At 57.6% G+C, this 115,343-nt stretch carries 100 protein-coding genes, 1 tRNA gene and 1 pseudogene (1 of these 102 cut by a window edge); 41 read left to right on the forward strand and 61 right to left on the reverse strand.

What is annotated here, in order from left to right:
• Positions 1–324: 324 nt before the first annotated feature.
• The 3 genes from rpsI to zapE form a co-directional block, all read right to left on the reverse strand.
• Positions 325–717 carry a 30S ribosomal protein S9 gene (rpsI, locus tag C1N60_RS17625; RefSeq protein WP_021507754.1) on the reverse strand — a complete coding sequence of 131 codons (393 nt, stop codon included), beginning with the start codon at positions 715–717 and terminating at the stop codon, positions 325–327.
• A gap of 15 nt (positions 718–732) precedes the next feature.
• Positions 733–1,161 (reverse strand): 50S ribosomal protein L13, encoded by a 429-nt coding sequence (rplM, locus tag C1N60_RS17630; RefSeq protein WP_021507755.1) that lies wholly within the window; start codon positions 1,159–1,161, stop codon positions 733–735.
• A 238-nt stretch (positions 1,162–1,399) separates the two neighbouring features.
• Entirely contained in the window at positions 1,400–2,527 is a 1,128-nt protein-coding gene (gene zapE, locus C1N60_RS17635; RefSeq protein ID WP_058759600.1) for a cell division protein ZapE, read from the reverse strand.
• 184 nt (positions 2,528–2,711) lie between these two features.
• Between zapE and zapG the strand changes: the two genes are divergently transcribed.
• From zapG to degS, 3 genes are all read left to right on the forward strand, one after another.
• On the forward strand, positions 2,712–3,116 hold the full coding sequence (gene zapG / locus C1N60_RS17640; protein WP_021507757.1) for a Z-ring associated protein ZapG: 405 nt from the start codon (positions 2,712–2,714) through the stop codon (positions 3,114–3,116).
• 108 nt (positions 3,117–3,224) lie between these two features.
• Positions 3,225–4,595: a serine endoprotease DegQ gene (degQ, locus tag C1N60_RS17645; RefSeq protein WP_394521150.1), complete on the forward strand. Its 1,371-nt coding sequence runs from the start codon at positions 3,225–3,227 to the stop codon at positions 4,593–4,595.
• 86 nt (positions 4,596–4,681) lie between these two features.
• Complete coding sequence (gene degS, locus C1N60_RS17650) at positions 4,682–5,755, forward strand: outer membrane-stress sensor serine endopeptidase DegS (RefSeq protein WP_021507759.1); 1,074 nt, start codon at positions 4,682–4,684, stop codon at positions 5,753–5,755.
• 64 nt (positions 5,756–5,819) lie between these two features.
• On the opposite strand, the gene epmA is transcribed toward degS, so the two are convergent.
• The 3 genes from epmA to efp all read right to left on the reverse strand — a co-directional run bounded on the left by epmA (position 5,820) and on the right by efp (position 7,814).
• The gene (epmA, locus tag C1N60_RS17655) at positions 5,820–6,797 is read right to left on the reverse strand and encodes an elongation factor P--(R)-beta-lysine ligase (protein WP_394521151.1); all 978 of its coding nucleotides are present in this window, start codon (positions 6,795–6,797) and stop codon (positions 5,820–5,822) included.
• A 164-nt stretch (positions 6,798–6,961) separates the two neighbouring features.
• Positions 6,962–7,096 carry an entericidin A/B family lipoprotein gene (locus tag C1N60_RS17660; protein WP_031279745.1) on the reverse strand — a complete coding sequence of 45 codons (135 nt, stop codon included), beginning with the start codon at positions 7,094–7,096 and terminating at the stop codon, positions 6,962–6,964.
• A gap of 151 nt (positions 7,097–7,247) precedes the next feature.
• Positions 7,248–7,814 (reverse strand): elongation factor P, encoded by a 567-nt coding sequence (efp, locus tag C1N60_RS17665; protein WP_021507762.1) that lies wholly within the window; start codon positions 7,812–7,814, stop codon positions 7,248–7,250.
• Between the two features lie 40 nt (positions 7,815–7,854).
• Here efp and epmB point away from each other — a divergent pair, with 40 nt between their 5' ends.
• The gene (epmB, locus tag C1N60_RS17670; protein WP_394521152.1) at positions 7,855–8,883 is read left to right on the forward strand and encodes an EF-P beta-lysylation protein EpmB; all 1,029 of its coding nucleotides are present in this window, start codon (positions 7,855–7,857) and stop codon (positions 8,881–8,883) included.
• Positions 8,884–9,038: 155 nt separating this feature from the next.
• On the opposite strand, the gene C1N60_RS17675 is transcribed toward epmB, so the two are convergent.
• The 4 genes from C1N60_RS17675 to C1N60_RS17690 all read right to left on the reverse strand — a co-directional run bounded on the left by C1N60_RS17675 (position 9,039) and on the right by C1N60_RS17690 (position 12,224).
• Complete coding sequence (locus tag C1N60_RS17675) at positions 9,039–9,386, reverse strand: DUF4156 domain-containing protein (protein WP_021507764.1); 348 nt, start codon at positions 9,384–9,386, stop codon at positions 9,039–9,041.
• Between the two features lie 195 nt (positions 9,387–9,581).
• On the reverse strand, positions 9,582–11,237 hold the full coding sequence (gene groL, locus C1N60_RS17680) for a chaperonin GroEL (RefSeq protein WP_021507765.1): 1,656 nt from the start codon (positions 11,235–11,237) through the stop codon (positions 9,582–9,584).
• 46 nt (positions 11,238–11,283) lie between these two features.
• On the reverse strand, positions 11,284–11,577 hold the full coding sequence (locus C1N60_RS17685) for a co-chaperone GroES (protein ID WP_021507766.1): 294 nt from the start codon (positions 11,575–11,577) through the stop codon (positions 11,284–11,286).
• Positions 11,578–11,771: 194 nt separating this feature from the next.
• The gene (locus C1N60_RS17690) at positions 11,772–12,224 is read right to left on the reverse strand and encodes an FxsA family protein (protein WP_021507767.1); all 453 of its coding nucleotides are present in this window, start codon (positions 12,222–12,224) and stop codon (positions 11,772–11,774) included.
• Positions 12,225–12,599: 375 nt separating this feature from the next.
• Here C1N60_RS17690 and aspA point away from each other — a divergent pair, with 375 nt between their 5' ends.
• The 5 genes from aspA (at position 12,600) to C1N60_RS17715 (ending at position 18,065) form a co-directional block, all read left to right on the forward strand.
• Positions 12,600–14,036 (forward strand): aspartate ammonia-lyase, encoded by a 1,437-nt coding sequence (gene aspA / locus C1N60_RS17695; RefSeq protein ID WP_021507768.1) that lies wholly within the window; start codon positions 12,600–12,602, stop codon positions 14,034–14,036.
• A 114-nt stretch (positions 14,037–14,150) separates the two neighbouring features.
• Entirely contained in the window at positions 14,151–15,452 is a 1,302-nt protein-coding gene (locus C1N60_RS17700) for an anaerobic C4-dicarboxylate transporter (protein ID WP_394521153.1), read from the forward strand.
• Positions 15,453–15,538: 86 nt separating this feature from the next.
• On the forward strand, positions 15,539–17,236 hold the full coding sequence (locus C1N60_RS17705) for a protein-disulfide reductase DsbD (protein ID WP_262256482.1): 1,698 nt from the start codon (positions 15,539–15,541) through the stop codon (positions 17,234–17,236).
• 66 nt (positions 17,237–17,302) lie between these two features.
• Positions 17,303–17,881 carry a division control transcriptional repressor DicD gene (locus tag C1N60_RS17710; RefSeq protein WP_021507771.1) on the forward strand — a complete coding sequence of 193 codons (579 nt, stop codon included), beginning with the start codon at positions 17,303–17,305 and terminating at the stop codon, positions 17,879–17,881.
• A gap of 108 nt (positions 17,882–17,989) precedes the next feature.
• A tRNA-Phe gene (locus C1N60_RS17715) sits at positions 17,990–18,065 on the forward strand.
• Between the two features lie 84 nt (positions 18,066–18,149).
• On the opposite strand, the gene C1N60_RS17720 is transcribed toward C1N60_RS17715, so the two are convergent.
• Both C1N60_RS17720 and C1N60_RS17725 read right to left on the reverse strand, forming a co-directional pair.
• Positions 18,150–18,449: a helix-turn-helix domain-containing protein gene (locus tag C1N60_RS17720; RefSeq protein WP_010615565.1), complete on the reverse strand. Its 300-nt coding sequence runs from the start codon at positions 18,447–18,449 to the stop codon at positions 18,150–18,152.
• Entirely contained in the window at positions 18,436–18,735 is a 300-nt protein-coding gene (locus C1N60_RS17725) for a type II toxin-antitoxin system RelE/ParE family toxin (protein WP_010615566.1), read from the reverse strand. The genes C1N60_RS17720 and C1N60_RS17725 overlap by 14 nt, the downstream gene beginning before the upstream one ends.
• A 471-nt stretch (positions 18,736–19,206) precedes the next feature.
• Between C1N60_RS17725 and C1N60_RS17730 the strand changes: the two are divergent.
• A pseudogene (locus C1N60_RS17730) lies at positions 19,207–19,461 on the forward strand (LysR family transcriptional regulator); the annotation flags it as partial.
• Between the two features lie 94 nt (positions 19,462–19,555).
• Here the strand turns inward: C1N60_RS17730 and C1N60_RS17735 are convergent.
• Together C1N60_RS17735 and C1N60_RS17740 are read right to left on the reverse strand one after the other, a co-directional pair.
• On the reverse strand, positions 19,556–20,725 hold the full coding sequence (locus C1N60_RS17735) for a Gfo/Idh/MocA family protein (protein ID WP_394521154.1): 1,170 nt from the start codon (positions 20,723–20,725) through the stop codon (positions 19,556–19,558).
• 10 nt (positions 20,726–20,735) lie between these two features.
• On the reverse strand, positions 20,736–21,659 hold the full coding sequence (locus C1N60_RS17740; protein WP_394521155.1) for a TIM barrel protein: 924 nt from the start codon (positions 21,657–21,659) through the stop codon (positions 20,736–20,738).
• Between C1N60_RS17740 and C1N60_RS17745 the strand changes: the two genes are divergently transcribed.
• Positions 21,658–21,828, forward strand: coding sequence for a hypothetical protein (locus C1N60_RS17745; protein WP_193751842.1), 171 nt, complete (start codon positions 21,658–21,660; stop codon positions 21,826–21,828). The two genes, C1N60_RS17740 and C1N60_RS17745, sit on opposite strands and share 2 nt — an antisense overlap.
• A 29-nt stretch (positions 21,829–21,857) precedes the next feature.
• Here C1N60_RS17745 and C1N60_RS17750 read toward each other — a convergent pair whose 3' ends face one another.
• Positions 21,858–22,877 carry a LacI family DNA-binding transcriptional regulator gene (locus C1N60_RS17750; protein ID WP_394521156.1) on the reverse strand — a complete coding sequence of 340 codons (1,020 nt, stop codon included), beginning with the start codon at positions 22,875–22,877 and terminating at the stop codon, positions 21,858–21,860.
• A 320-nt stretch (positions 22,878–23,197) separates the two neighbouring features.
• On the opposite strand from C1N60_RS17750, the gene C1N60_RS17755 reads away from it, so the two are divergent.
• Positions 23,198–24,082 carry a sugar phosphate isomerase/epimerase family protein gene (locus tag C1N60_RS17755; protein ID WP_021507777.1) on the forward strand — a complete coding sequence of 295 codons (885 nt, stop codon included), beginning with the start codon at positions 23,198–23,200 and terminating at the stop codon, positions 24,080–24,082.
• 113 nt (positions 24,083–24,195) lie between these two features.
• Here C1N60_RS17755 and C1N60_RS17760 read toward each other — a convergent pair whose 3' ends face one another.
• Positions 24,196–25,206 (reverse strand): Gfo/Idh/MocA family oxidoreductase, encoded by a 1,011-nt coding sequence (locus C1N60_RS17760; RefSeq protein WP_394521157.1) that lies wholly within the window; start codon positions 25,204–25,206, stop codon positions 24,196–24,198.
• 100 nt (positions 25,207–25,306) lie between these two features.
• Here C1N60_RS17760 and C1N60_RS17765 point away from each other — a divergent pair, with 100 nt between their 5' ends.
• The 3 genes from C1N60_RS17765 (at position 25,307) to C1N60_RS17775 (ending at position 27,599) form a co-directional block, all read left to right on the forward strand.
• Positions 25,307–26,326 carry a LacI family DNA-binding transcriptional regulator gene (locus tag C1N60_RS17765; protein ID WP_021507779.1) on the forward strand — a complete coding sequence of 340 codons (1,020 nt, stop codon included), beginning with the start codon at positions 25,307–25,309 and terminating at the stop codon, positions 26,324–26,326.
• 101 nt (positions 26,327–26,427) lie between these two features.
• Positions 26,428–27,309: a glutathione-dependent disulfide-bond oxidoreductase gene (yghU, locus tag C1N60_RS17770; RefSeq protein ID WP_021507780.1), complete on the forward strand. Its 882-nt coding sequence runs from the start codon at positions 26,428–26,430 to the stop codon at positions 27,307–27,309.
• Positions 27,309–27,599 (forward strand): DUF1330 domain-containing protein, encoded by a 291-nt coding sequence (locus tag C1N60_RS17775; protein ID WP_021507781.1) that lies wholly within the window; start codon positions 27,309–27,311, stop codon positions 27,597–27,599. Before yghU ends, C1N60_RS17775 begins: the two co-directional genes overlap by 1 nt.
• 75 nt (positions 27,600–27,674) lie before the next feature.
• Here the strand turns inward: C1N60_RS17775 and C1N60_RS17780 are convergent, their stop codons facing one another.
• Positions 27,675–28,769, reverse strand: a complete 1,095-nt coding sequence (locus tag C1N60_RS17780) for a YncE family protein (RefSeq protein ID WP_125311530.1) — start codon at positions 28,767–28,769, stop codon at positions 27,675–27,677.
• Positions 28,770–28,974: 205 nt separating this feature from the next.
• Between C1N60_RS17780 and C1N60_RS17785 the strand changes: the two genes are divergently transcribed.
• The gene (locus C1N60_RS17785) at positions 28,975–29,904 is read left to right on the forward strand and encodes a glycosyltransferase family 2 protein (RefSeq protein ID WP_262256491.1); all 930 of its coding nucleotides are present in this window, start codon (positions 28,975–28,977) and stop codon (positions 29,902–29,904) included.
• 29 nt (positions 29,905–29,933) lie between these two features.
• Here C1N60_RS17785 and C1N60_RS17790 read toward each other — a convergent pair whose 3' ends face one another.
• From C1N60_RS17790 to C1N60_RS17815, 6 genes are all read right to left on the reverse strand, one after another.
• Positions 29,934–31,181, reverse strand: coding sequence for an O-antigen ligase family protein (locus C1N60_RS17790; protein WP_262256493.1), 1,248 nt, complete (start codon positions 31,179–31,181; stop codon positions 29,934–29,936).
• Positions 31,182–32,150 carry a glycosyltransferase family 8 protein gene (locus C1N60_RS17795; RefSeq protein ID WP_104093937.1) on the reverse strand — a complete coding sequence of 323 codons (969 nt, stop codon included), beginning with the start codon at positions 32,148–32,150 and terminating at the stop codon, positions 31,182–31,184. It lies immediately after the preceding gene.
• A gap of 210 nt (positions 32,151–32,360) precedes the next feature.
• Positions 32,361–33,038, reverse strand: a complete 678-nt coding sequence (locus tag C1N60_RS17800; protein ID WP_141496178.1) for an SDR family NAD(P)-dependent oxidoreductase — start codon at positions 33,036–33,038, stop codon at positions 32,361–32,363.
• The gene (locus C1N60_RS17805) at positions 33,035–34,231 is read right to left on the reverse strand and encodes a sialidase family protein (RefSeq protein WP_262256494.1); all 1,197 of its coding nucleotides are present in this window, start codon (positions 34,229–34,231) and stop codon (positions 33,035–33,037) included. Before C1N60_RS17805 ends, C1N60_RS17800 begins: the two co-directional genes overlap by 4 nt.
• Position 34,232: 1 nt before the next feature.
• Complete coding sequence (locus tag C1N60_RS17810) at positions 34,233–35,654, reverse strand: sodium:solute symporter family protein (RefSeq protein ID WP_058770048.1); 1,422 nt, start codon at positions 35,652–35,654, stop codon at positions 34,233–34,235.
• Between the two features lie 310 nt (positions 35,655–35,964).
• Positions 35,965–37,203 carry an MFS transporter gene (locus C1N60_RS17815; RefSeq protein ID WP_031279748.1) on the reverse strand — a complete coding sequence of 413 codons (1,239 nt, stop codon included), beginning with the start codon at positions 37,201–37,203 and terminating at the stop codon, positions 35,965–35,967.
• Between the two features lie 418 nt (positions 37,204–37,621).
• Between C1N60_RS17815 and C1N60_RS17820 the strand changes: the two genes are divergently transcribed.
• On the forward strand, positions 37,622–38,221 hold the full coding sequence (locus C1N60_RS17820; RefSeq protein ID WP_031279749.1) for a hypothetical protein: 600 nt from the start codon (positions 37,622–37,624) through the stop codon (positions 38,219–38,221).
• A gap of 282 nt (positions 38,222–38,503) precedes the next feature.
• On the forward strand, positions 38,504–40,891 hold the full coding sequence (locus C1N60_RS17825) for a glucose/quinate/shikimate family membrane-bound PQQ-dependent dehydrogenase (protein ID WP_058770114.1): 2,388 nt from the start codon (positions 38,504–38,506) through the stop codon (positions 40,889–40,891).
• Positions 40,892–40,962: 71 nt separating this feature from the next.
• On the opposite strand, the gene C1N60_RS17830 is transcribed toward C1N60_RS17825, so the two are convergent.
• The 3 genes from C1N60_RS17830 to C1N60_RS17840 form a co-directional block, all read right to left on the reverse strand.
• Positions 40,963–42,174 (reverse strand): MFS transporter, encoded by a 1,212-nt coding sequence (locus C1N60_RS17830; protein ID WP_104187877.1) that lies wholly within the window; start codon positions 42,172–42,174, stop codon positions 40,963–40,965.
• Positions 42,175–42,286: 112 nt separating this feature from the next.
• Entirely contained in the window at positions 42,287–43,177 is an 891-nt protein-coding gene (locus C1N60_RS17835; RefSeq protein ID WP_132465794.1) for a LysR family transcriptional regulator, read from the reverse strand.
• A 108-nt stretch (positions 43,178–43,285) separates the two neighbouring features.
• Positions 43,286–43,654 carry a helix-turn-helix domain-containing protein gene (locus tag C1N60_RS17840; protein WP_021507794.1) on the reverse strand — a complete coding sequence of 123 codons (369 nt, stop codon included), beginning with the start codon at positions 43,652–43,654 and terminating at the stop codon, positions 43,286–43,288.
• Positions 43,655–43,843: 189 nt separating this feature from the next.
• On the opposite strand from C1N60_RS17840, the gene C1N60_RS17845 reads away from it, so the two are divergent.
• From C1N60_RS17845 to C1N60_RS17855, 3 genes are all read left to right on the forward strand, one after another.
• A complete protein-coding gene (locus tag C1N60_RS17845) occupies positions 43,844–44,503 on the forward strand; it encodes a response regulator (RefSeq protein ID WP_021507795.1) in 660 nt (219 codons plus the stop codon).
• Positions 44,500–45,858, forward strand: coding sequence for a sensor histidine kinase (locus C1N60_RS17850; protein WP_058759279.1), 1,359 nt, complete (start codon positions 44,500–44,502; stop codon positions 45,856–45,858). The genes C1N60_RS17845 and C1N60_RS17850 overlap by 4 nt, the downstream gene beginning before the upstream one ends.
• 331 nt (positions 45,859–46,189) lie before the next feature.
• Positions 46,190–47,056, forward strand: coding sequence for a nucleoside-specific channel-forming protein Tsx (locus tag C1N60_RS17855; RefSeq protein ID WP_021507798.1), 867 nt, complete (start codon positions 46,190–46,192; stop codon positions 47,054–47,056).
• 45 nt (positions 47,057–47,101) lie between these two features.
• On the opposite strand, the gene yjdN is transcribed toward C1N60_RS17855, so the two are convergent.
• Together yjdN and C1N60_RS17865 are read right to left on the reverse strand one after the other, a co-directional pair.
• Positions 47,102–47,539: a VOC family metalloprotein YjdN gene (gene yjdN, locus C1N60_RS17860; protein ID WP_058774910.1), complete on the reverse strand. Its 438-nt coding sequence runs from the start codon at positions 47,537–47,539 to the stop codon at positions 47,102–47,104.
• Positions 47,540–47,610: 71 nt separating this feature from the next.
• Positions 47,611–48,510, reverse strand: a complete 900-nt coding sequence (locus C1N60_RS17865; protein WP_132465791.1) for a LysR family transcriptional regulator — start codon at positions 48,508–48,510, stop codon at positions 47,611–47,613.
• A gap of 113 nt (positions 48,511–48,623) precedes the next feature.
• Here C1N60_RS17865 and C1N60_RS17870 point away from each other — a divergent pair, with 113 nt between their 5' ends.
• The 4 genes from C1N60_RS17870 (at position 48,624) to C1N60_RS17885 (ending at position 54,713) form a co-directional block, all read left to right on the forward strand.
• Positions 48,624–49,937, forward strand: coding sequence for an amidohydrolase (locus C1N60_RS17870; protein ID WP_058780868.1), 1,314 nt, complete (start codon positions 48,624–48,626; stop codon positions 49,935–49,937).
• On the forward strand, positions 49,934–51,379 hold the full coding sequence (locus C1N60_RS17875; protein ID WP_136545831.1) for a M20 family metallopeptidase: 1,446 nt from the start codon (positions 49,934–49,936) through the stop codon (positions 51,377–51,379). Before C1N60_RS17870 ends, C1N60_RS17875 begins: the two co-directional genes overlap by 4 nt.
• A gap of 217 nt (positions 51,380–51,596) precedes the next feature.
• Positions 51,597–53,117 (forward strand): p-aminobenzoyl-glutamate transporter, encoded by a 1,521-nt coding sequence (abgT, locus tag C1N60_RS17880; protein ID WP_262256501.1) that lies wholly within the window; start codon positions 51,597–51,599, stop codon positions 53,115–53,117.
• 186 nt (positions 53,118–53,303) lie between these two features.
• A complete protein-coding gene (locus C1N60_RS17885; RefSeq protein WP_058759274.1) occupies positions 53,304–54,713 on the forward strand; it encodes an MFS transporter in 1,410 nt (469 codons plus the stop codon).
• A 138-nt stretch (positions 54,714–54,851) separates the two neighbouring features.
• Here C1N60_RS17885 and C1N60_RS17890 read toward each other — a convergent pair whose 3' ends face one another.
• From C1N60_RS17890 to C1N60_RS17905, 4 genes are all read right to left on the reverse strand, one after another.
• Positions 54,852–58,355, reverse strand: coding sequence for an Ig-like domain-containing protein (locus C1N60_RS17890; RefSeq protein WP_394521158.1), 3,504 nt, complete (start codon positions 58,353–58,355; stop codon positions 54,852–54,854).
• A 196-nt stretch (positions 58,356–58,551) separates the two neighbouring features.
• Positions 58,552–59,871, reverse strand: a complete 1,320-nt coding sequence (locus C1N60_RS17895; RefSeq protein ID WP_394521159.1) for a c-type cytochrome — start codon at positions 59,869–59,871, stop codon at positions 58,552–58,554.
• Between the two features lie 11 nt (positions 59,872–59,882).
• Positions 59,883–61,667, reverse strand: a complete 1,785-nt coding sequence (locus C1N60_RS17900; RefSeq protein WP_021507807.1) for a GMC family oxidoreductase — start codon at positions 61,665–61,667, stop codon at positions 59,883–59,885.
• Positions 61,668–61,669: 2 nt separating this feature from the next.
• Positions 61,670–62,407, reverse strand: coding sequence for a gluconate 2-dehydrogenase subunit 3 family protein (locus C1N60_RS17905; RefSeq protein WP_058780874.1), 738 nt, complete (start codon positions 62,405–62,407; stop codon positions 61,670–61,672).
• Positions 62,408–62,701: 294 nt separating this feature from the next.
• Here C1N60_RS17905 and sbmA point away from each other — a divergent pair, with 294 nt between their 5' ends.
• Positions 62,702–63,937 carry a peptide antibiotic transporter SbmA gene (gene sbmA / locus C1N60_RS17910; protein WP_021507809.1) on the forward strand — a complete coding sequence of 412 codons (1,236 nt, stop codon included), beginning with the start codon at positions 62,702–62,704 and terminating at the stop codon, positions 63,935–63,937.
• Positions 63,938–64,220: 283 nt separating this feature from the next.
• Here the strand turns inward: sbmA and C1N60_RS17915 are convergent, their stop codons facing one another.
• The 4 genes from C1N60_RS17915 to C1N60_RS17930 all read right to left on the reverse strand — a co-directional run bounded on the left by C1N60_RS17915 (position 64,221) and on the right by C1N60_RS17930 (position 68,937).
• A complete protein-coding gene (locus C1N60_RS17915; RefSeq protein WP_264441726.1) occupies positions 64,221–65,861 on the reverse strand; it encodes a dihydroxyacetone kinase subunit DhaK in 1,641 nt (546 codons plus the stop codon).
• Positions 65,862–65,982: 121 nt separating this feature from the next.
• Positions 65,983–67,038, reverse strand: a complete 1,056-nt coding sequence (locus tag C1N60_RS17920) for a 7-bladed beta-propeller protein YncE (RefSeq protein ID WP_241798049.1) — start codon at positions 67,036–67,038, stop codon at positions 65,983–65,985.
• Between the two features lie 211 nt (positions 67,039–67,249).
• A complete protein-coding gene (locus C1N60_RS17925; protein WP_058757538.1) occupies positions 67,250–67,459 on the reverse strand; it encodes a YdgH/BhsA/McbA family protein in 210 nt (69 codons plus the stop codon).
• Between the two features lie 290 nt (positions 67,460–67,749).
• Positions 67,750–68,937 carry an MFS transporter gene (locus tag C1N60_RS17930; protein ID WP_058757539.1) on the reverse strand — a complete coding sequence of 396 codons (1,188 nt, stop codon included), beginning with the start codon at positions 68,935–68,937 and terminating at the stop codon, positions 67,750–67,752.
• Between the two features lie 102 nt (positions 68,938–69,039).
• Here C1N60_RS17930 and C1N60_RS17935 point away from each other — a divergent pair, with 102 nt between their 5' ends.
• Positions 69,040–69,996, forward strand: coding sequence for an AraC family transcriptional regulator (locus tag C1N60_RS17935; protein WP_394521160.1), 957 nt, complete (start codon positions 69,040–69,042; stop codon positions 69,994–69,996).
• Positions 69,997–69,999: 3 nt separating this feature from the next.
• Here C1N60_RS17935 and C1N60_RS17940 read toward each other — a convergent pair whose 3' ends face one another.
• Positions 70,000–71,544: a methyl-accepting chemotaxis protein gene (locus tag C1N60_RS17940; RefSeq protein WP_058774921.1), complete on the reverse strand. Its 1,545-nt coding sequence runs from the start codon at positions 71,542–71,544 to the stop codon at positions 70,000–70,002.
• Between the two features lie 373 nt (positions 71,545–71,917).
• The gene (locus C1N60_RS17945; RefSeq protein WP_394521161.1) at positions 71,918–77,977 is read right to left on the reverse strand and encodes an autotransporter outer membrane beta-barrel domain-containing protein; all 6,060 of its coding nucleotides are present in this window, start codon (positions 77,975–77,977) and stop codon (positions 71,918–71,920) included.
• A gap of 131 nt (positions 77,978–78,108) precedes the next feature.
• On the opposite strand from C1N60_RS17945, the gene C1N60_RS17950 reads away from it, so the two are divergent.
• On the forward strand, positions 78,109–78,348 hold the full coding sequence (locus C1N60_RS17950) for a hypothetical protein (protein WP_260642008.1): 240 nt from the start codon (positions 78,109–78,111) through the stop codon (positions 78,346–78,348).
• Positions 78,349–78,442: 94 nt separating this feature from the next.
• Here the strand turns inward: C1N60_RS17950 and murP are convergent, their stop codons facing one another.
• From murP to gltP, 5 genes are all read right to left on the reverse strand, one after another.
• A complete protein-coding gene (murP, locus tag C1N60_RS17955) occupies positions 78,443–79,882 on the reverse strand; it encodes a PTS N-acetylmuramic acid transporter subunit IIBC (RefSeq protein ID WP_058780881.1) in 1,440 nt (479 codons plus the stop codon).
• Positions 79,882–80,793, reverse strand: a complete 912-nt coding sequence (murQ, locus tag C1N60_RS17960) for an N-acetylmuramic acid 6-phosphate etherase (protein ID WP_394521162.1) — start codon at positions 80,791–80,793, stop codon at positions 79,882–79,884. The genes murP and murQ overlap by 1 nt, the downstream gene beginning before the upstream one ends.
• Before the next feature lie 146 nt (positions 80,794–80,939).
• The gene (locus C1N60_RS17965) at positions 80,940–81,344 is read right to left on the reverse strand and encodes a type II toxin-antitoxin system HicB family antitoxin (protein WP_058757543.1); all 405 of its coding nucleotides are present in this window, start codon (positions 81,342–81,344) and stop codon (positions 80,940–80,942) included.
• 118 nt (positions 81,345–81,462) lie between these two features.
• A complete protein-coding gene (locus C1N60_RS17970) occupies positions 81,463–81,615 on the reverse strand; it encodes a type II toxin-antitoxin system HicA family toxin (RefSeq protein ID WP_338019788.1) in 153 nt (50 codons plus the stop codon).
• A gap of 198 nt (positions 81,616–81,813) precedes the next feature.
• A complete protein-coding gene (gene gltP, locus C1N60_RS17975) occupies positions 81,814–83,115 on the reverse strand; it encodes a glutamate/aspartate:proton symporter GltP (RefSeq protein ID WP_021507820.1) in 1,302 nt (433 codons plus the stop codon).
• 580 nt (positions 83,116–83,695) lie between these two features.
• On the opposite strand from gltP, the gene acs reads away from it, so the two are divergent.
• From acs to C1N60_RS17990, 3 genes are all read left to right on the forward strand, one after another.
• Positions 83,696–85,651: an acetate--CoA ligase gene (gene acs / locus C1N60_RS17980; RefSeq protein WP_058774926.1), complete on the forward strand. Its 1,956-nt coding sequence runs from the start codon at positions 83,696–83,698 to the stop codon at positions 85,649–85,651.
• 173 nt (positions 85,652–85,824) lie between these two features.
• Positions 85,825–86,154 carry a DUF485 domain-containing protein gene (locus tag C1N60_RS17985; protein ID WP_021313201.1) on the forward strand — a complete coding sequence of 110 codons (330 nt, stop codon included), beginning with the start codon at positions 85,825–85,827 and terminating at the stop codon, positions 86,152–86,154.
• A complete protein-coding gene (locus tag C1N60_RS17990; RefSeq protein WP_021507822.1) occupies positions 86,151–87,803 on the forward strand; it encodes a cation acetate symporter in 1,653 nt (550 codons plus the stop codon). The genes C1N60_RS17985 and C1N60_RS17990 overlap by 4 nt, the downstream gene beginning before the upstream one ends.
• A 93-nt stretch (positions 87,804–87,896) precedes the next feature.
• On the opposite strand, the gene C1N60_RS17995 is transcribed toward C1N60_RS17990, so the two are convergent.
• From C1N60_RS17995 to C1N60_RS18010, 4 genes are all read right to left on the reverse strand, one after another.
• The gene (locus tag C1N60_RS17995; RefSeq protein ID WP_394521163.1) at positions 87,897–88,442 is read right to left on the reverse strand and encodes a YfaZ family outer membrane protein; all 546 of its coding nucleotides are present in this window, start codon (positions 88,440–88,442) and stop codon (positions 87,897–87,899) included.
• Between the two features lie 139 nt (positions 88,443–88,581).
• Positions 88,582–89,127 carry a YfaZ family outer membrane protein gene (locus C1N60_RS18000; protein WP_211726532.1) on the reverse strand — a complete coding sequence of 182 codons (546 nt, stop codon included), beginning with the start codon at positions 89,125–89,127 and terminating at the stop codon, positions 88,582–88,584.
• An 82-nt stretch (positions 89,128–89,209) separates the two neighbouring features.
• Positions 89,210–89,905 (reverse strand): LrgB family protein, encoded by a 696-nt coding sequence (locus C1N60_RS18005; protein WP_021507825.1) that lies wholly within the window; start codon positions 89,903–89,905, stop codon positions 89,210–89,212.
• Positions 89,898–90,323 (reverse strand): CidA/LrgA family protein, encoded by a 426-nt coding sequence (locus C1N60_RS18010; protein WP_104187852.1) that lies wholly within the window; start codon positions 90,321–90,323, stop codon positions 89,898–89,900. The genes C1N60_RS18005 and C1N60_RS18010 overlap by 8 nt, the downstream gene beginning before the upstream one ends.
• A gap of 102 nt (positions 90,324–90,425) precedes the next feature.
• Between C1N60_RS18010 and C1N60_RS18015 the strand changes: the two genes are divergently transcribed.
• A complete protein-coding gene (locus C1N60_RS18015; RefSeq protein ID WP_021507827.1) occupies positions 90,426–91,328 on the forward strand; it encodes a LysR family transcriptional regulator in 903 nt (300 codons plus the stop codon).
• Positions 91,329–91,388: 60 nt separating this feature from the next.
• Here the strand turns inward: C1N60_RS18015 and C1N60_RS18020 are convergent, their stop codons facing one another.
• The 4 genes from C1N60_RS18020 to soxR all read right to left on the reverse strand — a co-directional run bounded on the left by C1N60_RS18020 (position 91,389) and on the right by soxR (position 96,069).
• On the reverse strand, positions 91,389–93,038 hold the full coding sequence (locus C1N60_RS18020) for a Na+/H+ antiporter (RefSeq protein WP_021507828.1): 1,650 nt from the start codon (positions 93,036–93,038) through the stop codon (positions 91,389–91,391).
• 136 nt (positions 93,039–93,174) lie between these two features.
• A complete protein-coding gene (locus C1N60_RS18025) occupies positions 93,175–94,524 on the reverse strand; it encodes an NCS2 family permease (RefSeq protein WP_394521164.1) in 1,350 nt (449 codons plus the stop codon).
• 356 nt (positions 94,525–94,880) lie between these two features.
• Complete coding sequence (locus C1N60_RS18030) at positions 94,881–95,549, reverse strand: glutathione S-transferase family protein (protein WP_021507831.1); 669 nt, start codon at positions 95,547–95,549, stop codon at positions 94,881–94,883.
• A gap of 43 nt (positions 95,550–95,592) precedes the next feature.
• Positions 95,593–96,069, reverse strand: a complete 477-nt coding sequence (soxR, locus tag C1N60_RS18035) for a redox-sensitive transcriptional activator SoxR (protein ID WP_021507832.1) — start codon at positions 96,067–96,069, stop codon at positions 95,593–95,595.
• 99 nt (positions 96,070–96,168) lie between these two features.
• Between soxR and soxS the strand changes: the two genes are divergently transcribed.
• Together soxS and C1N60_RS18045 are read left to right on the forward strand one after the other, a co-directional pair.
• The gene (gene soxS, locus C1N60_RS18040) at positions 96,169–96,597 is read left to right on the forward strand and encodes a superoxide response transcriptional regulator SoxS (RefSeq protein WP_058757551.1); all 429 of its coding nucleotides are present in this window, start codon (positions 96,169–96,171) and stop codon (positions 96,595–96,597) included.
• Positions 96,598–96,842: 245 nt separating this feature from the next.
• Entirely contained in the window at positions 96,843–97,124 is a 282-nt protein-coding gene (locus C1N60_RS18045) for a YjcB family protein (RefSeq protein WP_010618515.1), read from the forward strand.
• 54 nt (positions 97,125–97,178) lie between these two features.
• Here the strand turns inward: C1N60_RS18045 and C1N60_RS18050 are convergent, their stop codons facing one another.
• The gene (locus C1N60_RS18050) at positions 97,179–98,129 is read right to left on the reverse strand and encodes an ATP-grasp fold amidoligase family protein (protein WP_031279756.1); all 951 of its coding nucleotides are present in this window, start codon (positions 98,127–98,129) and stop codon (positions 97,179–97,181) included.
• A gap of 8 nt (positions 98,130–98,137) precedes the next feature.
• A complete protein-coding gene (locus C1N60_RS18055; RefSeq protein ID WP_021507835.1) occupies positions 98,138–99,394 on the reverse strand; it encodes an oligosaccharide flippase family protein in 1,257 nt (418 codons plus the stop codon).
• 527 nt (positions 99,395–99,921) lie between these two features.
• Here C1N60_RS18055 and C1N60_RS18060 point away from each other — a divergent pair.
• On the forward strand, positions 99,922–100,317 hold the full coding sequence (locus C1N60_RS18060; protein WP_031279757.1) for a transposase: 396 nt from the start codon (positions 99,922–99,924) through the stop codon (positions 100,315–100,317).
• A 908-nt stretch (positions 100,318–101,225) separates the two neighbouring features.
• On the opposite strand, the gene C1N60_RS18065 is transcribed toward C1N60_RS18060, so the two are convergent.
• Complete coding sequence (locus C1N60_RS18065; protein WP_058770026.1) at positions 101,226–102,179, reverse strand: DMT family transporter; 954 nt, start codon at positions 102,177–102,179, stop codon at positions 101,226–101,228.
• 72 nt (positions 102,180–102,251) lie between these two features.
• Positions 102,252–103,082 carry an AraC family transcriptional regulator gene (locus C1N60_RS18070; RefSeq protein ID WP_021507838.1) on the reverse strand — a complete coding sequence of 277 codons (831 nt, stop codon included), beginning with the start codon at positions 103,080–103,082 and terminating at the stop codon, positions 102,252–102,254.
• A 126-nt stretch (positions 103,083–103,208) separates the two neighbouring features.
• On the opposite strand from C1N60_RS18070, the gene C1N60_RS18075 reads away from it, so the two are divergent.
• The 4 genes from C1N60_RS18075 (at position 103,209) to C1N60_RS18090 (ending at position 105,799) form a co-directional block, all read left to right on the forward strand.
• Positions 103,209–103,736, forward strand: a complete 528-nt coding sequence (locus C1N60_RS18075; RefSeq protein ID WP_021507839.1) for an isochorismatase family protein — start codon at positions 103,209–103,211, stop codon at positions 103,734–103,736.
• A gap of 73 nt (positions 103,737–103,809) precedes the next feature.
• Positions 103,810–104,253: a type II RES/Xre toxin-antitoxin system antitoxin gene (locus C1N60_RS18080; RefSeq protein WP_058757556.1), complete on the forward strand. Its 444-nt coding sequence runs from the start codon at positions 103,810–103,812 to the stop codon at positions 104,251–104,253.
• On the forward strand, positions 104,250–104,714 hold the full coding sequence (locus C1N60_RS18085; RefSeq protein WP_021507840.1) for an RES family NAD+ phosphorylase: 465 nt from the start codon (positions 104,250–104,252) through the stop codon (positions 104,712–104,714). The genes C1N60_RS18080 and C1N60_RS18085 overlap by 4 nt, the downstream gene beginning before the upstream one ends.
• Before the next feature lie 26 nt (positions 104,715–104,740).
• On the forward strand, positions 104,741–105,799 hold the full coding sequence (locus C1N60_RS18090; RefSeq protein WP_394521165.1) for a hypothetical protein: 1,059 nt from the start codon (positions 104,741–104,743) through the stop codon (positions 105,797–105,799).
• 61 nt (positions 105,800–105,860) lie between these two features.
• Here the strand turns inward: C1N60_RS18090 and ssb1 are convergent, their stop codons facing one another.
• Complete coding sequence (gene ssb1, locus C1N60_RS18095) at positions 105,861–106,403, reverse strand: single-stranded DNA-binding protein SSB1 (RefSeq protein WP_021507842.1); 543 nt, start codon at positions 106,401–106,403, stop codon at positions 105,861–105,863.
• 221 nt (positions 106,404–106,624) lie between these two features.
• Here ssb1 and uvrA point away from each other — a divergent pair, with 221 nt between their 5' ends.
• On the forward strand, positions 106,625–109,453 hold the full coding sequence (uvrA, locus tag C1N60_RS18100; protein WP_021507843.1) for an excinuclease ABC subunit UvrA: 2,829 nt from the start codon (positions 106,625–106,627) through the stop codon (positions 109,451–109,453).
• Between the two features lie 276 nt (positions 109,454–109,729).
• Positions 109,730–110,794, forward strand: coding sequence for an NAD(P)-dependent alcohol dehydrogenase (locus C1N60_RS18105; protein ID WP_058780888.1), 1,065 nt, complete (start codon positions 109,730–109,732; stop codon positions 110,792–110,794).
• Here C1N60_RS18105 and C1N60_RS18110 read toward each other — a convergent pair whose 3' ends face one another.
• The 5 genes from C1N60_RS18110 to C1N60_RS18130 all read right to left on the reverse strand — a co-directional run.
• A complete protein-coding gene (locus C1N60_RS18110; protein WP_104093912.1) occupies positions 110,795–111,151 on the reverse strand; it encodes an MmcQ/YjbR family DNA-binding protein in 357 nt (118 codons plus the stop codon).
• Between the two features lie 4 nt (positions 111,152–111,155).
• Positions 111,156–111,572, reverse strand: coding sequence for a secondary thiamine-phosphate synthase enzyme YjbQ (locus C1N60_RS18115; protein ID WP_394521166.1), 417 nt, complete (start codon positions 111,570–111,572; stop codon positions 111,156–111,158).
• A 106-nt stretch (positions 111,573–111,678) separates the two neighbouring features.
• Entirely contained in the window at positions 111,679–113,166 is a 1,488-nt protein-coding gene (locus C1N60_RS18120; RefSeq protein WP_394521765.1) for a catalase, read from the reverse strand.
• A gap of 325 nt (positions 113,167–113,491) precedes the next feature.
• Positions 113,492–114,685 carry an amino acid aminotransferase gene (locus C1N60_RS18125; protein WP_394521167.1) on the reverse strand — a complete coding sequence of 398 codons (1,194 nt, stop codon included), beginning with the start codon at positions 114,683–114,685 and terminating at the stop codon, positions 113,492–113,494.
• A gap of 45 nt (positions 114,686–114,730) precedes the next feature.
• On the reverse strand, positions 114,731–115,343 hold the 3' portion of the coding sequence (locus tag C1N60_RS18130; protein WP_021507849.1) for a YitT family protein. Its footprint extends 2 nt past the window's final position; the window shows 613 of its 615 coding nt (coding positions 3–615); the start codon is cut by the window's right edge — 1 of its three bases falls inside, at position 115,343; the stop codon is at positions 114,731–114,733.

Genomic DNA, 115,343 nt, shown 5'->3' on the forward strand with positions numbered 1-115,343 from the left:
CCTCCAAGTTTGTTCACAAAAAAATACTGCGAATAGCCAACCACGCGGCGACTCACCTGCTCATCAGATTCGCACACAGCCGGGCGTTACGGGCATTGTCCGGTCGTCCCGACAGGAGCAGTATGCACAACGCCGCGACTCGCGGGCGCAAAGTGTCAGTCAGTTTACCAGATTTTAAGCAGCTTGTGGGGCGGGGATAATCATTTGCGGGCAAAATGCGGGGAAAGCTCGCGTTTTTGCGCTGAAAAAGCCGCGATTCAGGCAATAAAAAACCCGCCGAAGCGGGTTTTTTGAGCCAATTGTAACTGCCGAAGCAGCCAGCAATTAACGCTTGGAGAACTGTGGACGACGGCGTGCTTTACGCAGACCGACTTTCTTACGTTCAACCTGACGCGCGTCACGGGTAACGAAGCCCGCTTTACGCAGTTCAGAACGCAGAGACTCGTCGTATTCCATCAGAGCGCGGGTGATACCATGACGGATCGCACCAGCCTGACCAGAAATACCACCACCTTTAACGGTGATGTACAGGTCCAGTTTACCAACCATATCAACCAGCTCCAGCGGCTGACGCACGACCATGCGTGCAGTCTCACGACCGAAGTACTGCTCCAGAGAGCGCTGGTTAATTACGATGTTACCGCTACCCGGCTTGATAAAGACGCGAGCGGCAGAGCTTTTGCGGCGACCAGTGCCGTAGTTTTGAGTTTCAGCCATTGCCTATAATCCCGATTAAATGTCAAGAACTTGCGGTTGCTGCGCCGCGTGGTTGTGCTCGTTACCTGCGTAAACTTTCAGTTTACGGTACATAGCACGACCCAGTGGGCCTTTTGGCAGCATGCCTTTAACCGCGATTTCAATCACACGCTCAGGACGGCGTTCGATCATCTCTGCAAAGGTCGCTTGCTTGATACCACCGATGTGGCCAGTGTGGTGATAGTAAATCTTGTCGTTACGCTTGTTGCCGGTTACAGCAACTTTGTCAGCGTTCAGAACGATAATGTAATCACCGGTATCAACGTGCGGAGTGTATTCCGCTTTGTGCTTACCACGCAGACGGCGCGCCAGTTCAGTCGCCAGGCGACCCAGGGTTTTGCCAGTTGCGTCAACAACATACCAGTCACGCTGTACGGTTTCTGGTTTAGCTGTAAAAGTTTTCATTGAAAAGCTTACCCAAATAAAAGTTACACGTTGGTGAAATCCCAAACGCTAAGTTAACGATTGAGGCTCACACGACCAATTCGCCCAGCAAGCCCACCCCCTCAGGTAGAGTTACCGGATCACACAGTTTTCCGGGAAAAGAAAGCCTGTGCTGTAACGTGGGGTCGCAAGATTATAGAGAAGTCGAATCTAAAGATCGACTCTTTTTGCGCCCGAAGCGGTGATTTCTGTTTGCCCCTCAGGGCAGGTGCGGCAGGCGAAGATACTCCTCGCTCTGCATCTCCTGCAGGCGCGACAGACAGCGCTGATATTCGAATTTCAGCCGCGTGCCCTGATAGATTTCAAACAGCGAGGTTTCTGCCGCCACCACCAGCTTGACGTGGCGCTCATAGAACTCATCCACCAGCGCGAGGAACCGCCGCGCCTGGTCTTCCGTTTTGTAAATCATCACCGGCACATCGTACAGCAGCACGCTGTGGAAGCGGCGCGACAGCTCAATGTAATCGTGCTGGCTGCGCCCTTCACCGCACAACGCGAGGAAATTGATGGCCAGTACGCCTTCGTGAACGCCGAGCGTCGGCAGCTGGCGATGGTTAATCTCCAGCACCGGCGCGTCGCCGCGCGGTTTACCGGACAGCGCGCTGAACATGCGCTCCATCTCCGCGTGCGTCGCGTCGTTAAGCGGGAAATTCCACAGATGGGCCGATGTCAGGGTGCGCAGGCGATAATCAATGCCGGCATCGACATTCATCACATCGCAGTGGCGCTTGATCTGCTCGATAGCCGGCAGAAAACGCGCCCGCTGCAGGCCGTTGCGGTACAGCTCATCCGGCGGAATGTTGGAAGTCGCCACCAGCGTGATGCCGCGGGCAAACAGCGCTTCCATCAGCGTACCAAGCAGCATTGCGTCGGTGATGTCGGAGACGAAAAACTCGTCGAAACAGAGAATATCGGTTTCCGCTTTGAAACGGTCAGCGACAATCAGCAGCGGGTCGCTGTGGCCCTGCAGCTGCGTTAACTCTTCGTGCACGCGCAGCATGAAGCGATGGAAATGCAGACGCAGTTTGCGATCGCCAGGAATAGACTGAAAAAACAGATCCATTACCCAGGTTTTACCGCGTCCGACGCCGCCCCACATATACAGGCCACGCACCGGCGCTTCATGGCTCTCCGGCGCTTTATTCATCAGCTTTGATAAGCGGCCAAACAGCCCTTTAGCTGCCGGCTGCGGCTGCTGCTGGCGGGCAATCAGGCCTTGCTGAATGCGATCTAAACGGGTGATGGCGTCACGTTGTACATCGTCCGGACGAAACTCGCCCTGCGACAGCGCCTGCTCATAGCGCGCAAGCGGAGATGAGGTTTGCATGGTTCTCTCAGAATCCCTGAAAAAGTCCGATTCACGTGTCGGTTGTCGAAAATTAGGCCGCTCTACACTAAGCGATACAGCCCGAGGATTCCACTTCCGATGGATTAACGGGTATAGTGGCTACTATTGAAGTTGAAACAGAAGCAATGCCCTACGAAGCAACGGAAATTACACGGGAGTCATTATGACCTGGGAATACGGGCTGATTGGTTTAGTGATTGGCATTATTGTCGGCGCGGTAGCGATGCGTTTTGGCAACAAAAAGCTGCGTGAGCAGCGCAGCATGCAGTACGAACTGGAAAAATCCAAAGCGGAGCTGGCGGATTACCGCGAAGAGCTCACCAACCACTTTGCGCGCAGCGCAGAGTTGCTGGACAACATGGCGCGCGACTATCGCCAGCTGTATCAGCACATGGCGAAAGGGTCGAATGACCTGCTGCCAAATCTGCCCGGCGAGAAAAACCCGTTTGCTTACCAGCTGACGGAAGCCGAGGCCGATAACGACCAGGCGCCGGTGCAGATCCCGCGCGACTACTCTGAAGGCGCATCGGGCCTGCTGCGCAGCGGCGAACGCACCACCCGCAGTTAATCCTTTTGGGGCACAGCATGGCTGTGCCCTTTTTGTTTTCCGAACGCTTATTACCAATAACTGTCACACTTCTTTTATCCCCCTTTTCGCAGCGAGAGCGTCATAGCAATGAAAAAACCAGCACGACTGTTAAGCGCATTAGCCTTGAGCATTGGGATGAGTCTGGCGGCGACGCCGGGTGCCATGGCCACGTTGCCGGCACAGATTCAGGGACAAGCACTGCCAAGCCTGGCACCGATGCTGGAAAAAGTGCTGCCGGCGGTGGTCAGCGTGCATGTCGAGGGCACCGACAGCGGTCAGCAGGGCCAGGATATTCCCGAGCCGCTGAAGCGCTTCTTTGGCCAGGCGCCCGGGCAGTCTCAGCCACAGCCGTTTGAAGGAATGGGTTCCGGCGTCATCATCGACGCAGCTAAAGGCTACATTCTGACCAACAATCACGTGGTAAACGGTGCGGATAAAATCAGCGTGCAGCTGAGTGATGGCAACGAATATGACGCAAAGCTGATTGGTCATGACGAGCAAACCGACATCGCGCTGATTCAGGTAGAAGGCGCAAAAAACCTCACGCAGGTGAAAATTGCTGATTCTGACGCGCTGAAAGTGGGTGATTTCGCCGTGGCGATCGGCAACCCATTCGGCCTCGGCCAGACGGCGACGTCCGGCATTATCTCGGCGCTGGGCCGCAGCGGGCTGAATCTGGAAGGGCTGGAGAACTTTATTCAGACCGATGCCGCCATCAACCGTGGTAACTCTGGCGGCGCGCTGGTGAACCTCAACGGCGAGCTGATCGGCATTAACACTGCCATTCTGGCGTCGAGCGGCGGCAACATTGGTATTGGCTTTGCTATCCCCAGCAACATGGCGATGAACCTGGCGCAGCAGCTGATTCAGTTCGGCGAAGTGAAGCGCGGTCAGCTCGGGATCAAAGGGACAGAAATGACCGCCGATATCGCGAAAGCATTTAACGTCGATGCGCAGCGCGGAGCATTTGTCTCTGAAGTGCTGCCGAAGTCGGCGGCGGAACAGGCGGGCATCAAAGCGGGCGACATCATTACCGCCATTAACGATAAGCCAATTACCAGCTTTGCCGAGCTGCGGGTGAAAGTCGGCACCACGCCGCCAGGCCAGCAGGTGAAAATCGGTCTGCTGCGCGATGGCAAACCGCTGACGGTGACCGTAACGCTGGAACAGAGCGCGCAGAGCACCGCCAGCGCCCAGCTGATGTCGCCAGCGCTGCAGGGCGCCACGCTCAGTGACGGCAATACCAAAGCCGGCGATAAAGGGGTCAAAGTCGATACCATCGAAAAAGGCACGCCGGCAGAACAGGTTGGCCTGCAGAAAGACGATGTGATTGTCGGCGTCAACCGTACGCGGGTGCAGAGCCTCGCCGAGATGCGCAAAGTGCTGGAGGGCAAACCGCCGGTACTGGCGCTGAACGTGGTGCGCGGCGACGAGAGTATTTACCTGCTTCTGCGATAATCCTCGCAACGGGCGGACAAGCAGGTGTTTGTCCGCCCTTCTCGTGCTATTCTGCCCTGCGATCAACTCTTGCCTGAAATAACACCATGTTTCTTAAACTTTTACGTTCTGTGGTGATGGGCCTGATCGTGGCAGGTTTACTGCTTGTCGCGATCCCGGCGCTGCGAATGGGCAGCAACGTCACCTTTGATCACGACAGCAGCGCCGATGAAGCGCCCTTCAGTTTCAATCAGGGCGTGCGCCGTGCTGTGCCGGCGGTGGTCAATGTCTATAACCGCAGTGCGCACGGTAACAATAATCGCGGCATTACCACGCTCGGTTCCGGCGTCATCATGAACGCGAAAGGCTACATCCTCACCAACAAACATGTCATCAATAACGCTGACCAGATTATCGTCGCGCTGCAGGACGGACGCTTTTTTGAAGCGACGCTGGTGGGCTCCGACGCCATGACCGATCTGGCGGTGTTAAAAATCAGCGCCTCTAATCTGCCGGTAATCCCGATTAACGCCAAACGTGTCGCGCATATTGGTGATGTGGTGATGGCGATTGGCAACCCGTACAACCTCGGCCAGACGGTCACCCAGGGCATCATCAGCGCCACCGGCCGCATCGGTCTGAGCTCCTCCGGTCGGCAGAACTTCCTGCAAACCGATGCCTCGATCAACCAGGGGAACTCCGGCGGCGCGCTGATTAACTCGCTGGGCGAGCTGATGGGCATCAACACGCTGACCTTCGACAAAAGCAACGACGGCGAAACTCCGGAAGGCATTGGTTTTGCCATTCCGACCGCGCTGGCGACCAAAATTATGGATAAGCTGATTCGCGATGGCCGGGTGATCCGCGGTTATATCGGTATTACCGGGCGCGAGCTGCCGCCGCTGCACGGTCAGGGCAGCAACCTCGATCGGGTGCAGGGCATTATTGTTAGTGAAGTGACGCCGGGCGGTCCGGCGGATCGCGCCGGCATTCAGGCCAATGATGTCCTGCTGCAGGTGAACGGTAAGCCGGCGCTGTCCGCGCAGGAGACCATGGACCAGGTGGCGGAAATCCGCCCGGGATCGGTGATTGATGTGCAGGTGCTGCGCAATGAGCAGAAGATGACGCTGCCGGTTACCATCCAGGAGTTTCCGGAAGCGGCCAATAATACCTCGCCGTAAACGCACCCGGCCGCGGACAGCGCCATCGCTGAGCCGCGGCCGGGTGTGCAGAACCGCGGCGTAACTAGCTGCGATCCACCGGGAAAGCGATCACCTCACTGAGCGCATCGGCCTTCAGCGCCAGCATAATCAGGCGATCCACGCCCAGCGCCACGCCGGAACAGGCCGGCATGCCATGCGCCAGCGCATCCAGCAGGTAAGTATCAATCGGATGTTGTGGCAAACCGCGCGCGGCGCGACGACGATTATCCTGCTCAAAACGCTGACGCTGTTCGCGGCTGTCGGTCAGTTCGCGGAAACCGTTGGCCAACTCCACGCCTTTGTAATAGACCTCAAAACGCTCTGCCACGCGGTGATCTTCGGTACTGATCTCCGCCAGCGCCGCCTGACTGGCCGGGAAGTGATAGACGAAGCACGGCTTATCGAGACCAATTTTCGGTTCCACACCCAGCATAAACAGCAGCTGCAGCAGCGTGTCGCGATCGTCTTCGCGATTCGCCAGCTCGCCCTCACCCAGCTTTTCCGCCGCTTCGCGCAGCTGCGCCTTGTCCGCCGACAGCGGATCGATCTCCAGATGACGGATAAACGCCTGCTGATACGATAGCGATTCGGCGCTGTCGCACTCCAGCACCTGCTGCAGCAGGTCGTCGACTTCGTTCATCAGCCGATACATATCGTAGTGCGGCCGATACCACTCCAGCATGGTGAATTCCGGATTATGGTGGCGCCCGGCCTCTTCATTACGGAAGCAGCGCCCCATCTGATAAATCGGGCCGCTGCCCGCTGCCAGCAGGCGCTTCATGTGATATTCCGGACTGGTCATCAGCCACAGATCGCGCCCGCCTGCCGCGCCAGGTCCGACAAAGCGCGTCTGGAATGGCACCAGGTGGATGTCGGTGATCGTCGCCTGGCTCATGGCAGGCGTATCCACTTCCAGTACGCCGCGATCGGCAAAGAAACGCCGGATTTCCGCCAGGATGGCGGCGCGTTTCAACAAATTGGCAATGGGTGCGCTCGGCTGCCAGCTTGCCGTTTCGCTCATGGTGATGACTCCTTATACAGACAAGGGGAGGAAGTCTACCCGTATTGCTGACGGCAAACAACGGCACCGCCGTCGCGGCAGGCAGTTTCAGAAATCACAGGCGCTGGCAGGACAACAGGAGGAAGAGAAAGCCGGTACGAAAGCAGGTTTCGCACCGGTTTTAGTTACTGCGCGCTGCGCTGAATTGCCTGACCGCCCGCTTCAACATCTTCGCCTACACCACGCGTGGTGTTACAGGCTGAAAGCAGCGAGGAAAGCACCAGTACCGAGAAAATCGCGACAATACTTTTCTTTAACATAGCCATATCCTTGTTGGTTGCAGTAAAAGTACAGCTTTTAAAGCATAGACCGGATACGCCATGATGGCGGTTAAGCCGCTGAAAAAAGACGCGGTGCGGGGAAGAGCGCGGAAATAAAAAAGGCGCATCGATGATGCGCCTGATTTGACGATTATTTTACGCGGGAAACGTATTCGCCAGAGCGGGTGTCCACTTTTACCACTTCGCCAATCTGTACGAACAGTGGCACTTTGATCACAGCGCCGGTAGACAGCGTCGCTGGCTTGCCGCCGGTACCGGCAGTATCACCTTTCAGACCTGGGTCAGTTTCGGTGATTTCAGCTTCGATGAAGTTCGGTGGCTGAACGGCGATCGGTTTATCGTTCCACAGGGTTACGATACACTCGGCGTTGTCCTGCAGCCATTTGGTCACGTCGTCCAGCACCTTGGCTTCAACCTGATACTGTTCGAAGGTTTCCGGGTGCATGAAGTAGAAGAAGTCACCGTCGTTGTAGGAGTACTGCAGCGTCATGTCACGCACGTCTGCGCCTTCGGCGGAGTCGGTAGACTTGAAGGTTTTCTCAACGCGTGAACCGGTCAGCAGACGACGCATTTTAACACGTGCAAACGCCTGGCCTTTACCCGGCTTAACGAATTCACTGGATTCGATGGCATACGGTTCGCCTTCGAACATGATTTTAAGACCGGCACGAAAATCGTTGCTAAGATAAGTCGCCATAAAGGCCCTCTGTAGATATTAACTGGTAATAGCCAAAAAAATGGCACACATTGTAACCCTAAATCCCCCCGTCAGAGAAGATTGGTTGCAGCAACTTGCTGATGTTGTCACCGATCCTGCTGAATTACTGCAACTTTTAGCCCTTGAAAACCACGCGGATCTGGCAGCCGGGAGAGAGGCGCGCCGTCTGTTCGCCCTGCGCGTACCGCGCGCCTTTATTCAGCGCATGCAGCGCGGCAATGCGCAGGACCCGCTGCTGCTGCAGGTGCTGACCAGCCGCCAGGAGTTTACCGATGCGCCGGGCTACAGCACCGATCCGCTCGATGAGCAGAGCAGCGTAGTGCCGGGCTTACTGCATAAGTATAGAAACCGCGCGCTGCTGCTGGTCAAGGGCGGCTGCGCGGTGAACTGTCGCTACTGCTTCCGCCGGCATTTCCCCTATCAGGATAATCAGGGCAACAAGCGCAACTGGCAGGCGGCGATTGATTACATTGCCGCCCATCCCGAGCTGGACGAGATCATCTTCTCCGGCGGCGATCCGCTGATGGCGAAAGATCAGGAGCTGGCGTGGCTGATTGGCGCGCTGGAAAACATTCCGCACCTGAAACGCCTGCGCATTCACAGCCGGCTGCCGGTAGTGATCCCGGCGCGCATTACCGAAGGGCTATGCCAGCTGCTGGCGGATACGCGTCTGCAGGTGCTGCTGGTCAGCCACATCAACCACGCGCAGGAGATTGACGAGGCGCTGCGCGAACGCATGCAGAGGCTGAAGCGCGCCGGCGTCACCCTGCTGAACCAGAGCGTGCTGCTGCGCGGCGTTAATGACGATGCGCAGACTCTGGCACAGCTCAGCAATGCGCTGTTTGATGCCGGCATCCTGCCCTACTATTTACATGTGCTGGATAAGGTGCAGGGTGCGGCGCACTTCTTTGTGCCGGATGAGCAGGCGCGCGCGCTGGTGCGGCAACTGCTGACCATGGTGTCGGGCTATATGGTGCCGAAGCTGGCGCGGGAAATTGGTGGTGAGCCGAGCAAAACGCCGCTGGATCTGCAGCTGCGTCAGGAGTGACGTTCCCTGCCAGCTGCCCGGTGCGCATGAATGCGCACCCTACAGTATTCCTGTGGCGGCACCATCACCGCAGGAGCCATTGATGGCGACCGCGCAGGGACTGAACTCAAAAACAAAAAAGCCGCTCTCGCGGCTTTTTTATTGCTGCTCTGCCATTACGGGCACTTATACACCTGACCCGACATTTTGCTGTCGAGCGGGGCAAAGGCAGACAGCAGGTTCTGCGTCGGGCTGGTGGCACCATAAATCACGTTGCCGCCCATCTCCGCTGCGCGGTTACGCAGGTCGTTGGCCGCACCGCGCAGTGAACTGCCTTCACCGCCTGAGCCGGTCAGCCAGTTGCTCTGCGAGCCGGTAACATTGCCCAGCAGCTGACATTGGCTGCCTGGCTGTTGATCAACAAAGGTGACACGTTCGCCGGCGGCACTCAGTTGGTTGGAGGTGCTACAGCCCGCCAGCAGTAAGGTACCGACTGCCAGTCCGAGCGAGAGGTTAATCCGCATTATAATCCCCATTTATTATCATCAGTGTCGGGCGGCAGCGTAGCAGAAAAGCGCACATTTTTTCTGAACATTCATTGCCCTAAACCCGCAAAGCCGAAGTATTGCGCCCTTACTTATACCTTGTTCGCCGGCAAAAGAAAAACCCCCGACCGTTTCCGATCGGGGGTTTCTCAACAGCTCAGACGTTCAGGGCAATTACATCATGCCGCCCATACCGCCCATGCCACCCATGCCGCCAGCGCCAGCACCTAAGTCAGGTGCGTCGCCTTTCGGCAGGTCGGTGACCATCGCTTCGGTGGTAATCATCAGACCGGCCACAGAAGACGCGTACTGCAGCGCAGAACGGGTCACTTTGGTTGGATCCAGGATACCGAAGTCGATCATGTTGCCGTACTCTTCGGTCTGCGCGTTGTAACCGTAGTTACCGTCGCCCGCTTTCACGTTGTTAGCAACCACAGATGGCTCTTCACCGGCGTTAGAAACGATCTGACGCAGTGGCGCTTCCATCGCACGCAGAGCAACCTTGATACCGACGTTCTGGTCTTCGTTCTGACCTTTCAGGCCAGATGCTGCGATTTTCGCCGCAACACGCACCAGCGCGACACCACCACCGGCAACCACGCCTTCTTCAACCGCAGCACGGGTAGCGTGCAGGGCATCTTCAACGCGTGCTTTCTTCTCTTTCATCTCAACTTCAGTCGCTGCGCCTACTTTCAGTACGGCTACACCGCCTGCCAGTTTAGCAACGCGCTCCTGCAGTTTCTCTTTGTCGTAGTCAGACGTCGCTTCTTCGATCTGCTGACGGATCTGCGTCACGCGGCCAGAGATGGCGCCCTGATCGCCCACACCATCGATGATGGTGGTGGTGTCTTTGTTGATCACCACGCGTTTTGCCTGACCCAGGTCTTCCAGCGTCGCTTTTTCCAGCTCCATACCGATCTCTTCAGAGATCACGGTACCGCCGGTCAGGATAGCAATGTCCTGCAGCATCGCTTTACGACGGTCGCCGAAGCCCGGTGCTTTCACCGCAGCCACTTTCACGATACCGCGCATGGTGTTGACCACCAGCGTAGCCAGCGCTTCGCCTTCCACGTCTTCTGCGATGATCAGCAGTGGTTTGCCGGCTTTCGCCACAGCTTCCAGCACTGGCAGCATTTCGCGGATGTTAGAGATTTTCTTGTCAGCCAGCAAGATGAATGGGCTTTCCAGCTCCACCGCACCGGTTTCTGGCTTGTTGATGAAGTACGGAGACAGGTAGCCACGGTCGAACTGCATACCTTCAACCACGTCCAGCTCGTCCTGCAGACCGGTGCCTTCTTCAACGGTGATCACGCCTTCTTTACCCACTTTGTCCATCGCCTGAGCGATCAGGGTACCGACGCTTTCATCGGAGTTGGCAGAAATGGTACCTACCTGCGCGATAGCGCGGGAATCCTGGCATGGTACAGACAGGGTTTTCAGCTCTTCAACGGCTGCGGCAACGGCTTTATCGATACCGCGCTTCAGATCCATTGGGTTCATGCCCGCCGCGACGGCTTTCAGGCCTTCGTTGACGATAGCCTGGGCCAGAACGGTAGCGGTGGTGGTGCCGTCGCCTGCTGCGTCGTTGGCTTTAGAAGCGACTTCTTTCACCATCTGCGCACCCATGTTCTCGAACTTGTCTTCCAGCTCGATTTCACGTGCCACAGAAACACCATCTTTAGTGATGGTCGGTGCACCAAAAGATTTATCCAGAACCACGTTACGGCCTTTCGGGCCCAGGGTAACTTTTACTGCATCTGCCAGTACGTTCACGCCACGCAGCATTTTTACGCGTGCGTCATTACCGAATTTTACGTCTTTAGCTGCCATTTCAAATATCCCTTAAATTCGTTTCGTTCAGTGAATTACGCGTAAATTACGCTTCAACAATCGCCAGAATGTCGCTTTCAGAGATGATCAGAACTTCTTCGTTGTCGATTTTCTCAGTCTTGGCACCGTAGCCTTCGCTGAAAATCACCAGATCACCCACTTTTACGTCCAGCGGCTTCACGTCGCCGTTTTCCAGGATGCGGCCATTGCCAACAGCCAGTACTTCACCGCGGGTTGATTTGCCTGCTGCAGAGCCGGTCAGAACGATACCGCCAGCAGATTTGGCTTCAACTTCTTTACGCTTGACGATAACGCGATCGTGCAACGGACGAATTTTCATTTGATAGCTCTCCTTTGAGAAGTCCAATCATTCATTTTTGGGTTGAACGCCGGGCTTGAGGGTTCCGGCCTCGTGGAGAGAGAGATAGGGGCAGAAAAGGGGCTTTCAAGGGCAAAAAAATAAAAAATTTTCGTTTGCGTAACAGATGACGAAAAAGACAGCAAAAAGGGCGGCTTACGCCGCCCCGCTTACATTCAGCGATCTTTATCGTGACCGATACGATCCTGATCTTTGCGCTCAAATTCGCCGTCCATGGTGACGCCGCTATCCGGGCCCTGCCCCGGGCCGCGCCATACGCGCAGGTGCGGCATCAGCTTCAGCGTCAGGTGTTTCTGCACCGGCGGCAGCAACAGCAGCAGGCCGAGGAAATCGGTGAAGAAGCCCGGCAACAGCAGCAGAAAACCGGCGATGATCAGCGACACGCTTTTGATCATCTCCGCCGCCGGGCTCTCGTTACGCGCCAGCTTCTCCTGCATCAGCATAAAGTTCTTCATGCCCTGGTTTTTCACCAGCGACACACCAATGCACGAGGTAAAAATCACCAGCAGCATGGTCAGCAGCACGCCGAGCGCGTGCGCCACCTGGATGAAAATCGAGATCTCAATCCAGGCCAGAACAAAAAAAATCACTAACGGTAACCAGCGCACCGATATCTCCTGTGAGTCGCGCCGCCACGCAGCGTGCGGGGCAGCAAAATTGAAGGGTCAGCATGACCATAACGTATGAGATGGGCACGCGGCCGGGGAAATTCAACCGCCGCTGTTAAATTTATGCCACTGACTTAAAATTGCGAAGTACATCACATATCGTTATTACCGCTGGGCCAGCAAATGTCCGTAAAGTGATCTGTGCACAAGCATTTCTGCAGTGACAGAATATGATCGTGCTCGCCAGCCCGAAGATGGATAAAATGTCGGCACTGGTATTCCACGACAATATAATTGCTTCACCTGCACGTTATTCGCCGCCCATCCATTCCGGATGCCCGGCAATAACACAGCAGCAATAATAAGAAGGTAATCATGGCGAACAACATTCGTATCGAAGAAGACCTGTTAGGCATGCGTGAAGTTCCGGCAGATGCCTATTACGGTGTTCATACTCTGCGTGCGATTGAGAACTTCTATATCAGTAACAGTAAAATCAGTGACATCCCTGAGTTTGTTCGCGGCATGGTGATGGTGAAAAAAGCCGCCGCGCTCGCCAACAAAGAGCTGCAAACCATCCCCCGCCACATCGCCAACACCATCATTCAGGCTTGTGATGAAGTGCTGAACAACGGTAAGTGCATGGACCAGTTCCCGGTTGATGTCTATCAGGGCGGCGCGGGCACCTCGGTCAACATGAACACCAACGAGGTGCTGGCTAACATCGGTCTGGAGCTGATGGGTCACCAGAAAGGTGAATATCAGTACCTCAACCCGAACGATCACGTGAATAAGTGTCAGTCCACTAACGACGCTTATCCTACCGGTTTCCGCATTGCGGTTTACGCCTCGATCCTCAAACTGCTCGACGCGATTGGCCAGCTGAGCGAAGGTTTTCAGCGCAAAGCGGTGGAGTTTGAAAACATCCTGAAGATGGGCCGCACCCAGCTGCAGGACGCGGTGCCGATGTCGCTCGGTCAGGAGTTCCACGCGTTCAACGTACTGCTGAACGAAGAGACGCGCAGCATTCTGCGCACCGCCGAACTGCTGCTGGAGGTTAACCTCGGCGCCACGGCGATCGGCACCCGCCTCAATACGCCGGACGGCTACCAGCAGCTGGCAGTACAGCGCCTGGCGGAAGTCAGCAACCTGCCGGTGGTGCCCGCCGAAGATCTGATTGAAGCCACCTCAGACTGCGGCGCTTACGTCATGGTGCACTCAGCGCTGAAGCGCCTGGCGGTCAAACTGTCGAAAATCTGTAACGACCTGCGCCTGCTGTCATCCGGTCCGCGCGCCGGCCTGAACGAAATCAACCTGCCGGAACTGCAGGCCGGTTCTTCAATCATGCCTGCCAAAGTTAACCCGGTGGTACCGGAAGTGGTCAATCAGGTGTGCTTTAAAGTGATTGGTAACGACACCACGGTGACCATGGCTTCCGAAGCCGGTCAGCTGCAGCTCAACGTGATGGAGCCGGTGATTGGCCAGGCGCTGTTTGAGTCGATCAGCATCCTGACCAACGCCTGCTACAACCTGCTGGAAAAATGCGTTAACGGCATCACCGCCAACAAAGCGGTCTGTGAAGCCTACGTGTTCAACTCCATCGGTATCGTCACTTACCTCAACCCGTACATCGGCCATCACAACGGCGATATCGTCGGGAAAATTTGTGCTGAAACCGGTAAGAGCGTGCGCGAAGTGGTACTGGAGCGCGGCCTGCTGACCGAAGCCGAGCTGGACGATATTTTCTCCATCCAGAACCTGATGCACCCGGAATACAAAGCCAAACGCTACACCGACGAAAACGAACAGTAATCCGTTCCGGATCAAGTCGTCTGAAGCACGCCTGTATACAATACGGCGTGCTTTTTTATTTTGACGTCTATAACTAAAGTGGCTGCGTGTGGCGGCACTTCAGGGAGTGAAACTATGGTAGTGGTGGAATTGCTCATCGTCCTGCTGGCGATCTGGCTGGGTGCGCGCCTCGGCGGCATCGGCATTGGCTTTGCCGGCGGTTTAGGCGTGCTGGTGCTGACGCTGGTTTGCGGCATGAAACCCGGCGCGATCCCGTTTGATGTCATCGAGATCATTATGGCGGTGATTGCGGCCATCGCCGCGATGCAGGTGGCTGGCGGCATGGATTATCTGGTCGGGCTGGCGGAACGCCTGCTGCGCCGCCATCCGCGCTATGTCACGTTCCTTGCGCCGCTGGTGACCTATACGATGACGCTGCTGGCGGGTACCGGGCACACTGCTTTTTCAACTCTGCCGGTGATTGCGGAAGTGGCCAAAGAGCAAGGCGTACGCCCTTCGCGCCCGCTGTCGATAGCCGTAGTGGCGTCGCAAATCGCCATCACCGCCTCGCCGCTTTCGGCCGCGGTGGTATTTTTTGCCTCGATTCTTGAACCGCGCGGCGTCAGTTATCTGGCGCTGCTCGGCGTCGCGCTGCCTGCCACCATGCTGGCCATTTTCTGTGCCGCCGTGATCACCAACTTCCTCGGCAAAGAGCTCAAAGAAGATGACGTCTATCAGGCGCGCCTGGCGAAAGGTGAAGTGACGCTGCGCGGTGAGCAGGTTTATCACATCAAGCCGGGTGCCAGACGCGCGGTGCTGCTGTTCCTGATCGGTATTGCGGCGGTCGTGCTGTACGCGACGGCGATCAGCGACAGCGTGGGCCTGATCAGCAATCCGGTGCTGCCGCGTAACGAAGCCATTGTGGTGTTTATGCTGACGGTTGCTACGCTGATTTGCCTGACCTGCAAAGTGGAAACCGGTGAAATCCTCAGTGCCAGCACGTTTAAATCCGGCATGAGCGCCTGTATCTGCGTGATGGGCGTCGCCTGGCTGGGCGATACCTTTGTCAAAGCGCACCTCAGCGACATCCAGACGCTGGCCGGCGACATGCTGCAGAGTTATCCGTGGATGCTGGCGCTGGTGCTGTTCTTTGCTGCCACGCTGCTCTACTCTCAGGCGGCCACCACCAAAGCGCTGATGCCGGCCGCACTGATGCTCGGCGTATCGCCGCTTGCGGCGGTCGCCTCCTTCGCCGCGGTGTCCGCGCTGTTCGTGCTGCCCACCTACCCGACGCTGCTGGCCGCGGTGGAGATGGATGACACCGGCTCGACCCGCATTGGGAAGTACGTGTTCAACCACTCGTTTATCATTCCCGGCGTGCTGGCGATTACCTTCTCGGTGGCGTTTGGCTTCCTGTTCGGCAGCCTGATCCTGTAGCGTCGTGGTTACATCCTGAAAACCTCGTGGCGAATGAGCCGTGTTATTATCGCGGCTCATTCGCCACCGGAGCTGATTAATTCGTCATGGCTGCTCGATTTTCCCGCCTGTTAAGCTTGTGCCTGGCACTGCTGTTTTGCCTGTCGGCGCAGGCCAGCCTGTTCTCGCCCACTACCAATAACCGCTTTGTGCCGGTCGATCAGGCCTTTGGCTTTGATTTCAGCCAGCAGGGTCATCAGCTGACGCTGAGCTGGAAAGTGAAGGACGGCTATTACCTCTATCGCCAGCAATTCCACATCAGCGCGCAACACGCGCAGCTGGCGCCGGTCACGCTGCCGCCGGGCCAGCCGCACGAAGATGAGTTTTACGGCAAGAGTGAAATCTATCCGCAGGACGTACAGCTGCCGATCACCCTGCGCCAGGCCGATGCCGGTGCAACGCTCAGCGTGACCTATCAGGGCTGCGCCGCGGCCGGTTTCTGCTATCCGCCGGAGACCCGCTCGGTGCCGCTGACGGCGATGGCTGCCGATAGCGCCGCGCCGGTAATCGCGGCATCACCGGCCGCTGACCGCACGCCGCTGCCATTTTCGCCGCTGTGGGCGCTGCTGATTGGCATCGGCGTGGCCTTTACGCCGTGCGTGCTGCCGATGTATCCGCTGATCTCCGGCATCATTCTTGGTGGCCAGCGCCGCTACTCGCTGGGCCGGCTGTTCGCCCTGGCTCTGGTTTACGTGCAGGGTATGGCGCTGACTTACACCCTGCTCGGTATGGTGGTGGCAGCAGCGGGACTGCGTTTCCAGGCTGCGCTGCAGCATCCTTACGTGTTGATCGGCCTCTCGGTGCTGTTTGTGCTGCTGGCGCTGTCGATGTTTGGCCTGTTCACGCTGCAGCTGCCTGCCAGCCTCCAGACGCGTCTGACGCTGTGGAGCAACCGTCAGCAAGGCGGGTCGCTGGCGGGCGTGTTTATGATGGGCGCACTGGCTGGGCTAATCTGCTCACCCTGCACCACCGCGCCGCTCAGCGCCATCCTGCTGTATATCGCGCAGAGCGGTAATCTGTGGGCCGGAGCCGGCACGCTGTGGCTGTACGCCTTCGGCATGGGACTGCCGCTGATTGCTGTAACGATGTTCGGCAACCGGCTGCTGCCGAAAAGCGGTCCGTGGATGCAGAGCGTAAAAGAGGGTTTTGGCTTTGTGATTCTGGCGCTGCCGGTGTTTCTGCTGGAGCGCGTGCTGGGCGATATCTGGGGACTGCGGCTGTGGAGTCTGCTCGGCGTGGCGTTTTTTGCCTGGGCGTTCAGTCTGAGTCTCAGCGCACGCGGCACAGCGCGCGTGCTGCCGATCATCATGCTGGCGGCCGCGCTGGTGGTGGCGCGCCCGCTGCAGGACTGGGCATTTGGCAGCAGCAGTACGCAAAGCGTCGCGCACCTGCCGTTTCAGCGCATCAGCAACAGCCAGCAGCTGGATAGCGCATTACAACAGGCGCAGGGGCGTATCACCATGGTCGATCTCTATGCCGACTGGTGCGTGGCCTGCAAAGAGTTTGAAAAATACACCTTCAGCGATGACGGCGTGCGCAGCGCCCTGAGCAACGTGCAGCTGCTGCAGGCTAACGTGACAGCCAACAACGTGCAGGATAACGCGCTGCTGCAGCATCTGCAGGTGCTTGGCCTGCCGACCATCCTGTTCTTCGATGCGCAGGGCAAAGAGATTGCCGATTCACGCGTCACCGGGTTCCTTAACGCCGCGGATTTCCGCGCCCATTTGCACAATCTGCCGCGTTAAACGAAACTGGTTGCACGACACTGCCCGGGCGTACGCGCCCGGGCCCGCATTCCGGAGGAGAGTCTTTTGCAACGCGAACAGATCCTTGAGCATGCGCTGAATGTGCTCGAACAGAGCGGCCTGGCCGCGACCACCTCGCTGCAGCAGCTGGCTGGCGAAAGCGGCCTCGCCAGCGATCAGCTGGAGCGCTACTGGCCCGATCGCGATGCCCTGCTGTATGACGCGCTGCGCTTTCACGGCCAGCAGATCGACAGCTGGCGCCGCCAGGTGCAACTGGATGAGCGCCTCAGTGCGGCACAAAAGCTGCTGGCGCGTTACGACGTGCTGGCAGAGCACGTCAGTAAAGGCCGCTTTCCCGGCTGCCTGTTTATTGCCGCCTGCAGTTTCTATCCCCAGCCGGATCAGCCGGTGCACCAGCTCGCCGAACAGCAGAAGCGCAGTTCCTGGCAGTTCACCCATGAAATCCTCGTCGACCTGGCGCTGGACAACCCCAGCATGGTGGCCGATCAGATGGAGCTGATCCTCGAAGGTTGTCTGAGTAAGCTGCTGGTGAAGCGCAACGTGCAGGATGTCGCTACCGCGCGGCGTCTGGCTGAAGATGTGCTGAGCATCGCGCTGTGCCGGCAAAACGGTGCGCTGGCGTAGGCTTTTTGTTCACCCTGCCTGAAAAGCAGGCAATCAGTCACGATTGCTACGCTTTTTTTACGAAACCCGTTGACGGCTGTGAGCCATTAGGGTTTAATGCGCCCCGTTGCCCGGATAGCTCAGTCGGTAGAGCAGGGGATTGAAAATCCCCGTGTCCGTGGTTCGATTCCGCGTCCGGGCACCACTATTCAGAAAACCCAGCCTTATGGCTGGGTTTTTGCTTTTCTGCGCCGGCAGAATCGCTCACCCTGCAGCCTGGCAGAAACTCTTAAAGCTGGAAAATCCGCCCGTCACCGGCTGGCAGTTCAACGGTTACGCTCAATTTTCCGCCTAACGCCTCAACGTACTTTTTCAGGCTGGAGAGTTTCAGTTCATCACCACGCGCCTCGATGGCTGCAATAGCAGGTTGCGAAACACCCATCTTTTCAGCCAACTGTACCTGTGAAAGCGCCAGTTCTTCCCGCAGCTGGCGCAAACGAATCTCGAGGATTTTTTCCGCCGCCTTATTTCTGATGCGCGCCTGTGATTCAGGCGAACGCTGAGCAATCAGGTCTTCAAGTTTTGGCATGATTCATCTCCTCCAGATGCTGTTGATACTCGCGGTCAGCCAGTTTAATCATCGCCTGATAAAAGCGCCGCTGATGCGTTCCGGTTTTGTTTCCCGCGCAGAGCACAATGGCCCGTCTGACCGGATCGAAGGCAAAAAACGCACGAATCGCCCGGCCATTACTCTGAACACGGAGTTCTTTCATATTGGAAAAACGCGACCCGACGAGGGTATCAACATCAGGTCGCCCTAACGTGGGCCCGAACTCCCTGAGAACCGCCAGGCTGGCCAACACATCCTCAATCATCGCGTCATCCTGCGCCTGCAGCCATGTGGCAAAGCGCGCGGTGGTTTCTACCTTCCAGCTTTTCAAAATCACCTCATATAACCTGTAGTTTATAGCGCTCTGATATAAACCGGAAGTTATATTGAAAAGATGACCTGTATCATGCCGGATGCCAACATCGCTGGAGACGTGTTCAGCTTGTGCGGAGTACCTGAAAAAACTGCAATCCCATGCAATATCGATTAGCTCCATTACGACCCTGACTGCTTCGGCCCCATTTGCGCGACGCGTCGCACACTTTTGCGATTGCGCCCAAACCTTTCCAGCGAATTGCGCCACCGGTCACGCCGCGTTGCGCGTGTCGATGTTAAAAAACTGTTAATCGTAGTACCTGCCTGCCGTCGTGGCTTTTATTCTTAACTCTGCGTCTGCTGCATCTCACCGTGCCGGACGCATTTGATACACCGAATCGTGTCGCCAGAGGGAGTAATCGTGAACCTTCGTCGCCTTAAATATTTCATCAAAATCGTCGACGCGGGCAGCCTGACGCAGGCCGCTGAAAGTTTGCATATTGCGCAACCGGCGCTAAGCCAGCAGCTTGCCACGCTGGAGGGAGAAGTGAATCAGCAGTTACTGATCCGCACTAAACGCGGTGTAACGCCTACCGAAGCGGGGAAAATGCTTTACCTTCATGCCTTCACTATTTTGCACCAGTGCGAACAGGCACAGCGCGCCATCGATCAGATCGCCGCAGCAACTGCAGAAGGCATGCGCAGCGGCTCCCAATAAAGCACGGATGCCGCCCCGCTACCTCGCACTCCGGTTAAATTTCGTCAGCTAATTAGCACTCAACCCACACCGCACCGGCATCCGCCGATTTGACACACTGTTCCACCCAGCGTACCCCCATCAGCCCGGCGTGCACGTCCGGATACCAGAAGTCCTGCAGGAAGGCGTGATCGCCGCGGTCGGTGGCGTCCATCGCCAGCGCAAAACGGCGATAGAGATTCGACCAGGCTTCAAATAATCCTTCGGGATGGCCGCCACCAATACGGTCATCGGCCAGCGCGCTGGCGTGCAGATAGCCCATGCCGCGCTCAAGAATCTGCACCGGCTCGCCCTGCACTTCATAGCGCAGCTGGTTTGGCTGTTCGTCCCACCACTCCAGACTGGCTCGGGCCCCCACCACGCGAATTTTCTGGCCGTGCATCGATCCGCAGTTCACCGCTGACGCCCACAGCGTACCGACCGCGCCGTTGTCGTATTCCATCATCACAAAGGCGTTATCTTCCAGCGGCGCACGCGAGGCCACAAAGCTCTGGCGGCTGCACAGCAGACGTTTTATTTGCAACTGCGGCAACAGAGTTTCAGCGATAAACAGCGGATGGGTGGCCAGATCGCCCAGCACATAGCTCGGGCCAACAAAACGCGGATCGACGCGCCATTTGGTGCTGGCATTCTGTAATTCGACCGCTTCGTGATGAAAGCCGTGAGCAAACTGCATGTTCACAATGCGGATCTCACCCAGCAGCCCGTCAGCAATCATGGTGCGCGCCTGCTGAATCAGCTGATGCCCGGCATAACCGTAGGTCATGCCGATGATCTTCTGCTGCGCTTTACACAGTTGCTGCAGTTCCTCAGCTTCAGCGGAGGTGAAACACAGCGGTTTTTCACACACCACGTGCAGCCCGGCGCTGAGCGCGGCGCGGCAGATAGCAAAGTGCGTATTGTTCGGCGTGGCGATGGAGACAGCTTCAATGCCATCAGCACGCGCGGCTTCCGCTTTAAACAGGGTTTCGTAATCGCTATAGCAGCGCTCCGCCGCCACGCCCAGCGCGCGACCAAACGCCCGCCCGCGCTCCGCATCAATATCAAACGCACCCGCCACTAAGGTGAAGTTGCCGTCGCGTAAAGCAGCGGAACGGTGAATATAACCGATCTGGCTGGTGCCGCCGCCGCCCACCATGCCCCAGCGCAGCGCGCGATCCAGTACTTTGCTCCCGTTAATCATGCTGTTCTCCTCAGAATCCGATGGAATGCAGGTAGTGCAGGCTGGCCGTGACGTCCTGCAGACTGGTGGCGGCGTTGCGCGGATCGCGCTCCTGCTCAATGGTGATCCAGCCCTGGTAGTGACGTTCAGCGAGAAACGCCCGCAGCGCCGGGTAATCAATCGCGCCCTGGCCAAGCGGGCACATCACGCCCTCGGCACAGGCAGTGAAAAAGTCGACGCCGCGCGCAATCACATCGCGCCAGACGGCCGCATTGATGTCTTTGAAATGCAGATAGTCGATGCGCGGCCAGTAGCGTTGCAGCCAGGTCTGCGGATCCATGCCGGAATAATAAAGATGGCCGGTATCGAGACACAGTCCGGCAACCTCATGCGGGATGTCCTGTACCAGCTGCTCCAGTTCATCAGCAAACTCAATACAGCCACCGGCATGAGGATGAATCACCGGTCGCACGCCGTAGTCATGCCAGGCGATGTGACTGAGCTGAGTGATGTGCTGCATCATGCGCTGCCAGTCTGCGGGTGCCAGGCGCGGCGCTTTCTCTGTCTGGCCAGCAAATTGCGCCCGCTGCGGGTTACCGAAATCGATAATCACCAGATAGGGCGCGGGCCGGTTATCACCGTGCGTGCGTGCCGCGCACGGCACCTGCGACAGGTTGCGGCAGATGTTGTGCGTCAGCTCAACCATCGCCGGGAAATTCGCCTCGCTGACCAAATCATCAAAAATGGTGCCGGCCACCAGCGACAACTGATGCGCTTCCAGCTGCTGGCGCAGTTCGGCGGCATCGGTCGGCAGATAGCGCCACGGCCCGAGTTCAATGCTGCGGTAACCGGCCTGGGCCGCCTCGCGCAGCACCGTTTGCCATGGCGGCAGGAAAGGATTGTCAGGATCGTCTACGCCCCAGCTGCAGGGCGCATTGGCAATGTGTAGGGTCATGATGGTTCCTTATGATGAGGGCTGGCGTCAGTATCAAATAGATATTTCACCAACCTCAATCATGGAACTTTCATTCTTTGATAGCGATCATAAATTTAATTATCAAATTTTTGATAATTTTTTATCAAATGCTGTCGTCATGCGCGCTGGCGTGGCTGTCGCCCGGTGAGCGATAACAAAGGGTGACTGCGCAACGCCTCAGACATTTTCCCGCATGACGATCTCAAACGGCAGGGTGACCTGAGAAAAATGGTCGCTGCGCTCAGCGTGACGTTGCAGCACGGTTTGCGCCAGCTGTCGTGCCATGTCAGCGATCTGATGGCGCAGCATCACCGTGATGGTGCCATCTATCAGCGCCAGGTCGCCGTCATTGACCGGGCCGTGACAAATCAGCGCCACCTTCCGCTGCGGCCGCTCACGCAGCGCCTGAACGACCCCTTCAATGCCACCGCACGGCGCGTAAATCAGCGCCAGATCGGCATGTTGCTCCAGCAGCTGGCGGGTCGCCTGATAACCACCGGCAATCGATTCGTGGGTTTTGAGCGGTTCCAGCACGCGCCGCGCACTGTCCTGCTCGCGCAGATATGAGCGAAAACCACTCTCGCAGTTCTCCTGACAGATAAAGCGGTGATCCCCCAGCAGCACGCCCGCCGGACCCGGCTGATGCAGCAGATGGCTGGCGATCCAACCCGCGCTGCGCCCGGCTTTCTGATTATCCAGGCCGAAATAGCCAGCATGCCCACAGGGCGAAAAGTCAGAAAACAGCGCGTAGACGCGCACGCCCTGACGCGAAACATGTGCTATCGCGTGGCGGATCAGCGGATGATCCAGCGCCACCACGCCGATAGCCTCCACCTGCTCAGCCAGCCGGTAGAGTGAATCCACCACCGCTGCCACCTCATCAATCTCGTGCCAGACAAACAGCGGCTCGCTGCCGGCCGGATGAAATGGCTGCGTCTGCTGGCGCAGCGCATCAGTTAGCGTTTGATAAAAAGAGTACGAAGCCGACAGCAGGATAAACCCCATGCGCAGCGTCACGCCGTCACTCTGCGCACTGAGCGGGGCGTGGCTACTGCGGTAACCCAGCCGATGCGCCGCTGCCAGTACTTTCTGTTCGGTCTGCGCCCGCACCGGCGCGCGGCGATTGAGCACCCGATCCACGGTGGCGATCCCCACCCCGGCAGCGGCGGCAATCGCGCTCATGGTAATTTTGCTCATCGTTAAGCCCCTCAATGATAACAAACTATCAAAAATAATGCCTGACGTTATGCTTTCACGCCATATAAGCCGGTGTTTATCCCTCAGTAAATGAGTAAATCCTCTCATTCTTTTGATCGCTGTCGCACAAACACCATCATTCATTTCATTTCTCACGCAAATAGAATAATTATTTGGCAAACGATCGCCGCAGCGGGTCGCCGGCACTGATGGAAATGCATCAGCAAAGCATTAGAGCCGGTGCCGGGCTGTTTTTATAGTTGACGCGACACCAGCCGCCGATTGCGGTGGTGGGTAACGTAACGCGCAGGAGAACAACAATGAAAATCGCTTTTGATGTGGATGTTATCCGCGATCTCGGCATCACGCGTATGGTGCATCAGGTCGCGGAGTGGGGTTATAAATACATTGAACAGTCGCCGCATCCGCAGATCAATCCGTTCTATAAACACCCAAAAGCCAGCCGGGAGATCATGCGCGAGTACAAAAATGCGCTCAACGCTACCGGACTGGAAATCTCCTCGTTTATCACCGTCTATCGCTGGTCGGGACCGGATGAGCTGCGGCGCCAGGCGGCGGTGAAAAACTGGAAGCGAATGATTGAGATTGCCGTGGAGATGGGCGTGCAGGTGATCAATACCGAGCTCTCCGGTAACCCGAACGAGCCCGAAATCTGCGAAGAGATGTTCTATCGCTCAATGGACGAGCTGCTACCGATTTTCGAGCGAGAGGGGATTCGCGTGGAAATTCAGGCGCATCCGTGGGATTTTTGCGAAGAGAGCAATGAAACGGCCGATATCGTTAAGTCGTTCCGCAGCGACAACGTCAAATACATCTACAGCGCACCGCATACGTTCTACTATGACAAGGGCAAAGGCGACGTGAAGAGTATGCTGCATTACGCTGGCGACGATCTGTCGCACATGCTGATTGCCGATACCATGAACCACACCAAACACTGTCGCTACATCGTTAACCCACCGGGCGTCGATGCCACTATCCATCAGCACGTGGCCGTTGGCGAAGGTGAGGTGAATTTCGACGCGCTGTTCGAGGCGCTGCGCGAGATGGATTTCGCTAACCGCCACTATAAAGTGGGTGGCGAGTCGATTATCTCCGCCGCGCTGTTTGGCTATCCGGAGAAGATGAAGTATCAGGCGGTGGAAACCCGCGAGCTGATTGAGCGCGAGCTGCTGAATCTGTAAATCGCCCGCCCTTAGCCCCTTTCTCGCCAATGACAGCTGGGCGCACAATCAGCCCCCTCTCCCGCCTGCGGGAGAGGGTTGGGGTGAGGGCAAACGCCATCGCCCATTCCCCATCAAACCGTCACCCACTCCACCTCAACAAACTCGCCGCGCGTCAGCGACAGCTGCGCCGCTTCCGCGATGGCCTGCGCGCGCAGCCCGTCAATCAGCCCCGGCAGACCGGCTACTTTCTCGCCGCCAAGATGGCGCACAAACGCATCGAGATGGCTGTAATAGGTCTCCTGTACCCGGCTGAACCAGTCCGCATACAGCCCCGGCTGGCGGATGTGCTGCCCCTGATACAGCGTTGCTCCGCGCACCGCCTGGCTTTCCGACGCCAGCATGCCCATACTGCCCATCACGCTGATGCGCTCGTCATAACCGTAAGCGGTACGACGGGCATTATCTAGCTGCGCCAGCGCGCCCTGCTGCAGGCGCATAATCAGCACTGAGGTATCGACGTCAATGTCGCGGATCGCCGGCATCGCCAGCGTGGCACCGAGCGCGCCCACGGTGACCACTTCATCCTCAGTTAACCAGCGCAGCAGATCGAAAAAGTGGATGGCCTGGTCGCGCATCTGTCCGCCGGACGCCTGCAGATAGCTCAGCGGCGGCAGTTCAGAGGCGCGGCACACCATCTGGATGAGCTCGCTGCGCCCAATCACGCCCTGCTGCAGCTGGGCTTTCAGCTGCATATGGCTGCGATCAAAACGCCGATTGAATCCTACCGTCACCGGCACCTGCAGCGGGGAAATGCTGGCTACCACTTCCCGGGCGCGTGACAGCGACAAATCGATCGGTTTTTCACAGTACACCGCTTTGCCCGCCAGCACCGCCTGCTCCAGTAGCGGAGCGTGGGTCGGCGTCGCACTGGCAATCAGCACCGCATCAATGGCCTTACTGCTCAGCGCCTGCGGCACGCTGGCGGCCCGCGCCCCAAACTGCTCTGCCAGCGCGGCGGCGCGCGCGGCGTCGATATCGCACACCAGCGCCAGCTCAACGCCGGGATGGCGCGCCAGGTTTGCGGCATGCACCTGGCCAATAAATCCACAGCCAATCAAGGCAAAACGTTGCGCACTGCGCATGATAACGCTCCTGTTGCTCACACTTCGGCATCGTCGGTCTTGTCAAAATATCGCTTTCTGGCAGGCTGTCTGAACGCGGTTTTTGATGGAATTCACTCAGATGAAAACAATGACGCTGGCCGAACTGGCTAAGCGGGTGGGCGTGGGCGTCGCCACGGTGGATCGGGTGCTGAACGACCGGGGCGGCGTGTCGCCCGCGATGACGAAAAAGATTTTACTGGCGGCGCGCGAAGCGGGTTTGAAACGCATCCTGCCGGAGGAACACCGCCACGCATGGCAAATAGAGGTGCTGCTGAGCGGTAACGGTTCCTTCTTCTTTCAACAGCTGGCGCAGGATTTTGCCCGTCTGGCGGATGAGCTCGGCTATCGTCGCCTGCGGCTGCACCGCACGCTGATTCCGGAGCATGCGCCCGAAAAGCTGGCGGCGCATATCGAAGCCAGCAGCAAAAAGATGGACGGGCTGATTGTTTTCGCCCATGAAAATCCGCTGATTTACGCGGCGCTTGAGGCCTGTAAAGCGCGTGGCGTACCGGTCATTACGCTGGTGGCCGATCTGCCTGATGCGCCGCGCCTGTGCCATGTCGGTATTGATCAGCTGAAGGCGGGACGCACCGCCGCGCTGATGCTCGGCAGCATGCTGCCCGTGGCGGGTGACGTGGTGCTGGTTAGCGGTCGCGCCGATTACGCCGCGCACCGTCTGCGCATCGAAGGATTTCAGGCAGTGCTGGCGGAGCGCTTCCCGCATCTGCGGCTACGGGAGATCATCGCAGGCCAGGACGAGCGCGAGCGCATCAGCCGGCTGCTGGAGAAAACGCTGGCCGCATCGCAGCAGATTGTCGGCTTGTACAATACCGGCATGGGCAACACGCAGATTCACGAAGCGCTGGCGCGCCACCGGCTGTGCGGCAAGGTGGTGTATGTTACGCACGAACTTTACCAAACAACCCGTGAGCTGCTGGCCAAACGCGTGCTGACGCTGACGCTCGATCAAAACACTCTGCGTCACGCACAACTGGCGCTGACGCTGCTGCTGCGACATCTGGAAGAGGGTGAGCAACCAGAGACCTATCAGCCCGGCAAAGTCGACTTTATGCTGTTTACGCAAGAGAATTTTGCCTGATTCGACTTTGTCTTTTATCACCAGCGCGGTTAAATCGGCGTGATAGCGTGCTGCTACACTCAGTAGCAGCAAAAATCTTCTCACAACAAGGCGAACGCATTATGTCGGAAAATCAGTATCAGCCCGCGAAAGTCTGGACCTGGGACCCGGAAGCCAAAGGTAACGGGGCAAAGACTAACCGTCCAACCGCCGGGCCGACGCATGAGCAAACGCTGCCGGTCGGTAAGCATCCGCTGCAGCTCTATTCGCTGGGGACGCCAAACGGCCAGAAAGTGACCATTCTGCTGGAAGAGCTGCTGGCGCTCGGCGTGCAGGAAGCGGAGTATGACGCCTGGCTGATCCGCATCGGCGATGGCGATCAGTTCTCCAGCGGCTTCGTTGAGGTTAACCCAAACTCAAAAATTCCGGCGCTGCGCGACCACTCGATCACGCCGCCACTGCGCGTGTTTGAATCCGGCAATATCCTGCTCTATCTGGCAGATAAATTCGGCCACTTTATTCCCTCTGACGTGGCGGGCCGCACTGAAACCCTGAACTGGCTGTTCTGGCTGCAGGGATCCGCGCCCTACCTTGGCGGCGGTTTCGGCCACTTCTATCACTACGCGCCCGAAAAAATTGAATACGCCATTAACCGCTTCACGCTGGAAGCCAAACGTCAGCTTGATGTGCTGGATCGCCAGCTGGCGGACCACCGTTTCCTCGCTGGCGACGAATATACCATTGCCGATATCGCAACCTGGCCGTGGTACGGCAATCTGGTGCTGAACAACCAGTACGGCGGCGGCGAGTTCCTCGATGTGCAGTCGTACAAAAATGTGGTGCGCTGGGCAAAAGAGATTGCCGACCGTCCGGCGGTGATCCGCGGGCGTAAAGTGAATCGGGCATTTGGCGCCGAGCCGCAGGATCAGCTGCTGGAACGGCACGATGCGAGCGATTTTGATACCAATACTGAAGACAAGCGTCAGGCGCGAGGCGAACAATAATGGCCGCATATGTCGTTATGATTAAAGACGAAACGCTGGACAAAGACGAGCTGGCCACCTATTCGCAGAAAGCCGGCGCGGCGCGTGGCGATCACCACATCACGCCACTGGCGTTTTACGGCGATCTGGAGGTACTGGAAGGGCGCGATGCTGAAGGCGTGGTGGTGCTGCAGTTTGAAGATGCCGAGGCCGCCAAAGCCTGGTACTTCAGCCCGGCCTACCAGGAAGCCAAAGCGCATCGCCTGAAAGGCGCCAACTACCGCGTACTTCTGGTGAACGGCGTGGCGTAATGGATGACGTAACCCGTGGCTAAGCACGGGTTATCTGCGGCGCGATCCCTCGCGCCGCGATTAAACCCAGCGCGGTTAATCCAGCGTAATCCGCACCACGCTATCCGGCCCTTGCGGCGAGCGATCTTTATTGAGCCCCTGCTTCACCGTCACATACAGCGTCTGACCATCTGGCGACACCAGCAGGCTGTTAGGGTGGGTCGGCAGCGCCCAGCTATTTTTCACTGCGTAGGTCGTCGCGTCCAGCTGCAGCACTTTGCCGCCGAGTCGCTGGCTGATGTAAATCTCGTTGCGCTTCGCATTGAATTTGATGCCAAGCGAATCGCCGACATCCAGGCGTTTGATCACCTTACCGCTGCGCTCATCGAACACCAGCGTGGTTTTGCCCTTAGAATTGTCAGTGACGTACAGGCGGCCATTGGCGGCATCTTCCGCCAGATTTAACAGCAGATACTCTTTGCCATCGCCTGGCGTCCAGCGCTGCTCAATTTTGTGACTGCGCGGATTAATCACCAGCACTTCGCCACTGCCGTTCGCCGCGTAAATACGGTCGGTTGACGCCGAATAGAGCAACCCGGTCACCCACTTACCGGCGTTTTTGATGGTGGTTTTCAGCCGCAGCGTATTCGCATCGACCACCCAAATCATCGCCGGATTCTCAATCGCACCGATGTACAGCAGGCCGTCATGCAGCAGGATTTCACGCGCGCCAACCGGATTGCCTTTGTCGTTTTTCAGGCCAAACAGCAGACGCTGCAGCACTTTACCGCTTCTGGCGTCCACTTTCGTCACGCCACCGTCCAGCGTGTTGGTAATGTACAGCACGCTGCCGTCCGGTGAAGCCGTCATGCCAAAGTTTTTCAGATCGGTGTGGGTTTCGCCCAGCGTTGCCAGCGTGCGGGCATCCAGACGATACAGCACGCCACCGTTGACGGTTTTAAACGCCTGCGCGCTGGCCACATACAGCGCAGCCGGATCGCCCGGCACATAGGCCATTTCATACAGGCCGTCGCCCAGTTCACGCTGCTGTACCTTCTCCGCTGCCGCTGGCTTAGCCGCGGCGGCAGGCGCTACTGATTTTTTAGCTGGCGCCTGACAGGCGCTCAGGCTCATGGCTGCCAGCAGCGCCAGAGCCAGCGCGGTGGCGCGCGGGCGTAATGATGAAGTCATTGCTGTCTCCGGTAAGGACCGATGGGTTACCTGCGCGAGCAGGAAGCATAAAAAGGAATGAGAATCATACGCATTATTGTATCAGTCGTAAATGTGCCTGATCGGTGGCAGGAGGCGCAGGGCTGCGCTGCGTCAATGCCCTCCCCTCAAATTGCCACTTGTAGTATGCTTGACGGCATTCCTGCCTCAGATGTTGACTTAAAAAATGATGGTTCCTGACTATTTAATCAGTGTGTTGCTAACGGCCCATAACAGTGAAAAATTTCTGCCTGACACGCTGGCGAGTTTAGAAAAGGCCTGTCATGGTGTTGAGCAGTATATTGAATTTATTCTTATCAATGACGCATCCGTCGACAACACAGCAGCGTTGCTCGATGATTTTTCCCGGCGGCATCCGCAGGCGAAAGTATTTAATATTGATTACCGCAACATTGGCCGGGTGCGTAATTTTGGCGTTCAGCAGTGCAGCGGTGAATATATTACGATGCTGGATGGCGACGATCAGTTGCTGGCCGACGCCCTCGCCGATATTGTCCGCTACCTGAAAAGCCATCGTCCGGACGCACTGTTCACGGCGCTTAATGAGGTATACGAATCCCGGCCTCAGCACATCACGTGGCAGGGCCTGCAGGCGGAAACACTGTCACGGCATCAGGCTATTGAAAAATTCCTGATCCATCGCGATTTGCAGGCGCACTTTATCGGTCAGTTTATTAAGCGCACCATGCTGCTGGCACATCCCTTCCCGGATTATACCTGCTACGAGGACGCCTGGCTTTTCCCGGAAATCCTGGTCAGCAGTGATGCAATCGCTTATAGCCGCCAGAGCCCTTATCTCTATTTTAAACGCGGCAACAGCTTATCCAGCCAGCTGGATAAACACAAAATTTCACTCTTAGTGAGCGCAACGCAGCATATGGATGAGGTGTTGCAGGAGCGCTATCGTAATCTGCTATCCTGCCACTGGATTAATATTGCCCATAAACATCGGGAAGCCCTGGATAATCCTGACGACAGAAAGCAGGTTATTGAGGCGATCACTAAAATCAGGCCGCTGTCTTTTCTTTTCGATAGTAAAATCAGAACCAGCTTTAAAAAGAAATATCTGGCTCTGAAGTTAAACAAACCGCTGTAACTACCGGGCGCTATGCCAGCGCCGGTTTATCAGGACGATGCTTTCTCAGGCGGATGAATCATGGCATAGCTGATGATAATCGCCATCACCAGGATTAACACCGAACCACTCTGAATTAACACCGTGTCGGTCAGCCCGAAGATGATAATTGACAGCGGCAGCAGCGTTAATCCGGCGACGCCGCGGCGTGCGGCTAATATCAGCAGCACCAGGTAAAAAATCAGCAGGGAAAGTGCGCCAGCGATCCCCTGCAGCGAAAGCGTTTCAAGGAAATCATCGTGCAGGTGATACATGACGTTTTTATACGCTTCGGGATTGTGGCGCTCATGCTGCGTGATGTATTCCCGTGCTTTTGCCGTGCGCTGATCCGGACTTTGCCCCAGCAGCGACCACGAAACGCTGTGCCAGCCGCCTTTCCAGATAGAAAAACGGGCACCAATCGAGGTGTTATTGTTGGTCTGATAAGTGTCGACTTCATTGTGGATGCTGTCTAAGCGCTGCCAGACGCTGCCCGGCATAAATAAAGCGCCCACGATAATAAACAGCGCTAACACCACCAGCGAAATTTTACCCGCCCAGCGATGGGTAAAATAAAACCAGGCCAGATAAATCAGTGGCAGGGTTAATACGCCGGCGCGTGACTCGGTTAGAATCATCAGCATCATATTCACGACAAAAACCGCGCTGAATAAGATCATTTGTCCGCCGCGATGGGTGATGACACGGTGGCCGGTATACAAAGTACAGAGCGCCAGCGCGGTAATCAGATAAGAGACGGTACCGGCGGAATCGGTCAGCAATCTGATGCGGGTCAGCGTTTTTGCGTGTTCACTGATAGCGAAACCTAACGTCACCAGCAGCCCGACAAATAAGATGGCGCTGCAGGTTATCAGAAGTGGACGGCTAAGATAGTGGCGCCAGGCGACGATAAAATAGCTGAGAAAAGCCGCGATAATAAACAGCTTACCGCCCTGGAAGTAGTTATTCACCACATCACTGAATTCAGCGTGGGAAAACATCTTTGCCCAGATGAGCCTGACCAGCCCAATGAACAGCAGCGGAAGTGCTACCGTTATGGCCGTTTTATCTGTTAGCCACTGTTTTTTCGCCGCCAGAATTACTAAATACAGAGCCACCAGATAACTGGAAAAATAGAATATTTTGCGCGGTAAGGCTTCAACCACCAGTGACGACGCTAGCGCGATACTCAGCAGCACAAAACAGAGCTGGTAAATATTTTTTCCCGTCATCAGCTGGCGAACAGCGTGAGCTTGCACTTAACAATACCTCATCTTGATATGTTTCAGGCGCCACAGCATGGCCTGCCACCATCTTTTTTGACGAAAAAGCGACTTATACATTCTTTTTGCCTGCTGCGCATTGGCTGGCTGGTCAAACGCCATGGTGGACAGCGGTGAATCCTGATAAATATCGCGATAATGGTGAACCACAAACTGTTGATTCCATACCTGCCAGGGCTTATCCGCACCGGCATAATGAATCAGGCAGGTTTCCGCCGGCACGTCGAGCGTATAGCCACGATCGTCATGGGCCAGCATGGTCAGAGTATTGAAGCGAGGAGAAACAAAGGTCACTTTATCTTCCAGTAAAATATTCAACGCATCCTGGTCGAGATACTGGAAGTTTCGCCCGTGTTCGGACAGTAAAGTAAACGCGCGTTCGCTGATATTGTCAGCGCGCCATTGCGCCACATCAATCAGCATCATGCCGGCGTTAAAATAGCGCTCGCCGCGCAAGCCGGCATTCTTGGCCAGCACCGGCTGCAGCGAGGCAATTTCACCGACCACCAGCGCAACCGCCTTAGGGCCGGTCGGGATCTGCCACAGTTCATTGAGCGGATTAATGCACACCATATCGGCATCAAGATAGAGCAGTTTTTCCGCCTGCGGCAAAATCAGCGGTGCCAGAAAGCGGTAGTAGGTCGCACGGGTAAAAAGTTCGGTGACCGGCAGCGTGGCAAATAGTTGATCCGGCAGATGATGCAGCGTCACGCCGTGGCGCGATCCCTGAAAAAGCCTGGCGAGCCGGTGGTTATCGGCCGGTGTCAGTTCTGAAGAGATCAGATGGAAATGATACACGCGGTCTCCGGCGTGTTTCATGATGGACAGAATCGTGATTAGCGCATGCGCTTTAAACTTTCCGTCAACGCCAAAAACAATATGTTGATCGCTCTGTACCGGAAAAAGTGGTTCGGCGTTTATTTCCTGAAGAACATCATGATTCATTGCGCGCTTCTCTGCTGCGGAGCGCTACACTCCGTAACCACTTAATATGTAGACAATAAAATTGGATTTAGCATAAAACGGTAAAAGATTACCACTTTGGTAAACCCAAAGAAAGCGTAGCACGGTAAGCCAGGAGTTTTCGCAGACGAGACAAAAGCAGCCTCTCCCATCCTGTTATTTACGATGGGAGAAGCACGCTGGAGAATAAAACTACAGCGACGCGCCGCCGCAAATTACCAACTCCTGTCCGGTAATGGCAGCGGCAGCCGGCGACAGCACAAAACCAGCCAGCGCAGCCACCTCTTCGGGATGGATATAGCGTCCGATAGGCGGCAGTTTCGGCGGCGAGCTGGCGCGGTCCGACTGCAGCAGCATCGGCGTGGCGGTGGCACCGGGAGCGATCACGTTGACCGTAATGCCCTGCGGAGCCAGTTCGGCGGCCCAGCTGCGCGCCATGCCCACCATCGCCGCCTTGGTGCTGACATACTGGCTGCGATTCGCCGCGCCGCGTGACGTGCGGCTACCGAGCAGCAGAATACGATCGCCGTGGCCCATCTGCGGCAGCAAGGTGTTGGCCATGATTTGCGCCACCTGCACGTGCAGATACCACAGCCGCGCCCCCTGCTCTTCCTCCAGCTCACCCAGCGGCGCGGCCAGCATCATGCCTGCCGCGTGCACCAGCGCATCCACCTTCGCCAGCCCGGCCAAAGCCCGTTTCAGCTGACTGGCGTCAAACAGGTCGACGGTGACGGAGGTAAACGCCGGATGATCTTTCTCCACCGGCGTACGGCTAAAACCGGTGACCTGCCAGCCCTGCGTCAGCAGCACATCGGCAATCGCCGCACCAATGCCGGAACTGACACCGGTCACCAGCGCATGGCGGCTCATGCTTTGTCCCTCACCCAGTTCTCCTCAACGCGCACGTACTTGATGGCCTGGCGAAAATAGGTGTAGGCAATGTGCAGTGCACCGTCCGCGCTCTGCTTAATGCTGGGATAGGAGAACTCGCGGTTCAGTTTCTGCTGTGAATTGTTGGTCATGCAGTAGCCGTCCCCTTCATCCAGATTACGCTGCCACGGCCAGCTCACTCCGCCATCGGCAGAAATAGCCAGCGTCATCGGTGCGCGCGGAGCCCCCCAGAAGGCGGTGCGTGCGCCCTGAACCACCGGCTGCGCCGCCACGGCCACCGCCGCGTCATCTTCATCTTCGTCTTCGATTTCGTCGTACAGTGACAGGCGACGCTCGCTGGCATCGCGCGCGCTCATGGCGTTAAACACCAGCGCCAGATGGCCGTTGTGCAGCGTAGTCACCTGAATCGATGAGTTATTATTTGGCAGATCGGTTGCCTGCGGCGTGCTCCAGCTTTCACCGCCGTCGTCCGAACGGCTCTGGTAGATATAATCAGCCCAGCGGCTGCGATACAGCGCCAGCAGGCTGCCATCCTGCAGCAGCGTAATGTTCATGTGCACGCAGCCGAGGCTGTCCGGCACCGCCACATCGCGCCAGCTCTGGCCTTTGTCACTGGAGATTTTTACCGCACTGATGTCATCGTTGCCCACCCATTTCACTCCCGGCTGGGTGCGACAATAGAACACCGGCAGCAGCCAGTTGCCGTTCGGCAGCACCACCAGCGGCTGACGGATAAACGTGCCCGGCTGATCGAGCAGCGTATCGATGGCACTCCAGCTGTGACCCAAATCGTGTGACTGGCGATAGCGCACAATCGCCGTGTCCTGATTACCGGACTTCTGCGCGGTCCACAGCAGCCACAGCACGCCCTCGGGATCGAGAAACAGCACCGGATTCTGTTCCGACCGCGCCGGATCGTCGGATAACTGCAAAGGATCGCTCCACTGCGCGCTGCCCTGCGCCAGTCGCGAGCACCACACCGAAATATCCGCGATGCCTTCCTGCGTGCCGCCAAACCACACGCACAGCAGGTCGCCGTTCGGTAACGGCAGCAGATTAGCGGCGTGGTTCTGCGGACAGACCGAAGGCAGCATCGCCGTGAGCTGCTGCGCGTCCTGCGCGTGCGGATGAAGCTTACCGTTACGTTCGACGGTAATGGTTGAGTCGGTCATGTCAGGCTCCACTGTTTTGCATTGATGAATCAGGTGCATTTTTGCGCTGCGGCTGGCGTGACGGGATCAGGCGGTCAATCAGCATGATCACCGCCGGTGTGACCAGCGCGACGTACATATTGTTGATGCCGAACGGATCGCCCAGCAGATACCACAGCGAGGTCATGACGCAGGCACCAATCAGGCCGGCGTTCGCGCCGCGCGTACTTTTATAAAACGGCAGGTAGAAAGCGATGATCGCCACCACCGAAATTGACAGGCGAATGGCGCGGGTAAAGAACGACAGCTTCAGCACTTCCGGTACGAACAGCACGAAGATCAGCGGCAGGAAACCGATCAGCAGTGACAGCCAGCGCGTCATGCGAAATTCGCGTTCCGGCGTCGGATTACGGTACGGCACATAAAAGTCCTTCACCACCAGTGAGGCGATGGCCAGCGCCACGGTGCTGACGCTGACAAAAATCGATGCCACCAGCGAAGTGGTAACAATCCCTGCCAGCCACGGGCTCATGTCCTGCAGGAACACCGGCAGCGCGTACAGGCTGTTAATCTCCGGATGCAGATACTTTGCTGCCACGCCAATCAGCGCAATGGCGATGGCAATCGGCATACAGAAGAAGAAGGCGACCCAGGTGGCGCGCTTCGCAGACGCCGCACTTTTGGTCGAGGCGATAGCCTGAATCACAAACTGGGTGCAGAAGATCGACCCGATGGTGCCAATCATCCAGGCAAAAATGGTGCTGGGTCCGACGTTACCGTCCCAGGTCCAGTAAAAGTGCGGCATCTCTTTGATCATCGGGCTGACGCCGCCGGTCATGTGCAGCGCCACGCCGAGAATGACCAGAATACCGATATATTTCAGGCCGCTGTGCAGCAGCGTCACCCAGGCGATGCCTTTCATGCCGCCGAACATAAAATAGAAGGTGCTGACCAGCGCGGTGATCACCGCCGCCGTGGTGAGATCAAGGTTCAGTACCGTAGAGATCGCCGCCGCACCGCTGACATAGTTACCGACGTTCACCAGCAGCAGCGCGTAGATCATGATGATTGAAATAATATTTTTGGTGGAGTTGCCATAGCGCTCGGCAATCGCGCCGGAAATGGTTATTTTGCCGGTATTGTAGATGCGTTTGACCAGCAAAATACCAAACAGCGGAAAGCCGATAGCGGCACCGATCACCGACCAGGACGCGGCAAAGCCATCCTCAAAAGCCGCCTGCGCCGTACCGATGGTTGACTTGGCACCAATGTATTCAGACATCAGCATCACGCCGACCACAAACGCTGGCATCACGTTTGAACCCGCCATAAAGTCGCCGCTGTTTTTACTGCGCAACCGCCAGGTCAGCCAGGTAGTGAACAGGATGTAGGCAATGACAATCCCGACAATAATCACCATCCCTTCTGCAGAGAACTGTTTCATGTTCGCCTCATTGATAACGTAGGGTCGTGGTGCGTGCCGGGCTTCACACGCACCGTTAATGAGGCGGCCATGATTATTGTTGTTGCGTCGCTGCGCTGGCTACCCCGCACCGTGCAAAATGATTTACTTCACTCAAAAATGAATAAATTTACGCACAGGCAGGGCAATTTATAGATTAACTGGCGCTTAATTAGTTTGATCATGCTCACAAACAGTCAAATGTGATTAATAATAATCAATTTTGACGGTGTGAGATAACGAGGCAGACTGCGTACCTGGTCACGGCCACCGCGCCGGGCAGCCGCGAACGTCAGGCGAGACTGTCGTTTTCCAGTTTCTGCCGTTTGCGCAGATGAGGGAACAGCGCCATCCACAGCGCCACGACCACCAGGGTGCCGACACCGCCAATCGCCGCTGCGGGCACCGCTCCGAACCATGCGGCCAACAGGCCGGATTCGAACTCCCCCAGCTGGTTAGAGGTATTAATGAAGATGGCGTTGACCGCATTGACGCGCCCGCGCATCTCATCCGGCGTGTCCAGCTGCACCAGCGCGCCGCGAATCACCATGCTCACCATATCGAAGCCGCCGAGTGCCGCCAGCGCCAGCAGCGAGAGCCACAGCTGCGTCGACAGCGCAAATACCAGCGTAGCCAGACCAAAACCGGCTACCGAGCCAAACATGATCATGCCCACGTGCTTTTCCAGCTTGTGACGGCTGAGCCACACCCCGACCAGCAGCGCCCCGACCGACGGGGCACCGCGCAGCATGCCCAGCCCCCACGGACCGGTATGCAGAATATCCTGGGCGAAGATCGGCAGCAGCGCCGTGGCACCGCCCAGCAGCACGGCAAACAGATCGAGCGAGATCACCCCAAGCACATCTTTGCGCTCGCGGATGAAGCGGACGCCGGCAAACATGGTGCTGAGGCTGGCCGGAATACGAGCCTGCGGCGGTCGTTCATAGCGCAAACGGCTGACCAGCACAATTGACAACAGATAGAACAGCGCCGAAACACCGTACACCACCTCCGGCCCGGCCACGTACAGTAAGCCGCCCAGCGTCGGACCGACAATCACCGCCGCCTGACCGCCCACCGAGCTGGCCGCCATGGCGCGTGCGAGGATGGGCGGCGGTACCAACGCTGGCAGCATTGAGGTGATTGCCGGCCACTCCAGCGCTTTGGCCAGCGAAATCAGGAACACCAGTCCCCAGATTTCAATCCGGCCCGCCCAGTGCAGCAGCGTCAGCGCCACCAGCCCGAGCAGCGCCAGCCACTCAATCAGCTGCCCCAGCAGCACGATGCGGCGACGGTCATACTGATCCGCAAGATGACCCGCCGGCAGCGCCAGCAATACAGAAGGTAAGAATTGCATCAGACCGATCATGCCCAGCGCCATAGCACTGTGGGTAAGCGCATAGATTTGCCAGCTGACGGCCACGGAGAACATCTGAAAACCAAACGATGAACAGGTACGCGCCAGCCAGAAGGCGACGAACGACCTGTGTCGCAGCAGCGAATCTTCCGCTGCGGTGACCGGTGAACCCATAGTTTTATCCCATCCTGAAGCAGAACCGGCCGGCGTCATGGCACCGGCCTGGTGAAAAGCCACCATCGGCTTTCCTTATGTTTTTCACGCCATAGAGTGCGATAACTGACCGGAGCAGGCAATGGCTGGATGTGCGCTGTAAAAACAGGTGTTTATACGGATTCAGGGTTAAAGCTGGCGCGCAGAATATTAGCAGACTGATTGTTTTACTGTGAAAATAGTCAAAACATTCCAGATAATTCAATAAAACGTTAATTACCGCCAGCACAACGCTTTTTATCTCTTTATCAGAAACAGCTAAAAAAGGTGATCTTTGCCGGCGAATCGATCTATATTGCCCCCTGTGATAATCACAGCAGTCTTCCCGTCCTTATAATAATTAAGACGCTATCGTTCATTAATTTATTCATAGAGATAAATGGAAAACAATTCATACCATCCTTATGTCACTGAGCGTGTCTGTCGCTTCGACGGCACACCCATCGGCGCATGTTATTCAGCGTCCTTAATGCATTGCGTGCCGGAGCGTGATGCATTACTTCATGAAGGCGAGATAATTACCCAACATTATCAGTCAGCGGATGCTGCGGGATTAATAATTATTCCACTGGCGGGAAATAGTGTGATGTCCTTTTTGCATGACGTTGATAATTATTCCAGCCTGCAACATGAGAATGTAAGGCTGGCGATCAACTATGCCACTTTACGTCAGGCAGGATCCGCCTTACGCGCTGTGGCGTCTCGTTTTTCCTTCTGGCTTTACGATCTCGCGCCGCCGGGAACCGAGTGGAAAAATATTACCGATTTTCCCTTCAGCGGTATTGTTCTGAGCGATGACTTCTTCCGCGAAAATTATCTCAAGTTCAGCTTTCCTTTTCTGCTCGCTTCGCTGCGGGAAACACAAGCAGAGGTAATATTACGTACGCCTCAGCTTCAATTACCGGCCGAAGATTACCTGCATTTACAGCTAAGCGGCTGGCAAGCGCAGCGGAGCTGTCATCCGCTCTTCCCGGGGTAAACGTTTACACAAAATTCTGCGCGTCGGCGTTATCACCCGATTACGCCGGACAGGATGGCGCAATATCCTCATAAAATGTCGTGTCACTGCCTGATAAAAAGAGCAAAGCGCTAAAAAAATCAAACCTGTTAACGTTTTTAAGATAAAATTTAACGCAAAGGGATCATCTTGCTTAACGGAAAAGCACTGACAGAACACCTTAAGTCACTTCGTACTCTATGTCGGGATACAGCCTAATCGGTTGTTTCCTTTGATTTTATGGCAAAGAAAGAGGTCAATATTATGGGGAAAGCTTCCTCATCTTTTGGCGTAATTCGCTTCCTGACGGTGCTGTTTGCACTGCTGACGGGCGCATTTATGCTGATTGGCGGCGTTTGGTTAGCCGCCATTGGAGGTTCCTGGTACTACGTTATTGGCGGTGTGATTATGCTGATCACCGCTGTTCTGCTGTGGCGCCGTAGCGGTTCCGCACTGCTGCTGTATGCCCTGTTGCTGCTGGCAACGCTGGTGTGGGGCGTATGGGAAGTCGGCTTCGACTTCTGGGCGCTGGCCCCACGTACCGACGTGCTGGTGATCTTCGGTATCTGGCTGATTCTGCCGTTTGTGTATCGCGGCCTGAATCATGCGGGTAAAGGTGCGCTGGGTGCGATGGCCGTTGCGCTGGTAGCCAGCGTACTGGTGCTGGCGTGGGCAGTATTCCACGATCCGCAGGAGCTGAATGGCAACCTGCCGGAAGCCGCTAACGTTCCGCAGGCCCAGCCGCTGAGTAACATCAACGATGCTGACTGGCCAGCCTACGCGCGTGACCAGCAGGGCACTCGCTTCTCGCCGCTGAAGCAGATCAACACCAGCAACGTGAAAGAGTTGCAGGTTGCCTGGCAGTTCCAGACCGGCGATCTCAAAACCGCCAACGATCCGGGTGAAATCACTGACGAAGTGACGCCGATTAAAATCCGCGACACGCTGTACCTTTGCTCGCCACACCAGATTCTGTTTGCGCTGGATGCGACGACCGGTAAGCAGAAGTGGAAATTCGATCCGGGCCTGAAGCCGAATCCTACCTTCCAGCACGTGACCTGCCGCGGTGTTTCATACCATGAAGTGCCTGCCGCTGCCGATGCCGCTAATAGCCAGCCTGCGCTGTGCTCACGCCGCATCTATCTGCCAGTGAACGACGGTCGTCTGTTCGCGCTGGATGCCGATACCGGTGCCCGTTGCCCATCCTTTGGCAACAACGGTGAGCTGGATCTGCAGCACAAGCAGCCGGTACAGACGCCTGGCCAGTATGAGCCTACGTCACCGCCGGTTATCACTGACACCACCATCGTCATTGCTGGTGCGGTCACCGATAACTACTCTACCCGTGAGCCGTCTGGTGCCATTCGTGGCTTCGACGTCAACACCGGTAAACTGCTGTGGGTATTCGACCCGGGCGCGAAAGATCCTAACGCAATTCCGGCTGATGAACACACCTTCACCATGAACTCGCCGAACTCGTGGGCGCCGGCGGTATACGATCCAAAACTGGATACCGTTTACCTGCCAATGGGCGTTTCCACCCCGGATATCTGGGGCGGTAACCGCACACCAGAGCAGGAGCGCTACGCGAGCAGCGTTTTGGCGCTGAACGCCACCACCGGTAAGCTGGTGTGGTCGTATCAGACCGTGCACCACGATCTGTGGGATATGGACCTGCCGTCACAGCCGACGCTGGCCGATATCACGGACAAAGATGGCAACACCGTACCGGTGATTTATGCCCCGGCGAAAACCGGTAACATCTTTGTGCTGGATCGCCGTACCGGTAAGCCGGTCGTGCCTGCACCGGAGACGCCGGTACCGCAGGGCGCGGCGAAAGGTGACCACGTGGCACCGACCCAGCCGTACTCCGAACTGACCTTCCGTCCGAAGCAGAACCTGACGGACAAGGACATGTGGGGCGCGACGATGTATGACCAGTTGGTGTGCCGCGTGATCTTCAAGCGTCTGCGCTACGAAGGTCCGTTCACGCCGCCGTCTGAGCAGGGTACGCTGGTGTTCCCGGGCAACCTTGGTATGTTCGAGTGGGGCGGCATCGCGGTTGATCCACATCGTCAGATCGCCATCGCTAACCCAATGGCGCTGCCGTTTGTGTCTAAGCTGATTCCGCGCGGTCCGGGCAACCCGATTGAACCACCGCAGGGCGCAGAAGGCGGTTCCGGTACTGAAACCGGCATTCAGCCGCAGTACGGTGTGCCGTTTGGCGTCGAGCTGAACCCGTTCCTGTCGCCGTTTGGTCTGCCGTGTAAACAGCCGGCCTGGGGTTACGTTTCAGCGATCGACCTGAAGACCAACGAAACCGTGTGGAAGAAACGTATCGGTACCGTTCGCGATAGCGCACCGGTTCCGCTGCCGTTCAAAATGGGTATGCCAATGCTGGGTGGCCCAATCACCACCGCCGGTAACGTGTTCTTCATCGGCGCGACCGCAGATAACTACCTGCGCGCGTTCGATACCAACACCGGTGAGATGCTGTGGCAGGCGCGTCTGCCAGCGGGTGGCCAGGCTACGCCGATGACCTATGAAGTGAATGGCAAGCAGTACGTTGTCATCGCGGCCGGTGGTCACGGTTCGTTTGGTACCAAGCTGGGCGATTACGTAATTGCCTATGCGCTGCCAGATGCGAAGTAATTTTTCGCACTGAAGTAAAAAAGCGGGCAATGCCCGCTTTTTTTTCACGCCGGTCAGGCATGATCCTGCGGTTAAGCTTTACGCAGCACCCGCGCATTCAATAGCGCGCACAGCGCCATAATCACGCAGGTGGCGAGAAACACCGGGCGCATACCAAACGCGCCGCCGATAAAGCCACCGAACAGCGGGCCGCTCACCTGGCCGACATACTGAGCCGAGGTCGCATAGCCCAGCATTTTCCCGACCTGCCGCTGCGGCACATTATGACGAATCAACGCCGTCACGCAGGGCATCAGGCCGCCCAGCGCCATCCCCATCAGGAAACGCAGCAGCACCAGCTGCCACGCCGCGCTAATAAACGCCTGCGGAATCAGCAGCAGCGCGCAGACCAGCAGGCCATAAATCAGCACGCGCGCATGTCCGATGCGATCGGCCAGCCGGCCAAGGCGCGGCGCGGAGAGAATGCTGCCCAGCGCAGCGGCCGCCATCACCAGCCCGGCCGTCACCGTCACCGCGTGATCGCCGTGAACAAACTGCGCGATATACAGCGTGATAATCGGCTCAATCGACATATTGGCAAAAATCAGCAGCATGCCCGACAGCCACATCAGCCGCACCACTGGCCGGTTGATCGACGCCTCCGGCTCATCCCCCTCCCCGGCTGCGGCTTTCTTCGCCGCACGTGGCGCTTCTTTCAGCAGAAAAGTGGTGGCGAGAAACGCAAGAAAAATCACCGCGCCGGTGAGCCAGAAAGTGTGGCGGATACCGATCAGCGGTGGCAGCACGCCGCCCAGCAGCGGGCCGACCACATTACCGGCCATGATGCCGGAGGACAGCACGCCCAGCGCCCAGCCGGTCTGCGCTTTCGGCGTTTGCGCCGCCACCAGAATGGTGGAGCCCGACGCATAGCCGCCGAGCAGGCCGGCCAGCAGGCGCAGCGCCACCAGCTGCCACGGCGCGGTGGCCATACCAATCAGCGACATGGCGACGGCCATTCCGAGGCTGGCGCGGATCAGCATCAGCTTGCGGCCATAGCGATCCGCCAGTTTGCCCCACAGCGGTGCCGTCAGCGCCGCGCTGAGAAAGGTGGCACCATAAGCGGCGCCTGACCAGCGCGCAATCGCTGCCGGTTCCTGCACGCCCAGCTGCTGCACATAGAGGGGCAGAAAGGGCAGCAGCAGGGTCATGGCGACGATAGTGCTGAACGAGCCCAGCACGCAAACCCACAAATTTCGCCGCCAGTGTTGCTGCTCAGGCGCTAACGCGATAGAAGAGTGCGACATAGTGATATCCCTGTTTTTGGCTTTTTTAGCAGGCTATCAGCGGTAGCACACAGAAAACAGGGAGAAGCGGATATTTGCCAGCCAGCGCGCTATTGTTGCCAGAAAACAACAATCACGGCGCACCCAGCGTAGTGATCAGCGCGTCGCAGAGCAAGGTGACCGGTGACGAGGGCTGCGGCTGCTCTTTCAGCAGCAGGTAACTGTGCAGGCGATCCATCTGCCATTCCGGCAGCACCTGCTGAATCTCGCCGCGCGCCAGCGCCTCCTGCGTCATATAGGCCGGCAGATACGCCACGCCGGTTCCGGCCAGGGCCGCATTGAGCAGCGCCATGCTGTTATTCGCGCGAAAGCGGCTGTGCACATCCAGCGCCAGGCGCTGCTTATCACGGCGAAACGGCAACGCCGCCGTGTGTGCCGGGCCGTGAAACAGCAGCAGATCGTGGCGCATCAGACGTTCAGGATGATCGATGGTCGGATGCGCGGCCAGATACGCTGGCGACGCATACAGTCCCCAGTCAATGCTGCTCAGCTCGCGGTAGTTCGCCACCTCCGGCGCACGTGCGCGGATCACAATCGCCACGTCCGCACTGGGCTGCGGATCGTCGCTGGTGGTCAGTTCGAGATCGACGTTGATGTGAATATGACGGCGGATAAAGGTGTTCAGCGTCGGCACCACGCACTGACAGCCGAAGGTGATCGGCGCCTGCAACCGCACGTTGCCGGCAGGCTGCTGATGCACCTGCTGCACAAACGCATCGGCGCGATGCATCTCTTCCAGCATGCGGGTGCAAAACGGATAGTAAGCCTGGCCCAGCTCGGTCAGCGCCACCTTGCGCGTGGTGCGCTGCAGCAGTTTGATACCCAGCCGCACCTCCAGCCGGGCGATTTCGCGGCTGACGTGCGATTTTGATACCCCCAGCGTACGGGCCGCTTCGCTGAAGCTTTGCCGCTCAACGACGCGTGCAAACAGCATCATGGCGGTGAGATTATCGCTGTTGTCCATGTTCTCTGGCTGATTCGAAAGAGTGAGAACCGCAGCTTAAAAGTAAACACGCGAATGCGCACCCGATTTCCCGTTACGCAGCGGCCACGGCAAATCGGGCGAGGGATGTCACACCGCCACCGCTAACGGAAACAGCAGGCGGTCCGGCTCGACGCGACGCTGACGCCGCAGCTGGCCTGGCGTGACGCGGAAATAATTTTTAAAGGTGCGGGTGTAAGCCTGTTGGGTATCAAAGCCGTAGCTCATCGCTACCTGCAAAATCGCCTCATCACTGTTGATCAGCGTGAGCGCTGACTCAGTCAGCCGGCGCTGGCGAATGTATTCTGCCAGTGAAAAACCGGTGTGCTGACGGAACAGACGTTGCAGATGCCAGCGGGAATATCCCGAGCGGCGTGCTACTTCATCCAGATGCAGATCGTGCCCTAAGTTTTTTTCAATCCACTCCAGCAAACTACGGATAAATTCGCGCTGATTCATGACTTCCTCCGGCGTCGGTAAAATGTCCAGTGACGTCACTGTAGCGCGTTAAATTTATCCCTTAATTAGCAGAAAATTAGCGCAGAATTAGCAAGCAAAAAAACGGCTTTCCCGACGAAACAGCGCACCAGGTTAATTCTGCGCTAATTATCGGGCGCTACACTGCGACAAGTTATTCAGGAGGGCATCATGCGTGTGCTGCTGGTAGAAGATGATGAAATGATCGGCGCCAACCTGCAGCAGGCGCTGGAGGCCGCCGGCTGGTCGGTGGACTGGGTGCGTGACGGCGTATTTGCCAGCAACGCCTGGCAGGAAGGCGGTTATACCTGCGTCCTGCTCGATCTCGGTTTACCGCGTGAAGATGGCATCAATGTGCTGCGCCGTGCGCGCACGCGCGGTGACATGACGCCGGTGCTGGTGCTGACCGCGCGTGATACCGTGCAGCAGCGCATCCAGGGCCTGGACAGTGGCGCCGATGACTACTTACTCAAACCCTTTGATCTGCAAGAGGTTCTGGCGCGTATGCGAGCCATCACCCGACGCCGCCACGGTGCGGCGGACTCCCTGCTGGGCAACGGCGACGTGCAGCTCGATATGATGACGCGTGAAGTGCTGTACAAAGGCCAGCGCGAGCAGCTAACCGCACGTGAATACGCCCTGCTCTATGCGCTGCTGGAACGCCCAGGGGCGATCCTGTCGCGTGAGCAGTTAGAAAACCGCATCTACGGCTGGGGCGAAGAGGTCACCAGCAACGCCGTGGACGTGCTGATTCACGGCATGCGGCGCAAACTCGATAACGAAGTGATTCGCAACGTGCGCGGTCTGGGCTGGCGGGTGCCGGCAATATGAGATCCTTTACGTTTATGCGGTCGCTGCGCAACAAACTGCTGGCCACGCTGGTGCTGCTGCATCTGGCGATGATCGGCGGTGTCACCTGGTATTTCTACCACTGCTATGGCGACATGATGGGCACCATGAAGGACGACCAGCTCGCCAAAATTGCCGATGCCTGGTCAAGCAGCCAGCGCATGCCGGCACTGATGCCGATGGTGATGCAGCAGGAGAAGCTGAAAAGTACCTATATCGTTCAGCTCTGGGACACCAATAATCACCTGCGCGCCAGTTCCTGGCCGGCGCTGCACGCGCCCCTGCAGAGCAAAAAAGGCTGGTCAGATTTAAAAGTTGGCGACTGCGGCGATGACTGCCAGTGGCGCGTTTACACCCGTCCCGGCGAGCTGGGCAGTGAGATCGGCAATATTCAGGTGCTGCACAACGTCGGCTATATGAAGAGCTTGATGGTGAAACGCGTACTCTCCGCCATCATTCCGCTCATCCTGATGATGCCGCTGTCGCTGCTGGTGATCTGGCTGGTGGTGCGGGCCATTACGCGCGATCTGCGCGTGGCGTCGCGCCAGATTGCGGCGCAGGAAACCCTGCATCCGCACAGCGTGTCGCCGGACGGTCTGCCGGACGAAGTGCTGCCGCTGGTCGATGCTTATAACTCGCTACTGGATAAACTACGCGCGGCCTGGTCGTCACAACGCCAGTTCCTTGAGGATGCCGCGCATGAACTGCGCACGCCGGTCACCGCCGTCACGTTACAGCTGGAGAACCTGCGTCAGCACATCCTGCCGGGCGAAGCCAGCCGCCAGTTTGATCAGCTGGAAGCGGGCGTCACGCGCACGCGCCATCTGGTGACGCAGTTGCTGAATATTTCACGCCAGGAGGATCAGTCCGTGGTCGCCAGCGTCGAGACCATTGAGCTTGATGACCTGCTGAAGGAGAGCATTGAGCAGCTGATGGTGGTGGCTGACAAGCGCGGCATTGATATCGGCTTCAACGGCACCGCGCACTATCGTCTGCACGCCAGCCGCTCCGATCTGCGCAGCCTGTTTGATAACCTGATCGGCAACGCCATGCTGCACACGCCGGAAGGCAGCCTGGTGGATGTGCTGCTGCATCGCGTCGGTCATCATACGGTAGTGGATATTGTCGATAACGGCCCCGGCATGCCGGAGTCGTTTATTGAGCGCGCCTTCGATCGCTTTACCCGCTCGCCGGATGTCCAGGCGCAGGGCAGCGGCTTGGGATTGTCGATCGTGCGCAGCGTGGCGCAAAAGCATCAGATGCAGGTGGCTCTGTCGAATTGCCTGAACCCGCAGGGTGAAGTGTGTGGCCTGCAGGTGCGCGTTACCCTACCCTGACGTCTTCCCTCCTCCGGCGCGATAATCCGCGCCGGCTATTTTCTTCTCCCGCCAGTTCTCTGCGTATCCCGACAACGTAAACGGTTGCGGGGTTCCGTTCGTTACACGGCCTTTATGTGATCAACCTCACATATTTACTGAATCGAAATGCAACACTTTTTGACAAACGTGATCAAAATCTATTTTCTATCGCTCTGTTACAGGCACATTACGCGGGCCTGAAAATCCGGCGCGTCAGACCGGCGACAACAGCACACTGCCCATCCCCTGGGATCGATTTCACCCGATCGCAGCATTTGCGCGGCGATCACGAGCAAGTGGTTAAAAAATAATGAAATTTAAAACACTGATAGCAGGGGCCTTACTGGCCAGTAGCTGGACCGGCGCCGCACAGGCGGCGGAAAGCGATCCGCAGTACCTTTCTGACTGGTGGCATCAGAGCGTGAACGTGGTAGGCAGTTATCACACCCGCTTCGGACCCCAGTTCAACAATGATGTGTATCTCGAATACGAAGCCTTTACTAAAAAGGACTGGTTTGATTTCTACGGCTACCTTGACCTGACCAACTTCTTTGGCGTGGGTAACAGCAATGCCAACGGTATTTTTGACCACGGTTCGCCGATGTTCATGGAAATTGAGCCACGCTTCTCCATCGATAAGCTGACCGGCACCAGCCTGGCATTCGGACCGTTCAAAGAGTGGTACTTCGCAAACAACTACATCTACGACATGGGTCGCAACAGCGATAGCCGTCAGAACACCTGGTACATGGGTCTGGGTACTGACATCGATACCCATAGCGATATCGGCCTGTCACTGAACGTGTACGCGAAATACCAGTGGGAAAACTACGGCGCGGCGAATGAAAATAGCTGGGATGGTTATCGCTTCAAGGTGAAATACTTTGTACCGATTACCGACCTGTGGGGCGGCAAGCTGAGCTATATCGGCTTCACCAACTTTGACTGGGGTTCCGATCTGCGTGACAAGTCTGACCGCTCGCGCACCAGCAACTCGATTGCTTCCAGCCACATTCTGTCGCTGAACTACGATCACTGGCATGTCTCTACCGTGGCGCGTTACTTCCACAATGGCGGCCAGTGGGCTGATGGTCAGGAGCTAAACTTCGGCAACGGTCCGTTTGAAGTGAAATCAACCGGCTGGGGTTACTACCTGGTGGTGGGTTACAACTTCTAAACCGCTTCCGGCGTGGCCGCTTACCATCGCGGCCACGCCAGTCTGTTACGCCTGTGGCTTCACCACGTTGATGCGCCATGGGATGCCAAACTTATCGATAAACATCCCGAAGCCGTTCGACCAGAAGGTTTTCTGCCATTCAGTGGTCACTTTGCCGCCCGCAGAGAGCTTATCAAACCAGGCTTTACCCTCCGCTTCATCTGGCGTGGCCAGGCTCACCGCATAACCGGCATGTTCGGACGCCGGTGGCTGAGCGGTATTGCCATCACTCAGCATCAGCTCGCCCTGACCAATGCGCAGATGCGCATGCATAATCTTTTCCGGCGGTAGCGGCGGCGCCGACCGATCGCCCACCTGTTCGCCCTGCTCCGGCATATCGCCAAACGTCATTTTTTGCAGAATTTCACCGCCGGTGGCTTCCAGATAGAAGGCAATTGCTTCTTCACAGCGGCCGTAGAGAAATAAATAAGGACTCACCTGCATCGTAACCTCCGTTGAGAGTGCGTAAACGCGTGTCGTACACCTAAAGTGTAGACGATGCAGTTTTTCGCCCGTCACGGCTGGCAGTAGCGGCGGAACAGCTGCGCCATGTAAGCGCTCATCGGCGTCAGCGCGGTGTCTTTACGCTGAATTAGATAAAAGGTGGCTTTCGGCAGCGGATCGTCGAGATCCAGCGCGATCAGCTGCCCGCCGTGCGTAGGGTCTTCAATCACGTCGCGCGAAATGATGCTGACAAAATCACTCTTCGCCACCAGGCTGGTGCAGGCCATAAAGGTCTCGCAGGTCACCGCGATTTTGGGTGCCATGCCGCGCTCACCGAACAGGTCATGCAGCAGTCGGTAATAACTGCCCTGCGGCGTCGGCATGGTCCAGTCGCAATGTTGCAACTCGGCCAGCGAGCGCGCATGCGCCATCGGATGCCCTTTACGCATCACCACCTGATACTCGCGCTGCATCAGCCGCTCGAAAATCAGCTCCTGATCGAAGTGATGCCGGTCGTAGGTATTGATGGTGAAATCCAGCGCGCCCTGACGCAGTTCATGCACCATCGACACCAGCTGGCCCTCAACGATACGCACTTTCACCAGTGGATACTCACGATGAAACTGGGTTATCACCTGCGGCATCACGGTACGCGCAATGCTGCCGCCCACCCCAATATTCACTTTGCCACCGGCCAGACCGAGCCGCTGCTGGATATCCTCCTGCGCCACACGCAGTTCCTCCAGCACCAGACAGGCATGACGAAAAAAGGTTTCACCGACATCGGTCAGCATCACGCCCTGCTGACGACGCTCGAACAGGCGCGCGCCCAGCACCAGCTCCAGTTCCTGAATCGCTTTGGTTAACGCCGGCTGTGACAGGCCCGACAGCCGGCTGGCGGCGCGAATACTGCCCTGGCGCGCCACGTCAACAAAGGCGCGCAGCTGATGAAGTTTGAGATTGGCCGCCATGATCAGGTGATAACCGTTGTCTATCGGTCACAAGATATTCGCATCTTATGCGCCTTAATACCATTGTGTAGATTCGGTTGAATGCATAAAAAACCAACACTAAGGAACAGCCGATGAACACCCTTTCCGACCTCGTCAACGCGCGGATACCGCAGATGCAGACATGGCGCCGCGACCTGCACCAGTATGCTGAATCCGGCTGGCTGGAGTTCCGCACCGCCACGCTGGTGGCGGAAGAGCTGCATCGTCTTGGTTATCAGCTGCAGCTGGGCCGTGAGGTGATTGATGCCGATGCGCGCATGGGTCTGCCGTCTGCTGAAGTGCTGGCGCAGCAGGAAGCGCGGGCGCTGCAGCAGGGCGCATTGCCACAATGGCTGCCCCACTTCTCCGGCGGTTTCTGCGGCGTGGTGGCAACGCTGGACACCGGACGTCCCGGTCCGGTGATGGGCTTTCGTGTTGATATGGACGCGCTCGACCAGACGGAAAGCGCCGCCGCCGATCACCTGCCGACGCGCGAAGGCTTCGCCTCGTGCAATCCCGGCATGATGCACGCCTGCGGCCACGACGGTCACACCACCATAGGTCTGGCGCTGGCGGGCGTGCTGATGGCGATGAAGCACCAGCTGAGCGGTCGCATAAAACTCATTTTTCAGCCGGCCGAAGAAGGCGTACGCGGTGCCAAAGCCATGGTGGCCGCGGGCGTACTTGATGATGTCGATCTGTTCACCGCCATTCACCTTGGAACCGGCGTGCCGCCGGGCGAGATCGTCTGCGGCAGCGACAGCTTTCTCGCCACGACCAAGCTGGACGTGCGTTTTACCGGGGTCGGCGCGCATGCCGGTGGCAAACCGGAAGAGGGACGCAACGCGCTGCTGGCGGCGGCGCAGGCCACGCTGGCGCTGCACACTCTGCCGCAGCACAGCGGCGGCGTGGCGCGCGTTAACGTTGGTGTCTTACAGGCCGGCAGCGGACGCAACGTAGTGCCGGATGTTGCGCTGATGAAGGTGGAAACGCGCGGCGCGAGTAATCAGGTCAACGACGATATCTATCAACAGGCGCTGCGCGTGATTGCCGGTGCCGCGGCGATGTACGGCGTTGAGCACGAGGTCACGCTGATGGGCGGTGCACGCAGCTGCACGCCGAGCCCGGCGTGGGTCAGTTTTATCCATCAGCAGGCCGAGGCGACCGGCCTGTTCAGTTCGGTGATAGACAGCAAACAGCAGGCGGCCGGTTCCGAAGATGCTACCTACATGATGGAGCGCGTGCAGCAGCGCGGCGGCCAGGCGTCTTACGTCATCTTCGGCTGCGAGCTGGCGGCGGGCCATCACAATGCGCGGTTCGACTTTGATGAAGCGGTGATGGCTACTGCCGTGCAGATGCTGGCTACGCTGGCGCTTAATCAGACGCAATTCGGCGGTGCCCGATGAGCGCACACGACTTCATCGATCGTTACATCGACCAGCACCAGGCGCGTTTCAGTGCCCTCAGCGATGCCATCTGGGACGTGCCGGAAACCCGTTTCGAAGAGACGCAATCGTCTGCGCTGCTGGCCGATGCGCTGGCGCAGGAGGGGTTTGAGGTCGAGCGCGGCGTCGGCGGTCTCGACACCGCGTTTATCGCCTCAATCGGCCACGGCCAGCCGGTGATCGCCATCCTCGGCGAGTTTGATGCGTTGGCCGGCCTGAGCCAGCAGGCGGGCTGCGCCACGCCTGAGCCGCTGGTGGAAAACGGCAACGGTCACGGCTGCGGCCACAACCTGCTCGGTACCGCCGGCCTGGCCGCCGCTTTCGCCATCAAAGCCTGGTGGGCAGAACAGGGCGGACGCGGCACGCTGCGCTTTTACGGCTGCCCTGGCGAGGAGGGCGGCTCGGGTAAAACCTTTATGGTGCGCGAGGGGCTGTTTGATGATGTCGATGCTGCCGTGACCTGGCACCCGGAAGGCTTCAGCGGCATGTTCAACCTCAGCACCCTCGCCAATATTCAGGCGGCGTTTCACTTCAAAGGCGTAGCAGCGCATGCCGCTAACTCGCCGCATCTCGGGCGCAGCGCGCTGGATGCGGTGACGCTGATGAACACCGGCGCGAATTTTCTGCGCGAGCACATCGTGCAGGAGGCGCGCCTGCACTATGCGGTCACCCAAACCGGCGGCGTATCGCCCAACGTGGTGCAGGCCGATGCCGAAGTGCTGTACCTGATTCGCGCGCCGCAGCTCGACCAGGCCCAGGATATCTACCAGCGTGTGATCAACATCGCCAAAGGCGCGGCGCTGATGACCGATACGCAGATGACGGTACGTTTTGATAAAGCCTGCTCCAACTATGTGCCCAACCGCGCGCTGGAAGCGGTGATGGAACGTAATTTGCACCATTTTGGTCTGCCGCACTACAGCGCGCAGGAACAGGCATTTGCGGCAGAGATCCGCGCCACGCTGAGCAAAGACGATCTGCGTAACGCGCGACTGAATGCGGCGCGCACCGGCGGCGAAGCGGGTATCGCCTGGGCTGAGGCGCTGGGGGATAAAGTGCTGATGGATGAGGTAGCGCCGTATGCGGTCACGCGCGAGTTGCTGTACGGCTCAACCGACGTTGGGGATGTGAGCTGGGTAACGCCGACGGCGCAGTGTTTTGCCCCCTGTTTTGCCTTCGGCACGCCGCTGCACACCTGGCAGCTGGTGGCGCAGGGCCGCACGCCGATTGCCCACAAAGGGATGTGCCTTGCCGCCAAAGTGCTGGCCGCCACCGCGCTGACGCTGTTGCACGATGATGCCGCGCTGGCGCGTTGTCGTGAAGAGTTTGACCGCGTGCGCCGTGAGCAGCCGTACGTGTGCCCGATTCCGGCCGGCGTGCAGCCATCGACATTAGCATCCTGAGTTCAGCAACGCATTACGCCAGGTGCGCATAAATGCGCACCCTACGGGACGTATTGCGACCGATCTGCAACGCAGTAACCGGGTGCGTGACCGGTGGTCACCGCTCCTTACCGTGTAGGGTCGCCATTTATGGCGACCTGGTACCAACGCATCACCATTAAAAAAATATAAGCATTACGCAAACATAACTGACAAGACGACTCATGAGGATCTACCGATGGAAGTGATGACCGAAAATCGCAGCCCCGGCAAGCTGTTCAGCTGGATTGAGCGGGTCGGCAACAAAGTGCCGAACCCGTTCTTACTGTTTGTCTACCTGATCGTGGTGCTAATGATCGCCACCGCGCTTCTCAGCAGCCTTGATGTGGCCGTTAAAAATCCGGCCAATGGCGAACTGGTGCGGGTCAATAACCTGCTCAGCGTGGCGGGCATTCAATGGATCCTGCCCAACATCATCAAAAACTTCAGCGGCTTCACCCCACTGGGCTCCATTCTGGCGCTGGTGATCGGGGCCGGGCTGGCGGAAAAAGTCGGGCTGCTGCAGTCGCTGATGGTGAAAATGGCGTCGCGCGTCAGCCGTCGCTACGCCAGCTATATGGTGCTGTTTATCGCGTTCTTCAGCCATATCTCTTCCGACGCCGCACTGGTGGTGATGCCGCCGCTCGGCGCGCTGATCTTCCTTGCCGTCGGGCGTCATCCGGTGGCGGGCCTGCTGGCGGCGATAGCCGGCGTCGCGTCGGGTTTTACCGCAAATCTGCTGATCGTCACCACCGACGTACTGCTCTCCGGCATCAGTACAGAGGCCGCGAAAGCGGTCAGCGACACGGTCCATGTCAGCGTGATCGATAACTGGTTCTTCATGGCCAGCTCGGTCATCGTGCTGACCGTGGCTGGCGCGCTACTGACCGATAAATTTGTCGAACCGCGCCTGCCCGTCTGGAACAGCGGCCACCACGATCGCCTGCCACCGCTGACGGCGCAGGAGAATCGCGGCCTGAAGGCGGCCGGTCTCGCCGCGCTGGTGTTCATCGGTGTGATGGCGCTGCTGGTGGTGCCGGAGCATGCGCCGCTGCGCAACCCGAAAACCGGCGGCATCATCCCTTCGCCGTTTATTCAGGGCATCGTGCCGATCATCATCCTGTTCTTCTTTGTGGTGGCGATTGCCTATGGCGCGGTGACGCAGCAGATTCGCCGCGCTGACGACATCCCCCGACTGCTGGTGGATCCGATGAAGAGCATGGCCGGCTTTATCGTCATGGTGTTTCCGCTGTCGCAGTTCGTGGCGTTCTTCAACTGGAGCAACATGGGCAAGTTTATGGCCATCGGCCTGACCGATATGCTGGAGAGCGCCGGCATCAGCGGTGCGCCGGCCTTTCTCGGCCTGATGTTCCTCTCGGCGTTTCTGTGCATGTTTATCGCCAGCGGCTCGGCGATCTGGTCGATCCTTGCGCCGGTATTTGTGCCGATGTTTATGCTGCTCGGCTTTCACCCGGCGTTTGCCCAGATGATTTTCCGCATCGCCGATTCCGCCGTGCTGCCGCTGGCGCCGATGTCGCCGTTTCTGCCGCTGTTCCTCGGTTTCCTGCAGCGCTATCAAAAAGACGCGCAGCTCGGCACCTACTACGTGCTGATCTTCCCGTATCCGCTGGTGTTCTTTGTGACGTGGATCGTGCTGCTGCTGGTGTGGTATCTGCTGGGCCTGCCCATCGGTCCGGGCGTTTATCCGCATCTGCCCTGACCTGGCGCCATGGACGGCGTACTGCTTTCTGTGAACTGCAACGCACGTTGCCAAAATGTCACCGCTGCGCCTCTCGGCAACCCCGGACGAATTGATTATTCTGCTATTTCTTCGCTTGCTAACGGTTAATGATTTCTTACAAACCACCACCGGGCGGATCCTGCAAACACCGAGGTAACAATCATAATGACAACCACCTATTCGACAGGGGTGGCGACCGATCGCATCGCGACCGAACGCCAGACGCTGGCCGGGCGCATCGACGCTCTGCCCTCTTCCGCCGGGCTGTGGCGCTTTATTACGCTGCTGGCGCTCGGCGGCTTCTTCGAGCTGTACGATCTGTTTGAAACCGGCTACATCAGCGCCGGGCTGGTCGCCGCAGGCGTGTTCCACACCGGCGCCGCGGGCGTGTTTGGTATCGCCGATCAGGCGGCGTTCGCCTCGGCGACCTTTCTCGGCCTGTTTGTCGGTGCCAGCCTGCTGACGCCCTATGCCGACCGCTTCGGCCGTCGCCTGACCTTTATGTGCGCGCTGGCGTGGTACGGTGCGTTCTCACTGCTGATGGCGTTCCAGCACAGCGCGGAGATGATTATTCTGTGCCGCTTCCTGGTCGGAATCGGTCTGGGCGTCGAGCTGGTGACCATCGATACCTATCTGTCGGAGTGGGTGCCGGCCCATCTGCGCAGCCGCGCGTTTGCCTTCTCTTTTTTCATTCAGTTCCTGTCGGTGCCGACGGTAGCGCTGATGTCATGGTGGCTGGTACCGCAAACCCTGCTTGGCCTCGAAGGCTGGCGCTGGGTCGTGATCGCCGGTGCGCTGTGCTCGCTGGTGATCTGGTTTATCCGTAAAAATCTGCCGGAGTCGGCGCGCTGGCTGGCGCAGCAGGGGCGGCATCAGGACGCGCACCGGGTGCTGAGCGAGATGGAAAAACGCTGTGGCATTGCGCCGGGAGACGATTTCTCTCAGCGCGATGCGGCGGCACAGCTGCCGAAAAAAGGGCGCTTTAGCGAAATCTGGGCACCGGCTTATCGCCAGCGTACGCTGATGCTGGTGGTGATGAACTTCTTCCAGGCGATTGGCTTCTTCGGCTTCGGTAACTGGCTGCCGGCGCTGCTGTCCGGCAAGGGGGCCACCGTCACCCACAGCCTGCTGTACGCCTTTTTCATCACGCTGGCCTATCCGCTCGGCTCGCTGATCTGCAGCCGCTACGCCGACCGGCTGGAAAACAAATGGCAGATCGTTTTTTCATCGCTGATGACGGTGGTGTTCGGCACGCTGTTCGCGCTGACCAGCAATCCTCTGCTGATGGTGGTGTGCGGTTTCCTGATCACCTACAGCAACGCCTGGCTGACCTTCAGCTATCACGCCTATCAGACCGAGATCTTCCCGACGCACATTCGTGCGCGCGCCGTTGGCTTCTGCTATTCGTTCAGCCGGCTGTCGACCGCTTTCAGCAGTATTCTGATTGGCCTGATTCTGCAGTATGCCGGCAGTCAGGGCGTGATCGTGTTTATCGTGCTGAGTATGCTGATGGTGATGCTGTCGGTCGGGATTTACGGGCCGAAGACGCGGGGGCTGGATCTGGAGAACATTTAAACCGGATGGGCGCAAGGTGGGCGGCGGCCGGTTCAGCCCGGCAATGCGCACCCTTTGGAGCGGCACGATTAATCGCGCGATAAATCGCGCCGCTACGTCCTGGTGCAAACCTTTGGGGGCGTTTCCGCCCCGCCAGATTTACACCAGTTCGGTTTTCACACCTTCCTGGATCAGCACGTCGGCATCGACGCCGCTGTGGCTGTAAACCTGATACTTCACGCCAGCCACCGTGGTGCTGCCCTGCTGTTTCACCCAATCGCCCACGTCACCGCCGTCGCCGAGGATGTCATCCAGCTTCACCACGTCCTGCGCATCGCCTTTGATCAGCAGCTGGGTTTTGCCGTCTTTCACGAACAGATCCTGACTTCCAACCTGCAGGATATCGTCAACCGTTACGCTCAGGACGTTTTTGCCGTGACCCGTCATATCGATGGTGCTGCCCTGCTTGCCCTGCGCCAGCACATCGCTCAGGGAAACGGCGAATTCATCGCCCAGGGTGATGACGGCAGGAACATCAAAGGCGGTGATACCGACATGATCATCATGCATGCCCCATTCAACGTCACTGATGCGCACGCCGCCCGGATTGTTCACCGAATCCACTTCAGCCGGATTGACGCGCACCACGGCTGAACCGATCAGCTTACCGGCCGGGGCGTGGTACTCGACAATGTCGCTTCGCAGGGTGCCAGGATGCGCCTTCAGCTCATAGCTGTGCAGCAATTTACCTTGCGTGTCATAGAAATCGATGTAATTGCCTTTGCTGTGCACATAATCCGATTTCAGCACCACTTTCTCCGCCACGCCGTCGAAATCCAGCTTCATCTGGCCGCCACGGCCAACAATGATTTCGCCATGCTTCAGCGTTTTTTGCTCGCCGCCGATATTCGGTCCTTTAATCAGCGTCATTTTCAGACTGTCGTCGATGGTATAACTGACCCCGGTTTTAAAATCGATATAGCGCGGATGACCGTTAGCGTCTTTCACCAGATCAGGTTGTCCACGAACCCGGCTGATTTCTTTAACCCCGATGTTATCGATAGCGAAATCGTTGCCGTTACCGTTATTAACCTCATTGGTTACCGCCACGCGAACCACTTCTGTTTTGCTGGCGGTATACAGTCCGCTGAAATGATTCCAGGCAGCATCCAGCCCCATGTTGGGAATCACTTTCTGTCCATTAACGTCCAGACCGATTTTCGGTTTCAGGCTACCGCCAGGAATACGGTAGCCATCAAAATCGAACTGGTAGGTTTTACCCGCTTCGACCTGAATATAGCGATAAACCACTTCTCCTTTGAATCCGTTGGTGTTTGAACCGTTGGTCATGGAACCCAACTCATAAGAGGAATTGCCTGCGCTCCAGCGCTTAACCCCGATGTTGTCATTTTTGTGATACAGACCGCTGGCGATCCAGCCCTGCTGGGTACCGTCGTTGAAATTCCACACTAGCCCCTTGTGATCGACCTTCGGCGGATCGACATTGATCTCCAGCAGAAAGGTTGGCGCATTCACATCACGAATGGCGCTATCACTGACCTGAAATTGCGTCAGTCCTTTCCACGGCGAGCGATCGTAAGACTGGTAGCTCCAGTTACCCGTAGCATCCGCTGTGACCGAGTCCATTAATACCCAGTGGCCCTCAATATGGCAGCCGAAAATGTACACCACCTTATTGGGTGCAGACGTGCCTTTCAGGGTTGGCGTCATATCATCGGTGATATCACCGCTTTTCAGCTGGCCCTGCTTTGGTCCGCTGTCATCCCACGCAGAAATAATCTCTGTCTTGCCGGAGATTATCGTCAGGTCGAAAACATCGGCGGCGGCGTCACGCACCGGGCTGTCTGACACCTGGAACTCATATTTGCCAAAGCCGCCGCGTAACGCGCGCACTTCGCTTTGCCAGTGACCATGAGCATCCGCAACGGCGCTGCCGAGCGTCACCCATACTCCGTTCACGTGGCGGGCATAGATATAAACCACGCTGTTTGCTGCAGCATGGCCTTTCAGCGTTGGCGTCAGGTCATCAGTGACATCGCCCTGATGCAGCACGCCGGTCTGCGCGCCAAAATTATCCCAGGCAGAAACGATACCGGGTTTTTCCGGCACCATGTTGAGACTGAACACCTCGGCGCTGGTGTCGCGATCGGGGGTTTTGGCAGCCTGAAACTCATAAGTGCCGTATCCCCCGCGCAGCGCGCGCACTTCCGTTATCCAGTTGCCCCAGGCATCGGCCTTAACACTGCCTAATACCACCCAGTGGCCATCAATATGCCGCGCATGGATATACACCATGCTGTTGGCTTCGGCTTTGCCCTGCAGCGTCGGCGCCATGTCATCGGTGGTGGCGCCGTTGATTAATTTGCCCTGCTCGGGCCCGACATTATCGTGCGCCGCGTTGATGGTGGGCTTCAGGCGGGTGCCGTTGTCTGACACATACAGGTCGAACAGCGGCGCAGCGGGATCGCGCGTCGGGCTGTTACTGGCCTGGAAGTGATACGGGCCGGCACCGCCATCCAGTCGGGCGATTTCCACCTGCCAGTGGCCAAAGGCATCCGCCTGGGTGCTGCCTTTCAGCCACCAGCTGCCGTTTTCGCGTGTGGCATACACGTAGACGATACTGTTGGCTTCCGCCGTGCCTTTGAGCGTGGGGGTGAAGTCATCGGTCAGCGCGCCGTTTTCCAGTTTGCCCTGTGCCGTGCCAAAATTATCCAGCGCATACTCAATCTTCACCGGCGCGGTGGGCACCACCGTATAGGTAAACGGCTCGCTCGCATCGCTCAACTCACCACGGTTATTTTGCGCGCGGGTAGTAATGGTGTTTTCACCGTAGCCCAGCAGATCAACGTTGCTCTCCCAGCGCCACTGCCCGTCAATCACCGGTGCCACGCCGACGCGTACCCCGTTGACGAAGATGATGACGTTTTCTGCGTCCAGCGGCGCGTTGCCGCTCAGGCGCGGGCTGCGATCGTCGCTTTCGCTACCGGCTTTGATCACACCGGTGTTCACCCCTTCATTATCATAGACTTCCAGCAGCTGCGGCTTATCGATGCGCGGCGAATTGACGTAAAGCGTATAGACCGGGGAATCAAAACTGACCTGGCCGAATTTATCGGTGGCGGTGACGTACAGGCGCTGTTCACCGTCACTCAGTTCCGGCGTAATGGTCCACTGACCGTTTTTCGCCGCCTGCACACTGCTAACCAGCACGCCGTTGCTGTACAGGCGGACAATGCTGTCCGGCTCGGCATAACCGGAAATGGCTGGCGTTTTATCATCGGTGAAGCCTTTGTTGCCAACCGGGCCCTGCACCGGTCCGAAATCATCCAGTACGCGCATAATCGCCGGCATATCGGGCGGGCTGAGATCGACTTCCAGCCGCGTCTGGAACGGAATCCCGGCGTTGCCGGCCCGGTCGAAAAAGCGGATGGTGAGATTGTGGCTCCCCTCTTCCAGCCGCAGCGGCAACTGATACTCCCAGCTGCCGTCCGCGTTTACCTGCGTAGTAAACAGCTGGCCGTTAATGGCAAATTCGATATAGCTGACGCTCTTATCTTCAACCACCCCTTTCCAGTACTGATAAGGTGAATTGACGTAGTTCTCCTGCCCCGGTTTGGTCGGGTCGTAATAGCCTACAGACATATGGTCATCCTTTTCGCCAGAGTTAATATCGTTAAAGTAACGCTTAATAAGCGGCAGGGATTTTTAAACGTGGGGGAGAAATCTCTTACAAGAAACGTCTGAAAGGAAAATCTAAGATAATGAATTTTAGTGGGATTTTTCGCACCCTTCAGGCCGTGAACCGCGCCATGACCTGAAGGGAATGCTTAAGACAGGCTTACTGCTTTTCCAGCACCCGGATATCCGCGCTGCCCTGTTTTAGCTGCACGCTGTCATCCTGGCGCAGTTTCGCCACCTGTTTCGCCGTGACTTTGGTCTGCACGCCGTTGCCCCAGCTGCTGCGGATAAAGTTCACCACATCAGCCACCTGGCTGTCGTTCAGACGCCAGCCAAACGCCGGCATAGTGATCGCGGTCGGTGCGCCTTTCACGCCCGGCAGCGTGCCGCCTACCAGTACGATGTGAATCAGCGACGTCGGATCCTCTGCCATCACCACCGGATTACCGCGCAGTGCCGGATAGAAGCGTTGATAGCCGCTGCCGTCGGTTTTATGACACGCCGCACAGCTGTCGACATACACGCCGGCACCCGGCTGGCTGTCGTCACCTTTCCACAGCGCCCGGGCCACTGCGTCATCCTCACGGAACACCGCCTGAGACGGATCTTTCGCGCCGAGCGATTTCAGGTAACGGGCAATCGCGCTGATATCCGCATCGCTGAGATACTGCAGGCTGTGCTGCACTACCTCGGTCATGCCACCAAACGCCGCCGTGTGATCGTTACGGCCATAGCGCAGGAACTGCTGCAGATCCGCTTCGCTCCAGCGCCCCAGGCCATCGCGGTTGTCACCGCGCAGGTTGCTGGCGGTCCAGCCGTCAATCGGCGCGCTGCTACCGGCAAGATAATCATTGCCCTGACCGTTATTCAGCGCTTTCTCCTGCATGGTGAAGCTGCGCGGCGTGTGGCAGGCACCGCAGTGGCCCAGCCCTTCCACCAGATAGCGACCGCGTGCCAGCGCCGGATCTTCCTGCGCGGCCGGCTGGAACGCCTTCACATCTGGCGCAAACAGGCCGCGCCAGATCGCCAGCGGCCAGCGCATCGACAGCGGCCACGGAATGTCGCTCTCTTTGTTAGCCTGCGCCACCGGTGCCACGCCGTGCATGAAGTAGGCATACAGCGCCTTCATGTCGTCATCGCTGACCACCGCATAGGACGGATACGGCATCGCCGGATAGAGCGTGTCGCCGTTTTTCGCCACGCCATGACGCACCGCTTTCTGGAAGTCGTCATAGCTGTAGTCACCAATGCCGGTTGCCTTATCCGGCGTGATATTGGTGGAGTAGATGGTGCCAATCGGCGTCGCCATCGGCAGGCCGCCGGCAAACGGTTTACCGCCTGCGGTGCTGTGGCAGGCGACGCAGTCACCGGCGCGCGCCAGATACTCACCGCGCTGCACCAGCGCATCGGCGGCGGTGTCCTCCGCCAGCGCGGCGAACGACAGGGTGCCCAGCAACAGGGCTGTTAAACTTTTGATCATCGCCATGTTCCTTATGCCTGTACCAGCGGGCCGGGGTTCTTCAGATACTGTTCACGAATCGCTTTGGCGGACCAGTAGCTCAGCGCCGCCACCATGCCGGTGGGGTTGTAGCCCAGTCCCTGCGGGAAGGCAGAAGCGCCGGCGACAAATACGTTCGGCACATCCCAGCTTTGCAGATAGCGGTTCACCGCGCTGGTTTTAGGATCTTCGCCCATGATGGCACCGCCGCTCATGTGCGTGGTCTGGTACACGGTGGTATCGAAATGGGCACCCGGCCCTTTCGCGCCGCCAATGATCATCTTCGGATTCATCGCTTCGGTGATTTTGCGCATCTTGCCGATCATGAACTGCGCCATTTTGATGTCGTTGTCCTGCCAGTCAAAAGTCATACGCAGCAGCGGCTGGCCGTAAGCATCTTTGTAGTTGGGATCGAGATCGAGGTAGTTAGCGCGATACGACTGGTGCGCGCCGTGCGCATCCATCGACACGTGATGGTTATAGGTATCCGCCACCGCCGCTTTCCACTGGCTGCCCCAGTTCGGCGTGCCTGTTGGCGTCGGCAGGCCGGAGATCGGCTTGGTGCCCGCCTGGTTGACCCAGAACGGTGAACCGCCGACAAAGCCGTACGGACCATGGTCAAAGTTATCGGCGTTGTAATCATCCACCGCCACACCCGCGCCACCGGCACCGATGAACGGATTGGTGGTGGTGTTTTTATCAAACAGCGCCTTCAGCGTGGAGATGTTCTGGTAGGCAAAGTTACGGCCGACCACACCCTCGTTGCTGATAGGGTTGTACGGCTTGCCAATGCCGGATAGCAGCATCAGGTGCACGTTGTGGAACTGGAAGGCGGAGAGGATCACCAGATCCGCCGGCTGCTCCACTTCACGTCCCTGACCGTCCAGATAGGTGACGCCGGTCGCGCGTTTTTTATCGTCGGTCAGGTTGACGCGCAGCACATACGCGTTGTTGCGCAGCTCAAACTTCGGCTCCTGGCGCAGCGCGGGCAGAATGTTAACGTTCGGCGACGCTTTGGAGTACATATAGCAGGCGTAGCCGCTACAGTAGCCGCAGAAGTTGCACGGCCCCATCTGCGCGCCGTAAGTATTGGTGTAAGGACCGGAGGTGTTGGCCGATGGCATATCGTAAGGGTGATAGCCCACCGATTCCGCCGCCTGGGCAAACAGCTGTGCCGACCAGGTGCGCTTCTGCGCGGGCAGCGGGAAGTCGCTGGAGCGATCCGGCGCATACGGGTTGCCGCCTTTCTCTTTGCCCACCACTTTGCCCTTGATTGACCAGGCGCTGCCGGAGGTGCCGAACACTTTTTCCGCCTGATCGAAGAACGGTTCCAGCTCGTCATAGCTGACGCCGAAATCCTGAATGGTCATGCCTTCCGGGATAAAGTTTTTGCCGTAACGCTGCTCGTAGTGACTGCGCAGGTTCAGCTCGACCGGGTCGACGCGGAAGTGCACTCCCGACCAGTGCAGGCCGGCGCCGCCGGTGCCGGTGCCCGGCAGGAATGCCGCCAGCTGACGATACGGTACGGCGGTTTGTGAGGCATCGTGACGGATAGTTACGGTGCTTTTTGACAGATCCTGGAACAGCTTTTTGCGGATGTTATAAGTCAGTTCATCAATCGACTGTGGATAGGATCCATCCGGATAGGTATCGCGATGCGGCCCGCGCTCCAGCGCCACCACATGCAGACCGGCCTCGGTCAGCTCTTTCGCCATGATCGCCCCGGCCCAGCCAAAACCGACGATCGCCACATCCACTTTTTTTAACGCATTTGCCACGGTTACGCCCTCTCGCCGCGAATATCAACTGACGGGAACGGATAACGTTCGCCGCGCTCTACCCAATCCATAAAGTCGGCGCGTGCGCCAGGGAAGCCGATCAGCTTCCAGCCCACCATGCCCTGATTGCCGCCGTGGATCGGATCGCTGAAGTAGCCCTCGCGGGTGTTTTGCAACAGAAAGGCGAAGAAGGTTTTGGCCGGCACCTGCGGGAATTGCGCGCTGCCGTTTTCGAAGGCGCTCAGCAGCGCGTCCTGCTGCGTGGGCGTCAGCTCAGCAAATACCTTGCCGTGCTGCTGTTTGCTCCAGCCATCGGCATCGGCCAGGCCGAGACGGTAGATTTGCTGCGGCACCAGCGGCAGCTGATAGCCGAGCTCTTTCGGCAGATCCGGATTGAACGGTCCCTGCATATACCAGTTGCTGCCGGTGGCATACGGCGTATTCATCTGGCGATCGATAAACTCCGGTACGCCAGCTTCCAGCGCGCCAGGACCGCGTTCATCGTTGGGGATCAGGCGCGCCACGGCGGCTTTGATGAAGGCAAACTCTTCGGCGGTAAACCACACCGGCTGATACTCGCGCGCCTGCTGCGGCGCAGCTGCCGACGACGCTGCCGCACCGGCGGCCATTGGCGCGACCAGTGCACCCATCGCCGTACTGCCTACCGCCATTGCCGGCGCCAGGGTGATGGTTCTCAGCAGGAAATCCCGGCGAGTGTGACCCTTTTTTTCTTCTGACATGACATTGCCTCATTACCGCATATAATGCGGCATGAAAGTTAAGTAGTTGCGTTGTAATGATTTTTATTGGCGTTTTAAGGGATACAGCAAGACTGTTACCGGTAACAGTTGGCGTAGTGTAACACCATCGCCGTTAATAATTTAGTTTCCCGAAACAAATGAGCACAAAAAACTTAACAACTAACTCTGCCGCTTTACATAAATGCGGCGATGCTGTCATCGTCGGATACAACAGACAACAGACAGATAAATGCCGGAAGCGGTATAAAGAGTACACACAACAGCGGAGTGCCTATGTTTAAGTCCTATTTTCCGCGGCCGGCGCTGTTTTTCAGCTCGGCCGCGATTTGGAGCCTGATTGCCATTTTTGCCTGGTTTGGCTTTTTCAATGATTTTCCGGCGCGCTTTCCCGCTTTGCAGGCGGCGATGCAGCAGCCGCTGCCGACCAACGCCAGCCGCTTTATCCACGCCAGCCAGCTGTGGTTTTATGCCTACTACTGGATCATGGGCGGCGCCTTTGCGCTGGTGTGGCGCATCATCGACAACCATCCGTGGCAGCGCTGGTCGGTATGGGGATCGTTACTGATTATCTTTGTCACCTGGTTTGGCGTGCAGGTTGGCGTCGGCGTTAACGCCTGGTATGGCCCGTTTTACGACATGATTCAGCAGGCGCTGACCAAAGCTGGCTCGGTGAGCATCAATCAGTTCTATGTGCAGGTACTGGCGTTTCTCGGCATTGCGCTGATCGCGGTAGTGATCGGCGTGATGAACTCGTTTTTCGTCAGCCACTGGGTGTTCCGCTGGCGTACCGCGATGAACAACTACTACATGCATAACTGGCAGCGCCTGCGTCTGGTAGAAGGTGCCGCACAGCGTGTGCAGGAAGACACCATGCGCTTCGCCAGTACGCTGCAGGACTGGGGCATCAGCTTTATTCAGGCCATCATGACGCTGGTGGCGTTTCTGCCGGTGCTGGTGACGCTATCGCATCACGTGAAAGAAGTGCCGATCCTCGGCAATATCCCTTATGCGCTGGTGATCGCCGCGCTGCTGTGGTCGCTGTTTGGTACCGCGCTGCTGGCGCTGGTGGGGATTAAACTGCCGGGGCTGGAGTTCCGCAATCAGCGCGTGGAAGCCGCGTACCGTAAAGAGCTGGTGTACGGCGAGGACGATCCGCAGCGCGCCGCGCCGCCTACGGTGCAGGAGCTGTTCAGCCGCGTGCGTCACAACTATTTCCGCCTCTATTTCCACTACCTCTATTTCAACATCACGCGCATTCTCTATCTGCAGGTGGACAATGTGTTCGGGCTGTTCGTGCTGTTCCCCTCGATTGTTGCGGGCACCATCACGCTGGGGCTGCTTAACCAGATCACCAACGTGTTCGACCAGGTGCGCTCCTCCTTCCAGTATCTGATCACCTCGTGGTCCACGCTGATTACGCTGATGTCGATCTACAAACGTCTGCGCAGCTTCGAGCAGATTCTGCAGGATATTCCGCACGACGAGATGCTGCGCGAAGCCTCGGAGTAAGCGGAAAAAGCTCGGCGGCAGGAGCGCGCGCTGTACTTCGACATCGCTCCGGACAGTCCCCTCTCCCGCCAGCGGGAGAGGGTTAGGGTGAGGGCCGGGTGCAGAACCGCGCTGTACTCCGACATCGCTCCGGACAGTCCCCTCTCCCGCCCGCGGGAGAGGGTTAGGGTGAGGACCGGGTGCAGAACCGCGCTGTACTCCGGCATCACTCCGGACAGTCCCCTCTCCCGCCTGCGGGAGAGGGTTAGGGTGAGGGCGAACCCCGCACCCATCCGCCCCATTTTCAGCCCGCCAGCACCGCAAACACCTTCTCAATCGCGTACGCGCCCGGATCCTTCACGCCATCCAGACTCTGCTGATTCAGATAAGCCGAACGGCCCGCCTTCGCGCTCTGCATCTGCGCCGTCGCATCGGCACCCTGTTGCGCAGCGGCCGCCGCATCCGCCAGCGATTCACCCGCCGCTAACGCTTCCAGTGCCGGCTGCAGCGCATCCACCAGCGTGCGATGTCCCGGCTGCGCGCCGCCGTAGTGCTTCATCCGCTCCAGTCCATGCATCAGCGCCTGCGGCAGCGTGCTGCCCTCTTCCAGCTGCTGTCCGGCCGAAGTAAACAGAATCGACATCAGCACTCCGCTCGATCCGCCCATCACCGTCGCCAGCTGTTCGCCCACCAGCGCCAGCAGCGTAGGCAGCTCATCCAGCGGCAACTGCTGTTCACGCAGGCCGCGCTGGATTTTCTTCGCGCCGGCGGCAAAGGTCGAGCCGGTATCGCCATCGCCGACTTTGGCGTCCAGCGCATTCAGCTCGCTCTCCAGATCGATCAGCGTCTGCGTCACGCGCTCAACCACCTGCGCCACTTCAGCGTTATCAGAAGGATCGAAATCCAGCACGCTGCCGATGCGTTCAGCGCGCTGCAGGCTGATGGGCGCAAAGTCGTACATCGGCGTCCAGCCCAGCACCTGCACCGGCGCATGCAGCGCCTCGAAAAACGCCTCTTCCAGCGCCAGCAGCGTCAGCGAAAACCCTTTCATATCCAGCGCGCTGACCAGCGTTGCCGGGCCAATTAAATGGGTGATGCGCGCCGCCAGCGGCGACTGCAGTACCTCGCGCGTGAGCAGCGCCAGCTCCAGCTGGGAAAAGCCGCCGAGATTGTTGATCATCAACAGCGCCTGTTTGCCGTCGGGCAGCGCCTGCGCCAGCTGATCGGTCATGATGCTGGTAATTTTGCGGCTGTTTTGCGTATCCAGCGTGATCACGCCCGGCTCACCGTGAATGCCCATCCCCAGCTCGCTATGACCGGCTGCCACGCGATCGTCGCGCTTTTCACCCGGAATGTGACAGGTGGCAAACGCCAGGCCGATGGAGGACGTGGCGTCGATGGTGCGCTGCGCCAGCGCTTTAACCTCGTCGAGCGATTGGCCGTGCTCCGCAGCGTAGCCGGCGATTTTGTGCACCAGCACGGTGCCGGCAATGCCGCGCGGCTGCGGATTTTCCGGCAGCGCGATATCGTCCTGCACCATCACCAGCTCCACCTTGTAACCAAGATTTTTCGCCTTTTCCGCTGCGAGGCCAAAGTTGAGGCGGTCACCGGTGTAGTTCTTCACAATCAGCAGACAGCCCGCCTCACCGGTGACGTTAACGATGGCGTTCAGCACCGCATCAACGCTCGGCGAGGCGAAGATATCGCCGCACACCGCAGCGGTCAGCATCCCTTTGCCGACAAAGCCCGCGTGCGCCGGTTCGTGGCCGGAGCCACCGCCGGAAATCAGTGCGACTTTGCTTTTATCCCAGTCCGAACGCACCACCACGCGAATCTCATCGCCCAGATCGAGACGGGTCAGGTTGTGCCACGGTGTGCTGAGTAACACGCCTTCGATCGCTTCGTTCACCAGATCGTTTTTTTCATGCATAAAAAACTGGCTCATTGCACTCTCCCCTTAGGTGTTGTCGTCCTAAAGGTAGCGTAAGCCGGGCGGGAAAGGGGGGATCAAGGCCGGAAATGCAAAGGGCGACACACGTCGCCCCTGAGTTTCGGATAATTACGCCCTACAGCGCGATGCGTAACACGCTGTCCGGGTTTTTTGGCGGTTCCTTGCGTGAGCCCGGCTGCTTGATGCTGACGAACAGCGTGTTGCCATCGGCGGAGAGCGCCAGGCTGTTCGGCAGGCCCGGCGCTTTCACCGTGCGTTTCACTTTATAGCTGCTGGCATCGATGATGCTGATCTCACCGGCTTTACGGTGCGTGACATACAACTCGTCACGGTCAGCATTGAACAGCACCGCCAGCGATTCCGGTACCTCAATACGCTGAATCACCTGCTGCGTGCGGGTATCCAGCACCAGCACCTGCGGCTGCTTCGCATCGCTGAGGAAAGCGCGGTGGCCTTTGCTATCCAGCGCAATATTCAGGAAAAAGTGCTCTTTATCACCGTCAATTTTCTGGCGCTTTTCAATCGCGTTCAGGCGGGTATTGATGGTGACCAGCTCGCCATCGGCATTGGTGACATACAGTTTCTGCGCGGCGGCATCCAGTGCCAGCCCGGTGCCCATTTTGCCGGTATTCGGGATAGTGCTGATGAGCTGGAGTGTTTTGCCATCCACCACCCACACCACGCTTTGCGCGCCGAGACCGGTGATGTACACGCGATTGGTTAGCGCATCCGCGACCAGTTCACGCGGCTGCAGCGGACGAACCGTGTCACCGCGCTTGCGGCTATCCAGCACCAGTGTGTTGATCACCTTACCGCTGCTGGCATCCACTGCCGTCAGCGCACCGTTGACCGTGTTGCCAAAGTACAGCACGTTGGTGTGCTGATTGATGGCGGCACCAAAGGTCTTCAGTTCAGTGCTGATGGTTTGCTTCACCGCCAGATTCTGCGGATCGAGACGGTACACGGTACCGCCCTGCGGATTGCCGGCGTTTTGCGCCGTGGCGAGGAACAGCGCGTTGTCGCTGTTGCTGAAGGCCAGTTCGTAGGCGCCTTTGGCGATCGGCTGATTGAGCGGCTGCGTTTCCGCCGCCTGCAGCGCGCTGCAGGACAGCAACGCCGTGGCCACCAGTAGCGGACGCAGCGCCCACTGCATTGTTTTATTCGCTTTCATAACTTCTCCATAGCAAAACCACCGCCGTGCGGCAGTGAAATGAAAGCCCGACATTGCAACCAATAAGAAATTCAGCCCGAGGCGAGCCGATAAGGATGTTAGTTTTTGCGAATAATAATCATTTATGCGGAAAAGGGACAGGATTTTATGGCGTTAGCAACACCGCCAGGGCGCCCGAAGGCACCCTGTCAGCACAGAGGGTATGGCAAAGTTATTGGGTCAGTTCTGCGGTCATGTGAACGCCGTTGTTGAAGTTGGCTTCAGTCACTTTGTAGGAAGCACCAAGTTCCTGCGCTTTAGCAGCGATTTGCGCTTCAGCACCGTCAAGCGTAGAGGCGGTAGCGGTCACGCTTTGCGCGAAGCTGGCAAATGGCAGAACAGAGAGAGCAATAACAGCAGCAAAAGTTTTGATGGTTTTCATGGTCATTTCCTTAATGATGTTTGATTGAATAAGGCGACATCGCCTTGATGAGATATATAGTAGGCCGGCAACCGATCAAAAAAAAGCGCAGAGATTTGCCTAAGTCATTCGAATATTTTGACTATAAAAAGCACGTTTAGCGCAACCTGTGCGCAAAGGGTTAAAAAACCACGATTTGAATAAAAGGCAGGATTTATTGCTGTGATTGGTGAGACCAGGCATACGCGGCAAAAGCGGCGCCGCGACACACCCTGAAGCGTGTCGCGGCGCGCCTGATGGCGGTAACGGATTTAACCGTGATGCCGCACGCGGGTAAAGATGGTGATGGCGGCCAGCAGCATCAGCACGCCGCTGGCAAGGAATACGCCGCCCGCGCCCTGCAGATCGAACATCCAGCCACCGGCCGCCGCACCGGCGGTGATCGCCAGCTGAATAGTGGCCACCAGCAGCCCGCCGCCCGATTCGGCGTCGTCCGGCACCGCGCGCGACAGCCAGGTTGACCAGCCAGTCGGCATTGAACCAAACGCCAGCCCCCACAGCGCGACGCCGCTCGCCACCAGCCAGGAGACGTGGCCAAAGCTCACCAGCAGCACCGCCGTCACGCTCATCACCAGCGCCATGCCGGTGAGCGTCAGCGACACGCTGCGCGTCACCAGCCACGCGGCCAGCGAGGTGCCGAAGAAGTTCGCCACGCCGAACGCCAGCAGCACCAGCGACAGCTGATTCACATTCAGCTGCGCGCTGGTTTCCAGGAACGGGCGCAGATAGGTAAAGAAGGCAAAATGGCCGGTAAACATCATGATCACCGCCAGCATGCCCCAGCGCATCACGCTCTGACGCAGCAGGTCCAGCACGCCGCCACTGCGCGCTTTGTTCTCCGGCGGCATCGACGGCAGGGTGAAGAACTGCCAGAACAGCGCCAGCACGCCCAAAACACCGGTCAGCAGGAAGATGTTACGCCAGCCAATCAGCCCGCCAAGATAGCTGCCCAGCGGCGCGGCAATAATGGTGGCCAGCGAAATACCGCTGAACACAATCGACAGCGCGCGCGGCACCTGATCGGCGGGCACCAGCCGCATGGTAATGGCGGTCGACAGCGTCCAGAAGCCGCCAATCGCCATGCCGAGCAGCACGCGCGCCAGTAAGATCATCGGCAGATTTTCGGCAAACGCCACCAGCAGCGCCGAGGCGATGAGCAGCAACGTGAACGCCAGCATCACCAGGCGGCGGTCGAGGCGGCGCGTGACATTACCGATCACCAGGCTGGTCAGCAGCGCCACCAGCGCGGTAACCGTGACCGTCTGGCCCGCCTGCCCTTCGCTGACGCGCAGCGAGTCGGCAATCGGTGTCAGCAAGCTCACCGGCAGAAATTCTGCGGTGATCAGGCCGAAGACGCCAAACGCCATGGCGAACACCGCGCCCCATGCGGGTTTCTCTACCGCAATGCTTGTTTCCACTACTTCAGTATCCAGACTCATCTGCGATCCCCATCACAAAATATCAGGCTGTAAGCATAGAGAGACGACGCAAGACGATCTATGATACAGAAACTTTGTTTTTTGATAATTCGTCTGGATTGTATGAGCCGCTATGAAGATTTGACCAGCGAACTGCTGATGGGCATGCGCCTGTACGGCGTCAAATATCAGCGCATCGCGCTGCATGCGCCGTTTGGCCTGCAATATGATGACGCGCCGGGCAAGGCGCAACTGCACTTTGTTGGCCGCGGCTCGCTGCTGATTCGCTCCACTTCCGGCACCGTCTATCCGCTGCAGGCGGGCGATGCACTGCTGATTCCGCACGGTAAGCCGCACGCGCTAATCTCCGGCGAAGATGCGGTGTGCGTGCCGATCGCTACCTTTAACAGCAAACCCATCTGCGACAGCGTGTGCGCCATTAACGATGCGCCGGACGCGGATGCCTGCCCGGACGACAGCGATGTGATTTTATTCAGCGCCTGCATGGCGTTTGAGCTGGGCGGCATGCAGCCGCTGGTGCACACCATGCCGGACGTGATGCTGGTCAGCACGCTGCTGGCGCAATACCCGGAAATCCAGCCGATTCTGGATGCCATGGAGCGTGAAACGCGTCAGCGCAAAGCGGGCTTTGCCGGCATTTTGTCGCGGCTGGCCGATGTGGTGGCGGCGCAAATTGTGCGGGGCTGGGTGGAGAATGGCTGTGGTCAGGGCAGCGGGCTGGTGCAGGCCCTGCGCGATCCGCGCCTCAGCCTGGCGATGGCGGCCATGCACCGCGCGCCCGGCGAAAACTGGACGGTGGAGCGGCTGGCGCGCGAATCCGGCAGTTCACGCTCGGTGTTTGCCGCGCGCTTTCAAAACGCCACCGGCATGACGCCGCTGCGCTACCTTACCGAACTGCGCATGCGTCTGGCGGTGGAGCGCATAGTTAACGATGGCGAAGCGGTGGAGAGCGTGGCGTTCCACCTCGGTTACGGTTCACTGGCCGCCTTCAGTCGCGCCTTCAAACGCATTGTCGGCACACCGCCCGGCGCACTGCGCGCCGGACGTGAAGCGTCGTGAAACTTAGCGAAACACGCTGATCGCTTCAACCAGCCGGTTGGCCTGATGCGCCATTCGGCCGGAGGCTTCTGCGCCTTCCGCCACGCGCGCCGCGTTCTGATGGGTGATGTCGTCGAGATCCTCCACCGCGCTACTGACTTCGCTCAGCGCGATGGATTGTTCGGCCGTCGCCGCGCTGATTTGCGCGATCAGGGCGGTGACATTCTGCACCTGATCGACAATCGCCTGCATCGTATGGCCGGCCGCATCGGCGTGATCGCTGCCCGACTGCACGCGGCCGGCGCTGGTTTCCACCAGGTTTTTGATCTCGCTGGCGGCTTTGGCGCTGCGCTGTGCCAGACTGCGCACCTCGCCCGCTACCACCGCAAAGCCTTTACCCTGCTCACCGGCACGTGCCGCTTCCACCGCCGCGTTCAGCGCCAGAATATTGGTCTGGAAAGCGATGCCGTCGATCACGCTGGTGATGTTGGCGATACGCTTCGAGCTGTCGGCAATTTCCGCCATCATGCCGACCATCTCCTGCATCACTTCACCGCCTTTGATCGCCGCTGCGCTGGTGCTGGCCGACAGCGTATTCACTTCGCTGGCAGTTTCCGTGTTGCTTTTGACCGTGGCAGTCATTTCGTTCATGGTCGCCGCCGTTTGCTGCACGTTCGCCGCCGCCTGCTCGGTGCGACGGCTCAGCTCATCATTGCTGCGCGCGATGGCGTCGCTGGCACTCAGGACGTTGATCGCCTGGCCACTGACGTCATCCACCAGCCAGCGGAACATCAGGCCGAGCTGGCCGATAGCGCGCTGCGTCATGCCGATCTCATCCACCCGATCGATGTGCTCGACTTTGTGGCTGGCGCCGGTGGCCACGCTCAGCGCCTGACGGCACATGCGCTCCATCGGGCGCGAGATCTGCTGCTCCAGCCACAGGCTGGCCAGCAGCAGCAGTCCGGCCATGCCGCCGCTGAAGCAGCCGATCGCCAGCGGTGCCATGCCCAGCAGCCAGACGCTCAGCACCGACAACGGCAGCAGCGCGATCAGCGTGCTGCGAATGCGCCAGCGCAGCGGCAGCGTTTTCAGCACTGAGGTCAGTCGCCGCCAGCCGCTGCCGACAATCAGCCCTTTATGGAAGCGACGCCCTTTGGCACGCCCTTCACGAAAATCACGGTACAGTGCCTCGCACTGACGGACCTCCTCCGCCGACGGTTTGGTGCGTACCGACATATAGCCCTGTAGCTTGCCCTCGCGCACCACCGGAATAGCATTGGCGCGCACCCAGTAGTGATCGCCATTCTTGCGCCGGTTCTTGACCAGCGCGGTCCAGGGTTCGCCCTGCTTCAGCGTGCTCCACATATCGGCGAACGCTTCCGGCGGCATATCCGGATGACGCACCATGTTGTGCGGCTGGCCGTTGACCTCTTCCGGGCTGAATCCGCTGACCTCAATAAAGGCGTCGTTGGCGTAGGTGATGTGGCTGTTGAGATCGGTGGTCGACATCAGCGTGGCGCGATCGTCGAAGACGAATTCACGCTGGGTGATGGGCTGGTTATTACGCATGTGTGAGTCCTTGCAAAACGCAGACTGAAGAGAAATCGATAATACTTTTTTACCTTTTCGGCAGCACAATGGCCTGGCTTTAGCGCGGCTATTTAATTTTTGTTCTTAATAAAGCCGGAGTGCGCGGCGCTTCACAGTTCTGGCCGCGGGCGGGATCGATAAAAAATCATTTAGGGTAAATGAGATCGAGCTTTGGCTGAGTACGATAAGTTTGTCAGTTGAACCTCAAACTGTTCGACAATCGTTGCACATTTGGTAGCGGCGCAATTTATTGCGCGATAAATCGCGCCGCTACAAATTTTGTGCGATTTGCGGCTGCCCTGACCGGTCGGCATTACACCGTTCACGGCGACCGCGTCATATGCATGTACTGTCAGAACTGCCAGCGCACGCCGAGGTTGTAACGCCAGCCTCTGGCGCCGTTGCCGTCGATCTCCTTGCGATAATCCGCTTCGGCGTACAGCGACACATCCTGCTGCAGCGTCACCGTGCCGCCGGCACCCACTTCCCACATCTGGCCAAAATTACCGCTGCTGAAGCTGGCGCCGAGCGCCGGGTTATCAGCTGCCGACACCGACGTCTGCGCCGTGCCGCCCCAGCCTTTGTAATAATTCGCGCGCAGATAAGGCGTGTACTGGCGGTTGCTGTCATCAGTCCAGCTGCGGTCGAGACGCGCGCCGAGACGGCCAATCGTCTGGTGATAATCGCCATAGCGCACCTGGTTATTGTCCTCATCCGTGAAATCGTTCATGTTCAGTTTCAGGTACATCAGCTGCGCCTGCGGCTCCAGCTTGTAGCCCTCGCCGAGTTCAAACGGATAACCGCTCTCCAGCGAGGCGGTCCAGCCGTGGCCCTTCAGCTTTGCCTCGCGCTGTTGGCGCGCAATGTCGGTTTCACCACGATGCCAGTCAAACGACAGCACGCCGTCAAGGTAAAAGCCGCTCTGGCGCTGCCAGGTGCCGTACAGCGCCAGGCTGTCGCTATCGAAGCTGGTGCTGCTGTAACCGTCTGCCGCCTGCGGACGGATGCGCGTATTGCCGCGCGTGTAGGCCACGCCGCCGCGCAGGCTGTCCTGCTCACCGTCGAGACGCAGCAGATTGCCGCCAAGCTGCACCGCGCTGTAGTCGAGGTCAAACCCGTAGCCGTAATCGCTAAAGCTGCGGTCGCTTTTGTATTTCAGGTTCGAGCCGATATAGCGCAGGAACATCTCACCGCCTTGACCCGCCGGGCGCGTCTGCTCGTGACGCAGTTCGCCGAGACGCTTGTGCAGGTCATCAATAATCGCGGCGGTGTAATAGGCGAGGCCAACCGGTGCCGAAATGTACGAGGGCACCTGCGGCACCACCGCCGGACGCGCATCGTAGCGCTGTGGCGTACCAAATCCGCTGGTCACCAGCGCCGGCTGGCAGCTATCGCTGTCCTCGCACACGTAGTAGTTTGCCAGCCGGTAATCCCAGTAATTGTTGCCGCTGCCGCTCAGCAGGCGCTGCGCCGGATCGCTACTGCCCGGCGCGAAGCTGTACAGCCGGTACTGCCACGGTCCGGCACCGAGATAGCCATCCCTGAGCGCAAAGCTGTTCTGGCCAGCGTTGCCGCCCACCTGCGCCAGCGAAATGCCTTCATTGCCCTCAATGCCGCCGTTGCGGTTGCGATCGGTGAGCGCCGCACTGCTTGCCGCATCGAGCCTGACGTTGAGCAGCGTGGTGCCGCTGGCGTTACCGCTGACGTTGATGTGGTCGGTGAACTGGTTGCTCAGCGCGCCGCCGTCATTGAGGCGCGTCACCAGATTCGCCTGACCGCCCATCGACGCCAGCGAGCCGTTGATGTCCAGCGTATTACCTGGCGAACCGCCGCCATTGGTGAGGTCCAGCGTACCGCTGTTATTCACCTGCAGCGAATCCGCTGTGCCGCCCGCCAGTGTGGGATGCACGTTGTCACCGGCGTACAGCGTTGAGCGCCCATCAATGTTGATGGTGCTGTGCGCCAGCTGCAGGTTGTCGGTCAGCGTCCAGCGGCTATCCGCGAAGTTAATGATGCTCCAGCCGCTGCCGAGGTTAACGCCTTTACTCAGGTCATCCGCGCTGAAGCTGCCGCCGCGCGCCGTAATCTGGTCGAAGGTCAGGCTGTTACCGGTGCCGTTGCCGCTGGTGAGATGGTAAGTAGTGCTGAGATCGACGCCGCTGACCTCGGCGATATTGTTGTTGTCTGCGCCCATGGTCAGGCTGCCGTTGAGCGTGCCGCCGGTCCAGCGGAACGTGTCGCTGCCGCCGCCAGGATTGATGTCGCCCAGCACGTCACCCTGGGTCAGCAAAATCACATCGTCGGCGTTACTGCCCGCCACCGCCACGCTTTGCGCCGTGGCGGTTACGATTGTGCCAAGGTTTTCGAATACCGTTTTGCCGCCGCGCAGATCGACCACCGGCGCCGTCAGGCTGCTGGAGCGCAGTGTGCCGCGGTTGACGATGGTGCCGGCGGTGCTGGAGACCAGCGCCGAACCGCCTGCCGCATTGCTGATATTGACGCTGGCGGCGGTGACGATATTTCCCGTGGTGTTGGCGCGAATCCCGGTGCCGCCGGCGCCGGTGACATTGAAAACGTAACCCGAACCCAGCATCAGATCGCCGCCGGTGGTCGATCCATCGGCGTTGGCGATAGTCAGACCGTTACCGCTGCCGGATACATGGGTGGTCACGGTGGAGGCGGGATCGAACGCGACGGCGGTGCGGATGCCGTTGCCATCGCCGACGTTAAGCGTCAGGTTGCTCAGGCTAACGTTGTCCAGCTCCGCGCGGTTTTCGATGCCGTTGCCGCTGCCCAGTACGTTGATGGTGGCGTCGCGCGCGCTGAGCGCCGCCGCGCCGCTGTCGAGCAAAATGCCATGCGCCGTGCCGCGCGTGGTGATCAGCGTATCGCTGCCAGTCAGCGCCAGCTGTGCGCCGTCGCTGATGCGCACGCCGGCCACGCCGTTATCAACATTGATGCTGCCGCCCTGCGCCAGCGTGGTGCCGCTGCCGCCGACATCTAACCCGGTGCCGCTGCTGACGTTAACCACGCCATTATTGGTCAGCGTGCTGCCGGCGCGCGAGCGCATGCCGATGCTGTTGCTGCCGGTCAGCGTCAGTGCGCCATTGTTCTCCAGTGCCGCGCCGTTGGTCAGGTCAAAGCCAACGGCACCGTTGCCAGCGCCGCTGATGCGGGCGTTGCTGGTGACGCGGGTGGCGGCAGCGCTGCCGTCCAGCGCATTACTGAGATCGCTGCGCAGCGTATTCACCAGCACGCCCACCGCGTTGTTGCCGCTGAGCGTGATGGTGCTGCTGCCGTCGAGCGTCGCCGCTGCGCCGCCCTCGACGCGCACGGCGGTGCTCTCCTCGCCGCTGGCGGTCAGATTGAGGTTGGCGCTGTTGAGGTTACTGCCGCTGCCGGAAACAATCACGCCGGTGCTGCTGGCGGCGCTGGCGCTCAGGCTGTTCGGCGTGCTGAAGCTCAGTGCCGCGCCGTCGTCAAGGCGGTAGCCGGTGGAACCACGCGTGCTGACATCCAGCGCGCTGGTGGCGGCGCGGATGCGTGAACCGTTACCCGCAGCGTGATAGGCGATCTGGTCGCTATTGTTAAAGATCGGCGTCGATCCGGCGGCGATATTCACCAGCGCACCGTCCAGCGCTTCGGCGCCGATGGCACCACTGCCGTTGAGCGTGAGCGTACCGCCGTTGAGGTTCGCCACGGCCTGGCTACCGCTGGCGCTGACGCCGCGCGTACGGCGGGTGCTGCTGCCGCCATTGACGTCGATGTTGCCGCTGTTGCTGGCGGTGGTAGCGAAGGTGCTGCCCGCGCTGTTCACCGCGATTCCGGTGCCGCCGTCGCTGATGCTGATGTTGCCGCTGTTGCTGCCGGTCGCCCCGCTCTCCACGCGCAGGCCAGTGGTATTGGCCCCGCTGAAGTTGATGTTGCCGCTGTTGCTGAGCTGCGCGCGGTTGCGAGCCAGATAGCCGGTGATGCCGTTCTGCGCCGAATTGAGTTCTGCGGCGGAGGTCAGCCGCGTGCTGGCGACCGGCGCACGGCTGTTAGCACCGGTCAGCGTATGTTTCTGCCCGTCGGCAATCGCGCCCGTGGCGTTGCTGCCACTGAGGGTAATGGTGGTCGCCGCGTCAATATTGCCCTGCGCACCGCCCTCGATATTGACGCCGGTGGCACCGGTGCCGCTGACGTTAATCGTGGCGTTGTTGGTCTTCACCAATGTTCCGCCACCGCCGGTGCCGTTCACCGCCACCGCACCCGCGCCGGAGGCGGTCAGCGTGGTATTAGTCCCGTCAAACGTCGCGCCCTGTTCGATGCGGAAAAGCGTCGAGTTAGTGGTGGTGACGTCAAACGCGTTGTTGTCGTCCACGTTGATCAGCGCATTCGGGCCATAGGCAAAAAAACCAATTTGATTGCTGCCGGTGCTGAAGCGGGGAATGGCATTCTGCGTGACGTTAACCGTGGCGTTGCCGCGCGCGTGCACGCCAATCGCGCCGTTGCCGGTGAGGTTAATCGGCCCGTCCACGTTCGCTGCGGCAGTGCCGCTGCCCTGGCCTTCCACCCACACGCCAAAGTTGCGCGTGCCGCTGGCCGGATCGGCTCCGCCTGCCACGTTGATGGTCCCGGTGGAGCTGGCGGCGGCGCTGTTACCACTGGTGGCCAGCACTTTCAGGCCGGTGCCGTTAACGCCATTGAGGTTGATGGTGCCGCGATTCTCCAGCGTACCGTTGCTGTTAGTGACCAGCATGCCGACGTTCTCGCGCGGCACGCGCGCAGCGCTGCCGTTGACGTCGATGGTGCCGCTGTTAATCAGCGTGGCATTGCTGGCACCGCTGACCGACATCCCGGCGGCGTTCTGTACGCGCGAGCCAATCACAATCGCCCCGTCGTTGGTGGCGCTACCGTTGGCCAGCAGCGCAATGCCGCTGGTCAGCCCGCTCTGGTTCAGGGCAGTCTCCGCCACGTTGTCGCTCAGGCTGTTCTGCGCGCCTCGCCCGAGATAAATCGTGCCGCCGCTGTTGTTGGTAAATCGGCTGCTGTCGCTGGTGAGCAGCACGCCGGAAGTGGTACCGCGCGCGCTGGAACCGTTGACGCCCACGTTGATATTGCCGCTGTTGCTGGCCTGCGCATTGGCATCAAGGCGGATGCCCGCCACGCCGTTGGTCAGATTGCTGCCGGTAGTACCGAGGTTAAGCACGCCATTGTTTGTGAAATCGCCGCCATTTTGCACCGTTACCGCCGTGGCGTTGTTGCTGGCCGCGCCGACGCCGGTGCCATCAATACGGTTGAGGAAGCCGCCGTTGATGACGCCGCTGCTGCTGTTGGTGGCCGTCGCGCCATCCAGTGCCAGCGCGGTGCCGCGGCTCGCCAGTTTCCCGTCGATGGTGGCATTGGCCCCGCTGGCCACGCGTACCGCGCCATCGCTGGCCCCTACCACTTCCAGCGTTTTACCGGCGGCGATAGTGACCTGCGAACCGGCGCCTTCGGCATTGATCACCACGCGGCTACCTATCGGCTGCGTCACTTCATCCGGCGCAGTGGCGCTGACGTTATAGACAATATCGCCGTTGGTGATAGTGACCGCCTGATTGAACGCGCTGAGGTAGCTGGCCGGCGCGAGATTGCCGGCCTGCAGCTGGCTCACCAGCCAGTTATTGTAGCTTTGCAGCTGGCTGGCATTGGTGACGTTGAAGGCGGTGGTTTTGCCGTCCAGCGTCTGCACGCTAAAGCTGCCGTTATAGGTGGCGAGGTTTTGTACCGCCAGGCTGTCGGTCACCTGGCCGCCGGAAACGTTGGCCGCAGAACCATTGAAGGTGATGCGGTTGTTGTTGTTCCAGCTGAGGGTGCCGCCGTTACTGACCTGAAACAGCGTGGTGTTTTTGGCCGCCATGGTCCAGGCGTTGGTGCTGGCGCTGCTGTTGGCGTTAGCCTGACCAATGCTGACATCCAGCGAACTGCCACTGCCGCTGACGTCGGCGATGCGCGCGTCGATATACTGATTGTCATTCACGTTTTGCAGATCCGGCACCACCGTGCTGGCGGTAACCGGTGCCTGCGCCACCAGGCTGGCGGAATCAAAAACCTGAAAGGTGGTATTGCCGCCGGTAGTGGGATCCGGCACGGTGATGGCGAGATTTTGCGGACCGGGATCGAGACGTGCCTGATTAAGGTATTGTGCGCCCGCCGCGATGGTCACCTGGCCGAGCGTGGTGTTGACCGCCCCGTCGATGCCCGGCTCAAACGCCTGATTACCGGTTAAGGTTGCGCTACCGCCGTTAACGATCAGCGCGCCGCTCTGCTGGTCGTTATCGCGCGGATTATACGCGCCCAGTGTTGCCGCTTCCCCCACGCCGGGGAAATAAAACACCGCCTGCGCAGCGACGATCCCTAACGCAATGGGATTCCGGGTGAATCTCATACAACCTCCAGTAACAAGCAATCAGCGACGCTGTGAAAGCACAGCGAAAAAAGAACAAAGGGGCAGATGGGCGAACTCTATTTTCACAAAACGAATCAAGTGGTTAATTATGGGCACAGAGGGTGCCGCTGATGCGTGAAAATCAGGAGAAAGCTGTTGCTTATATAGACTTTATAGCTGCACAGATCAAAAGCGAGCCCGGAGATATTTATCAGGATGAAATAAGAATTTCGCAGGAAATGAAAGGCTATAACCCTGGTTTAAATAAGGCTTATAGTGATAACACATTAATATCACGTCATTTATTTTCAGCCACTCCAGTAAAGTCTGGATGGGTGATAATTCTCCCGCTCAATAATAAGCAGCGCTAACGAAATGCTGCAATTGTGAGCCAGCCCACAATTGCAGCAAAATCATCCATTTAATGACATCAGACCTCTTGACGGTCTGCTGACGCAGGCTTTTTTAACTTAAATCGACGTTTTTGGTGCCGCCCCACCAGGTAAAGACAAAGCCGCCGATCCACGCCACGATCAGCCCCACCAGATAGACCGCCATACCGGCAAAGATGCCCTGCGATGAGGTCATCAGCGGCAGCGTCACCAGTCCTGACGGGCCAAACACCGTGTTCATGCCCACCGGCAGACCGAGCCACGCCACCAGCCCGATAAAGAAGCCGCCCAGCGCACCGCCGAAGCAGGCGGTAATAAACGGTTTAAGACGCGGCAGCGTCACGCCATAGATAAGCGGCTCACCGACGCCCAGCAGACCTGGCACGATGGCACCTTTAATCTGGCTGCGCAGCAGCGAATGCTTGTCGGCTTTGCACCACAGCGCCAGCGAAGCACCGACCTGACCGGCACCGGCCATGGCGAGTATCGGGAACAGCGAATTGAAACCCTGGGTTTCCATCAGCGCAAAATAGACCGGAATAAAACCCTGGTGAATGCCGAACATCACCGCAATCAGGAATAAACCGGCCAGAATGGCACAGCCGAACGGGTTATTGTTCAGGTGGATAAACAGCCACGACATGCCTTTAAACAGCTCGCCGCCAATCGGCATGATCACCAGAAACGTCACCGCGCCGGTAATTAACAGCGTCAGCAGCGAGGTGAGGATCATATCGAGATTATCCGGGATAATTTTGCGCAGCTGTTTCTCCAGCCAGGCACCAAATATCGCCGCCAGCAGCACGCCAATAATATTGCCGCGCGGATCGATAGTCAGGCCAAAGAAATCCTGCATGCCGCTGTAATAGCCGACGGTCGCGTTCGGCACATACCCCAGCACAAACAGCGAGGCGATAATCGCGCCGTTCACGCCGGTGCCGCCAAACGCTTTCTGCGCGTTATAGCCGATTAAGATACTGAGGAAGGTGAACAACCCTTTACCGAACACCTTCATATAAGCCACGGTATCCAGCAGCCAGCGGGCGTGTTCCCCGGGCTGATTGAGATGGCACACCTGCTCAATCAGCGTGGCAAACCCCAGCAGCAATCCGGCACCGATAAAGCCCGGGATCAGCGGGGTAAAAATGGTGGCAAAGCAGGAGAGAAAACGGTGCAGCGCGCTGGTTTGCTTCGCTTTCATCTGCTGCTTCTGCGCGCTGGCGATGCTGTGCAGATCGCCCGGCGCCTCTGGCGTGGCGCAGTTCAGCATCGCCTGCATTTTTTCCGCTGCGGTTTGCGCTTTGCCAGGACCGAGCACAATCTGCAACTGGGCATCGCTGTCAATCACACCCAGCACGCCGGGCAGCGTTTTCAGCCGGGCACTGTCGACACGCGCGGCATCAGCCAGCGTAAGACGCAGACGCGTCATGCAGTTACCGCAGTGCACGACGTTGCCTGCGCCGCCGACCGCCTGCAGGATATCGCGTAATAAGCTTTCAGTGATCGCCGCCATCATTGCGCTCCTGCGTGGTGTAATGCCTGGCGGATAAAGCCGTGGTTCTGCGCCAGCAGCGCCTGCGCTTCATCGGCGCTCAGGTCTGCCAGTATCATCACAATGGCGGTTTTACAGTGGCCGCCGCACGCTGCCAGCGCCTGCTGCGCGCGGGCATCGTCACATTCGGTGGCCTGCTTAACGATGTTGATTTGTCGCTGCACCAGTTTCTGATTGGTGGCTTCTACGTCGACCATCAGGTTGCCATACACTTTGCCGCTGCGGATCATGGCGCCGGTGGTCAGCATATTGAGCACCAGCTTCTGCGCGGTGCCGGCTTTCATGCGTGACGAGCCGGTGACCACTTCCGGGCCTACCACCGGCGTCAGGGCGACGTCCGCCGTCTGCGACATGGCGCTGTTGGGATTACAGGTCAGCGCGGCGGTGAAGGCGCCCTGCTGCTTCGCCCAGGCCAGTGCGCCAAGCACATAAGGTGTGCGGCCGCTGGCAGCAATGCCGACCAGCACATCGCGCGCCGAAAAGTCGATATCTTTTAAATCCTGCGCGCCCTGCTCGCGGTTGTCCTCGGCGTTTTCCACCGCCTGTAAAATCGCGGTATGGCCGCCGGCGATCAGCCCGACCACCTGACTGCGCGGCGTGCCGAACGTGGGCGGGCATTCGCTGGCATCGAGAATACCGAGACGGCCAGAGGTCCCGGCACCGCAGTAAATCAGACGTCCGCCCTGGCTGAATGCCGCCGTGATGGCATCCACCACCTCAGCAATCTGCGGCACGATAGCTTCCACCGCCAGCGCCACTTTTTTGTCTTCATCGTTAATGACGCGCAGCATCGCTTCCGTGTTCAGCTCGTCAATGTTCTGGCTCGCCGGGTTGCGGCCCTCGGTGATCATCTGGCTCAGATCAATATTCATGTTCGCTCCCTTCAGGAATAATTTATTCTTGAAACTATATATCATATAGAATTGTTAATTCCTCCTGCTCAGGTCAATTTTTTTACCTTTTGCGGTAGCGGGCATAAAAAAACCCGCCAGAAGGCGGGTTAGATTAAGAAGAAGCGCTAGATGTTTGCCAGTTCTCTGCGTGCCAGCGCGGCGAGAAAGCCGCTACGGGAGCCGTATTCGCGGTGTGCTTCTACGTGGCTATCGATTTTGGTCAGTAAGTTTTGCGGCAGGGTGATGTTCAGCTTCACCGCTTTACCTTCGTAACGACTGAGATCAATCTCAACGAAAGCCCAGTAACCTCCCTGGCACTCTTCATCATTAATATGGGTTTCAACGCTGGCTGCTTTTGGAATGGCCTTGCCTGCGTCCGCTAACGATTCCACATGCGCATCGATTGCACCAAATGCATCGCTCAACGCCTCGTCAACGGTGTTGCCCGCAAAAAAACATCCCTGCACGTCGGGTACGAAACCTGACCAGCTGCCGTTTTCTGTTTTGTGCAAATAAACGGGGAATCTCATGGTGAGTCCTTATGTAAATTGCCTTCTTGATTATCTACTGCGGACATGAAAAGCATTGCAATGCCTGCTGCACCTGACATTGCTAATTGTTCCAAATCGGGGGCAAAGCCCCCGTATATCAGTCCATCATTTTCAATAGCTTACGTAATGTTCCGGTTGCCAGGTCTTTTTCAGGATGAGGAAGCGAGATGTGATATGGCTTATCTGCACGGACAAACACATGATGGCTTCCTTTAACACGATCCAGAATCCACCCTCGTTCAAGCAACATCCTAATCAGCTCCCTGCTGCTCAACACAACCTCCTGATGTCATCGTGAATATTATATACCCACCATAACCACCGATTCAATTTTAGTGGTTATGGTGGGTATAAATTTAAACTTTCTTCAGTAGCTCATCACGACAGGACTTGTCTGCAAAACATAAAAAACCCGCCAGAAGGCGGGTTCAGTCAGAGAGCATGTCGCTTAGCTGGCGTTTTGCGTGCGCAGCTGCAGCTCGTAGGCGGCGGCCTGTTTGGTATCAAACTGGTTTTCCCAGCGGGCGATAACCAGCACCGCCAGCGCGTTACCGATGACGTTGAGCGCGGTGCGCGCCATGTCCATGATACGGTCGACACCGGCGATAAACGCCAGACCTTCCAGCGGAATACCGACGCTGCCCAGTGTCGCCAGCAGCACCACAAACGAGACGCCCGGCACACCCGCGATGCCTTTCGACGTCACCATCAGGGTCAGCACCAGAATGATTTCATCGGTCAGCGACAGGTCAATGCCGTACAGCTGGGCGATAAAGATCGCCGCAATGCTCTGATACAGCGTTGAACCATCCAGATTGAACGAATAGCCGGTTGGCACCACGAAACTGGTGATCGCCTTCGGCGCGCCGTAGGCTTCCATCTTCTGCATGATGCGCGGCAGCACGGTCTCTGAGCTGGAGGTGGAATACGCCAGAATCAGCTCATCTTTCAGAATGCGCATCAGGGTCGTAATACGCAACTTGCAGAAGCGCGCCACCGCACCCAGCACCACGAACGCAAAGAACAGAATCGCCACGTACACCAGCAGCACCAGCTTGGCCAGCGGATAGAGCGAGGCAAAACCGAAGTTAGCAATGGTGACGGCAATCAGCGCAAACACCCCGACCGGCGCATAGCGCATGATCATGTGCGTCACTTTAAACATGGTTTCGGAAATGGAACGGAATACGGTCACCAGCGGATCGCGATGCTCCGACGGCAGCGCCGACAGCCCCATGCCAAACAGCACCGAGAAGAAGATGATCGGCAGCATGTCGCCTTTGACCAGCGAGGCAAAAATATTCTGCGGGATCAGCGACAGAATGGTGGTCACCAGGCCATGTGGCGCACCCTGCACCGCTTCCGTTGTGGCTTCGTATTTAGAGATGTCCACCGTTGCCAGCGTTGACATATCAATGCCGCTGCCGGGTTGGAATACGTTGGCCAGCGTGATGCCGACCACAATGGCAATGGTGGTAATCACTTCAAAATAGATGATGGTTTTCACACCAATCCGCCCGAGCTTTTTCGCATCACCCACGCCGGCGATGCCGACAATCAGTGAGGAAATAACAATCGGCACCACAATCATCTTGATCAGATGAATAAAGATGTCGCCGGCAGGAGTAAGAATGTTAGTGATTAACCATTCACGATCGTCTGGCTGATTATGCAGCACGGTTCCGACGATAACGCCGAGAATCAGGGCAATCAGAATCTGCCACGCGAGGGTGAGTTTAAAACCTTTCATAACGCGTTATTTCCTCAGTTAAAACCCCTTTGCTCTGCTGCGAAGGTGCAGAAGACATTACACACAGGGAAGTGAGCAAAAGCCCGATAAAATAGAGGGTTATAATGGACTGCATCAATTACCGCTGCGCCGGCATTATGCGCCCGCGCGATGATGCAGCCTGAGTTGATACCTGCTGAACAGGGCCGAGATAAGTACCATTTTCACTACGGTAAATGCAACCCCTGGGGCGATAGCTTAAATCCTGCACAGCCAGGCAGCATAAAATGCTGCTGACATGCGCCTGTCATAACTCGCTGTTATGAAAAGTGTTAATTCGATAATTTTCCGCATAGCTATTCAGGATTGCTGAAAAAACGTGCCGGTCTGTTTGCTGTTTATTTAACCGGCTGGTTCATAATTTTATTGATCCAGCCAGTGGTTTTGCCTCATTTCCTGCGCCGGTAAACAGATTGAATTGGGTGACTTTTCAGCCTTACACAAGGTCGTGATCCAGACTGCAAAACAGAAACAAAGCCCGGCCTCACTCTTCAATTAACCTTTGATTGACATATGATTAACATCTTCAAGGAGGTCAGCCATGAGCCAAATACACAAGCATCCCGTACCCGCTGCCATTGCAGCGAATGCCCTGATAAATGCCGATCAGTATGCGGCGCTGTATCAACAGTCGGTTGACGATCCTGAGGCCTTTTGGGGCGAACAGGGCAAAATCCTCGACTGGATGACGCCCTACAGCAAAGTGAAAAATACCTCGTTTGCCCCCGGCAATATTTCGATTCGCTGGTATGAAGATGGCGCGCTGAACCTTGCCGCCAACTGTCTCGATCGCCACCTGGCTACGCGCGGCGATCACCCGGCGATTATCTGGGAAGGCGATGACGCCAGCGAAAGCAAAACCCTGACCTTCCGTGAACTGCACGCCGACGTCTGCCGCTTCGCCAACGTGCTGACCGGCCTTGGCGTGAAGAAAGGCGATGTGGTGGCGATCTACATGCCGATGGTGCCGGAAGCCGCGGTCGCCATGCTGGCCTGCGCGCGCATCGGCGCCGTGCACTCGGTCATTTTTGGCGGCTTCTCACCTGAAGCGGTGGCCGGACGCGTAGTGGATTCCAGTGCAAAACTGGTGATTACCGCTGACGAAGGCGTACGTGCCGGACGCAGCATTCCGCTGAAGAAAAATGTGGATGATGCGCTGAACAATCCAAACGTCACCAGCGTGAAAAACGTGGTGGTGTTCCAGCGCACCGGCAAAGAGACCGGCTGGCGCGAAGGCCGCGATCTGTGGTGGCATGAACTGATGGCGAAAGCCAGCGATCAGCATCAGCCGGTAGCGGTCGAGGCCGAACATCCGCTGTTTATCCTTTATACCTCCGGCTCTACCGGCAAGCCGAAAGGCGTGCTGCACACCACCGGTGGTTATCTGGTATATGCTGCCACCACCTTCAAATATGTTTTTGATTATCATGACGATGATGTGTACTGGTGCACCGCCGACGTGGGCTGGATTACCGGGCACAGCTATCTGATCTACGGTCCGCTGGCCTGCGGGGCCACCACGCTGATGTTCGAAGGCGTACCCAACTGGCCACAGCCCAGCCGCATGGCGGAAGTGGTGGATAAACATAAGGTCACGCTGCTCTACACCGCGCCAACCGCAATCCGCGCGCTGATGGCCGAGGGTGATAAAGCGATTGCCGGCACCCAGCGCAGCAGCCTGCGCATCATGGGATCGGTCGGCGAGCCCATCAACCCGGAAGCCTGGGAGTGGTATTACAAAAAGATTGGTGACAGCCGTTGCCCGATCGTCGATACCTGGTGGCAGACCGAAACCGGCGGCTTCATGATTACGCCGCTGCCCGGTGCCACCGAGCTGAAGGCCGGCTCGGCCACCAAACCGTTCTTTGGCGTCCAGCCGGCGCTGGTGGATAACGAAGGTAATACGCTGGACGGCGCCACCGAGGGCAACCTGGTGATCGTTGACTCGTGGCCCGGCCAGGCACGCACGCTGTTTGGCGATCACGATCGCTTTGAGCAAACCTACTTCTCGACGTTTAAAAATCGCTACTTTAGCGGTGACGGCGCGCGCCGTGACGACGATGGCTATTACTGGATCACCGGCCGCGTCGATGACGTGCTGAACGTCTCCGGCCACCGGCTTGGCACGGCGGAGATCGAGTCCGCGCTGGTCTCGCATCCGAAAATTGCCGAAGCCGCTGTGGTGGGGATACCGCACAGCATTAAAGGCCAGGCGATCTATGCTTATATCACGCTGAATCACGGCGAAGAGCCGTCGCCAGAGCTGTACAGCGAAGTGCGCAACTGGGTGCGTAAAGAGATCGGCCCGATTGCCACGCCAGACGTGTTGCACTGGACCGATTCGCTGCCAAAAACCCGCTCCGGCAAAATCATGCGCCGTATTCTGCGCAAGATCGCCGCCGGCGATACCAGCAACTTTGGCGATACTTCAACGCTGGCCGATCCGGGCGTGGTGGAGAAATTGCTTGAGGAGAAACAGTCGATAACCATGCCATAACCGGCATTGACCCGGCGGAGAGTATCAGCCTGTCCCCGGCAGGCAGCTCTCCGCTCTTCCATCCTTACGCCGTATGCTTTTCACCATCGCACAACCTTTATAACTAGAATATTCAGCCAGTTAAATCACGTTGCCGTGAGTTTTCTGTCTGCCTTGCCTCTGGAGAAAATGTGATGAACGAAGCCCTGAACCAACAGGAAGCCGTCTGGCAACAAATCGAAAGCAATCCGCGTTTTCAGGAGCTGGTGCACAAACGTCAGTCGTTTGCGCTGCTGCTCAGCCTCATCATGCTGGTACTGTACGTCGGCTTTATTCTGCTGATTGCCTTCGCGCCCGGCTGGCTCGGCACGCCCTTACACGCCGGCACTAATGTGACGCGCGGCATCCCCATCGGCGTCGGCCTGATTGTGGTGTCGTTTCTGCTGACCGGCGTTTATGTCTGGCGCGCCAACGGCGAGTTTGATCGCCTGACCAAACAGATTGTCAGCGAGGTGAAATCATGAAGCGCCTGCTCTCCGCCTCGCTGGCTATCGTACCAGCCAGCGTATTTGCCGCCGATGCCATTACCGGCGCGGTGCAAAAACAGGCCACCAACTACGAAGCGATCATCATGTTCGTGGTCTTCGTGGCGGCCACGCTCGGCATTACTTACTGGGCGTCCAAACGCACCCGCTCGCGCAGCGATTACTACACTGCCGGCGGCAACATCACCGGTTTCCAGAATGGCCTGGCGATGGCCGGTGACTTTATGTCGGCCGCCTCGTTTCTCGGTATCTCCGCGCTGGTCTACACCTCCGGCTACGACGGGCTGATCTACTCGCTCGGCTTCCTCGTCGGCTGGCCCATGATTCTGTTCCTGATAGCCGAACGCCTGCGTAACCTGGGCCGCTATACCTTTGCCGATGTGGCGTCCTATCGCCTGCAGCAAAAGCCCATCCGCACCCTCTCCGCCTGCGGTTCGCTGGTGGTGGTGGCGCTGTATCTGATTGCGCAGATGGTGGGTGCCGGTAAGCTGATCCAGCTGCTGTTCGGTCTCGACTACCACATCGCGGTGGTGCTGGTCGGCATTCTGATGGTGCTGTACGTGCTGTTTGGCGGCATGCTCGCCACCACCTGGGTGCAGATTATCAAAGCGGTGCTGTTGCTGTTTGGCGCCAGCTTTATGGCCATCATGGTGATGAAAGCCACCGGTTTCAGCTTTAATACGCTGTTTACCGAGGCGATGGCGGTGCATCCGAAAGGAAGCGCAATCATGCAGCCAGGCGGTCTGGTGAAAGACCCGATCTCGGCGCTGTCGCTCGGTCTGGGCCTGATGTTTGGCACCGCCGGCCTGCCGCATATTCTGATGCGTTTCTTCACCGTCGCCGATGCAAGAGAAGCACGCAAAAGCGTGTTCTGGGCCACCGGCTTTATGGGCTACTTCTACTTCCTGACCTTTATTATCGGCTTCGGCGCGATTCTGCTGGTCGGCGCTAATCCGGCCTTCAAAGACGCCAGCGGCGCGCTGATTGGCGGCACTAACATGGCGGCAGTGCATCTCTCCAATGCGGTCGGCGGTAGCCTGTTCCTCGGCTTTATCTCGGCGGTAGCCTTCGCCACCATTCTGGCGGTGGTGGCCGGCCTGACGCTGGCCGGTGCTTCGGCGGTGTCGCATGACCTGTATGCCAGCGTGATCCGCAAAGGTCAGGCCACCGAGCGAGAAGAGCTGCGGGTGTCAAAGATTACCGTGCTGGTGCTGGGCGTGGTGGCGATTGCGCTGGGCATTCTGTTCGAGAAACAGAACATTGCCTTCATGGTCGGCCTGGCGTTCTCGATTGCCGCCAGCTGTAACTTCCCGATTATTTTGCTGTCGATGTACTGGTCAAAGCTGACCACGCGCGGCGCCATGGTGGGAGGCTGGCTGGGCCTGCTGACGGCGGTGGTGCTGATGATTCTCGGCCCGACCATTTGGGTGCAGGTACTGGGACACGCAACGCCAGTCTATCCGTATGAGTATCCGGCGCTGTTCTCGATGCTGGTCGCGTTTGTCGGCACCTGGCTGTTTTCCATTACCGATCATTCCCAGCAGGGGGCGCTGGAGCGGGCGAAATTCCGCGGACAGTTCATCCGTTCACAAACGGGCGTCGGGATTTCGCAAGGGAAAGCACATTAAGATTGAGAGGGTGCGGTGATTGACCAGGTCGCCATAAATGGCGACCCTACGGAATTTCGTAGGGTGCGCATTCATGCGCACCTGGTACAGTCATCAGAAACGCAGCGACGCACCGACGTACGGGCCGTCGACAAGCACGTTATCTTTACGGTCGCCTTTGTTGTTCAGCTCAATGTACTGATAGCCAACGCGCAGGTTCAGCAGTGAAATCGGCGTAAAGCTCAGGCCGCCTGAGGCTTCTTTATAGCTGTCCAGACGATCGGAGAACGCTTCCGGCGCATAGTAATATTCGCCGTACAGGCCCCACATGCTGTTAAAGTTATACTGCGCACCGGCACCCAGCGCCACGGTGAAGCCATCACGGCCATCTTCCGGATGGGTGAACAGCGCTTTTGCCGTCGGTGCCACGCGGAAATAACCCACATCCAGGTTATAACCCATACCAAGGCCGTAAGTGCTGCCGTCGTGATCGCTGCGCAGCCAGTTGCCTTTCAGAAACAAACCCGGTGAAGCGGTGCCGAGGCCAAGGTTCAGGTTGGTGCTGTGCTCACCCACGTCAACACTGCCCTCAATCGCCTGCGCGCCGCCGCTCAGCAGTGCCAGACCTAAAACGCTTCCCGTAACAAGTTGCTTAAACATAACAATCCACTCCATGAAGGACACATAATTCGGCGCAAAGGGTAAACAGCGCGGCGACGTGACACAACTTTATTTGGAAAGCTTTACGTAAAAATGGGTTACAGCGGGCAGAAAACGGCCGCGAACGGCCGTGGAGGGATCAGAAGCGCACCGCAGCGCCGATAAACAGGCCATCCATCAGGCTTTGATCGGCATGGCCATAATCACCGTTGGCGGAGAGGTAGCGATAGCCGCTGCTGAGTGATAACCACTTCGCCGGCTGGTAATAGACGCCCGCTTCCAGCTGATGCAGCGCATGCAGATTATGGTTGGCAAAATCAGGCGACAGGCTGTAATCCAGATAGAGCCAGGTAGCCCCTGCCTGCGGCAGAGGTGCCATCAGACGAATCCCGCCATTCATGCCGCGACTCGATGTTGAGGTGGTTTTCACATCGGCCCAGAATGCACCGATACGCGGTGCTACCTGCAGCGCACCGAGGGAAAAGCCGTAGCCGAGGCTGGCGTCGAGCAGATGGGTTTGCTGATGACCATGCACATACTCCAGTGCTGCCTGCACGCCTGGTGCGGTGCGGTCGCTGTTAATCCGGGCTGTCCAGAAATGGCTGCCGCCCTGCCCGCCGATCTCAGCGGCACTGGTCCCGGTGGCGGCCAGCAGCAGGCCTAATGCTAATGTGGTATTTTTCATTCTCGCTTCCTTGTTGTTTACGCGCGCAAACGGTAAGCAAAGCGAGGAAACTCTGATATGAGCCCAGGCTCAAATTTGCCCGTCAGGCATGCCACAACAGCTGACCCAGCAGCGGGGCCAGCAACACCGTGAGCACGCCGGAGAGCATCATTACCAGGCTGGAGACCACGCCCTCCTGCTGGCCGAGTTGATAGGCGCGTGCCGTGCCGGCTCCGTGCGAGGCCGCGCCAAAGCCGGCGCCCTTCGCCACGCCCTGCTTAATCGCGATGCGTAAAAACAGCACGTCGCCCACCGCCATGCCAAACACGCCGGTAATCACCACGAACAGCGCGACTAAATCGGGCTGGCCGCCAATCGGCTGGGCCGCTGCCAGCGCAAAAGGCGTGGTGATGGAGCGCACCGCCAGGCTGCGCTGGATGCTCTCCGGTAACGTCAGCAGCCGCGCCAGCCATACCGAACTGCACACGGCCACCAGCGTGGCGGTGATAACGCCCACGCTCAGCGACAGCCAGTGGCGGCGGATAATGTGCAGGTTTTCGTAAACCGGCACCGCAAAGGCCAGCGTCGCCGGACCCAGCAGCCACAGCAGCCAGTGGCTTTCGGCGATGTAATCCTGCCAGCTGACGTGCGTCAGCAGCAGCAGCGCCACCAGCACCAGCGGCGTTAACACCAGCGGCATCAGCAGCAGCGTGGGCCTGCGCCGGTACAGGCGTTTATTGAGGTAGTAAACCAGCAGCGTCAGCGCCAGACACAACAGGCTAATGATAAAGTCAGTCACGATCGCCCTGCTTACGCGCCGCGCGCGCCAGTTCGAAGCGGTATAAGCGATCGACCACCAGCGAGGTGGCCGCCAGCACCATCAGTGTACTGACGGCGATCACCACACAGATGCGCCAGCCCTCACTGCGCAGCAGGTCGCTGTAATTCACCACCGCCACCACCGCCGGAATAAAAAACAGCAGCATTTCGGCCAGCAGCCAGTTGGCCCCGGCTTTAACCCAGCGCAGCGGCACGATACCGCTGACGATCAACAGTAACAGCAACACCATACCCACGACGTTGGCCGGTAACGGCAGATGCAGCCAACTCACCAGTTGGCCACTGGCAACGAACAGGGCGATATACAGCACCAGCTGCAGCGGCACCGTGACGCGTTGCAGGATATCCGTGGTACGCGGACGAAGCGCGAACGCCATTTCTCTCTTCCCGTTAAAAATTCAGGGTTGCAGTATAAATCCGCGCCAGAGTGTGAAAGAAATGAATTAAAATTATTCAAACTATGCCAAAAAGGAATGTTTATGGACGTGCGTGCCCTGCGTTACTTCACCGAAGTGGTGCGTCAGCAGAGCTTTACCCGCGCGGCGGAGAAGCTGTTCGTGACGCAACCCACCATCAGCAAAATGCTGCGCCAGCTGGAAGAAGAGCTGGGCTGTACGCTGCTGCTGCGCGAGGGACGCAAGCTGCATCTCACCGACAGCGGCCAGGCGGTATATCAGCGTGGCCTGGCGATTTTGCAGGAGTTTCATCAGCTGGAGGCGCAAATCAGTGACATCAACCAGCTGAAAACCGGTGAGCTGCGGCTGGGCATTCCGCCGATGGTCGGCATGCAGATTGCCGGATCGATCTCCGCGTTCCGCCGCCGCTATCCCGGCGTACAGCTGAAAATCTCCGAATTTGGTGGCCTGACGGTGCAGCAGGCGGTGCTGAGCGGCGGGCTGGATATTGCGCTGACCGCCCTGCCGATTGATGCGGAGCTGCCGCTGAACACGCTGGAACTGATGCGCCATCCGCTGTGCGTGCTGCTGCCGCGTAGCGCGCGCTGGCTCAACCGCACCAGCCTGACGCTGGCCGAGCTGGCTCAGCATCCCCTGCTGATCCTCAACGAAGAGTTTTCGCTTAACCGCCAGCTGATGAAAGCGTTTCAGCGCCAGGGAGTGATGCCGGATATCGCGCTGCGTAGCGCGCAGTGGGATTTTCTTGCCGCGATGGTGCAGGCGGATATGGGGCTGGCGATCCTGCCGGAGCCGATCTGCCAGCGGCTGGATAAACAGGCCTTGCTGTGGCTGCCGCTGGAGTCGGAGCTGCAGTGGCGTCTGGGGCTAATCTGGCGCGAAGGCAGTTATCTGTCGCGCAGCGCGCAGGCGTGGATTGCCTGCTGCCGCGAACACTGGCCGGATAACGCGCCACGGCTATCGCTGTAGCAAAGCGGCCGCCCTGTCTGTCAGGCGGCCGCGGGATCGGAGAGCAGCAAAACGCGGCGGCTATTCCTCTTTCTCTATCAGCAACGCTTCCAGCAGGTCGAGATCGCGCAGCAGGCGCTGCATAGTCTCGTTGGAGATCTGCTGGGTGGCGCGCAGATGATAAACCTCGGCACGCTCGGCGCGCAGCGCGGTCAGACGGAAACGGCGCTCCAGATTTTCCGCAAACAGCGCCTGCTCCATATCATCTTTGCCATCGACGCGACGACGCAGATTACCAATCACCCGCAGGCTGACCTCTTTCAGCAGCTCAGGATCGATGTTCTCTTCAGCGTCGTTTTCCAGCCGCTGCTCCATTTTGTGCAGGCTTTCGATCGCCACGCCGGCCATCGCAGCACGCGCGCTCTGGATTTCGCGACGGTGCCCCACTTTGTCGTGGCTCTCCATGCCGCGCAGCAGAATCGGCAGCAGAATCACGCCGACAAACAGCGAGAACAGAATCACGCCGGTGGCGATAAACACCAGTTCGTAGCGCGCCGGAAAAGGTTCGCCGTTGCTGAGGAACAGCGGAATCGACAGCACACCGGCCAGCGTGATAGCACCGCGCACGCCGGCAAAAGAGGCGATCAGCAGTTCACGCAGCGAGTAGCTGGAAAACTCCAGCGGCTTCTTCTTCAGCAGGCGCAGGCTGGTGCGCTTCATGATCCACAGCCAGCCGAAGCGCACGATCATCAGCGCCGCATAGACCAGCCCGACGTCAGCGAACAGCATCCACAGCTCGACGTTAGGATCGGCGTTCGCCTGAGCAATCGAGGTAGAGAGAATGTCCGGCAGCTGCAGGCCCAGCATCAGGAACACCATGCCGTTGAACACAAACTCCAGCATCTGCCATACGCTGTTGGCGCGCAGGCGCATCGCCAGCGGTGCCTGCCGGATGATGCCGGAACGGGTGATGGTCATACCGGCCGCTACCGCCGCCAGAATGCCGGAGACGCCGAGGTGTTCAGCAATCAGGTAAGAGGCGAACGGCAGCAGCAGCAGCAGTACGGTTTGCGTGGCCGGATCGTCACCGCTCCAGCGGCTGAGCAGGCGCAGCGAACGGCCATACAGCCAGCAAACCGCGACACCGGCCACCAGGCCGCCAATCGCCACTTTAAGGAACTCGACGCTGGCGCCGCCCCAGGTGAACACCATGGTGCCCATCGCCACCGCGACGGCAAACTTGAGTGACACCAGGCCCGACGCGTCATTCATCAGCGCCTCGCCCTGGACAATCGACATGATCTTTTTCGGGATGCGCCCTTCGCCAACGATACCGGAGAGTGCCACCGCATCGGTCGGTGACAGCACCGCCGCCAGCGCGAACGCCGGAATTAGCGGAATGCCCGGCACCAGCCAGTAAATCAGGTATCCGATACCGACCACGGTAATCAGCACCAGCACCAGCGCCAGGCCGATAATTTCACGGCCGTGATGCAGAAACTCGTTGATCGGCGTTTTCCAGCCATCGGCAAACAGCAGCGGCGGAATAAACAGCACGAGGAAAAGTTCGGGGTCAAAATCGACGTGCAGACCAAAGGTTGGCCAGGCCAGCAGCGCGCCGGCCGCGATCTGTACCAGCGGGAGCGGGATCTGAAACGGCAGGATACGTGCCGCAACGCCGGACAGCGAAACCACCAGCGTCATGATGAGAATAGTAAAGAAGATTTCCATGCTTTCCTTAGGCGAATCATATTAATCGAAGCGATGTTGCGTCGGAAAGTGTAAAACAAAACGCCGCCCGGCGGGGCTACCCGATGTGCGGCGTGTGCGATAAAGAGAATAATCCGGACTGACGCCCGGATTGCGGTCAGATAGCCCAGCCGCCCGCGTAGAACGCCACCAGCGCCACAGCAATCACCACCGTGCCAGCGTTGAGCTTGCGCCACTCGCCGGCAAACAGACGGCCAATCACCAGCGCGGCAAAGCCGAGCATGATGCCGGTGACGATGTTGCAGGTCAGTACGATGAATACCGCCGTCAGCAGGCCAGACATCGCATCGACGAAATCATTGAAGTCGATTTTGGCCACGTTGCTCAGCATCAGCAGGCCGACATACATCAGCGCGGGTGCGGTGGCATAGGCCGGAACCAGATAAGCCAGCGGCGACATAAACAGAATCAGCAGGAACAACAGACCCACGACAATCGCTGTCAGGCCGGTTTTACCGCCGGCGGCAGTACCCGCAGCGGACTCGATATACACTGCGGCGGGCGAGGCACCCACCAGTCCGGCAAACAGGCTGCTGATAGAGTCGGTGGTCAGCGCGCGACCGCCATTGATAATCTGGCCCTCTTTATCCAGCAGGTTCGCCTGCCCGGCCACCGCACGAATGGTGCCGGTGGCGTCAAACACCGCGGTCATCACCAGCGCCAGCACGCTCGGTAACACCACCGGCTGCAGCGCGCCCATGATATCCAGGCTAAACATTGCCGACTGGCCGCTGGCATCACGCAGGCTCGGCATGGCAAACAGCCCCTGCCACTTTACCGCCGGGTCGAAAATCAGCCCAAGCAGCGAAATCGCAATGATGGTCAGCAGAATGCCGCCCGGTACCCGCCGTTTTTCCAGACCAAAAATCGCCGCCAGCCCGATCAGCGCCATGATCACCGGGAAAGAGGTGAAGTGACCAAGCGCCACCGGCAGGCCTGCCGCCGGGTTTTTTACCACCAGACCAATGCCATCGGCGGCAATCAGCAGCAGAAACAGGCCGATACCGACGCCGGTACCGTGCGCCACGCCCATCGGCAGGTTACGCAGAATCCACGCGCGAATGCCGGTCACGGAAATCAGCGTGAACAGCAGGCCCATCAGGAAGACCGCGCCCAGCGCCACCGGCACGCTAATGTGCTGGCCCAGTACCAGGCTGAACGCGGTGAAGGCGGTCAGGGAGATGGCGCAGCCAATCGCCATCGGCAGGTTGGCCCACAGTCCCATGATGAGGGAGCCAAAGCTGGCCACCAGACAGGTAGCGACAAACACCGCCGTCGGTGAGAAGCCCGCTTTACCGAGCATGCCAGGCACCACGATGACTGAATAAACCATCGCTAAAAAGGTGGTGAGGCCAGCCAGCACTTCCTGCCGCACGCTGCTGCCGCGTGCTGAAATGTGGAACCAGGCGTCCAGTTTTCCCCTGGCCGGGCATGATTCGCCAGACATAGTTATTCCTCTGTGTTTTTTAAGATATAGGTCACCGCGCGGCTCGCGTTTGCGCATCATCCTGGTGAAGATGTCTCAGAGAGAAAAGCAGGCAAACGATTACGTGGCCGCGTATTCCAGGTCAAAAAGGGGTGACGCGGAAAAAAGGCAAACGATTATCTGGCGTTTGGGGTGGCGTTTTCAACTGCTAATCACCTGGCAGGCAGGATAATGCGCAGCTCTGGCGCAATTATGGCTGGCGTTACGCTAGCGGGAGCAGGAAATCATGGAGGAAAAAGGCTGGCATTTCAGATGGTTTGCTGCGGTGCCGCGACAGCGCGTCGCGGCGTCCTGTTTCGTTGCGTTACCGCTGCGCCTCAGCCGTTATTGAACTGAATCGGGCCGCCCTGCTCCAGCGCGCGCTGCCACGCGGCGCGCTGCTGCATATTCTCCAGCCAGCGCGCCGTGGCGGGCATCTCACCCAGCGCGCCGCGCATCTGCAACGCCAGCAGCGGAAAACTCATCTGCACATCGGCAATGCTGAAGCGTGAACCGGCAAAAAAGCGCTGCTGGCTCAGATGCTGCTCAATCACGCGCCCGTGGAGCGCCAGCTGCTTGTTCAGCCACGCTTTCTGAATGCCTTTACTCAGCGCCACGCCGGCCGGGCGCAGCAGCCATGGCACCGGCTTTTTGCCCAGTTGCGCAAACACCAGCTTCATTACCAGCAGCGGCATCAGCGAACCTTCAGCATAGTGCAGCCAGTAACGCGCCTGAATTTGCTCCTCTTCCTCATGCAGCGCCAGCAGATGCTCGCTGTCGTATTTCAGCTGCAGATATTCGAGGATGGCGCCCGATTCGGCGATCACCCGATTGCCATCGGTAATCACCGGCGATTTACCCAGCGGATGCACTTTCTTTAATTCGTCCGGCGCCAGCAGGGTATTTTCCCGCTGATAGCGTTTGATTTGATACGGCACCGCCAGCTCTTCCAGCAGCCACAGCACCCGATGAGAACGGGAGTTTTCCAGATGGTGAACGGTAATCATGCGCGATTCCTTGCTGCTAAGGGTTGGCATCTAGTATAGCGGATTAACGCTGCGGCTCGTCCTGTTGCGGATCGAGCAGGACCGCTCCGGAGCCCTGCTGCCCCAGGCGATCACCCGGATTGCGCAGCGGGCAGTCGCGCATCGACAGGCAGCCGCAACCAATGCAGCCGTCAAGATCGTTGCGCAGACGCGTCAGGGTTTCGATGCGTTTATCCAGCTCTTCGCGCCAGTGCTGCGTCAGCGCGTCCCACTCCTGCGTCGACATGCGCTTATTCGCCGGCACGTGCATCAGGCTGTCGCTGACCGTCGCCAGCGGAATTCCGATGCGCTGGGCAATTTTGATAATCGCCACGCGGCGCAGCACATCACGGCTGTAGCGGCGCTGATTACCGCCATTGCGCGTGCTGCTGATCAAGCCTTTGCTTTCGTAAAAGTGCAGCGCCGATACCGCCACGCCGCTGCGTTTCGCCACTTCGCCCGGCGTCAGCACCGGTTTCGGGTAATTGCGTTCTTTTTTCATTTAGGGCCTTTACCTCAAGTTAACTTGAGGAATTATACTCGCACCCCAGCAAAACAGCGAATTTCAAACCAGGCGATAACCTTGCAGAAGGAACAGGCTATGATGCAACAGGAAATCATCCATTCACTGACTAACTGGATCGATCAGAATCTGGATAAAACATTGTCGATTGATGAAGTGGCGGCAAAATCGGGTTACTCGAAATGGCACCTGCAGCGTATGTTCCGTACGGTTACGAAACAAACGCTGGGTGGTTATATTCGTGAACGCCGTCTCACGCTGGCCGCCGAAGCCTTGCGTCAGACGCAGCGTCCGGTATTCGACATTGCGATGCAGTACGGCTACGACTCGCAGCAGACGTTTTCACGCGTGTTCCGCCGTCAGTTCTCGCAAACCCCTACCGCTTACCGTCACAGCATGCGTCGCCAGGCGATGGTGCAGCGTCCGCGTCTGGTCAACTTTGACTGCAGCGAAGGCATGAACAGCTTTGCCCAGCGCACCACCGGCGAGTGCTGCCCGGTACGCTGAAGTCAGTGCGCCCCGCGCGGGCGCGCCTTTCCCCCTTCTCTTCACCTTCCTCCAGCCCTTTCTTAGCCTGCCATACCAGGTCTAAATTTTGTTCAAATTTTCAAATCCAGTGATATAATGTGACCCAAGTCACAGATTCAAGCTGTATTAAGACGACAGAAGGGCTTCCCTGACCTCCCTTGTCTGCCGCCAGTGATGTCCGATGAATGTCAGGGATATTACTGATTTCAAGAGGTTTTTCGCCGATGGCTACGTTAACTACCAGTCTGATCGTCATGCGTTGGGAACTGCTCAGCGCGGTAATGATGTTCTTCGCCAGCACCATGAAAATTAAATTGCGTCAGAACAGCCACCACGTGATGGCGCTGATGTGCGGCGGCGTGGGCGTAGCGATGTCATGCTGGTTCGTTACCGGTCTGCTCGGCATTACGCTGAGCATGGAAAACGTGCATAACTTTATGTCCATCACCAAAGAGGCGTTTATTCAGGTGATGAGCCAGACACCAGCCGACTGGCCAATGCCGTAAACGCGGCGCATAAAAAACCCCGCTAAGCGGGGTTTTTTATTTTGCTGTGTGATTTCAAATTTTCTTCAATACGGCTGGAAGTGGTACTTCCGGCACCGTGACGTCCGATCTCTGCGTATCGCGACGATCCTGAATCCACATATCACCCATCATCTGATTGAGCCCCCGATCCAACCCGGTGACCAGCCCGGCGCCTGGCGTGAACGTCAGCTCACCGAAGTAGATCTGTTCGCCATCGATATACCAGTCCACACGCACATAATCGAAGTCGCTGGCCAGCGTTTTACTCAGCGCCAGCGCGTGCTGCAATTGTGGCAGCAGCGGTGACACATCCAGCCCGGTGTCACGGATTTTGTGATACGCCTCGTTAAGATTGTTGACGTAAAAGTTCATCGACAGCAGCGGATTACAGCGGTTGTAGATCACCTGCAGCACATATTCAAAATTGCCGTCGCGCTTGTTGAACATGTGAAACTTGTAATCGATCGGCGCGGTTTTGCCATCGCCGATGTACTTCTCTACCAGAATGCGCGGCTTAATATAGCGATAGTGAATTTCGCGCGCCTCGTTGGCGAAGTCGGTCTTCAGCCAGCGCTGGCAATCGCTGATAATCTGCTGTTTTTTCAGCGCATCCGGTTCTTCCAGCAGGATCTCGACCATGTTGGAGCCGTGATTCGGCTTGATAACCGTGTTCTTCCAGCTCGGCAGCGTATGCAGTGAGTGCGGATCGCTGGTCTCATAAACCAGCGGAATCAGATACTCACTGCCCACCTTTTCGGCAATGTACTCACGCACCGAAAACTTGTCCGACAGGCGGCCATAGCACTGGTAGTCGCCGTAGACGAATTTGCGATACAGCACTTTCTCATTGAACACCTTCGGCTGACGCAGGTTCGGCAGCTTACGGAATTTGTGAAAGTAGTAAATGCGATCCTGGTACGCCCAGGGCATCTTTTTGATGAAATACTGTACGCTTCTTCTGAGTTCGTCTTTCAACCTGATCATATCTGACCTCATTTGTAGGTTTTGTAGTTGAGTGAGGAAACCTGAATTTTTTGGATGACGCCGTTTTTGAAGAAGTAATTCATTACGGTCAGGGACAGTAACTCCGTGATGAAGACGCTCCAGGCGGCACCCATGATGCCGTAGCCCTGGATCAGCCACCACGACAGCGGCAGGCTGATGACCATCAGACAAATGATCTTCTTCAACAGATAGTTAAACCCGCCCTCTTTCACCATGTAGCGATAAGCGACGGTCCCCATTGCCGAAAAGCAGGTTGCTAACGACAGTAACGTAATGAGACTTCCGGACTGTGTGTACTCGTGACCATATAAAGCGATGATGATTTTTTCGCCGTACAAGGCAATCACCGCTAATAACAGCAATGAAACTCCCATGACATAGCCGTTCAGCCGCGCGGTGAGCTTGATCGCGGCTGCTCCACGCTCGCGGAAAATCTCCGAGAAGCAGGAAGTGATGATGGCAACCGGGATAAAAATCCAGGAAGCCGAAATGGTATTCGCGGCGGCGAACAGGCCAAGGTCGCGCGCTGAGGCGATGCCCGCGAGGAACATCTGTGCGGCTTTCACCTGCACCGAGATAAAGATGCTGGAGATGGCCAGCGGCAGGCCGGCATACATCAGGTAGCGCAGGTAGGTGGTGCGCTTGTCCTGCGGCGGTGCCAGATCCTGATGTTCGCGATAGAAATTGACGCGCTTGATGGCGTACGGCACCAGTGTGACGGCCACAATCGAGGCGGTGAGCCACAGTGGATTGAGATGCAGCCAGGCGATGGTGAAGCTCATGGCAAAGCCCAGCAGCAAGCCGGCCGAGTTAGCAATGGTATTGAGCCGCGACGCCAGTCGCGCATTGTTATAAACGCTGAACGTGTCCTGGGTGACAAACACCGACGAGATAAACGAGGCCAGTGCAAACGCAAGGAAGTTTTCCTGCATGTTGTACCAGACCCAAATCAACACCGGGATTGATGTCAGCAACAGTAGCACCAGGCGCATGGTCCGCGCCACGGTCATCAGCCGCAGGCCTTTCGGCGCACTTTTGCTGATGCGCTTGAACAGGATGGTTTCGGTACCAAAAATCGCCACGGTTTGCACCATGGAGAACAGCGAGGTCGAAAACGCCATTTGACCAAACACCGTTGGGCCAAAGGATTTTGCCACGTAGGAGGTCACAAATATGACGCCGAATACCGAGACGATCTTCTCAGACATCATCCAGGCGGCATTAGACATTACGCTCAATTTCATTGACTGGTCCTTAGTATTACGTACAGCAACTGCTTTTCGGTACAACGTCCTTGAAATGAATTAACAAGCGCTCAGTGGGCCTGACACAATTTAATAACTTCAAACCAGGCTGGTCCGAAAAATGAGACTCGCGTCAGAGTTTAGCGATTAAATTCAGGAAAATTCCGATTAAACCTGGTGCGAAGCCCGATGGATGTAAACGATTTCAACCCGAATTCAGGACAAAAGTTCACAGGCATATCCTGAGTTTTTTGCAAGCAGGCTATGCCGAATTTCCAATGATTGTCGTATTTTTCTGCATTTGGGATGGAATGAATCTATATCAAAAACCCAGCACCAGGAAGGCGTTCAATGGCATTCAGAATAAAATAAGATTTATCCCATGATGATATTTATTCTAAATAACTTAATTTAACCCTCGCAATTCTAATCGCGCACTTTAATACTGCATTAATACCGTTTTTGCAGTACCAGATATTAATACAGTAATTCTCATCCACTAATTGATAAGAAAGGTAAGAGCATTTATGAGAAAGTCACGATATAGCGAAGAGCAAATCACAAATGCCATTAAAGCTTCTGAAACGGGAGTGAAAGTCAGGGAGATTTGTGAGGAGCTGGGCATTTCCGAGGCCACCTTCTATAGCTGGAAGAAGAAGTTCTCCGGGCTTTCTTCAGAGGAGGGTCGAAAAATCAAGGAGTTGGAGGATAAACTGCAGAACCTTACGCGCGAGCTGCAGACCCTGAGCTCTGACAAGGAGATGCTGCAAAGCGTGCTGAAAAACTTCTTCACTACGAATGAAAAGCGTCAGGCGGTCAACTTCCTGCAAACCACTTTCGACATCGGTACCCGTCGCAGCTGTCGTTTACTGGATATTAGCCGTAGCGTTTATCATTACCCTTCCGGTTCCGATAATCGCTAATACCATTGAGGCCGATGTTATATGACTTAATGCTGAGATTTGTTCTTACCAGAAGAGATGAAGATCATTAAATTCGGCATTCGCTACATAACAATTCGAACCACTTTTTCCTGATGAATGCCATCACGGAATCACTTCCTTTTTTGCGGTAAAATTGATTCACACCAGCAAAAGCCTCGCGTTTCAAGCCATTTAGACTTAGCCCAATCTCATTTTGGTGAGATTGGTGCTTAGTCTATTACTTCACGATTACTAATAATCAGTCCTGATCACAGACAATTCTGTTAAGCGTTAATGAACAACACGGTGTAACCGCTCACACATTGGCTCAGTTTTAAACTGGATCTGGCCGCTGCGTTTATGATCGCTTTGACGATCAGCGCTAGTCGGCTAACTCTTAAACCACACCAGGAATACTCCGGTTAAAAAACGTTATGATGTTTAAACTATAAAGCCGAAAAACGGTTATCCACGGTAAATACTGCGCTTAAATCCATCGTCATCTTTAATCTTTTTTTCTGGCGCCTGTTGGGAATCATTCTTAACAATGCCGGTAACGCTTAAGGCTAAGGTGGCTTCTCACGCTGGAATTTCAGTGCCACAGCCGGGTAAAAATCCGACTGGCGAAGAGTTTTTTACGCGCTAAACCGGCGAATTGTTGCCCGATATGCGCTTTTTTTATCCCACCGGAATGCTAAAAGGCAGCTAAAGTCGACCTTTTACCGTGCTGACGGCAGGGAGTTTTATAGCGGAAGAGAATGAAAACCGGGCGGCCGTAGCGCTGGTCGGTTATATAGCGTGCGCGTAGCGGCCAGTATCAGGTCACTGAGGCGGGATTATCGGCTGGTCAAATTCCTAAAATATCAGGGGAAAGCGCTGCTGAGTGGATGACTCAGCAGCAGGGCGGGTTAAGGAAGCGCGGTCAGCCGCTGCGGTTTAATGCGCATGGCATAGATCACGCCAACGATCAGACAGCCGATACCGATGCTGGTGAGCAACGGTGGCCAGCTCTGGCGGTAAATAAAGGTCCACAGCAGGCCAGAGAGCGTTTCGAATACGATGAGCGGCCCCATCACCACCGTTGGCAAACGCTGACTGGCGGCATTCCAGCACAGCGCCGCCAGCCATGAGCAGAACAAACCAATCGCCAGCATCAGCCAGATAAAGCGCGCCGGCTGCGGGCCGAACGGCAAAGCGAAATCGGGCTGCTGCCAGTGAATCTGCAGGCTCACCAGCCCATAAAACACCAGCGCCAGCGGCAATGTCACCAGCCCCTGCGCGGTGGCCCAGCTCGACGGTTTGTGCTGAGGATGTTTGCGCAGCCAGCGCGCATTGCGCAGCGGATACCAGGTCCAGCACACCACTGCCAGCACCGCCAGCAGCAGGCCACTCAGGTAGCCCCAGAGATCAAATGCCGGCCCCTGCCCGTGCAGTTCCGCCGCGTTGACGCAGCCCAGCCCGGCAGCAATGATGATCAGCGCGGGCATCAGCCGGCGCCATGGCAGGCGCCCTTCGAGATGGCCGTAACAGAGGTTAGCGGTGACGGTGATCACCACCGGCAGCGTGCCGATGATCATGGTGGAGACCGGTGCGCCGGTGCGCTGAATCGCGCTGGCAAGGCAGGCGTAATAGAGCAGATTGCCCACCAGCGACAGCTTCACCGCCTCCGTCCAGTCCGGGCGCGTCAGCTGTTTTAGCCGGCGCCGGCTGAGCCACGCCAGCGGCAGTACCACCAGACCAAAGGCAACATAGCGACCCGCCGATTGCAACGTGCCCGGATAATCGGGTATCAGCAGCGGCCCGACAAAAATCATGCCCCACATCAGCCCCGCCGCGAGGGCAAACACTATTCCTGCAAACATACACCTTTCCTTTATCTTCAATCCGCCACAGTGTGGCGCAGGAAAAGGTGAAAGGCTTGTAGCAGATTGCGGTTAACGTGCGCTGAACACCTGCTTTTGATAGCGTCCCGGCGTAATGCCGTAGCGATGGGCAAACGCCCGCGTCAGATGCGCCTGGTCGGTGAGGCCAACCGCCGCCGCCACACTGGCGGCGCTCTCGCCCTGCGCCAGCCGCTGCTTGGCCTCGAACAGGCGGAAGGCCATCAGCATTTGATGGGGAGTGACGTGAAAGTGTTGTTTGAAACTGCGCAGAAAATGCCACGGCGACAGCGATACCAGCGCCGCCAGCTCCTCCAGCCGCACCGGTTCTGCCAGGTTATCGCGCAGCCAGGCTTTTACCACATCAAAGCGGTGGGCGCCTTCGCGCGGCCGCGCGACGCCCTGCTGCGCCAGCGGACGCAGCCACTCCAGCAGATCCAGCAGCGCGCCCTGCCGCTCCAGCGCACTTTGCGCCTGCCACATCTGTGCCAGCGCATGGGAGAAAGGTTGTGCCAGACGCGCATCGGTGCGCAGCGCATCGCTGAACCACCAGTTGCGATCGCCGGTCAGCCGATCCATCTCCGCCGGATCGATATAGATCATGCGATAACGCCAGCCTTCGGCGCAGGCCGATTCACCGGTGTGCAGTTCATCGGGATTCATCATCACCAGCGAATGCACCGGCGCGACATAATTGGTGCCGCGGTAGCGAAAGCGCTGCGCGCCGGATTCGATGGTGCCAATCCCGAAGGCTTCGTGGGTATGGGGCTCAAAAGCGTAGCGGGAGATGTGCGCCTGATAAAGCTCAATGCCCGGCAGCTCAGCAAAGTGCTGAAACTGCGCACGATCCTGCTCACAGGGAAAGACTTCAGGAACCACCGTCACCACACACCTCCATACGCTATCAGGCAGTAAGCATGCGCGGCGCGCACAAAAAAAGCAAAGCCCAATCGCTTTACGCGCCTACCCGTTCAGCGCGACACTGGGGCCTGACCTATAAAGGAGGCGACAATGGCACAACGGGTGGTAATGGTAGTGGATATGCAAAATGGCGTGCTGGCAACGCCGCGTTACGACCGCGCCGGACGCTGCGCGCGCATTAATCAGCTGATGGCCGCCGCCGATCAGGTCATTTTTATTCAGCATAGCGGGCCGGATTTAGCCGCTGACTCCGCAGACTGGCAAATAGTCGCCGAACTGGAACAACCCGCCGACGCGCTTTACATCACCAAAACCGCCTGCGACAGCTTCTGGCAAACCGGGCTCGCGGCGCAGCTTGAACAGCATCAGATTGAAAGCTTTGTCATTTGCGGCTGCGCCACTGATTATTGTGTCGATACCACCATCAAAGTCGGGGCCAGCCTTGGCTATCACATCACCGTGGCGGCCGACGCCCACACCACCGCCGATCGCACTTATGTGTCGGCGCAGCAACTTATTAATCAGCACAACGAAGTGTGGGCGGATTTGATCATGCCGGGCAATCCGGTGCGGGTTAAAACCACGGAAGAATTACTGCGGGAGTGGCGCGCGCATTAAGGGTTGCGCTATTGAAATAATCTGACAAGTGTCAATAATACAACATGACACTTGTCTGTATGGAGTTTTTCAGATGCGAGCTTATATTCCTCAGCCTGGAGCCAATGACAACGCGCTGTGGCGGGTTGCTGGCCTGCCTCCACGTGGTATTGAGTTAACGCGTATGCTGGAAGCCGGTTTGCCGGTGGCCGTCATTGATGATATCCGTCACTGGTCGGCCATGACGCGCGCCGAAATCATGAAGGTCACAGGGATTAATGAACGCAACATTGCCCGTCGTAAAAGCACGGGTAAAAGTCTGTCACCCGACGAGAGTGAACGTGTCGCCCGCTTCGTCCGCGTGATGGATGCCGCCGTTCAGCTTTTTGCTGGTAATAAAGAAGAGGCCACCCAGTGGCTGAGCCGACCGGTGAAAGGGTTAGGCAATGTTGCGCCCATCACCTTACTGACGACGGAGAGCGGTGCGCTGGATGTTCTCGATCTGATCGGTCGTCTGGAGCACGGTGTTTTCTCGTGATTTTTTATCGGCTGACGAAGAGCCAGTATGCGGCTGAAGCCTGGTCCGGTTATGGGGCAAAACAGTATGGTGGACGCTGGAATCATAAAGGCTATCCCACCATTTATGTTGCCACGTCGGTGTCACTCGCAGCACTGGAAGTGCTGGTCCATATCGGAAGAGAGTCGGTGCTGGATGAGTACACCTTATTCAGTATCGACATCCCGGATGCTGAAGTTGCCTATCTTGCTGAAGCATTTTTACCGCCGGACTGGCGTCATGATCCAGCGCCACTGTCGACAATGGATCTCGGCACCGGCTGGCTGCAATCCGCTGAAGGCGCCGCGCTGATGCTACCTTCAACGATTATCCCGATGGAAAACAAAGCAATATTAAATCCGCTTCATCATTCTTTTAAAAGCGCTCTTACCAGAGTGAAAGAATTACCTTTTGTCTTTGATCAACGCCTTATAAAGGGATGATTTTTCCTCGCGTAAAAGGACATTAAATGAAAACAGCAAAATTAACCGCTAAAAGAATAATTTACTTTTACTACGCAGTCATTTATTACTTTTGTATTTCAATAACTTTGTTAGCCAAAATAGAAACAGTTAAAAGAAGTATAACAGCGTTAGTATTGTTTTTATTTTCTCTGATCATTTTTTTTACATTTATGGCTAAAGGATTTTTCAGAAGCCCATCCCACAAAGGCATTATTAAGAGCCCTAAGCACAGAAAGATAATAACGCAATACAACTCCAGCATTGTATTAGCACTTTATTCTTCAATTATTTTTTTCTGTGCTATCTTATCTTATCTTTTTCAGACCGAAAAAACAGTTTCACTTTTATTGTTAATAAGCTCGACAGTAATACTTTTCCTTTCTTCCAGCGTCTTCCTTTCTGAAAGTAACATCTACAACCAGCATTACAAAAGTGCCACGTCATGGATAGTTAAAATCGGCTGGATAGTAGGCTCCTTCTACGCCTATGCGCAAGCCAGACACGATTTTATGAACATCGCCGATTTAACTTATGACCAGACTGCATCACGCTTTTGTGTCATTCTCTATGCGGGCTTGATTCTCATGACATATGTTTCACTGGCAGTTACCTCTGCAGGGGTAGCTTTATTTTTCTTCGAAAAAACCAGCACCAACGTCAATAAAAAAGATATTATTATTATTAGAGACTCATTCCCTCTATTTATCCCACTAACCATGACAGCCATTGTCACTCTATTAATAATAACATCTAATTTAAAGCTAGTATTTAATACTGCTCTAAACATCAGTATTCCTGTGGATGCTACCGAAACATTCAAATGTAATGATGCATCAATGATGCTTGCAGGAAAAGGAGAAAAATATTACCTACTACTTAATGAAGGTGAATATCGTGTTTTTACACATAGAAATGAAAATTGGTACAGTTCAAGATTAACCTGTCTTAAAGAAAAACCTTATTTCGAAACATCTGAAATAAAAAACAAGGAAGACATCATTAAAAGTAACTTTGAAAACCTAAAGAAAAATGCACTGGATAATTTCAATGCAATAATTAAATAGAAAATAATAAAAAAACCCTCGCAGAAGCGAGGGCTGGATAACGCGTTGATCGGTACGCCAATCAGAACGGGATATCGTCGTCGAAATCCATTGGTGGTTCGTTGTTCGCCGGTGCGCTCTGCTGCTGTGGACGCTGCTGCGCGCCGCCGCTGAACTGGTTGCCCCCACCCTGCGGCTGCTGCGGCTGGCCCCAGCCGTTATTGTTGCCGCCGCCCTGGCCGCCCATGGGTGCGCCACCGCCATTGCCGCCCTGCTGACGACCACCCAGCATCTGCATGGTGCCGCCCACGTTCACCACCACTTCGGTGGTGTATTTGTCCTGGCCGCTCTGGTCCTGCCATTTACGGGTGCGCAGCTGGCCTTCAATGTAGACCTGCGAACCTTTACGCAGATATTCGCCGGCGACTTCGGCCAGCTTGCCGAACAGCACGACGCGGTGCCATTCGGTGATCTCTTTGTTTTCACCGGTTTGCTTGTCGCGCCAGCTCTCTGACGTGGCCAGCGTAATGTTGGCTACCGCGCCACCATTCGGCATGTAGCGCACTTCCGGATCCTGACCCAGATTCCCGACAAGAATCACTTTGTTTACGCCACGACTGGCCATGTTGCTGTCTCCCGATGAGTTGATGCTAAAAGTCTAAGCGAAAAATTGTATCACGTCACAATGACGCTTCCCACTTTCGAGCGGGATTCCAGTTTTTCGACCGTGACAGGATAGCAAAAACACTGGATATTTATTCAGTTTATTTTTTGTGCCATAATGATGCGTTTCTGCTGGTCGTGCTGGCAAGGCATGGCGAGCGTTGCCTAATCCGGGAAAGGTGAATGGATAAGATTGAAGTCCGCGGTGCTCGCACCCATAATTTGAAGAATATCAACCTGATCATCCCACGCGACAAGCTCATTGTAGTGACCGGTCTGTCGGGTTCCGGTAAGTCTTCGCTGGCGTTTGATACGCTGTATGCCGAAGGCCAGCGCCGCTATGTTGAATCGCTTTCTGCCTATGCGCGCCAGTTTCTTTCCTTAATGGAGAAACCGGACGTAGACCACATTGAGGGGCTGTCGCCTGCCATTTCCATTGAGCAGAAATCGACGTCGCACAACCCGCGCTCGACCGTCGGCACCATCACTGAAATTCATGACTATCTGCGTCTGCTGTTTGCCCGCGTGGGTGAGCCGCGCTGTCCGGATCATAACGTCACGCTGGCGGCACAAACTGTCAGTCAGATGGTCGATCAGGTCCTGGCGCAGGAAGAGGGGCGGCGCCTGATGCTGCTGGCGCCGGTGGTAAAAGATCGCAAAGGCGAGCACACCAAAACGCTGGAAAATCTGGCGGCGCAGGGCTACATCCGCGCACGTATCGATGGCGAAGTGTGCGATTTGTCGGATCCACCCAAGCTGGAGCTGCAGAAGAAACACACCATTGAGGTGGTGATCGATCGTTTCCGCGTGCGTGACGATCTGGCGACCCGTCTGGCCGAATCCTTTGAAACGACGCTGGAACTGAGTGGCGGCACGGCGATCGTCGCGGATATGGACGATCCCGATACCGAAGAGATGCTGTTCTCGGCCAATTTTGCCTGCCCGGTGTGCGGTTACAGCATGCGTGAGCTGGAGCCGCGCCTGTTCTCGTTCAATAACCCGGCCGGTGCCTGCCCGACCTGTGACGGCCTCGGCGTTCAGCAATATTTCGATCCCGATCGCGTGGTACAAAATCCGGAGCTGTCGCTGGCCGGTGGCGCCATTCGCGGCTGGGATCGCCGTAACTTCTACTATTTCCAGATGCTGCGCTCGCTGGCGGAACATCTGGATTTCGATGTTGAAGCGCCGTTCAATAGCCTGAGCGACAAAGCGCGCGAAGTGATTCTGTACGGCTCCGGCAAAGAGAACATTGAGTTCAAATATATCAACGATCGCGGCGATACCTCGGTGCGTCGTCATCCGTTCGAAGGCGTGCTGCATAACATGGAGCGCCGCTACAAAGAGACGGAATCCAACGCGGTGCGCGAAGAGCTGGCGAAGTTTATCAGCAACCGCGCCTGCGCCAGCTGCGAAGGGACGCGCCTGCGTCGTGAAGCGCGCCATGTGTTCGTGGAAGATACCAACCTGCCGACCATCTCGGATATGAGCATCGGCCACGCCATGGACTTCTTCCGCAATCTGAAGCTGAGCGGCCAGCGCGCCAAAATCGCCGAGAAAGTGCTGAAGGAAATTGGCGACCGTCTGAGCTTCCTGGTCAACGTCGGCCTGAATTATCTGTCGATGTCGCGTTCAGCGGAAACGCTGTCCGGCGGTGAAGCACAGCGTATTCGTCTGGCGAGCCAGATTGGTGCCGGTCTGGTTGGCGTCATGTACGTACTGGATGAACCGTCCATCGGTCTGCATCAGCGCGACAACGAGCGCCTGCTGTCGACGCTGATTCACCTGCGCGATCTCGGTAATACCGTGATCGTGGTTGAGCATGATGAAGACGCGATTCGCGCCGCTGACCATATTATTGATATCGGTCCGGGCGCTGGCGTGCACGGCGGCCAGGTGGTAGCCGAGGGCGATGTGCATGCCATCATGGCGCACGAAGATTCTCTCACCGGTCAGTTCCTCAGCGGCAAGCGTGAAATCGCGGTGCCGGCAGAGCGGGTGAAAGGCGATCCGTCCAAAGTACTGAAACTGAGCGGCGCGCGCGGTAATAACCTGAAGGATGTCACGCTGACGGTTCCGGTTGGGCTGTTTACCTGTATCACCGGCGTGTCCGGTTCCGGCAAATCAACGCTGATTAACGATACGCTGTTCCCGATTGCGCAGCGCCAGCTGAATGGTGCTACCAGCGGTGAAGCTGCGCCGTATCGCGAGATCGCCGGGCTGGAGCACTTCGATAAAGTGATCGACATCGATCAGAGCCCGATCGGCCGGACGCCGCGCTCAAACCCGGCCACCTACACCGGGATTTTTACCCCGGTGCGTGAACTGTTTGCCGGCGTGCCGGAAGCGCGTTCGCGCGGCTACAATCCGGGCCGCTTCAGCTTTAACGTGCGCGGCGGCCGCTGTGAAGCCTGTCAGGGCGACGGCGTAATCAAGGTCGAAATGCACTTCCTGCCGGACATTTATGTACCGTGCGATCAGTGCAAAGGCAAACGCTATAACCGCGAAACGCTGGAGATTAAATACAAAGGCAAGAGCATTCACGAAGTGCTGGAGATGACCATCGAAGAGGCGCGTGAGTTCTTTGATGCGGTACCTGCACTGGCGCGTAAGCTGCAGACGCTGATTGATGTCGGCCTGTCGTATATTCGTCTTGGCCAGTCGGCAACCACGCTGTCCGGCGGTGAAGCGCAGCGCGTTAAGCTGGCGCGTGAGCTGTCGAAGCGCGGTACCGGTCAGACGCTGTACATTCTCGATGAACCGACCACCGGCCTGCATTTTGCCGACATCCAGCAGCTGCTGGAAGTGCTGCATCAGCTGCGCGATCAGGGCAATACCATCGTGGTGATTGAGCACAACCTTGACGTGATCAAAACCGCTGACTGGATTGTCGATCTCGGTCCGGAAGGCGGCAGCGGCGGTGGTGAAATCCTGGTGGCCGGTACGCCGGAAACCGTTGCACAGTGCGAAAAATCGCATACTGCACGCTTCCTCAAGCCGATGCTGAAAAAGTAGGTTTAACGCGCCGCACCCGCTGTTGCGGCGCGTTTTTTCTGATCTCGCCACGGCTCACCGCTCCGGTTACTCGCCAGCCGGTGCCATTGTCTGAATGCCTTAGCAAATGCAGAAACAGGCAAGAAACAGACAACTTCAGGCATATACGCATCGCGTCCCGCTGACTATTCTTACTGCGTTCCTTTTTGGCGCCGCTGACGCGCCTCTGTCCTTCAGTGTCATCACTGAACGGACCCCTCGCAAAAAATACTCACGACACATCTGACTGGAGACACCATGAATATTACGCATGCCTATGCCGCACAGGACGCGAAAGCCAAACTCGCCCCGTTCGATTATAAGCCGCGCGAACTGCGCGCTCATGATGTGCAGATTGAAGTGTTGTACTGTGGCGTCTGCCACTCGGACCTGCACCAGGCGCGCAACGAATGGCGCAACACCGTATTCCCGGTGGTGCCAGGCCATGAAATCGTGGGTCGCGTCACCGCCGTTGGCGCGCACACGCACAAATATAAAGTGGGCGATTTAGTCGGCGTCGGCTGTATGGTCGACTCCTGCCGCAGCTGCCCAAGCTGTCAGGAAGGACTCGAGCAGTACTGTGAAAACGGCTTTGTTGGCACTTACAACGGCCAGGATCGTGAAACCGGCGCCATCACCTACGGCGGCTACTCCACCAGCATGGTGGTTGATGAAAGCTTTGTGCTGCGCGTACCGGAAAACCTCGATCTGGCGGGCGTTGCGCCGCTGCTGTGCGCCGGTATCACCACCTATTCCCCGCTACGTCACTGGAATGTCGGTCCCGGCAAAAAAGTCGGTATCGTTGGTCTGGGCGGCCTCGGCCATATGGGGGTGAAGATCGCGCATGCGATGGGCGCGCACGTGGTGCTGTTCACCACTTCACCATCAAAAATTGAAGATGGCAAACGCCTCGGCGCTGACGAAGTGGTGATTTCGAAAGAGGCTGACCAGATGGCACAACATACCAACAGCTTCGACTTCATCTTAAATACCGTCGCCGCGCAGCACGATCTCAACCCGTTTATCGCCCTGCTGAAGCGCGACGGCAACATGACGCTGGTCGGCGCGCCGGAGCACGATCACCCGGCACCGCAGGTGTTTAACCTGATCCTCAAGCGTCGCAGCATTGCCGGTTCACTGATTGGCGGTATCGCCGAAACCCAGGAGATGCTGGATTTCTGCGGCAAGCACGGTATCACTTCGGATATCGAGCTGATCGCTATGAACCAGATTAACGACGCCTACGAGCGCATGCTGAAAAGCGACGTGAAGTATCGCTTCGTGATTGATATCAATACCCTGCGTGAAGAGTCTGCGGCCTAATCAGCGCATCTCATCATCATGGCTGACGCCCGCCGCGCGCGTGGCGTCAGCCTGTTGCCACGATGCATCAACCAGATAGTAAATCTGCGAATCCTTCAGCGATCCATCCAGCCACAGCGTGCTCCAGTGCGACTTATTGAGATGTTCACTGGGAAACACATCATGGTGTTCATCGCGCAATAACTCCGCCAGCGCGGGCGAGGTCTTCAGCGACAACGCCGGTCGCCCTTCAACGTCATGCACCATGGCAAACAGCACGCCATCGCTTTTCACCTGGGTTGCGTCCCACTCATCTTTATAACTTTGTGAAGCGCCCGGTTTGCTCATGCAGTAGGTCAGTAAATCCGACGTGTTCATGTTTTTATTCCCCTTGTAAGGTGGCGACGATGCGCCGCGCGCCGCCGTGTACCCGATGTTCGCCCAGCCAGATCCCCTGCCAGGTGCCGAGCAGCAGTTTGCCGCGGCTGACCGGGATCAGCAGCGATACGCCAAGCAGTGACGATTTGATGTGCGCCGGCATGTCGTCAGCGCCTTCATAGTCGTGCTGATAGGGCGCATACTCTGGAACGTGCCGCAGAAAGTGCTGCTCCATGTCGCTGCGCACCGTAGGATCGCAATTTTCATTGAGCGTCAGCGACGCTGAGGTGTGCTGCAACAGCAGATGCAGCTGGCCGATGCGCAGGTCCGTTAAGCCATTAAGCTGGCCGACAATCTCGTCGGTGATCAGATGAAAGCCGCGCGCCTTCGCGCTCAGCGTGAGAGTTTGTTGCTGCCACATGCCACATTCCTGGGTTAAACCGTTTACTTAAGTGTGCAGCATGTCGGCGAAAGGTAAACCCTTCAGCGGGAAAAAGCGGCAGAGCGCTTGCTCTGCCGCCGGCACATCAGTCGCTCAGCTTGTCAGCCAGCGCTTTTACCGTGGTGATATCGTCCTGCGTTACCGCCGCCAGACGCGTGCCGTACTCGCTATCGGCCTTATAAAAGAACGAGAGCATCGCCAGCCGGCTTTGCGCGTCGGCGCTTTTCAGCGCGCCACCGAGCGAGGTGATCAGATCGCCCCGCTCTTTCGCGTTAAAGGAACGATACAGCTCCCCAGCTTGGCGGAAATTCTGCGGTTTGGCGATCATCGCCTGCTGCGTACTGCCGCTAAGCGGTGTATGGCTGTAACGCGCGCTTTGCAGCTCTTCACGCGGATAGATGCGGCTTGGCTGGTAATTAACGCCCTTGTCATCGGCGTTACCGCTGTCCATCAGGCCATCCTGATTGCCGTTGCTGACCGGTACACGCGGCGCATTGACCGGCAGGCTGAGGCCGTTAGCGCCCACGCGGTACAGCTGGGTATCAGCATAGGAAAACAGGCGGCCCTGCAGCAGGCGATCTTCAGACGGCTCAATGCCCGGCACCAGATTGGACGGCGCCATCGCCACTTGCTCGGTTTGCTGGAAGAAGTTGTCGACGTTGCGATTCAGCACCATCTGCCCGATTTTCACCTCTGGCACGTTCGGCCAGATTTTGGTGGAGTCGAGCGGATTGAAATCGAACTTATCCAGTTCGCTGGCTTTAATGGTCTGAATGTAGAGATCCCACTTCGGAAACGCTTTGCGGTTAATCGCCGCCACCAGATCTTCTGTCATGTGGCTGTAGCTGCGGCCCTGGATCGCTGCCGATTCAGTAGGATCGAGGTTGCGTTCGCCCTGCAGCGTCTTCCAGTGAAACTTCACGTAGTGCACTTCGCCTTTGCTGTTCACAAACTTGTAGGCGTGCACGCTGTTACCGTCCATTTCGCGATAGCTCGCCGGCGTGCCCATGTTGGAGAACAGCATGGTGAGCGCGTGCGTGGCTTCCGGTACGTGGGAGAAGAAATCGAAGGTGCGCGCATCGTTATCGAGGTTAGTGCGCGGATCCGGTTTAAACGCGTGCACCATATCCGGGAACTTGATCGCATCGCGGATAAAGAATACCGGCAGATTATTGCCGACCAGATCCCAGTTGCCCTGGCTGGTATAGAATTTGGTGGCGAAACCACGCGGATCGCGCAGCGTTTCCGGCGAGTGCTTGCTGTGCACCACGCTGGAGAAGCGGACGAACACCGGCGTCACCGTCCCCGGTTTAAACACCTCAGCGATAGTCAGATCGCTGATATCTTTGCTGGCGCGAAATTCACCGTGCGCGCCGGTGCCACGTGCGTGCACCACACGTTCCGGAATACGTTCACGATCAAAGCGTTGCAGCTTTTGAATCAGCTGCACGTCCTGTAACAGCACCGGGCCATTGGCGCCGGCAGTTTGTGAATTCTGGTTATCGCCGACCGGCGCGCCGTTATCACGCGTCAGCTCAACGGCCGCAGCAGGCAGTGCGAGCGCCAGCGTCATGGCAATGCAGAGGGGTTTCAGTGCGGAAGGGAAATAGCTCATGGGCGGTTCCTTATTGTGATTGGCGAGCGCTCTGGCAGTGCGCCAAAGCGCGCCGGCAAAAAATAGCGCCCTCACTAACAGGAACACACAAGACCCGTCCCGATTACCCGGGGTTAAGGTGTTATAGCCATGCGGAATGCGGCCGCCAGCCAGCATGGCCGGCAAAGAAGAGCGTGGAAAAGCGGGGGGCGGCAGAAGGTACAGCGGGAACTGCGGGAACAGACAATGCGTGGATGGCTGAACGAATGCCTGCCAGCCGCGCGGCTGACAGGCATCGCGTCAATTACATTACGGCAGCAAACGCCTCAGCTACCTGATTGACGTTGCGGCTGTTGAGACCGGCGACACACATGCGGCCGCTGGCGATCAGGTACACGCCGAACTCTTCGCGCAGGCGGTCCACCTGCTGTGCGCTCAGGCCGGTATAGCTGAACATGCCGCGCTGCTTCAGCAGATAATCAAAGTTTTTGCCGGGCAGTTTACTGTTCAGCACATTGACCAGCACCTGGCGCATTTCGATGATGCGCAGGCGCATCGCTTCCACTTCCGCCAGCCAGTTGTTCAGCAGCGCTTCGTCGTTCAGCACGCAGGAAACCACCTGCGCACCGAAGTTCGGCGGGCTGGAGTAGTTGCGACGCACGGTCGCTTTCAGCTGACCCAGCACGCGTGCCGACTCTTCTGCGCTGTCGCAGACAATTGACAGGCCGCCAACGCGCTCACCGTACAGCGAGAAGATTTTCGAGAAGGAGTTGCTCACCAGCGCCGGCAGGCCCGCCGCGGCAATCACGCGAATCGCGTAAGCGTCCTCTTCCATGCCGGCACCAAAGCCCTGGTAGGCGATATCGAGCAACGGAATCAGCTCCTGCGCTTTCAGGACCTCAACGGTTTGATCCCACTGCGCGTTGGTCAGATCCGCACCGGTCGGGTTGTGGCAGCACGGATGCAGCAACACGATGGATTGCTTCGGCAGCGTTTTCAGTTTGGCGATGAAGGCATCGAACTTCACGCCGTTGGTGGCGTCGTCGTACCACGGGTAGGTGTTAACGTTAAACCCGGCACCGTTAAAGATCGCCACATGGTTTTCCCATGTCGGATCGCTGACCCATACGCTGGCGTCCGGGAAGTAACGCTTCAGGAAATCTGCGCCCACTTTCAGCGCGCCGGATCCGCCCAGCGTCTGGATGGAAGCAATGCGCCCCGCCTGCAGCATCGGGTGCTCTTTACCAAACAGCAGCGGCGCAATGGCGTTACGATATGGACCCAGCCCTTCCATTGGCAGATAGAGCGAAGCCTGATGTGGCTGCGCCTGCAAACGCTCTTCCGCGGCGGCCACCGCCTGCAGCTGAGGAATGATGCCGGCTTCGTTGTAATAGAGGCCGATGCTCAGATTCACCTTATGGTCACGCGGGTCCTGTTTGAAGGTTTCCATCAGCGACAGAATCGGATCGCCAACATAGGCATCAACGTTTTGAAACACGGTGCAGATCTCCATGATTATTCATAAATGTGTGGGTCGACGTCATCAAACAAAATAGCGGCCGGGACGGTGATTCATGGCGATGATGAGATTGAGCATCACCGCGCCGGCGATGGAGGCCAGCAGCATCGGCAGCGATACCACAAAAAGCGAGGCCAGTACCACACAGGTATCCAGCGCCATTTGCAGTTTGCCGGCGCGCAGACCAGAGCGATCCTGCAGCCAGAGCGCCAGAATATTGATACCACCGAGGCTGGCTTTGTGACGAAACAACACTATAAACCCAATCCCCATCACCACGTTACCGAACAATGTCGCATAAAACGGATTTAGCGCAGAAAAATGGATAAACAGCGGGTGCAAATGGGTGAACAGCGATACCAGCCCCACTGCACAGAAGGTTTTCAGGGTAAATTCCCAGCCCATGCGACGAATGGCCAGCCAGTAAAACGGCAGGTTAATCAGAAAGAAGGCGCTGCCGAACGAGAGCGGCGACAGGTAGCTGATGAGAAAAGCCACGCCCGCCGTACCGCCGGTCAGCGCGCCCGCCTGTTTCAGCAAAATGACGCCAAACGACACCATCAGCGTGCCAAGCACGATAGCCAGCGCATCTTCTGTACGGGTGTGGGGAATGCGGGAAGGTTGTACAGCGTTATCC

Source organism: Pantoea sp. SGAir0184 (assembly GCF_043544755.1).

Bases quoted from the DNA above. Each gene is read 5' to 3' on its own strand.
- rpsI (WP_021507754.1), bottom strand. From the start codon at position 717: ATGGCTGAAACTCAAAACTACGGCACTGGTCGCCGCAAAAGCTCTGCC.
- rplM (WP_021507755.1), bottom strand. From the start codon at position 1,161: ATGAAAACTTTTACAGCTAAACCAGAAACCGTACAGCGTGACTGGTAT.
- zapE (WP_058759600.1), bottom strand. From the start codon at position 2,527: ATGCAAACCTCATCTCCGCTTGCGCGCTATGAGCAGGCGCTGTCGCAG.
- zapG (WP_021507757.1), top strand. From the start codon at position 2,712: ATGACCTGGGAATACGGGCTGATTGGTTTAGTGATTGGCATTATTGTC.
- degQ (WP_394521150.1), top strand. From the start codon at position 3,225: ATGAAAAAACCAGCACGACTGTTAAGCGCATTAGCCTTGAGCATTGGG.
- degS (WP_021507759.1), top strand. From the start codon at position 4,682: ATGTTTCTTAAACTTTTACGTTCTGTGGTGATGGGCCTGATCGTGGCA.
- epmA (WP_394521151.1), bottom strand. From the start codon at position 6,797: ATGAGCGAAACGGCAAGCTGGCAGCCGAGCGCACCCATTGCCAATTTG.
- C1N60_RS17660 (WP_031279745.1), bottom strand. From the start codon at position 7,096: ATGTTAAAGAAAAGTATTGTCGCGATTTTCTCGGTACTGGTGCTTTCC.
- efp (WP_021507762.1), bottom strand. From the start codon at position 7,814: ATGGCGACTTATCTTAGCAACGATTTTCGTGCCGGTCTTAAAATCATG.
- epmB (WP_394521152.1), top strand. From the start codon at position 7,855: ATGGCACACATTGTAACCCTAAATCCCCCCGTCAGAGAAGATTGGTTG.
- C1N60_RS17675 (WP_021507764.1), bottom strand. From the start codon at position 9,386: ATGCGGATTAACCTCTCGCTCGGACTGGCAGTCGGTACCTTACTGCTG.
- groL (WP_021507765.1), bottom strand. From the start codon at position 11,237: ATGGCAGCTAAAGACGTAAAATTCGGTAATGACGCACGCGTAAAAATG.
- C1N60_RS17685 (WP_021507766.1), bottom strand. From the start codon at position 11,577: ATGAAAATTCGTCCGTTGCACGATCGCGTTATCGTCAAGCGTAAAGAA.
- aspA (WP_021507768.1), top strand. From the start codon at position 12,600: ATGGCGAACAACATTCGTATCGAAGAAGACCTGTTAGGCATGCGTGAA.
- C1N60_RS17700 (WP_394521153.1), top strand. From the start codon at position 14,151: ATGGTAGTGGTGGAATTGCTCATCGTCCTGCTGGCGATCTGGCTGGGT.
- C1N60_RS17705 (WP_262256482.1), top strand. From the start codon at position 15,539: ATGGCTGCTCGATTTTCCCGCCTGTTAAGCTTGTGCCTGGCACTGCTG.
- C1N60_RS17720 (WP_010615565.1), bottom strand. From the start codon at position 18,449: ATGCCAAAACTTGAAGACCTGATTGCTCAGCGTTCGCCTGAATCACAG.
- C1N60_RS17725 (WP_010615566.1), bottom strand. From the start codon at position 18,735: ATGATTGAGGATGTGTTGGCCAGCCTGGCGGTTCTCAGGGAGTTCGGG.
- C1N60_RS17735 (WP_394521154.1), bottom strand. From the start codon at position 20,725: ATGATTAACGGGAGCAAAGTACTGGATCGCGCGCTGCGCTGGGGCATG.
- C1N60_RS17745 (WP_193751842.1), top strand. From the start codon at position 21,658: ATGATGGTTCCTTATGATGAGGGCTGGCGTCAGTATCAAATAGATATT.
- C1N60_RS17740 (WP_394521155.1), bottom strand. From the start codon at position 21,659: ATGACCCTACACATTGCCAATGCGCCCTGCAGCTGGGGCGTAGACGAT.
- C1N60_RS17750 (WP_394521156.1), bottom strand. From the start codon at position 22,877: ATGAGCAAAATTACCATGAGCGCGATTGCCGCCGCTGCCGGGGTGGGG.
- C1N60_RS17755 (WP_021507777.1), top strand. From the start codon at position 23,198: ATGAAAATCGCTTTTGATGTGGATGTTATCCGCGATCTCGGCATCACG.
- C1N60_RS17760 (WP_394521157.1), bottom strand. From the start codon at position 25,206: ATGCGCAGTGCGCAACGTTTTGCCTTGATTGGCTGTGGATTTATTGGC.
- C1N60_RS17765 (WP_021507779.1), top strand. From the start codon at position 25,307: ATGAAAACAATGACGCTGGCCGAACTGGCTAAGCGGGTGGGCGTGGGC.
- yghU (WP_021507780.1), top strand. From the start codon at position 26,428: ATGTCGGAAAATCAGTATCAGCCCGCGAAAGTCTGGACCTGGGACCCG.
- C1N60_RS17775 (WP_021507781.1), top strand. From the start codon at position 27,309: ATGGCCGCATATGTCGTTATGATTAAAGACGAAACGCTGGACAAAGAC.
- C1N60_RS17780 (WP_125311530.1), bottom strand. From the start codon at position 28,769: ATGACTTCATCATTACGCCCGCGCGCCACCGCGCTGGCTCTGGCGCTG.
- C1N60_RS17785 (WP_262256491.1), top strand. From the start codon at position 28,975: ATGATGGTTCCTGACTATTTAATCAGTGTGTTGCTAACGGCCCATAAC.
- C1N60_RS17795 (WP_104093937.1), bottom strand. From the start codon at position 32,150: ATGAATCATGATGTTCTTCAGGAAATAAACGCCGAACCACTTTTTCCG.
- C1N60_RS17800 (WP_141496178.1), bottom strand. From the start codon at position 33,038: ATGAGCCGCCATGCGCTGGTGACCGGTGTCAGTTCCGGCATTGGTGCG.
- C1N60_RS17805 (WP_262256494.1), bottom strand. From the start codon at position 34,231: ATGACCGACTCAACCATTACCGTCGAACGTAACGGTAAGCTTCATCCG.
- C1N60_RS17810 (WP_058770048.1), bottom strand. From the start codon at position 35,654: ATGAAACAGTTCTCTGCAGAAGGGATGGTGATTATTGTCGGGATTGTC.
- C1N60_RS17815 (WP_031279748.1), bottom strand. From the start codon at position 37,203: ATGGGTTCACCGGTCACCGCAGCGGAAGATTCGCTGCTGCGACACAGG.
- C1N60_RS17820 (WP_031279749.1), top strand. From the start codon at position 37,622: ATGGAAAACAATTCATACCATCCTTATGTCACTGAGCGTGTCTGTCGC.
- C1N60_RS17825 (WP_058770114.1), top strand. From the start codon at position 38,504: ATGGGGAAAGCTTCCTCATCTTTTGGCGTAATTCGCTTCCTGACGGTG.
- C1N60_RS17830 (WP_104187877.1), bottom strand. From the start codon at position 42,174: ATGTCGCACTCTTCTATCGCGTTAGCGCCTGAGCAGCAACACTGGCGG.
- C1N60_RS17835 (WP_132465794.1), bottom strand. From the start codon at position 43,177: ATGGACAACAGCGATAATCTCACCGCCATGATGCTGTTTGCACGCGTC.
- C1N60_RS17840 (WP_021507794.1), bottom strand. From the start codon at position 43,654: ATGAATCAGCGCGAATTTATCCGTAGTTTGCTGGAGTGGATTGAAAAA.
- C1N60_RS17845 (WP_021507795.1), top strand. From the start codon at position 43,844: ATGCGTGTGCTGCTGGTAGAAGATGATGAAATGATCGGCGCCAACCTG.
- C1N60_RS17850 (WP_058759279.1), top strand. From the start codon at position 44,500: ATGAGATCCTTTACGTTTATGCGGTCGCTGCGCAACAAACTGCTGGCC.
- C1N60_RS17855 (WP_021507798.1), top strand. From the start codon at position 46,190: ATGAAATTTAAAACACTGATAGCAGGGGCCTTACTGGCCAGTAGCTGG.
- yjdN (WP_058774910.1), bottom strand. From the start codon at position 47,539: ATGCAGGTGAGTCCTTATTTATTTCTCTACGGCCGCTGTGAAGAAGCA.
- C1N60_RS17865 (WP_132465791.1), bottom strand. From the start codon at position 48,510: ATGGCGGCCAATCTCAAACTTCATCAGCTGCGCGCCTTTGTTGACGTG.
- C1N60_RS17870 (WP_058780868.1), top strand. From the start codon at position 48,624: ATGAACACCCTTTCCGACCTCGTCAACGCGCGGATACCGCAGATGCAG.
- C1N60_RS17875 (WP_136545831.1), top strand. From the start codon at position 49,934: ATGAGCGCACACGACTTCATCGATCGTTACATCGACCAGCACCAGGCG.
- abgT (WP_262256501.1), top strand. From the start codon at position 51,597: ATGGAAGTGATGACCGAAAATCGCAGCCCCGGCAAGCTGTTCAGCTGG.
- C1N60_RS17885 (WP_058759274.1), top strand. From the start codon at position 53,304: ATGACAACCACCTATTCGACAGGGGTGGCGACCGATCGCATCGCGACC.
- C1N60_RS17890 (WP_394521158.1), bottom strand. From the start codon at position 58,355: ATGTCTGTAGGCTATTACGACCCGACCAAACCGGGGCAGGAGAACTAC.
- C1N60_RS17895 (WP_394521159.1), bottom strand. From the start codon at position 59,871: ATGATCAAAAGTTTAACAGCCCTGTTGCTGGGCACCCTGTCGTTCGCC.
- C1N60_RS17905 (WP_058780874.1), bottom strand. From the start codon at position 62,407: ATGTCAGAAGAAAAAAAGGGTCACACTCGCCGGGATTTCCTGCTGAGA.
- sbmA (WP_021507809.1), top strand. From the start codon at position 62,702: ATGTTTAAGTCCTATTTTCCGCGGCCGGCGCTGTTTTTCAGCTCGGCC.
- C1N60_RS17915 (WP_264441726.1), bottom strand. From the start codon at position 65,861: ATGAGCCAGTTTTTTATGCATGAAAAAAACGATCTGGTGAACGAAGCG.
- C1N60_RS17920 (WP_241798049.1), bottom strand. From the start codon at position 67,038: ATGAAAGCGAATAAAACAATGCAGTGGGCGCTGCGTCCGCTACTGGTG.
- C1N60_RS17925 (WP_058757538.1), bottom strand. From the start codon at position 67,459: ATGAAAACCATCAAAACTTTTGCTGCTGTTATTGCTCTCTCTGTTCTG.
- C1N60_RS17930 (WP_058757539.1), bottom strand. From the start codon at position 68,937: ATGAGTCTGGATACTGAAGTAGTGGAAACAAGCATTGCGGTAGAGAAA.
- C1N60_RS17935 (WP_394521160.1), top strand. From the start codon at position 69,040: ATGAGCCGCTATGAAGATTTGACCAGCGAACTGCTGATGGGCATGCGC.
- C1N60_RS17940 (WP_058774921.1), bottom strand. From the start codon at position 71,544: ATGCGTAATAACCAGCCCATCACCCAGCGTGAATTCGTCTTCGACGAT.
- C1N60_RS17945 (WP_394521161.1), bottom strand. From the start codon at position 77,977: ATGAGATTCACCCGGAATCCCATTGCGTTAGGGATCGTCGCTGCGCAG.
- C1N60_RS17950 (WP_260642008.1), top strand. From the start codon at position 78,109: ATGCGTGAAAATCAGGAGAAAGCTGTTGCTTATATAGACTTTATAGCT.
- murP (WP_058780881.1), bottom strand. From the start codon at position 79,882: ATGGCGGCGATCACTGAAAGCTTATTACGCGATATCCTGCAGGCGGTC.
- murQ (WP_394521162.1), bottom strand. From the start codon at position 80,793: ATGAATATTGATCTGAGCCAGATGATCACCGAGGGCCGCAACCCGGCG.
- C1N60_RS17965 (WP_058757543.1), bottom strand. From the start codon at position 81,344: ATGAGATTCCCCGTTTATTTGCACAAAACAGAAAACGGCAGCTGGTCA.
- C1N60_RS17970 (WP_338019788.1), bottom strand. From the start codon at position 81,615: ATGTTGCTTGAACGAGGGTGGATTCTGGATCGTGTTAAAGGAAGCCAT.
- gltP (WP_021507820.1), bottom strand. From the start codon at position 83,115: ATGAAAGGTTTTAAACTCACCCTCGCGTGGCAGATTCTGATTGCCCTG.
- acs (WP_058774926.1), top strand. From the start codon at position 83,696: ATGAGCCAAATACACAAGCATCCCGTACCCGCTGCCATTGCAGCGAAT.
- C1N60_RS17985 (WP_021313201.1), top strand. From the start codon at position 85,825: ATGAACGAAGCCCTGAACCAACAGGAAGCCGTCTGGCAACAAATCGAA.
- C1N60_RS17990 (WP_021507822.1), top strand. From the start codon at position 86,151: ATGAAGCGCCTGCTCTCCGCCTCGCTGGCTATCGTACCAGCCAGCGTA.
- C1N60_RS17995 (WP_394521163.1), bottom strand. From the start codon at position 88,442: ATGTTTAAGCAACTTGTTACGGGAAGCGTTTTAGGTCTGGCACTGCTG.
- C1N60_RS18000 (WP_211726532.1), bottom strand. From the start codon at position 89,127: ATGAAAAATACCACATTAGCATTAGGCCTGCTGCTGGCCGCCACCGGG.
- C1N60_RS18010 (WP_104187852.1), bottom strand. From the start codon at position 90,323: ATGGCGTTCGCGCTTCGTCCGCGTACCACGGATATCCTGCAACGCGTC.
- C1N60_RS18015 (WP_021507827.1), top strand. From the start codon at position 90,426: ATGGACGTGCGTGCCCTGCGTTACTTCACCGAAGTGGTGCGTCAGCAG.
- C1N60_RS18020 (WP_021507828.1), bottom strand. From the start codon at position 93,038: ATGGAAATCTTCTTTACTATTCTCATCATGACGCTGGTGGTTTCGCTG.
- C1N60_RS18025 (WP_394521164.1), bottom strand. From the start codon at position 94,524: ATGTCTGGCGAATCATGCCCGGCCAGGGGAAAACTGGACGCCTGGTTC.
- C1N60_RS18030 (WP_021507831.1), bottom strand. From the start codon at position 95,549: ATGATTACCGTTCACCATCTGGAAAACTCCCGTTCTCATCGGGTGCTG.
- soxR (WP_021507832.1), bottom strand. From the start codon at position 96,069: ATGAAAAAAGAACGCAATTACCCGAAACCGGTGCTGACGCCGGGCGAA.
- soxS (WP_058757551.1), top strand. From the start codon at position 96,169: ATGATGCAACAGGAAATCATCCATTCACTGACTAACTGGATCGATCAG.
- C1N60_RS18045 (WP_010618515.1), top strand. From the start codon at position 96,843: ATGGCTACGTTAACTACCAGTCTGATCGTCATGCGTTGGGAACTGCTC.
- C1N60_RS18050 (WP_031279756.1), bottom strand. From the start codon at position 98,129: ATGATCAGGTTGAAAGACGAACTCAGAAGAAGCGTACAGTATTTCATC.
- C1N60_RS18055 (WP_021507835.1), bottom strand. From the start codon at position 99,394: ATGAAATTGAGCGTAATGTCTAATGCCGCCTGGATGATGTCTGAGAAG.
- C1N60_RS18060 (WP_031279757.1), top strand. From the start codon at position 99,922: ATGAGAAAGTCACGATATAGCGAAGAGCAAATCACAAATGCCATTAAA.
- C1N60_RS18065 (WP_058770026.1), bottom strand. From the start codon at position 102,179: ATGTTTGCAGGAATAGTGTTTGCCCTCGCGGCGGGGCTGATGTGGGGC.
- C1N60_RS18075 (WP_021507839.1), top strand. From the start codon at position 103,209: ATGGCACAACGGGTGGTAATGGTAGTGGATATGCAAAATGGCGTGCTG.
- C1N60_RS18080 (WP_058757556.1), top strand. From the start codon at position 103,810: ATGCGAGCTTATATTCCTCAGCCTGGAGCCAATGACAACGCGCTGTGG.
- C1N60_RS18090 (WP_394521165.1), top strand. From the start codon at position 104,741: ATGAAAACAGCAAAATTAACCGCTAAAAGAATAATTTACTTTTACTAC.
- ssb1 (WP_021507842.1), bottom strand. From the start codon at position 106,403: ATGGCCAGTCGTGGCGTAAACAAAGTGATTCTTGTCGGGAATCTGGGT.
- uvrA (WP_021507843.1), top strand. From the start codon at position 106,625: ATGGATAAGATTGAAGTCCGCGGTGCTCGCACCCATAATTTGAAGAAT.
- C1N60_RS18105 (WP_058780888.1), top strand. From the start codon at position 109,730: ATGAATATTACGCATGCCTATGCCGCACAGGACGCGAAAGCCAAACTC.
- C1N60_RS18110 (WP_104093912.1), bottom strand. From the start codon at position 111,151: ATGAACACGTCGGATTTACTGACCTACTGCATGAGCAAACCGGGCGCT.
- C1N60_RS18115 (WP_394521166.1), bottom strand. From the start codon at position 111,572: ATGTGGCAGCAACAAACTCTCACGCTGAGCGCGAAGGCGCGCGGCTTT.
- C1N60_RS18120 (WP_394521765.1), bottom strand. From the start codon at position 113,166: ATGACGCTGGCGCTCGCACTGCCTGCTGCGGCCGTTGAGCTGACGCGT.